99 protein-coding genes, 1 pseudogene and 1 riboswitch are annotated in these 103651 nt (G+C 69.3%); of the genes and pseudogenes, 41 read left to right on the top strand and 59 right to left on the bottom strand.

What is annotated here, in order from left to right; genetic code table 11:
• Positions 1-126: 126 nt before the first annotated feature.
• Together AC30CM_RS09495 and satS are read left to right on the top strand one after the other, a co-directional pair.
• Positions 127-474, top strand: a pseudogene (locus AC30CM_RS09495) (C40 family peptidase); the annotation flags it as partial.
• A 50-nt stretch (positions 475-524) separates the two neighbouring features.
• Positions 525-1799 (top strand): protein export chaperone SatS, encoded by a 1275-nt coding sequence (satS, locus tag AC30CM_RS09490; protein ID WP_490116597.1) that lies wholly within the window; start codon positions 525-527, stop codon positions 1797-1799.
• 10 nt (positions 1800-1809) lie between these two features.
• Here the strand turns inward: satS and AC30CM_RS09485 are convergent, their stop codons facing one another.
• The 5 genes from AC30CM_RS09485 to AC30CM_RS09465 are packed head-to-tail and all read right to left on the bottom strand — an operon-like array spanning position 1810 to position 6560.
• Entirely contained in the window at positions 1810-2679 is an 870-nt protein-coding gene (locus AC30CM_RS09485; RefSeq protein ID WP_490116596.1) for a polysaccharide deacetylase family protein, read from the bottom strand.
• Positions 2676-3626 carry an agmatinase gene (speB, locus tag AC30CM_RS09480; RefSeq protein ID WP_490116595.1) on the bottom strand — a complete coding sequence of 317 codons (951 nt, stop codon included), beginning with the start codon at positions 3624-3626 and terminating at the stop codon, positions 2676-2678. The genes AC30CM_RS09485 and speB overlap by 4 nt, the downstream gene beginning before the upstream one ends.
• Entirely contained in the window at positions 3623-4417 is a 795-nt protein-coding gene (locus AC30CM_RS09475; RefSeq protein ID WP_490116594.1) for an SDR family NAD(P)-dependent oxidoreductase, read from the bottom strand. Before AC30CM_RS09475 ends, speB begins: the two co-directional genes overlap by 4 nt.
• The gene (locus AC30CM_RS09470; protein WP_490116593.1) at positions 4417-5094 is read right to left on the bottom strand and encodes an SDR family NAD(P)-dependent oxidoreductase; all 678 of its coding nucleotides are present in this window, start codon (positions 5092-5094) and stop codon (positions 4417-4419) included. The genes AC30CM_RS09475 and AC30CM_RS09470 overlap by 1 nt, the downstream gene beginning before the upstream one ends.
• Entirely contained in the window at positions 5091-6560 is a 1470-nt protein-coding gene (locus AC30CM_RS09465; protein ID WP_490116592.1) for an APC family permease, read from the bottom strand. Before AC30CM_RS09465 ends, AC30CM_RS09470 begins: the two co-directional genes overlap by 4 nt.
• 193 nt (positions 6561-6753) lie before the next feature.
• Between AC30CM_RS09465 and AC30CM_RS09460 the strand changes: the two genes are divergently transcribed.
• Positions 6754-8250, top strand: a complete 1497-nt coding sequence (locus AC30CM_RS09460) for a PucR family transcriptional regulator (protein WP_490116591.1) — start codon at positions 6754-6756, stop codon at positions 8248-8250.
• A 23-nt stretch (positions 8251-8273) separates the two neighbouring features.
• On the opposite strand, the gene AC30CM_RS09455 is transcribed toward AC30CM_RS09460, so the two are convergent.
• The 3 genes from AC30CM_RS09455 to AC30CM_RS09445 are packed head-to-tail and all read right to left on the bottom strand — an operon-like array spanning position 8274 to position 11072.
• On the bottom strand, positions 8274-9362 hold the full coding sequence (locus AC30CM_RS09455) for an adenosine deaminase (protein WP_490116590.1): 1089 nt from the start codon (positions 9360-9362) through the stop codon (positions 8274-8276).
• A gap of 4 nt (positions 9363-9366) precedes the next feature.
• Complete coding sequence (locus tag AC30CM_RS09450) at positions 9367-10668, bottom strand: thymidine phosphorylase (RefSeq protein ID WP_490116589.1); 1302 nt, start codon at positions 10666-10668, stop codon at positions 9367-9369.
• Positions 10665-11072: a cytidine deaminase gene (locus tag AC30CM_RS09445; RefSeq protein WP_490116588.1), complete on the bottom strand. Its 408-nt coding sequence runs from the start codon at positions 11070-11072 to the stop codon at positions 10665-10667. The genes AC30CM_RS09450 and AC30CM_RS09445 overlap by 4 nt, the downstream gene beginning before the upstream one ends.
• 235 nt (positions 11073-11307) lie before the next feature.
• Between AC30CM_RS09445 and sdhC the strand changes: the two genes are divergently transcribed.
• The 5 genes from sdhC to AC30CM_RS09420 all read left to right on the top strand — a co-directional run bounded on the left by sdhC (position 11308) and on the right by AC30CM_RS09420 (position 15523).
• On the top strand, positions 11308-11733 hold the full coding sequence (sdhC, locus tag AC30CM_RS09440) for a succinate dehydrogenase, cytochrome b556 subunit (protein ID WP_490116587.1): 426 nt from the start codon (positions 11308-11310) through the stop codon (positions 11731-11733).
• A gap of 11 nt (positions 11734-11744) precedes the next feature.
• The gene (locus tag AC30CM_RS09435; RefSeq protein ID WP_490116608.1) at positions 11745-12221 is read left to right on the top strand and encodes a succinate dehydrogenase hydrophobic membrane anchor subunit; all 477 of its coding nucleotides are present in this window, start codon (positions 11745-11747) and stop codon (positions 12219-12221) included.
• 43 nt (positions 12222-12264) lie between these two features.
• The gene (gene sdhA / locus AC30CM_RS09430; RefSeq protein WP_490116586.1) at positions 12265-14058 is read left to right on the top strand and encodes a succinate dehydrogenase flavoprotein subunit; all 1794 of its coding nucleotides are present in this window, start codon (positions 12265-12267) and stop codon (positions 14056-14058) included.
• 103 nt (positions 14059-14161) lie between these two features.
• Positions 14162-14875, top strand: a complete 714-nt coding sequence (locus tag AC30CM_RS09425) for a succinate dehydrogenase iron-sulfur subunit (RefSeq protein ID WP_490116607.1) — start codon at positions 14162-14164, stop codon at positions 14873-14875.
• Positions 14876-14923: 48 nt separating this feature from the next.
• Entirely contained in the window at positions 14924-15523 is a 600-nt protein-coding gene (locus tag AC30CM_RS09420) for a carboxymuconolactone decarboxylase family protein (protein ID WP_490116585.1), read from the top strand.
• On the opposite strand, the gene AC30CM_RS09415 is transcribed toward AC30CM_RS09420, so the two are convergent.
• Positions 15441-16400 (bottom strand): sigma-70 family RNA polymerase sigma factor, encoded by a 960-nt coding sequence (locus AC30CM_RS09415; protein ID WP_490116584.1) that lies wholly within the window; start codon positions 16398-16400, stop codon positions 15441-15443. The two genes, AC30CM_RS09420 and AC30CM_RS09415, sit on opposite strands and share 83 nt — an antisense overlap.
• A 279-nt stretch (positions 16401-16679) precedes the next feature.
• On the opposite strand from AC30CM_RS09415, the gene AC30CM_RS09410 reads away from it, so the two are divergent.
• From AC30CM_RS09410 to AC30CM_RS09395, 4 genes are all read left to right on the top strand, one after another.
• Positions 16680-18299 (top strand): HNH endonuclease signature motif containing protein, encoded by a 1620-nt coding sequence (locus tag AC30CM_RS09410; protein WP_490116583.1) that lies wholly within the window; start codon positions 16680-16682, stop codon positions 18297-18299.
• A 486-nt stretch (positions 18300-18785) separates the two neighbouring features.
• On the top strand, positions 18786-19601 hold the full coding sequence (locus AC30CM_RS09405; RefSeq protein ID WP_490116606.1) for an alpha/beta hydrolase: 816 nt from the start codon (positions 18786-18788) through the stop codon (positions 19599-19601).
• 62 nt (positions 19602-19663) lie between these two features.
• A complete protein-coding gene (locus AC30CM_RS09400; protein ID WP_490116582.1) occupies positions 19664-21175 on the top strand; it encodes an APC family permease in 1512 nt (503 codons plus the stop codon).
• 13 nt (positions 21176-21188) lie between these two features.
• Positions 21189-22049: a universal stress protein gene (locus AC30CM_RS09395; protein ID WP_490116581.1), complete on the top strand. Its 861-nt coding sequence runs from the start codon at positions 21189-21191 to the stop codon at positions 22047-22049.
• Positions 22050-22052: 3 nt separating this feature from the next.
• Here the strand turns inward: AC30CM_RS09395 and AC30CM_RS09390 are convergent, their stop codons facing one another.
• Genes AC30CM_RS09390 through AC30CM_RS09360 form a run of 7 tightly spaced genes read right to left on the bottom strand, consistent with a single transcriptional unit; the run spans position 22053 to position 28470 of the window.
• Complete coding sequence (locus AC30CM_RS09390) at positions 22053-22418, bottom strand: cupin domain-containing protein (RefSeq protein ID WP_490116580.1); 366 nt, start codon at positions 22416-22418, stop codon at positions 22053-22055.
• Positions 22419-22453: 35 nt separating this feature from the next.
• On the bottom strand, positions 22454-23872 hold the full coding sequence (locus AC30CM_RS09385; RefSeq protein ID WP_490116579.1) for an NAD(P)/FAD-dependent oxidoreductase: 1419 nt from the start codon (positions 23870-23872) through the stop codon (positions 22454-22456).
• Between the two features lie 20 nt (positions 23873-23892).
• Positions 23893-25032, bottom strand: coding sequence for an ABC transporter ATP-binding protein (locus AC30CM_RS09380; protein ID WP_490116578.1), 1140 nt, complete (start codon positions 25030-25032; stop codon positions 23893-23895).
• Complete coding sequence (locus AC30CM_RS09375) at positions 25022-25819, bottom strand: ABC transporter permease (protein WP_490116605.1); 798 nt, start codon at positions 25817-25819, stop codon at positions 25022-25024. Before AC30CM_RS09375 ends, AC30CM_RS09380 begins: the two co-directional genes overlap by 11 nt.
• On the bottom strand, positions 25819-26715 hold the full coding sequence (locus AC30CM_RS09370) for an ABC transporter permease (RefSeq protein ID WP_490116577.1): 897 nt from the start codon (positions 26713-26715) through the stop codon (positions 25819-25821). Before AC30CM_RS09370 ends, AC30CM_RS09375 begins: the two co-directional genes overlap by 1 nt.
• 15 nt (positions 26716-26730) lie before the next feature.
• Complete coding sequence (locus AC30CM_RS09365) at positions 26731-27852, bottom strand: ABC transporter substrate-binding protein (RefSeq protein WP_490116576.1); 1122 nt, start codon at positions 27850-27852, stop codon at positions 26731-26733.
• A gap of 27 nt (positions 27853-27879) precedes the next feature.
• Positions 27880-28470: a cupin domain-containing protein gene (locus tag AC30CM_RS09360; RefSeq protein ID WP_490116575.1), complete on the bottom strand. Its 591-nt coding sequence runs from the start codon at positions 28468-28470 to the stop codon at positions 27880-27882.
• Between the two features lie 310 nt (positions 28471-28780).
• Here AC30CM_RS09360 and AC30CM_RS09355 point away from each other — a divergent pair, with 310 nt between their 5' ends.
• Entirely contained in the window at positions 28781-30121 is a 1341-nt protein-coding gene (locus AC30CM_RS09355) for an NAD-dependent succinate-semialdehyde dehydrogenase (protein WP_490116574.1), read from the top strand.
• An 88-nt stretch (positions 30122-30209) separates the two neighbouring features.
• Positions 30210-30725, top strand: coding sequence for an Lrp/AsnC family transcriptional regulator (locus AC30CM_RS09350; RefSeq protein ID WP_490116573.1), 516 nt, complete (start codon positions 30210-30212; stop codon positions 30723-30725).
• On the opposite strand, the gene AC30CM_RS09345 is transcribed toward AC30CM_RS09350, so the two are convergent.
• On the bottom strand, positions 30722-31882 hold the full coding sequence (locus AC30CM_RS09345) for an FAD-dependent oxidoreductase (RefSeq protein WP_490116572.1): 1161 nt from the start codon (positions 31880-31882) through the stop codon (positions 30722-30724). The genes AC30CM_RS09350 and AC30CM_RS09345 overlap by 4 nt on opposite strands.
• Positions 31879-33360, bottom strand: coding sequence for a gamma-aminobutyraldehyde dehydrogenase (locus AC30CM_RS09340; RefSeq protein WP_490116571.1), 1482 nt, complete (start codon positions 33358-33360; stop codon positions 31879-31881). The genes AC30CM_RS09345 and AC30CM_RS09340 overlap by 4 nt, the downstream gene beginning before the upstream one ends.
• Positions 33361-33493: 133 nt before the next feature.
• On the opposite strand from AC30CM_RS09340, the gene AC30CM_RS09335 reads away from it, so the two are divergent.
• The 3 genes from AC30CM_RS09335 to AC30CM_RS09325 all read left to right on the top strand — a co-directional run bounded on the left by AC30CM_RS09335 (position 33494) and on the right by AC30CM_RS09325 (position 36383).
• Positions 33494-34015, top strand: a complete 522-nt coding sequence (locus AC30CM_RS09335) for an Lrp/AsnC family transcriptional regulator (protein WP_490116570.1) — start codon at positions 33494-33496, stop codon at positions 34013-34015.
• Between the two features lie 41 nt (positions 34016-34056).
• On the top strand, positions 34057-35091 hold the full coding sequence (locus AC30CM_RS09330) for an SMP-30/gluconolactonase/LRE family protein (RefSeq protein ID WP_490116569.1): 1035 nt from the start codon (positions 34057-34059) through the stop codon (positions 35089-35091).
• A gap of 101 nt (positions 35092-35192) precedes the next feature.
• A complete protein-coding gene (locus AC30CM_RS09325; RefSeq protein WP_490116568.1) occupies positions 35193-36383 on the top strand; it encodes a D-alanyl-D-alanine carboxypeptidase family protein in 1191 nt (396 codons plus the stop codon).
• Here AC30CM_RS09325 and yhjD read toward each other — a convergent pair.
• Genes yhjD through AC30CM_RS09310 form a run of 3 tightly spaced genes read right to left on the bottom strand, consistent with a single transcriptional unit; the run spans position 36380 to position 39295 of the window.
• Entirely contained in the window at positions 36380-37402 is a 1023-nt protein-coding gene (gene yhjD, locus AC30CM_RS09320) for an inner membrane protein YhjD (RefSeq protein ID WP_490116567.1), read from the bottom strand. The genes AC30CM_RS09325 and yhjD overlap by 4 nt on opposite strands.
• 35 nt (positions 37403-37437) lie before the next feature.
• Complete coding sequence (gene trpS, locus AC30CM_RS09315; protein WP_490116566.1) at positions 37438-38466, bottom strand: tryptophan--tRNA ligase; 1029 nt, start codon at positions 38464-38466, stop codon at positions 37438-37440.
• A gap of 10 nt (positions 38467-38476) precedes the next feature.
• Complete coding sequence (locus tag AC30CM_RS09310) at positions 38477-39295, bottom strand: exodeoxyribonuclease III (RefSeq protein ID WP_490116565.1); 819 nt, start codon at positions 39293-39295, stop codon at positions 38477-38479.
• Between the two features lie 154 nt (positions 39296-39449).
• Between AC30CM_RS09310 and AC30CM_RS09305 the strand changes: the two genes are divergently transcribed.
• A complete protein-coding gene (locus AC30CM_RS09305) occupies positions 39450-40298 on the top strand; it encodes an alpha/beta fold hydrolase (protein ID WP_490116564.1) in 849 nt (282 codons plus the stop codon).
• 31 nt (positions 40299-40329) lie between these two features.
• Here AC30CM_RS09305 and AC30CM_RS09300 read toward each other — a convergent pair whose 3' ends face one another.
• Entirely contained in the window at positions 40330-42567 is a 2238-nt protein-coding gene (locus AC30CM_RS09300; RefSeq protein WP_490116563.1) for an NADP-dependent isocitrate dehydrogenase, read from the bottom strand.
• 150 nt (positions 42568-42717) lie between these two features.
• Positions 42718-42838, top strand: a riboswitch (SAM riboswitch).
• Positions 42839-42881: 43 nt separating this feature from the next.
• Between AC30CM_RS09300 and AC30CM_RS09295 the strand changes: the two genes are divergently transcribed.
• From AC30CM_RS09295 to AC30CM_RS09285, 3 genes are read left to right on the top strand one after another with little or no spacing between them, the layout of a single operon-like run.
• On the top strand, positions 42882-44249 hold the full coding sequence (locus AC30CM_RS09295; protein ID WP_490116562.1) for a bifunctional o-acetylhomoserine/o-acetylserine sulfhydrylase: 1368 nt from the start codon (positions 42882-42884) through the stop codon (positions 44247-44249).
• Between the two features lie 14 nt (positions 44250-44263).
• A complete protein-coding gene (gene metX / locus AC30CM_RS09290; RefSeq protein ID WP_490116604.1) occupies positions 44264-45418 on the top strand; it encodes a homoserine O-acetyltransferase MetX in 1155 nt (384 codons plus the stop codon).
• On the top strand, positions 45415-46155 hold the full coding sequence (locus AC30CM_RS09285) for a class I SAM-dependent methyltransferase (protein WP_490116561.1): 741 nt from the start codon (positions 45415-45417) through the stop codon (positions 46153-46155). Before metX ends, AC30CM_RS09285 begins: the two co-directional genes overlap by 4 nt.
• On the opposite strand, the gene AC30CM_RS09280 is transcribed toward AC30CM_RS09285, so the two are convergent.
• The 4 genes from AC30CM_RS09280 to AC30CM_RS09265 all read right to left on the bottom strand — a co-directional run bounded on the left by AC30CM_RS09280 (position 46119) and on the right by AC30CM_RS09265 (position 49501).
• On the bottom strand, positions 46119-47663 hold the full coding sequence (locus AC30CM_RS09280) for an FAD-dependent monooxygenase (RefSeq protein WP_490116560.1): 1545 nt from the start codon (positions 47661-47663) through the stop codon (positions 46119-46121). The genes AC30CM_RS09285 and AC30CM_RS09280 overlap by 37 nt on opposite strands.
• Positions 47664-47665: 2 nt before the next feature.
• Positions 47666-48283 (bottom strand): TetR family transcriptional regulator, encoded by a 618-nt coding sequence (locus tag AC30CM_RS09275; RefSeq protein ID WP_490116559.1) that lies wholly within the window; start codon positions 48281-48283, stop codon positions 47666-47668.
• A gap of 79 nt (positions 48284-48362) precedes the next feature.
• Complete coding sequence (locus AC30CM_RS09270) at positions 48363-48656, bottom strand: DUF3017 domain-containing protein (protein ID WP_490116558.1); 294 nt, start codon at positions 48654-48656, stop codon at positions 48363-48365.
• Complete coding sequence (locus AC30CM_RS09265) at positions 48653-49501, bottom strand: bifunctional methylenetetrahydrofolate dehydrogenase/methenyltetrahydrofolate cyclohydrolase (protein WP_490116557.1); 849 nt, start codon at positions 49499-49501, stop codon at positions 48653-48655. Before AC30CM_RS09265 ends, AC30CM_RS09270 begins: the two co-directional genes overlap by 4 nt.
• 26 nt (positions 49502-49527) lie before the next feature.
• Here AC30CM_RS09265 and AC30CM_RS09260 point away from each other — a divergent pair, with 26 nt between their 5' ends.
• Positions 49528-50730, top strand: a complete 1203-nt coding sequence (locus AC30CM_RS09260) for an NADH:flavin oxidoreductase (RefSeq protein WP_490116556.1) — start codon at positions 49528-49530, stop codon at positions 50728-50730.
• On the opposite strand, the gene AC30CM_RS09255 is transcribed toward AC30CM_RS09260, so the two are convergent.
• A complete protein-coding gene (locus AC30CM_RS09255; protein WP_490116555.1) occupies positions 50719-51177 on the bottom strand; it encodes a hypothetical protein in 459 nt (152 codons plus the stop codon). The genes AC30CM_RS09260 and AC30CM_RS09255 overlap by 12 nt on opposite strands.
• A gap of 124 nt (positions 51178-51301) precedes the next feature.
• Between AC30CM_RS09255 and AC30CM_RS09250 the strand changes: the two genes are divergently transcribed.
• Entirely contained in the window at positions 51302-54025 is a 2724-nt protein-coding gene (locus AC30CM_RS09250) for an ATP-binding cassette domain-containing protein (protein ID WP_490116554.1), read from the top strand.
• 34 nt (positions 54026-54059) lie between these two features.
• Here AC30CM_RS09250 and AC30CM_RS09245 read toward each other — a convergent pair whose 3' ends face one another.
• The 5 genes from AC30CM_RS09245 to AC30CM_RS09225 all read right to left on the bottom strand — a co-directional run bounded on the left by AC30CM_RS09245 (position 54060) and on the right by AC30CM_RS09225 (position 58665).
• On the bottom strand, positions 54060-54623 hold the full coding sequence (locus AC30CM_RS09245; RefSeq protein ID WP_490116553.1) for a pentapeptide repeat-containing protein: 564 nt from the start codon (positions 54621-54623) through the stop codon (positions 54060-54062).
• Positions 54624-54632: 9 nt separating this feature from the next.
• A complete protein-coding gene (locus tag AC30CM_RS09240; protein WP_490116603.1) occupies positions 54633-55169 on the bottom strand; it encodes a GTP-binding protein in 537 nt (178 codons plus the stop codon).
• A gap of 124 nt (positions 55170-55293) precedes the next feature.
• A complete protein-coding gene (locus AC30CM_RS09235; RefSeq protein ID WP_490116552.1) occupies positions 55294-55677 on the bottom strand; it encodes a DUF742 domain-containing protein in 384 nt (127 codons plus the stop codon).
• Between the two features lie 7 nt (positions 55678-55684).
• Positions 55685-56083: a roadblock/LC7 domain-containing protein gene (locus AC30CM_RS09230; protein WP_490116551.1), complete on the bottom strand. Its 399-nt coding sequence runs from the start codon at positions 56081-56083 to the stop codon at positions 55685-55687.
• Positions 56080-58665 (bottom strand): sensor histidine kinase, encoded by a 2586-nt coding sequence (locus AC30CM_RS09225; RefSeq protein WP_490116550.1) that lies wholly within the window; start codon positions 58663-58665, stop codon positions 56080-56082. The genes AC30CM_RS09230 and AC30CM_RS09225 overlap by 4 nt, the downstream gene beginning before the upstream one ends.
• A gap of 189 nt (positions 58666-58854) precedes the next feature.
• On the opposite strand from AC30CM_RS09225, the gene AC30CM_RS09220 reads away from it, so the two are divergent.
• Positions 58855-59319 carry a tRNA (cytidine(34)-2'-O)-methyltransferase gene (locus tag AC30CM_RS09220; RefSeq protein WP_490116549.1) on the top strand — a complete coding sequence of 155 codons (465 nt, stop codon included), beginning with the start codon at positions 58855-58857 and terminating at the stop codon, positions 59317-59319.
• A gap of 4 nt (positions 59320-59323) precedes the next feature.
• On the opposite strand, the gene AC30CM_RS09215 is transcribed toward AC30CM_RS09220, so the two are convergent.
• The 3 genes from AC30CM_RS09215 to AC30CM_RS09205 all read right to left on the bottom strand — a co-directional run bounded on the left by AC30CM_RS09215 (position 59324) and on the right by AC30CM_RS09205 (position 63885).
• The gene (locus tag AC30CM_RS09215; protein ID WP_490116548.1) at positions 59324-59971 is read right to left on the bottom strand and encodes a nitroreductase family protein; all 648 of its coding nucleotides are present in this window, start codon (positions 59969-59971) and stop codon (positions 59324-59326) included.
• Between the two features lie 204 nt (positions 59972-60175).
• Positions 60176-60430 (bottom strand): hypothetical protein, encoded by a 255-nt coding sequence (locus tag AC30CM_RS09210; RefSeq protein ID WP_490116547.1) that lies wholly within the window; start codon positions 60428-60430, stop codon positions 60176-60178.
• Between the two features lie 149 nt (positions 60431-60579).
• Positions 60580-63885, bottom strand: coding sequence for an error-prone DNA polymerase (locus AC30CM_RS09205; RefSeq protein ID WP_490116602.1), 3306 nt, complete (start codon positions 63883-63885; stop codon positions 60580-60582).
• A gap of 152 nt (positions 63886-64037) precedes the next feature.
• Here AC30CM_RS09205 and AC30CM_RS09200 point away from each other — a divergent pair, with 152 nt between their 5' ends.
• Positions 64038-64739, top strand: coding sequence for a DUF899 domain-containing protein (locus tag AC30CM_RS09200; protein WP_490116546.1), 702 nt, complete (start codon positions 64038-64040; stop codon positions 64737-64739).
• Positions 64736-65209, top strand: coding sequence for an SRPBCC family protein (locus AC30CM_RS09195; RefSeq protein ID WP_490116545.1), 474 nt, complete (start codon positions 64736-64738; stop codon positions 65207-65209). Before AC30CM_RS09200 ends, AC30CM_RS09195 begins: the two co-directional genes overlap by 4 nt.
• Before the next feature lie 3 nt (positions 65210-65212).
• Here AC30CM_RS09195 and AC30CM_RS09190 read toward each other — a convergent pair whose 3' ends face one another.
• From AC30CM_RS09190 to AC30CM_RS09180, 3 genes are all read right to left on the bottom strand, one after another.
• Positions 65213-66094, bottom strand: a complete 882-nt coding sequence (locus AC30CM_RS09190) for a universal stress protein (protein ID WP_490116601.1) — start codon at positions 66092-66094, stop codon at positions 65213-65215.
• A gap of 8 nt (positions 66095-66102) precedes the next feature.
• On the bottom strand, positions 66103-66972 hold the full coding sequence (locus tag AC30CM_RS09185; RefSeq protein WP_490116544.1) for a MaoC family dehydratase: 870 nt from the start codon (positions 66970-66972) through the stop codon (positions 66103-66105).
• 241 nt (positions 66973-67213) lie between these two features.
• On the bottom strand, positions 67214-67879 hold the full coding sequence (locus AC30CM_RS09180) for a peroxiredoxin-like family protein (RefSeq protein ID WP_490116543.1): 666 nt from the start codon (positions 67877-67879) through the stop codon (positions 67214-67216).
• Positions 67880-68004: 125 nt separating this feature from the next.
• On the opposite strand from AC30CM_RS09180, the gene AC30CM_RS09175 reads away from it, so the two are divergent.
• Both AC30CM_RS09175 and AC30CM_RS09170 read left to right on the top strand, forming a co-directional pair.
• Complete coding sequence (locus tag AC30CM_RS09175; protein ID WP_490116600.1) at positions 68005-68937, top strand: haloalkane dehalogenase; 933 nt, start codon at positions 68005-68007, stop codon at positions 68935-68937.
• A 179-nt stretch (positions 68938-69116) separates the two neighbouring features.
• Positions 69117-69752 carry a TetR/AcrR family transcriptional regulator gene (locus AC30CM_RS09170; protein WP_490116542.1) on the top strand — a complete coding sequence of 212 codons (636 nt, stop codon included), beginning with the start codon at positions 69117-69119 and terminating at the stop codon, positions 69750-69752.
• 871 nt (positions 69753-70623) lie between these two features.
• Here the strand turns inward: AC30CM_RS09170 and AC30CM_RS09165 are convergent.
• From AC30CM_RS09165 to AC30CM_RS09145, 5 genes are all read right to left on the bottom strand, one after another.
• Positions 70624-71091, bottom strand: coding sequence for a nuclear transport factor 2 family protein (locus tag AC30CM_RS09165; RefSeq protein ID WP_490116541.1), 468 nt, complete (start codon positions 71089-71091; stop codon positions 70624-70626).
• Positions 71092-71234: 143 nt separating this feature from the next.
• Positions 71235-71813, bottom strand: a complete 579-nt coding sequence (locus AC30CM_RS09160; protein ID WP_490116599.1) for a hypothetical protein — start codon at positions 71811-71813, stop codon at positions 71235-71237.
• 16 nt (positions 71814-71829) lie between these two features.
• Entirely contained in the window at positions 71830-73092 is a 1263-nt protein-coding gene (locus AC30CM_RS09155; protein ID WP_490116598.1) for a molybdopterin-dependent oxidoreductase, read from the bottom strand.
• Positions 73093-73486: 394 nt separating this feature from the next.
• Positions 73487-73939: a cupin domain-containing protein gene (locus AC30CM_RS09150; RefSeq protein WP_490116540.1), complete on the bottom strand. Its 453-nt coding sequence runs from the start codon at positions 73937-73939 to the stop codon at positions 73487-73489.
• 17 nt (positions 73940-73956) lie between these two features.
• Positions 73957-74148: a hypothetical protein gene (locus AC30CM_RS09145; RefSeq protein ID WP_490116539.1), complete on the bottom strand. Its 192-nt coding sequence runs from the start codon at positions 74146-74148 to the stop codon at positions 73957-73959.
• Positions 74149-74391: 243 nt separating this feature from the next.
• On the opposite strand from AC30CM_RS09145, the gene AC30CM_RS09140 reads away from it, so the two are divergent.
• The 5 genes from AC30CM_RS09140 (at position 74392) to AC30CM_RS09120 (ending at position 79276) form a co-directional block, all read left to right on the top strand.
• Positions 74392-75318, top strand: coding sequence for a LysR family transcriptional regulator (locus AC30CM_RS09140; RefSeq protein WP_490116538.1), 927 nt, complete (start codon positions 74392-74394; stop codon positions 75316-75318).
• A 218-nt stretch (positions 75319-75536) separates the two neighbouring features.
• Entirely contained in the window at positions 75537-76307 is a 771-nt protein-coding gene (locus AC30CM_RS09135; RefSeq protein ID WP_490116537.1) for an SDR family NAD(P)-dependent oxidoreductase, read from the top strand.
• Between the two features lie 428 nt (positions 76308-76735).
• Positions 76736-77494, top strand: a complete 759-nt coding sequence (locus AC30CM_RS09130) for an enoyl-CoA hydratase/isomerase family protein (RefSeq protein WP_490116536.1) — start codon at positions 76736-76738, stop codon at positions 77492-77494.
• Positions 77491-78213 carry an SDR family oxidoreductase gene (locus AC30CM_RS09125; protein ID WP_490116535.1) on the top strand — a complete coding sequence of 241 codons (723 nt, stop codon included), beginning with the start codon at positions 77491-77493 and terminating at the stop codon, positions 78211-78213. The genes AC30CM_RS09130 and AC30CM_RS09125 overlap by 4 nt, the downstream gene beginning before the upstream one ends.
• 55 nt (positions 78214-78268) lie before the next feature.
• Entirely contained in the window at positions 78269-79276 is a 1008-nt protein-coding gene (locus AC30CM_RS09120) for an LLM class flavin-dependent oxidoreductase (RefSeq protein ID WP_490116534.1), read from the top strand.
• A 272-nt stretch (positions 79277-79548) separates the two neighbouring features.
• On the opposite strand, the gene AC30CM_RS09115 is transcribed toward AC30CM_RS09120, so the two are convergent.
• Positions 79549-80757 carry a benzoate/H(+) symporter BenE family transporter gene (locus tag AC30CM_RS09115; RefSeq protein ID WP_490116533.1) on the bottom strand — a complete coding sequence of 403 codons (1209 nt, stop codon included), beginning with the start codon at positions 80755-80757 and terminating at the stop codon, positions 79549-79551.
• Positions 80758-80816: 59 nt separating this feature from the next.
• Here AC30CM_RS09115 and AC30CM_RS09110 point away from each other — a divergent pair, with 59 nt between their 5' ends.
• On the top strand, positions 80817-81344 hold the full coding sequence (locus AC30CM_RS09110; protein WP_490116532.1) for a helix-turn-helix domain-containing protein: 528 nt from the start codon (positions 80817-80819) through the stop codon (positions 81342-81344).
• Positions 81345-81401: 57 nt separating this feature from the next.
• Here AC30CM_RS09110 and AC30CM_RS09105 read toward each other — a convergent pair whose 3' ends face one another.
• Positions 81402-82904 (bottom strand): APC family permease, encoded by a 1503-nt coding sequence (locus AC30CM_RS09105; RefSeq protein ID WP_490116531.1) that lies wholly within the window; start codon positions 82902-82904, stop codon positions 81402-81404.
• Positions 82901-84166 (bottom strand): metal-dependent hydrolase family protein, encoded by a 1266-nt coding sequence (locus AC30CM_RS09100; protein WP_490116530.1) that lies wholly within the window; start codon positions 84164-84166, stop codon positions 82901-82903. The genes AC30CM_RS09105 and AC30CM_RS09100 overlap by 4 nt, the downstream gene beginning before the upstream one ends.
• A 223-nt stretch (positions 84167-84389) precedes the next feature.
• Here AC30CM_RS09100 and AC30CM_RS09095 point away from each other — a divergent pair, with 223 nt between their 5' ends.
• The 3 genes from AC30CM_RS09095 (at position 84390) to AC30CM_RS09085 (ending at position 87763) form a co-directional block, all read left to right on the top strand.
• Complete coding sequence (locus AC30CM_RS09095) at positions 84390-84887, top strand: Lrp/AsnC family transcriptional regulator (protein ID WP_490116529.1); 498 nt, start codon at positions 84390-84392, stop codon at positions 84885-84887.
• 221 nt (positions 84888-85108) lie between these two features.
• The gene (locus AC30CM_RS09090; protein WP_490116528.1) at positions 85109-86614 is read left to right on the top strand and encodes an arylsulfotransferase family protein; all 1506 of its coding nucleotides are present in this window, start codon (positions 85109-85111) and stop codon (positions 86612-86614) included.
• A 717-nt stretch (positions 86615-87331) separates the two neighbouring features.
• Complete coding sequence (locus AC30CM_RS09085; protein ID WP_490116527.1) at positions 87332-87763, top strand: hypothetical protein; 432 nt, start codon at positions 87332-87334, stop codon at positions 87761-87763.
• 6 nt (positions 87764-87769) lie between these two features.
• Here the strand turns inward: AC30CM_RS09085 and AC30CM_RS09080 are convergent, their stop codons facing one another.
• The 5 genes from AC30CM_RS09080 to AC30CM_RS09060 form a co-directional block, all read right to left on the bottom strand.
• Entirely contained in the window at positions 87770-88621 is an 852-nt protein-coding gene (locus AC30CM_RS09080; RefSeq protein WP_490116526.1) for an enoyl-CoA hydratase, read from the bottom strand.
• A 112-nt stretch (positions 88622-88733) separates the two neighbouring features.
• Positions 88734-89354 carry a twin-arginine translocation pathway signal gene (locus AC30CM_RS09075; protein ID WP_490116525.1) on the bottom strand — a complete coding sequence of 207 codons (621 nt, stop codon included), beginning with the start codon at positions 89352-89354 and terminating at the stop codon, positions 88734-88736.
• A 2-nt stretch (positions 89355-89356) separates the two neighbouring features.
• Positions 89357-90046: an Rv1363c family protein gene (locus AC30CM_RS09070; RefSeq protein ID WP_490116524.1), complete on the bottom strand. Its 690-nt coding sequence runs from the start codon at positions 90044-90046 to the stop codon at positions 89357-89359.
• A 230-nt stretch (positions 90047-90276) separates the two neighbouring features.
• A complete protein-coding gene (locus AC30CM_RS09065) occupies positions 90277-90732 on the bottom strand; it encodes a hypothetical protein (protein WP_490116523.1) in 456 nt (151 codons plus the stop codon).
• A complete protein-coding gene (locus AC30CM_RS09060) occupies positions 90725-91102 on the bottom strand; it encodes a hypothetical protein (protein ID WP_490116522.1) in 378 nt (125 codons plus the stop codon). Before AC30CM_RS09060 ends, AC30CM_RS09065 begins: the two co-directional genes overlap by 8 nt.
• Positions 91103-91227: 125 nt before the next feature.
• Here AC30CM_RS09060 and AC30CM_RS09055 point away from each other — a divergent pair, with 125 nt between their 5' ends.
• Positions 91228-91743, top strand: coding sequence for an Rv2253/PknI dimerization domain-containing protein (locus AC30CM_RS09055; protein ID WP_490116521.1), 516 nt, complete (start codon positions 91228-91230; stop codon positions 91741-91743).
• 23 nt (positions 91744-91766) lie between these two features.
• Here the strand turns inward: AC30CM_RS09055 and AC30CM_RS09050 are convergent, their stop codons facing one another.
• From AC30CM_RS09050 to AC30CM_RS09015, 8 genes are read right to left on the bottom strand one after another with little or no spacing between them, the layout of a single operon-like run.
• Entirely contained in the window at positions 91767-93404 is a 1638-nt protein-coding gene (locus tag AC30CM_RS09050) for an MCE family protein (RefSeq protein ID WP_490116520.1), read from the bottom strand.
• Positions 93404-94648, bottom strand: a complete 1245-nt coding sequence (locus AC30CM_RS09045; RefSeq protein ID WP_490116519.1) for an MCE family protein — start codon at positions 94646-94648, stop codon at positions 93404-93406. The genes AC30CM_RS09050 and AC30CM_RS09045 overlap by 1 nt, the downstream gene beginning before the upstream one ends.
• Positions 94645-96096 (bottom strand): MCE family protein, encoded by a 1452-nt coding sequence (locus tag AC30CM_RS09040; RefSeq protein ID WP_490116518.1) that lies wholly within the window; start codon positions 96094-96096, stop codon positions 94645-94647. Before AC30CM_RS09040 ends, AC30CM_RS09045 begins: the two co-directional genes overlap by 4 nt.
• Positions 96093-97175 (bottom strand): MCE family protein, encoded by a 1083-nt coding sequence (locus AC30CM_RS09035; protein WP_490116517.1) that lies wholly within the window; start codon positions 97173-97175, stop codon positions 96093-96095. Before AC30CM_RS09035 ends, AC30CM_RS09040 begins: the two co-directional genes overlap by 4 nt.
• Positions 97175-98206, bottom strand: a complete 1032-nt coding sequence (locus AC30CM_RS09030) for an MCE family protein (RefSeq protein WP_490116516.1) — start codon at positions 98204-98206, stop codon at positions 97175-97177. The genes AC30CM_RS09035 and AC30CM_RS09030 overlap by 1 nt, the downstream gene beginning before the upstream one ends.
• Positions 98203-99366 carry an MCE family protein gene (locus AC30CM_RS09025; protein WP_490116515.1) on the bottom strand — a complete coding sequence of 388 codons (1164 nt, stop codon included), beginning with the start codon at positions 99364-99366 and terminating at the stop codon, positions 98203-98205. Before AC30CM_RS09025 ends, AC30CM_RS09030 begins: the two co-directional genes overlap by 4 nt.
• Positions 99367-99399: 33 nt before the next feature.
• Positions 99400-100245: an ABC transporter permease gene (locus AC30CM_RS09020; protein ID WP_490116514.1), complete on the bottom strand. Its 846-nt coding sequence runs from the start codon at positions 100243-100245 to the stop codon at positions 99400-99402.
• A 14-nt stretch (positions 100246-100259) separates the two neighbouring features.
• Entirely contained in the window at positions 100260-101030 is a 771-nt protein-coding gene (locus tag AC30CM_RS09015) for an MlaE family ABC transporter permease (RefSeq protein WP_490116513.1), read from the bottom strand.
• Between the two features lie 240 nt (positions 101031-101270).
• Between AC30CM_RS09015 and AC30CM_RS09010 the strand changes: the two genes are divergently transcribed.
• From AC30CM_RS09010 to AC30CM_RS09000, 3 genes are all read left to right on the top strand, one after another.
• Positions 101271-102146, top strand: coding sequence for an alpha/beta fold hydrolase (locus tag AC30CM_RS09010; protein ID WP_490116512.1), 876 nt, complete (start codon positions 101271-101273; stop codon positions 102144-102146).
• A 94-nt stretch (positions 102147-102240) separates the two neighbouring features.
• The gene (locus AC30CM_RS09005; RefSeq protein WP_490116511.1) at positions 102241-103035 is read left to right on the top strand and encodes a 2-keto-4-pentenoate hydratase; all 795 of its coding nucleotides are present in this window, start codon (positions 102241-102243) and stop codon (positions 103033-103035) included.
• 33 nt (positions 103036-103068) lie between these two features.
• On the top strand, positions 103069-103651 hold a 583-nt coding region (locus AC30CM_RS09000), incomplete at its 3' end, for an acetaldehyde dehydrogenase (acetylating) (protein WP_490116510.1).

Raw genomic sequence — 103651 nt, 5'->3', positions numbered from 1 at the left:
TGCCGCAGTGGTGTCCGTTGTCGCACGCGCTGCAGTGACAGGTACAGCCTCGAGTGGCGGGCATGGCGACCAACTCCTTCACGTATCAGGACATGACTACGTCACGATATGCCCGCTCGCGTCGGCCACGCGGTGGCCGCGAGCGCGGTGCGGCACGCCCTGACGCAGCTCGGCGTGCCCTACGACTGGGGCGGGACCACACCGGGCGTCGGGCTGGACTGCAGCGGGCTGACGCAGTGGGCCTATCGCGAGGCGGGCCTCGAACTGCCGCGGTTGGCGCAGGAGCAGGACGTCGGTTCCCCGGTCGGGCGCGGCGACCTGCGTCCCGGCGACCTGGCGGTGTGGGACGGCCACGTCGCGATGATCGTGGACGCGCAGACGATGATCGAGGCGGGTGACCCGGTCCAGCTCTCGCCGATCCGGACCACGAACGCCGGGCAGGGCTTCCAGGGCTTCTGGCGTCCGACGGCGTGAGGCGCCACCAGCGGGTCCGGCTCGCAGGCGACGTCGTTAGGCTGTGCCGCATGGCTGCGGAAATCGTGCCGGTGCGGCTCGGGCTGACCAAGGGCGATCTGTATACGTTGTGGGCACCGTCGTGGCGGGACGCCGACGACGAGTGGCAGGGCTTCCTCGGCAAGGACGACGACCTGTATGCGTTCGAGACGGTGGCGGACCTGGCGGCGTTCGTCCGCACCAACACCGACAACGACCTCGTCGATCACCCCGCGTGGCAGTCGCTGACGGAGGCCAACGCACACCGGCTGACGCCGAAGGACGAACACGTCTACGACCTGGTCGACGTCGCGGAGACCGCAGCCGACAAGCCGACCGAGGCATCGGTGGACACGCTGCTGCGCACGCTGTCGATCGTGCAGTCGCTGGGGTCGGTGTGCGATCTGACGGCCGTCGCGAAGTTCTTCAACGGCAACCCGGTGCTCGGCTCGCTGGGTGGCGGTATCGACGCGTTCGCCGGACGGCCGGGTCGCAAGCGCTGGGCCGAGGTCGAGGGCGTCATCGCCCGCAACTGGGAGGCGGTGCTGGACTCGCTCGATGCGATCGTCACCACCCCCGAGGGTCTCGACGCGGCGGCCGTGCAGAAGGCCCAGGCCGAGCTCGACGAGCCCGCCCCCGAGCCCGACGAGGACGAGGACGAGCTGGGCGGCGACGAGCCCGTGATCGACGACGTCGTGGACACCCCGTCCGAGGAGGACGCGCTGGCCAAGCACGCCGAGGGCCAGGTGCTGGGTGGCGACGAGGACTTCTGGGTGCAGGTGGGCATCGACCCGATCCGCATCCTGAGCCGCAGCGGTACCTATTACACGCTGCGCTGCTACCTCGGCGACGAGCCGAAGTTCCTGGGCCGCAACGGTCGCATCAGCGTGTTCGGTTCGGAGCGGGCGCTGGCCCGTTACCTCGCCGACGAGCACGAGAGCGACCTGTCGGAGCTGTCGACCTACGACGACATCCGCACCGCCGCCACCGACGGTTCGCTGCAGATCGAGGTCACCGACGAGAACGTCTACGTGCTCAGCGGTTTGGCCGACGACATCGCCGACGGACCCGAGGCCGTCGACCGCGACCAGCTGGAGCTGGCGGTCGAGTTGCTGCGGGACGTCAGCGATTACGCCGAGGACACCTCCGTCGACGCCGCGCTGGGCGCCGACGAGCCGCTGGGCCGGTTCGTGGCCTACGCGCTGGACCCGGCCTCGGGGACCGCGCCGGCGGCGCCGTATGCCAGCGCCGTCGCGCAGTGGGAGCAGCTCGAGACCTTCGTGGAATCGCGGCTGCGCCAGGAGTGACGCCCCGGCGTCAGAAGTCGGCCGGGTCGGGACGTACCACCGAGCGCGGCTGCAGGCCGAGGGTTCGGACGTGCGCGGCGATGGCGCCCAGGTGGGTCACCCACACGTCATCGCGTGAGCACGCGTAGTCGATCAGCCCTTCGAGTGCCGCGGCCCGCGACGGCCGGCCCGACAGGAACGGGTGATTCGTCAGCACGAAGCAGCCGCCCACCGAGCGCATGGCGTCGAATTCCAGCCGCCACAGTTCAGCGACCTTCGCCGGGCTCTCGATGAGGCCGGTGCCGGAGAAGTCCGGCACGTAGCAGTACTGCTCCCAGTCGTCGAGCGCCCACTGGATCGGGATCTCGACCAGCGCCCGGTCCCCCACCGCGAGTTCGTACGGGTGGTCGGCGTCCATCAGCGAGCTGTCGTAGAGGAACCCGCGGTCGGCGAGCAATCCCGGTGAGTGCCAGTTGAGTTCCCACATCGGTGCGCGGTAGCCGGTGGGCCGGACGCCGGTGACGCGTTCGAGGACGTCGGAGGCGCGGTCGAGGATGGCGGCCTCGCGCTCGGCCGACATCCCTGCCATGGGCTCGTGTAGGTAGCCGTGGTGGGCGATCTCGTGGCCTTCGCCGGCGATCCGGCGGACGACGTCGGGGTAGCGCAGCGCGGTGTAGCCGGGCACGAAGAACGTGGCGGTGACCTCGTGCCTGGCCAGGATGTCGAGGATCCTCGGCACGCCGACCAGTGGCCCGTATGCCTGGTGGCTGATCGCCGACATCCGGTCGGCGTGCGCGGCGTCGACGCCCAGCATGGCGGACTCGGCGTCGACGTCGAAGCTGAACGACGCTGCGCAGCGGGCGTTTCCGGGCCACGGCACCGCGGCGGCGGGCACGGTCACGCCTCGGCCCGCCGGGCCAGCAGCGACACGAACTCGTAGGCCAGGTTGGCGGCGGCGACGCCGGTGAGTTCGGCGTGGTCGTAGGCCGGTGACACCTCGACGACGTCGGCGCCCACCAGGTTCAGTCCGTCGAGGCCGCGCACCATGGCCAGCAACTCGCGACTGGTCAGGCCACCGGCCTCGGGCGTGCCGGTGCCCGGCGCGTGGGCGGGGTCGAGGACGTCGATGTCCACCGACACGTACAGCGGTAGGTCCCCGACGCGTTCGCGCAGCCGGGCGATCACGTCGTCGGTGGTGCAGCGTTCGAGTTCGGCGCAGTGCACGATGGTGAAGCCGAGGTCGGCGTCGGCCGCCAGATCCCCGGAGCCGTAGAGGGACCCGCGGATGCCGACGTGGGCGCTGTGCCCGGAGACGAACAGCCCTTCCTCGCCGGCCCGCCGGAACGGGGTGCCGTGGGTCACCGGCTCGTCGAAGTAGGTGTCCCACGTGTCGAGGTGGGCGTCGAAGTGGATCAGGGCCACCGGCCCGTAGCGGCGATGGTGGGCGCGCAGCAGCGGGTAGGCGATGGTGTGGTCGCCGCCGAGGGTCACCAGCCGGGCGCCTGCCTCGATCAACTCGGTGGCCTGCTCGTCGATCTGGGTGACGGCGGTCGCGATGTCGAACGGGTTGACCACCATGTCCCCGGCGTCGACCACCTGCTGGTGGGCGAACGGTGCCACCCGCAGCTCGGGGTTGTAGGGGCGCAGCAGGCGCGAGGACTGTCGCACGTGCGAGGGCCCGAACCGCGCCCCCGGCCGGTAGGTGACCCCGGTGTCGAACGGGACACCGACGATCGCCACGTCCATGCGCGAGACATCCTCGCGCCGTGGGAGTCTGGCGAAGGTGGTGAGGCCGGCGTAGCGCGGGACCTGTTGCCCGTCGAGCTGGCCCCGGACGTCGTCGTTCATACTCGGCACCGTGTTGCTCCTCCGTTGACTTGTAAGGTCTGGCCCACCAGCGCGCCGACGTCGGCGCGTGCGAGAAAGGCCGCGGCGTGGGCGATGTCGTCCGGTCGCCCGATGCGGCCCATGGGAATGTCGCGCGCGTAGCGGTCCCGCATCTCGGGCAGGTCGACGCCGGCCGCGGCGGCGTCGACGCCGAGTTGCGGGGTGTCGACGACGCCGGGCGCGATCGCGTTGACCGTGATGTTCTCACGGGCCAGTTCGCGGCCGAGGGTCTTGGTCAGGGAGATCAGCCCGGCCTTGGAGGCCGAATACGCGGTAGCGCCCGGCCATCCCGTGACCCCCCATTCCGAGGCGATCACGACGACGTTGCCGCCGCCGGCGCGCCGCATGCCCGGCAGCACGGCCTGGATCATCCGGAAGGTCCCGGTGAGATTGGTGTCGACGACCCGCCACCAGTCGGCGTCGTCGTCGGCGGCGGCGTCGGCGGCGGCGTCGGCGTCGGCGGCGAACGGCGCCATGGTCATGTAGGCGGCGTTGCACACCAGCACGTCGATGGGTCCGCGCGTGCGCACGATCTCGTCGACGACGGCGACCATGGCAGGGTCGGTGACGTCGCCGACGGCCGCGAATCCGCCGGTCTCCACCACGAGTTCGCGCAACCGTGGTGAGTCGCGGAGGTCGTTGACTCCGACGTCGGCACCGTCGGCTGCGAGACGGCGGGCGATGGCCTCGCCGATCCCCTGGGCCGCGCCGGTGACCAGCGCCCGGCGGCCGTGCAGTGGTGGCTGGGTCATCAGATCACCGCTCCTCCGTTGGGCGAGACGATCTCGCCCGTGCAGTACTGCGCCTCGAGAAGGAACCCGACCACCCGAGCCACTTCGCCGGGTGTCGTCAACCTCCGGTTCGGCAGCGTGGCAAGGTATTCCGGTTCCCGCCACGGCGAGTCGGCCGCGAGCAGTGGGGTGTCGGTGGGTCCCGGGGCGACGGCGTTGACCCGGACTCCGCGGGCGGCGACCTCGGCGGCGAGGCTGCGCACCAGGCCGATCACGGCCCCCTTGGCGGCGGCGTAGTGCGCGTCGCCGTCACCGCCGCCGATGGCGAGTTCGGAGGTCACCGCGACGATGACGCCCGATCCGCGTGCCAGCATGCCGGGCAGGGCGCAGCGCGCCGTGTTGCGCAGGCCGCCGAGGTGCACGCGCAGCATGCGCTGCCAAGCGTCGGTCGAGATCTCCGACACGGGGGTGATGTCGTAGTGTCCGGCGGCCGTCACCAGCGCGTCGACCTCGCCGAGGTCGGCGGTGATCCGGTCGAACGCCGCGCGAACCGCCTCGGGGTCGGCGACGTCGGCGGTGTAATCGCCTGCCGTCAGGTCGATCCCGGCCACGGTCCAGCCATCGCCGCGCAACCGTTCGGCGATGGCGGCGCCGATGCCCGAGGCTGCGCCGGTGACGACCGCGGTGCGCACGTTCACGAGTCCGCCGGGGGGTTCTGCGCGAGGCGTTCCCCGATGGGCGCGGTGATGTTGCGCCGCACGGTCGCGTAGATCGCGATGCCGACGACGGCCAGGACGGCGGTGGTGAGCACGCTGGCCCAGTTGATGTACCACGGCATGCCGGGCTGGGTGCGCGGCCACGCGACGTTGACGGTCTCGAAGATGATCCACAGCGCGGCGACGTAGGTGACCGGGGCACCCCAGCGGCCGAGGTTGAACGGCCCAGGGCGCCACTTGCCGGTGAGGCGTGCGATGGCCGCGCCGATCACGGGGACGCCGAACGCGATGTAGAAGCCGATGATGTTGAAGTTCACCAGCACGTTGTAGAACTCCGACCCGGCCAGCAGGACGAACACGATGGCCACGACCGCGGTCAGCCCGATGGCGTTGACGGGCAACCGTTCCGGGCCGGCGAGCCCACCGAGCACCTTGGATCCGGGGAGGCTGCGGTCACGCGCCGCACCCCAGATGCACCGCGACACGGCGGCCTGCACGGCCAGGAAGCTCGAGATGAAGCCGATGACGAACATCGCCAGCAGGGGCTTGGTGACACCGGCGCCGAGGTGCGCGGTCAGCGTCTCGGCGACCACGTCACCGGTCTGGGCGGCCACCACCTGGTCCAGGTTGGGGATCGCGAGAATGAGTGCGGCGCTGGAGAACATCACCACCAGACCCACCAGCAGCAGGCCCAGAATGATGGCCTTGGGGACGTTGCGTTCGGGGTTCTCGACCTCCTCGGCGATCGATCCCGCTGCCTCGAAGCCCAGGAACGACCAGCCGACGAACGCGATGGCCAGCAGCATCGGACCCGACGTCCAGGTGGCCGCGTCGGGGATGCTGGCGCTGGACAGCAGCGCCGAGAACGGGTTCTCGCGGTAGAAGATCAGTAGGACGGCACCGAGTCCGAGGGAGCCGATGATCTCGCACGTGATGCTCGCGATCACCATGACCTTGAGCACCTGCCGTCCCACCATGTTGACCCCGGTGCCCACGACGATGATGAGGACGGCCACGCCGCCGGTCTGCCACCGCGACGGTTGCGCGACGCCGAAGATCTGCAGCAGGAAGCCGCTGGCCGCGTAGGACAGGGTGCCCAGGGCGATGGTGAGCCCCCACATGTACGCCCAGGCGGCCACCCAGCCCCACGTCGTGCCGCGCACGTGCCGCGACCACTGGTAGACGCTGCCCGCGTAGGGCCAGCGTGAGGCCAGCTCACCGAACACGGCGGCGACGAGCAGTTGGCCCGCCAGCACGATCGGGAAGGCCCAGAAGAACTTCGGTCCGGCCGCGAACAGCCCCAGGGTGAAGATCGCGTAGACGGCCGCGATGGGCGACACGTCGGCGAATGCCAGCGAGAGCGCCGAACGGAACGTGAAGCCGCGGCTCAGCTGCAGCGGCGCCTCCGTCCCGGCGCGGGAGGTGGAGTTCGAGGTGGCATCGATCATCGCGGCTCCTGTTCACAGATCGTCGAAGCGAACTCTGGGGCGTGCGCCGCCGTTTGTGAACTGATCGATCGCACGAATCCGATCGCCGGGTTCAGACGTTCGTCTAGATTCGTGGGAGGACGTGGCTCGCGATCGACCCACTGACCAGGGCCTCGACGCGATGTCGCGGCCGGACGGGTGTCGGAGGAGAACCGTGGTCTACCGAGTCGCCGACCTCGTCGACACCCCGCACCTGCGGCTGCGGGTGCTCGCCGGCGCGCAGGGGCTGGCCAGCCCGGTGGCGTGGGCACAGACCTCCGACCTGGAGGAGCCGTGGTCCTGGCTCGCGGGCGGCGAGCTGCTGATGAAGAACGGGCGCACGCTGCCCGAGTCGGGAGGGGGGCAGGCGGCGCTGATCCGCGGGCTGGCCGAACAGGGCATCTGCGGCCTGGTGATCGGGCTGGACTCGGCCACCCCCGACGTCGTGCCCGCCGCGGTGGCCGTCGCCGAGGAACTCGGGTTCCCCGTGCTGACGGTCCCGTACTCGGTGGGGTTCGCCGCCATCGGCCGCGCGGTGGCCGCCGGCGCGGGAACCGACGACGGCCGCCGCATCGCGGTCACCGAACGCGTGTACCAGGTCATCCGGCAGTCGGTGAACCACTCCGGGTCGGCCAACGCCCTGGTCACGCTGGGCCGTGACGTCGGCTGTCGGCTCGCCGTCCTCGACGCCGCGACCGGCGAGGTCGCCCTGGACTCGTCGACGCGGGTGCCGGAGGACCTGCGGCGCGCCATCGCCGACGAGATCGCCGGCCGCCGCGGCGCGGTGCCCGGCGTGCTGCACGTCGCCGCCAACGGCGTGCGGGCGCTGGCCGTAGAGGTCCCCGACGAGGAGCCGACGGTGTTGGCCGCGTACGACTTTCGGTCCGCTCCGCCCGACGTCGTGCAGCTGCAGCACCTGGCCTCGGCCGTCGCGGTGCTGCTGGCCCAGCAGAACGTGCGGCGCGAACACGAGCGGCGGATCGGCGCGGAACTGCTGGCCTCGGTGTGCGACGGCCGCCCCGGGCGCGACGCGGCCCGGGTGCTCGGCGAACGCGGTCTGCCGCCTGCCGGCGCCGTCCTGGTGGCGGTGTCGGGTGCGTCGTCGGCGGGCGAACGCCTGCTGCACGTGAGCCTGGGCCGGCGCCAGGTGCCGCACCTGCTGCTGCGCCGCGGGGCCGTGCTGTACGCACTGGTTCCCGCCGGCGCCGCGCCGTTGGCCGCCTTGCGTCACCGGATGGGCCAGACCGCCGCCATCGGGGTGAGCGATCCCGTCGACCACGTCCGTCGTGGGCCGACGGCCCTGCGTGAGGCCACGTGGGCCATGCGGGCCGCCGAGAGCATGCCCGACCACACCGCGCACTACGCGGGCGTCACCATGCTGTCGGTGCTGCGCGACACCGACGAGGCCCAGGTGGTGGTGGACCGGGTGCTGGGGCCCCTGCTGGCCTATGACGCGGACCGCTCGGCGGACATGGTGCGGACGCTCGACGCGTACCTCACCTGTGACCGGTCGTGGGTCAAGACGGCGGCCGCGCTGGGCGTGCACCGGCAGACCGTGGTGTACCGCATCGCACGCATCGAGGAGATCACCGGCCGCCGCGTCGCCGAGAGCAGCGCCATCGCGGAGTTCTGGCTGGCGTTGCGCGCTCGCGACCTGCTCTCGCCCCGCTGATCGGGCCGCCGGGGTGAGGCGGCTCAGCCCAGCAGCACCGCGTACCGCGGCTTGATGACGTCGTCGATGAGCGCGAGCCGTTCGTCGAACGGGAGGAACGCCGACTTCATGGCGTTGATCGTGAAGCGCTGCAGATCGCTCCAGCCGTAGCCGAAGGCCTCCACCAGCCGCAGCATCTCGTGGCTCATGGTGGTGTCGCTCATCAGCCGGTTGTCCGTGTTAACGGTGACGCGGAAGCGCTGGCGCGCCAGTTGGTCGAACGGGTGCTCGGCGATGCTCGTGGCCGCTCCGGTCTGCACGTTGCTGCTGGGGCACAGCTCCAGCGGAATGCGCTTGTCCCGCAGCAGCGACGCCAGCCTGCCCAGCTTGGCGGAGCCGTCGGGCGCGACCTCGATGTCGTCCACGATGCGCACGCCGTGGCCCAGCCGGTCGGCGCCGCAGAACGCGATGGCCTCGTGGATCGACGGCAACCCGAATGCCTCGCCCGCGTGAATGGTGAAGCGCGCGTTGTTGCCTCGCATGTACTCGAACGCGTCGAGATGGCGGGTGGGAGGGTACCCGGCTTCGGCGCCGGCGATGTCGAAGCCCACCACGCCCTTGTCGCGGAAGCGCACGGCCAACTCGGCGATCTCGCGGGAGCGGGCGGCGTGGCGCATCGCGGTCACCAGGCAGCGCACGGTGATCGGCTTGCCCTCGGCGGCGGCGCTCTTCTCGCCCTCGGCGAATCCGGCGAGTACCGCGTCCACGACGGCGTCCAGCGAGAGGCCCTTGTCGATGTGCAACTCGGGGGCGAACCGCACCTCGGCGTAGACGACGGCGTCGGCGGCCAGGTCCTCGGCGCACTCACGCGCGACGCGGTGCAGTGCCTCCGGCGTCTGCATGACGCCGACGGTGTGGGCGAACGGTTCCAGGTAGCGCACCAGCGAACCGCTGTGGGCCTGGGTGCGGAACCACGTCGCCAGCGCGTCGACGTCGGTCTCGGGCAGCTCGTCGTAGCCGGTCTCGGCGGCCAGTTCGACGACGGTGCCGGGCCGCAGCCCACCGTCGAGGTGGTCGTGCAGCAGTGCCTTGGGGGCCTGCTGAATGTTCTCCAGGGTCAGTGGCGTGGTCATGGCGTCACTCCTCGATCCGGTCGATGATCAGCGGTCCGACGTCGGGTGCCCGGTCGTCGACCGACCACCCGCCGTCCAGTTCGGCGATGGCCCCGGCGAAGCGTTCGGGGGTGTCGGTGGTGAGCGTGAACAGCGCCTCGCCCGCGGCGACGGGCTCCCCCGGCTTGCGGTGGATGGTGAGACCGGCGCCGAACTGCACGCGCTCACCGGGTGCGGACCGGCCCGCGCCGAGTCGCCACACCGCCAGACCCACCGCCATCGCGTCGATGTCCCCCATCGTGCCACCGCGCGGGGCGGTCACGGTCTCGGCATGGCCACCCGTGGGCAGGGGCCGGGTGAGGTCGCCGCCCTGCGCCGCGACCAGCGCCCGGAACCGGTCCATGGCGCGCCCGTCGGCCAGGGTGTCGGCGGGGTCGACGCCGTCGACGCCCACGGCGTCGAGCATCTCCCTGGCCAACGTCAGCGTCACCTCGACGACGTCGGCCGGTCCGCCGCCGGCGAGGACGTCGAGTGACTCGGCGACCTCGACCGCGTTGCCGACCGCACGGCCCAGCGGCCGGTTCATGTCGGTGAGCACGGCCCGGGTCGGCACACCGTAGGCGTTGCCCAGGTCGACCATGGTGCGGGCCAGCAGGCGGGCTTCGTCCTCGGTCTTGAGGAACGCGCCGCGGCCCACCTTGGTGTCGAGGACGAGGGCCCGGGCGCCCTCGGCGAGTTTCTTGCTCATGATCGAGCTGGCGATCAGTGGCAGCGACTCGGTGGTGGCGGTGACGTCGCGCAGCGCGTAGATCTTGCGGTCGGCCGGCGCCAGGTCGCCTGCGGCGAAGATCGCGGCACCGATGTCGCGAAGCTGTTGGCGAATCTGATCTTTGGAGATCTCGGCGGTGAATCCGGGGATCGCTTCGAGCTTGTCGAGCGTGCCTCCGGTGTGCCCGAGACCGCGCCCGGCGGCCTGGGGCACGGCGGCCCCGCACGCCATCACGACGGGGACCAGCGGGATGGTCACCTTGTCCCCGACACCGCCGGTGGAGTGCTTGTCGACGAGCGCCAGCGGCGCGCCGTCGCGCCGCAGATCGGTGAAGTCGAAGCGGACGCCGGAGGACACCATGGCCGCCGTCCAGCGTTCGATCTCCGGCAGGCTCATGCCGCGCAGGAAGATCGCCATCAGCAGCGCCGACATCTGCTCGTCGGCCACCCGACCGTGGGTGTAGCCGTCGATCACCCAGTCGATGGCGGCGTCGGAGAGCACCCCGCCGTCGCGCTTGGTGCGGATGATCGACGGGGCGTCGAGCGCGGGCGCGGTCACGCCCGCTCCACGCGGGCCAGGTCGTCGGGCCCGAACGCGTCGGGCAGCAGCAGACTCAGGGCGCGCGGCCCCGCCGGGTGGTCGACGAGCATGTCGGCGCCGCCGTGCTCGAGCAGCAGCTGCCGGCACCGGCCGCACGGCATCAGGACGCTGCCGAGGGCGTCGACGCACGCGAGGGCGATCAGGCGTCCGCCGCCCGTCGAATGCAGGCTGCAGACCACGGCGCATTCGGCGCAGAGACCCAAACCATATGAGACATTCTCCACATTGCAACCAGCGACGATGCGGCCATCGGCGGTGAGCGCGGCGGCCCCGACCGGAAACCTCGAGTACGGTACGTAGGCGTGCTTGGACACCTCGATCGCCTTGCGCCGCAAGTCATTCCAGTCGATACTGCTCGTCACGTCGGCTCCCGCGGTCGCGTTCTGAATGGATTCCGGAACCTCGGACCGCAGTCCGGCCGCGGTGGATAGGCAAACCTAACTTTCTCGGTTCCGGTGGATCCGGGCCTTTCACGCTAGTTCTTCGAGTGGGACATTTGGGATTAGAGTCCACCCGAGGTTTGGGCAGGTTCGGCGTCGAATGGGGCAACCAGACGGCCCGCCACCCAAACTCCACCGATGGCGTTGGAGGTCGGAGATGAGTACAACAACCGCCGCGGATTCCGCCGTACCGGCACCGCGGTCACCACAGCGTCGGCGCACCCTCTATCGCGGCGACCCGGGAATGTGGTCCTGGGTGCTGCACCGCATCTCGGGCGCGACGATCTTCTTCTTCTTGTTCGTGCACGTGCTCGACACCGCGCTGGTGCGGGTCAGCCCCGAGGCCTACAACCAGGTGATCGACACCTACAAGACCCCGATCATCGGTCTGATGGAGATCGGTCTGGTCGCGGCGGTGCTCTACCACGCCCTCAACGGCGTGCGCGTCATCCTCATCGACTTCTGGCAGCACGGCCCCAAGTACCAGCGCCAGATGCTGTGGGCGATCGCGGCGATCTTCATCGTCGTGTTCGTCGCCGCACTGGGCGCCATTGGCATGCACATGGCGGAGGAGTTCCTGTGAGCGGCGGACCCATCAGAACCGAGAATCCCTACGACCATCCCAGCGAGCGCGGCGGACCCGCACCCGTGCTGCAGCGGGCCTTCGACCGGCCCGCCAGCCTGGACAACCCTCGCGCCCCGCGCCGCCGCGGTGGCATGCCGAACTTCGAGAAGTACGCGTGGCTGTTCATGCGGTTCTCCGGCGTGGTGCTGATCTTCCTGGCCCTCGGCCACCTCTTCATCGGCCTGATCTGGGACGGCGGCGTCTACCGCATCGACTTCAACTACGTCGCACAGCGCTGGGCCAGCCCGTTCTGGCAGACGTGGGACCTGCTGCTGCTGTGGCTGGCCCAGCTGCACGGCGGCAACGGCATGCGCACGATCATCGCCGACTACGCGCGCAAGGACTCGACGAAGTTCTGGCTCAACTCGCTGCTGGCGCTGTCGATCATCTTCACGCTGGTTCTGGGTACTTACGTACTGCTGACGTTCGACGCGAACATCGCCTGAACCGCGACCCGCTTGATCTGCTCATTGGTGGAGGCCGATAACCATGATCGTTGAACACCGTTACGACGTCGTCATCGTCGGCGCCGGCGGCGCAGGGATGCGCGCCGCCGTGGAAGCCGGCCCGCGAGCCCGCACCGCGGTGCTCACCAAGCTCTACCCCACGCGTAGCCACACCGGCGCGGCGCAGGGCGGCATGTGCGCCGCCCTGGCCAACGTCGAGGAGGACAACTGGGAGTGGCACACCTTCGACACCGTCAAGGGCGGCGACTACCTCGCCGACCAGGACGCCGTCGAGATCATGTGCAAGGAGGCCATCGACGCGGTCTACGACCTCGAGAAGATGGGGATGCCGTTCAATCGCACCCCCGAGGGCCGCATCGACCAGCGCCGCTTCGGCGGCCACACCCGCGACCACGGCAAGGCCCCCGTCCGGCGTGCCTGCTACGCCGCCGACCGCACCGGGCACATGATCCTGCAGACGCTGTACCAAAACTGCGTCAAGCACGACGTCGAGTTCTTCAACGAGTTCTACGCGCTGGACCTGGTGCTCACCGACACCCCCGGTGGGCCCGTGGCCACCGGCATCGTGGCCTATGAACTGGCCAGCGGCGACATCCACGTGTTCCACGCCAAGGCCATCGTGTTCGCCACCGGCGGATCCGGCCGGATGTACAAGACCACCTCCAACGCCCACACGCTCACCGGCGACGGCCTGGGCATCGTGTTCCGCAAGGGACTCCCGTTGGAGGACATGGAGTTCCACCAGTTCCACCCGACGGGCCTGGCCGGTCTCGGCATCCTGATCTCCGAGGCCGTGCGCGGTGAGGGCGGGCGACTGCTCAACGCCGACGGCGAGCGCTTCATGGAGCGGTACGCGCCCACCATCGTGGACCTGGCGCCGCGCGACATCGTGGCCCGTTCGATGGTGCTCGAGGTGCTCGAGGGCCGCGGTGCGGGACCCAACAAGGACTACGTGTACATCGACGTGCGCCATCTCGGCGCCGACGTGCTCGAGGCCAAGCTGCCCGACATCACCGAGTTCGCCCGCACCTACCTGGGCGTCGACCCCGTCACCGAGCTGGTGCCGGTGTACCCGACGTGCCACTACGTCATGGGCGGCATCCCCACCACCGTGCACGGTCAGGTGCTGCGGGACAACAACTCGGTGGTGCCGGGCCTGTATGCCGCAGGTGAGTGCGCGTGCGTCTCGGTGCACGGCTCCAACCGTCTGGGCACCAACTCGCTGCTGGACATCAACGTGTTCGGCCGCCGCGCCGGCATCGCCGCGGCCGAGTACGCGCTGGGCCACGACTTCGTCGACATGCCGGAGAACCCGGCGAGCATGGTCACCGGCTGGGTGGGTGACATCCTCAGCGAGCACGGCAACGAGCGCGTCGCCGACATCCGCACCGCGCTGCAGCAGTCGATGGACAACAACGCCGCGGTGTTCCGCACCGAGGAGACGCTCAAGCAGGCGCTCACCGACATCCACGCGCTCAAGGAGCGTTATGGCCGGATCACGGTGCACGACAAGGGAAAGCGGTACAACAGCGATCTCCTGGAGGCCATCGAGCTGGGCTTCCTGCTCGAGCTGGCCGAGGTGACCGTGGTAGGGGCGCTCAACCGCAAGGAGTCGCGCGGCGGTCACGCCCGCGAGGACTACCCGAACCGCGACGACACCAACTACATGCGCCACACCATGGCGTACAAGGTCCTGAAGGGCGGGAGCGAAGCGACTGGGGGCGTCAACTCAGGGACCGACCTGCTGAGCGACATCCGCTTGGACTACAAGCCCGTCGTCCAGACCCGGTACGAGCCGATGGAACGGAAGTACTAGCGATGAGCCGCTTGCGCGAAGAGGAGATGGCCCAGTGACCAGCGTGCTGGAAAAGCCGGAGACCGGCGATCCCGAGCTGCCCCCCGTGCCCGACGGCGCGGTGATGATCACGTTGAAGATCGCCCGGTTCAACCCGGAGGATCCCGACGGTGCCGGCTTCCAGAGCTTCCGCGTGCCGTGCCTGCCGAGCGACCGGTTGCTCAACCTGCTGCACTACGTGAAGTGGTACCTGGACGGCACGTTGACGTTCCGCCGGTCCTGCGCGCACGGCGTCTGCGGTTCGGATGCCATGCGGATCAACGGTGTCAACCGACTGGCCTGCAAGGTGCTGATGCGCGACCTGCTGCCCAAGAAGGAGGGCAAGCAGCTCACCGTCACCATCGAGCCCATCCGCGGCCTGCCGGTGGAGAAGGACCTCGTGGTCGACATGGAGCCCTTCTTCGACGCGTTCCGCGCCGTGAAGCCGTTCTTGATGACGACGGGCAACCAGCCGACGCGTGAACGCATCCAGAGCCAGACCGACCGCGCCCGGTACGACGACACCACCAAGTGCATCCTGTGTGCGTGCTGCACCACCAGCTGTCCGGTGTTCTGGAACGACGGGTCGTACTTCGGCCCGGCCGCCATCGTCAACGCCCACCGGTTCATCTTCGACAGCCGTGACGAGGGGGCCGCCGAGCGGCTCGACATCCTCAACGAGGTCGACGGTGTGTGGCGCTGCCGCACCACGTTCAACTGCACCGACGCCTGCCCCCGCGGCATCCAGGTCACCAAGGCGATCCAGGAGGTCAAGCGCGCGTTGATGTTCGCGCGCTAGACCACCGCGGCTGCGTCACATCCGCCGGGGCTACGTCGTCCAGGTGGCATGACCACACGCATCCCGCCCCTGTCCCCCGCCAAGGCGTCGTTCGTCACCAGGCTGATGTGGCGCTACGCCAAGCGCCGCTTCGGCGAGGTGCCGGAACCGTTCGCCGTGTACCCGCGTCACTCCCGGCTGCTGTTCGCCGTCGCCGTGCAGGAGATGACGCTGGAACGGGCGTCGACGGCGTTGCCCGCCAACGTCCGCGACCTCGCCGTCTACTGGACGGCACGCCAGATCGGCTGCTCGTGGTGCGTCGACTTCGGCGCCATGCTCATGCGCCTGGCCGGCCTGGACATGGCGCGGCTCGCCGAGATCGACGCGTACGCCACGTCGCCCGCCTACGACGACGACGAGCGCGCCGCCATCGCGTATGCCGACGCCATGACCCGCGATCCGCACGCCGTCACCGATGCCCAGGTGGCGGATCTGCGCGCCCGGTTCGGCGATGCCGGCGTCCTGGAACTGACCCATCACGTCGGCGCCGAGAACATGCGGGCGCGGGTGAACGCCGCCCTCGGGATCACCGAGCAGGGTTTCGATTCGGGTGCGGCGTGCCGTGTTCCGTGGGCTGCGACCGGCCCGACCGCAGCGGGGAACCGCTGAACTTGTCCGGGTTGGCGACGTCCCAGATGGCGCCGACCCGGCCGTCGCGCACGGTGAGGGCCTGGATGCGTGGGGCGATCGCGGGCCAGTCCCCGGTGGCGTCCGCTCCGGCGCAGAGCAAGCCCAGGTCACCGTTCACGCGCGCGATCTGGCCGGCCTGCAGCAGTCGTGGGCCGTAGCGGGCGGCGAGACCCAGCAGGAACCGGGCCACCTTGTCCGCACCGCGGATGACGCGGGCAGCCGTGGGCGCCAGACCATTCGAGTCGCCGGTGAACGTCGCGTCGGGGTGCAGCAGCGCCACCACCGCCGCGAGGTCACCCGTGGCCATGGCCGCCAACAGTCGACCGACGATCTCGTCTTGCTGCGCGTCGCGCGGGGGTGCCGCCGCGCCGGACACGGTGCGGCGGGCCCGCGACGCGAGTTGACGGGCCGCCGCGGCGCTGGTGTCGAGGACCGTTGCGACGTCGGCGAAGGGCACGCCGAAACCGTGGTGCAGCACGAACGCGACGCGCTGGTCGGGTGTCAACAGATCGAGCACCACCATCGCGGCGAAGCGGGCGTCCTCGTCGGCGACGACGACCGCCAACGGATCGGCGTCACCGGATATCGTCACCACGGGCTCTGGCAGCCACTCACCCACGTACGTCTCGCGGCGGTGCGCCGCGGACTTCAACCGGTCCAGGCCGATGCGGCTCACCACGGTGGTGAGCCAGGCGCGCGGTTCGACGACGTCGGCACGGCGGGACCCGAGGGCCTGCCACCGCAACCACGCGTCCTGGACGGCATCCTCGGCGTCGGCGAAGGAACCCGTCAGCCGATACGCCACCGCAAGCAGGTGCGACCGTTGCCCTTCGAACTCGTCGACGCCGGCGGTCACGCCTTCAGGGTAGTCGCCACCCCGGTTGGGAATGCCGTTCACCCATCAAACCCCATGCGCCACTTGCGTTTCAGTGGGCTCGCGCGGCCCGGACGCCGAGACCCATCCGCGTTCGGCGTCCCGCAGGCCTCCAACTGATTGCCTGCCGCGGCACTTCAGATCGCCGCGTCGTCACCCTCCACCTTTCGCGATCTCATCGTCCGACACGCCATGCCTGTCACCATCATCCTCGGGCGACCCTGCCGCGAAGCCGGACGCCACGGATGTGTCGGTGGTCGAATGTATGTTCGAGTCGTGGGGTTGGGTGAGGTTCGGGTGGCGGTGGCGGGGTTGCGGGCCGCGTTCGCCGGCTGCGACCTGGACACCGTGACCCTCGACGAGGTGTTCGCCCTGGGCGACGAGTTGGAGTCCCTGGGCTGCGCGCTGCCGGCGCAGTGGCATCGGGTGCTGACCGAGTTGCAGTGCCGCACCACCCCCAAGGAGGTCGGGGCGAAGTGCTGGCGGGAGGTGGTGGCGGTGCGGTGGCGGCTCTCGGGGCGGGAGGCGAGTCGCCGGCTGGCCGAGGCCAGTGTGTTGGGGCCGCGGCGCAGTGTGACCGGGGAGGCGTTGGCGCCGGTGCTGCCGGCGTTGGCGGCCGCCCAAGCCGGCGGATTGCTCACCGGGGAGCACGTGACCGTGATCCGCGACGGGCTGCGCGAGGTGCCCGGCTGGGTGAGTCGCGCGGAGCGCGAACGCCTCGAACTGGACTGGGTGCGCCACGGGGTGGGGCACGGTCCCAAGGAGTTGCGGGATCAGATCGCGCTGGCGTTGGCCGAGATCGACCCCGACGGCCCCGAACCCACGGATCGAGAACCCGAGCGGATGCGGCGGCGGGAGGTGGTGATCGGTTCCCAGCGGCGTGACCGCACCGTGCCCATGTCGGCGACGCTGACCCCGGAGGCGGCGGCGCTGCTGGAGGTGTTGTTGGCCAAGTACGCCGCCCCGGGCATGTGCCACCCCGAGCAGGACACCCCGTGTGTGTCGGGGACGCCGTCGCAGGCCCAGATCGACGCCGATGCCCGCACGGTCGGGCAGCGGCGTCACGACGCGTTGGCGTTCGTGCTGCGCGCCGCCCTGGGGAAGAAGGAACTCGGCACGCTCACCGGGATGCCGACCACGGTGATCGTGCGGACCACACTGGCCGATCTGGCCGCCCGCGCCGGGATCGCGGTCACCGGCGGCGGCACGCTGATGCCGATCCCGGACCTGCTGGCCATGGCGGCCCGCACCGACACCACGGGCTGTCTGGTCGTCTTCGACGCCGCGACGCGCGAAGTCATGGACTGCTACCGCACCCGGCGTACGGCGAGCACCGCGCAGCGGTGGGCGTTGATCGCCCGCGACGGGGGCTGCACCAAACCCGGCTGCACCGTGGGGGCGTATGGCTCCCAGGCTCATCACGCCCGCCGAGACTGGGCCGCCGGCGGGCACACCAACGTCGATGACATGTGTCTGGCGTGCGGCTGTGACAACCGGTTGGTCGCCGAGGGGCAGTGGCGCACCCGCCTCACCGATGATCATCAAACCGAGTGGCTGCCGCCGCCGCACCTGGATCACGGGCAAGCCCGGGTCAACCACTACCACCACCCCGACCGGATCCGGGTGGCACCCGAGCACGCGTTCACCCCGGCCGAACCCGAAGACCACCCCGGACCACGCCCGGACTGGTCACCCGATGACCCGTGGGCACCCACCAGCGACCAGCGGGGGCGGAGGCAGGAGAACCCGCCCCCGGCCCCGCCCAGGGTCGAGGACCCCTGGGCACCCGACCCCCCGACACCGGCAGCCACCCCCGACCCCACCACCCCCGACCCCACGACCCCAGGCGGCCCCGAACCACCCCACGACACCGCGGTCTGACACCGCCCCGCCCACATCAGGATGGTGGAGATGCCGTGGTCATCGGCAAACACGCGACGAGGCAGGGCGATTGGGGATCTGCAGGGCGATTGGGGATCTGCATCGCGTCGGCGTCGGCGTCGGCGTCGGCGTCGGCGTCGGCGTCGGCGTCGGCGTCGGCGTCGGCGTCGGAAGACCGTACTTGCGTCCGGTGGCGCGTCCCGCCGAAGCAACCGGCTGCGCGGTCACCGCGTCTGCCCCGCACCGTCTCGAGCCGTCCCGCTCCGGCCCGAGCCGTCCCGAGCCGTCCCGCACCCGCCCGAGCCGGCCACGCTACCGTCGGACACCCGGTGAAGGCCGTGGCCGATCCGGGCGTTGCACCGTGGGGGGATGTCCACCAGACCGACGAGAGGAACTGCGAACGTGTCACTGCTGTCCTGGCAGCCGATCGCCGACGCGGTCGCGCGGCTGTTCGCGCGTACCGTGAACCCCGCACCGCGACCGCAGGTGCGGTTCCCCGAGATCGGGGGCCGGCCCAGCACCGCCGTGGTGCCGACACGCCACGGTCCCGCGACGGTGACGATCTACCGTCCGGCCGACGCTGCCCGCCCAGGCGTCTACGTCAACGTCCACGGCGGTGGCTTCGTGGTGGGCCATCCCGCGCAGGACGACCCCTGGTGCCGATACCTGGCCGCCCATGCCGGCGTGGTGGTCGTCAACGTCGACTACGTGCTGGCGCCTGCGCACCGCTTCCCCGCCCCGGTGGAGCAGGTGTTCGACGTCGTCGCGTGGGCGGCCCACCCCGACCGCGAATGGGACGGCACCCGGTTGTGCGTCGGCGGTCAGAGCGCGGGCGGCAACATCGCCGCGGCCGTCTCGCGGATGGCCTGGGAGGCCGGCGGTCCGCGCATCGCCCTGCAGGTGCTGCACTATGCGCCCCTCGATCTGGTGACACCTGCCCGTCGCAAACCGACGCCGCTGGGCCGCCGCGCCGTCCTCAAACCGTGGATGAGCGACGTGTTCGACACCGCCTACGTGCCCGCGGTCGCCGACCGCACGCACCGGCTGGTGTCACCGGCGTGGGGGCCGAACGCCGACGGCCTGACAGGGATCGCGCCCGCCCTGGTGATCACCGCCGAGTACGACCGGTTGCGCGCGGAGGCCGTGCGCTACGCCGCCGCGCTGCGGGAGGCGGGTGCGCTGGTCCGCCACCACGACGTGTCCGGCGTCGACCACGGCTACAACATCATGAGCACCGCGACGGACGTCACGCGCGCCATGTACGACCTGATGGTCGCCGAGGTGCGCGCCGCCGTCGGCTGACGGTGGCACCGGCCGCGCGGTATGGGCGCACGGGCGGTGACGGAACCGTATATTCACCGTCCATGGCCACTCCCGAACCGCAGGCCCATACGGCCGTCGCCGACAAGGGGCTGCAGGCCGGCGCGCTCGGCCTCGTCGGCAACGTCGTCATCGGGCTAGGCGCGGTGGCGCCCGCCTACAGCCTCGCGGCCACCCTGGGCTACGTCGTGCTCAACGTGCAGGACAAGGCGCCCGCCATGTTCGTCCTGGCGTTCATCCCCATGCTGCTCGTCGCGTTCGCCTACAAGGAACTGTCCCAGGACACCCCGGACTGCGGTACCACGTTCACCTGGGGCACAAAGGCTTTCGGACCGTGGATCGGCTGGATCGGCGGGTGGGGGCTGGCGGTGTCAGCCATCATCGTGCTGGCCAACGTCGCCGAGATCGCCGCGGTCTACCTGTTCAAGTTCGTCGGCCAGGACGACCTTGCCGACAGCGTGGTCGCCAAGGTCACGCTCGGCAGCTTCTTCATCATCGCGATGACGCTCGTCAGTGCGCGCGGCGTCGTGGTCTCCGAACGCATCCAAAACGTGCTCATGGCCATCCAATTCGGCGTGCTGATCACCGTCAGCGTCATCGCGCTGGTGCGGGTGTACGCAGGGACCGCAGGTGCGCAGGCCGTCATGCCGTCGCTGTCGTGGCTGTGGCCCGGCGGGTTGGACGCGTCGTCGATCGCCGCAGCCATCATCTTGTGCATCTTCATCTACTGGGGCTGGGACGCCTGCCTGGCGGTCGGCGAGGAGACCAAGGATCCCGGCCGCACGCCGGGTATCGCGGCCGTCATCACCACGCTGATCCTGGTGTGCACCTACGTGCTGGTCGCCTACGCCATCCAGTCGTTCGCCGGCTTCGGCGACGTCGGCATCGGCCTGAACAATGCCAACAACACCGACGACGTGCTGACGGTGCTCGGCGAACCGGTCGCCGGCCAGGTCGCCGCGTCACTGCTGCTGCTGACGGTGTCCATCTCGGCGCTGTCGTCGACGCAGACGACCATCCTGCCGACGGCCCGCGGCACGCTGTCGATGGCGGTGTACGAGGCCCTGCCCAAGCGGTTCGCGAGCGTGCACCCGCGCTACATGACCCCGGCCTTCGGCACCGTCGTGATGGGTATCTCGGCGCTGTTCTTCTACCTGGTGCTGACGTTCGTCTCCGAGAACGCGCTGGCGGACTCGGTGGCCTCGTTGGGCCTCGCCGTGGCGTTCTACTACGGCATCACGGCGTTCTCGTGCGTGTGGTACTTCCGCCGGTCGCTGTTCACCGGCGCGCGAAACCTGTTCTTCCGCGGCATCTTCCCGCTGCTCGGTGGGCTGGCCATGACGTGGGCGTTCGTGCAGAGCGCCGCGGACATGATCAAACCGGACTACGGCTACACGGCGTTCGGCCCCATCGGCGGCGTCTTCGTCCTCGGCGTGGGCATGCTGGTGCTGGGCGTGCCACTGATGCTGGCGTGCTTCGCGTTCGGCACCAAGCGCTTCTTCCGCGGCGAGACGCTCAACGCGTCGACCGGAGTCCAGGTTCCGGACACCTTCTGACGGGAGACCGACCATGCATCTGACCGTGGGCTATCTGGCCACACCCACCGGCGACGACGGTGTCGCCCTGGCGACCGCTCTGGCGCGCACCTTCGACGCCGCCGTGGACGTGGTGCTCGTCGTGCGCGAGGAGCTGCCCGACGGGCACCCGGGCCGCGTCGAGTACCAGCACCTGCTCGTCGAGCGCGGTGAACGCTGGGTCGCCGCGGCCATCGCCACCCTGGGCAGGGGCGGGGTCGAGGCGTCGTCGACGGTGATCGTGGGCGACTCGTTCGCGGAGTCGCTCATCGACTTCGCGACGGAGCGGGGTTCGGACCTCATCGTGGTCGGCGGCGCGCGCGACGGGTTCTTCGGCCATCACACCATCGGCCCGGTGACCGGTGCGCTGCTGCACCTGTCCCCCATCCCGGTGGCGCTGGCGCCCCGCGGATACGCCGAGGACCCCGACGACGACATCGCCACGCTGACCGCCGCGGTGCCGACGCGACCCGGCGACGACAACCCGTTGCCGTTCGCGCTGACGCTGGCCGCCGCGGGCGGGCTGCCGCTGCGCATGCTGTCGCTGGTGTCCGCCGAGAACGTCGCCGAGGCGGCCGGCGCCAAGGAGGTACGTCAGCTCCAGGTCGCCGCGGCCCGCGACAACCTGGCCGCGGCCGCCCGCGCGCTGCCGGACTCACCGGACGTCGAATCCCTGGTGGCCGACGGCATGACGCTCGAGTCGGCGCTCAAGAAGTTGCGCTGGGAGGACGGCGCGCTGCTGGTGGTGGGCTCCAGCCGGTTCGCCGCACCCCGGCGGATCTTCCTCGGCTCGACGGCGGCGCGCATCCTCGCCGCCGTCGACGTGCCCGTCGTCGTGGTGCCCCGCGAGGGCTGAGCCTCAGGCGCCCACGATGACGTAGGTCTTGCGGATGGTCTCGGTGACCACCCAGCGGCCGCGCCAGCCCTTGGGCAGCACCAGCAGCGAGCCGGGCCCGACGTCGGCCTGCGTGCCGTCGTCGCCGACGACGGTCGCCGCACCCGAGATCACGTGGCACACCTCGGTGCCGCCGGAGCGGTCCGCGGTGAACTCACCGGGTTCGCACTCCCAGATGCCGGCGTCGGTTCCGGCGTCGGACCACAGGCTGGCCGCCGTCTCGACCTGTCCGGTCAGGCTGGTGGGTTTCGGCTGGGCCGGCGGGAGTGCCGCGGTGGCGCTGGCGGCGTGGCGCAGCGCGACGGCGGTGTCGGTGGGGTGCGTCGTCATCGGTCCGTTCCATGTGGTCGTGGGATGCGCATCGGTCAGCGTCCCGTGATCGTGTTGGCCACCCGGGCCAGGCGGCTGGTCCCGACCAGGCCGCGGGTGGACTCCCGGCGGTCGGCAGTGCGGTAGAGCGCGTACATCGCCTGCACCCCGAGCCACCGCAGCGGTTCGGGTTCCCAGCGCCGCACCCGGCGCCCGACCCACGGCAGCCGCGTGCGCTCGGTGTCCTGCTGCAGCACCAGGTCGGCGAGCGTATGGCCGGCGAGGTTCGTCGTCGTGAGGCCGCTGCCCACGTAGCCGCCCGCCGTGCCCAGCCCCGACGCGCGGTCGAAGTCGACGGTGGCCGTCCAGTCTCGCGGCACGCCGAGCACCCCGCACCATGCGTGCGCGATGGGCACCTCGCGCGCGGCCGGGAACATGTCACGCAGCAGCGCGGTCAGCGCGTCGACGGTCCACTGCTGGGTGGCCCCGCGATTGTCCAGCGTCGAGCCGAAGCGATACGGGATACCCCTGCCGCCCAGGGCAATCCGATCGTCGGCGGTGCGCTGGGCGTACATGTAGCCGTGGGCGTAGTCGCCGAGCAGTTCGGCCCCCGCCCAGCCGATGTCCTTGCGCACGGACTCCGGCAGCGGCTCGGTCACGATCATGGAGGAGTTCATGGGTAGCCACTCCCGGCGCTTGCCGGGCAGCGTCGCGGTGAAGCCCTCCAGGCAGCGCAGGATCACCGGGGCGCGCACGGTGCCGCGAGCGGTGACGGCGCGCCCGGACTCGATGGCGGTGACGGTCGTCTGCTCGTAGACGTCGACGCCGAGGCCCTCGACGACCTTCGCCAGACCCGTGACGAGCTTGGCCGGCTGCACGCGGGCGCAGTGCGGGCTGTACAGGCCGCCGATGGCGCCCGCGACGCGGATCCGCTCGTTCGACTCGTCGCCGGTGAGCACCACGAAGTCGTCGGGTCCTGCGCCCCATTCGCGTTCGTGGTCCAGCGCGGCGCGCAACCGTCCCATCTGGGCCTGGTTGCGGGCGACGTGCAGCAGACCGTCCTTGACGATGTCGGCGTCGATGCCCTCGGCAGCCGCGACGGCGATCACCTCGTCGACGGCCGTGCGCATGGCCCGCATCAACGTCACCACGCCGTCGTGGCCGTGCGTCGAGGCGTACGCCTCGCGCGAGCCGGCCAGCTCGGCGGACAGCCAGCCGCCGTTGCGGCCCGACGCCCCGAAGCCGGCGAACTCCTTCTCCAGCACGGTGATTCGCAGGTCCGGCTGGGCCAGCTTGAGGTAGTAGGCGGCCCACAACCCGGTCAGCCCGGCGCCGACGATGCAGACGTCGGCCTCGATCGAACCCGGCAGCGGCGCCCGGGACTCGGGCCACCCCGCGGCCCGGTACCAGAACGACACACTGCCGTTGACGAAGTCGTTGGACAGTTCGGGCGCCGCGGACCCTAGGGGTGACATGTCGTGCTCCTGTTCTGTCGTCAGCGAGTGGCGGCGGCCGGCACGCCGGACGTGGCGTCGTCGGCCGCGAGGATGGCCGCGTTCTCGGGCTGGAACGTCAGCCAGATGCGTTGTCCGGGCGAGGTGGCGGTGATGCCGTCGGCACTCTCCCGGACCAGGACCATCGTGTCGTCGTCGAGGCGCACCTCGACCTTGCGCGCGTTGCCGAGGTAGATCTCCTGCACCACGGTGCCCGGAATCGCGTTGGGGGCGCTGGGCGCGTCGTCGGTCGCCGCGATGCGGATGCGCTCGGGCCGCACCACGACCGCGACCCGGGTGCCGACCGGCGCACCGCCTCGCGTCGCGACGATGCGGCGGCCACCGACGTTCACGCCGTTGGCCTCCTCGACGGTGCCGTAAAACAGCGAGGATTCACCGAGGAACCGCGCGACGAAGATGCTCTTGGGGAACTCGTAGAGTTCGGTGGGCGTGCCGATCTGCTCGATGCGGGCGTTGTTGAACACGGCGATGCGGTCCGAGAGCACCAGCGCCTCGTCCTGGTCATGGGTGACGTAGACGAACGTGGTGCCCAATTCACCGTGGATGCGCTTGATCTCCAATTGCAAGGTGTCGCGCAGCTTCTTGTCCAGCGCGCCGAGGGGTTCGTCCATCAGCAGCACCCGCGGCTGGTAGACCATGGCGCGGGCGAGCGCCACACGCTGCTGCTGCCCACCGGACAGCTCCTTGGGTTTGCGCCGCCCCAGGTGCTCCAACCCGACCATGGCCAGCGCGTCCTCGACCATGCGCGTCCGTCCGGCCTTGTCGATCTTGCGTTGCCGCAGAGGGTATTCCACGTTGGCCGCGACGGTCATGTGCGGGAACAGCGCGTAGTGCTGGAACACCATGCCGATGTTGCGCTTGTAGGGCGGCAGATCCTCGACCGACTGGCCGTCGATCTGCAGCTGCCCGTCGGTGACGTCGACGAACCCGGCGATCATGTTCAGCGTCGTGGTCTTGCCGGATCCACTGGGCCCCAACAACGTGAGGAACTCCCCGGGCTGCGCGTCGAGGTCGATGCCGTCCACCGCGACGACGGAGTCGTAACGCTTCGTCAGCCCGCGCATGGTGATGGCGGCACCGTGCGGCGCCTGACCGGCTGCCGGCGTGGGGTTACTTGGCACGACTCCTCCTGAGGGTGAAGATGCTGGCGACGATGGTCAGGACCGTGGTGATCGCCAGGATGACGGTGGCCGCTGCCGCGATCGTGGGATCGGTGTCCCTGGTCACCGACGCGTACATGCGCACCGGCAGCGTCTGTAGGTAGGGGCTCTGGATGAACAGCGACAGCACCACCTCGTCGAAGCTCGTCGCGAACGCGAACAGCGCACCGGACATCACGCCCGGTGCCACCTGGGGCAGCGTGACCGTGCGGAACACCGTCCACCGGTTCGCCCCGCAGCTGGCCGCCGCGTCCTCGAGCCGCCGATCGAAGCCCTGCAGGCTGGCGCTCACCGGGATGATCACGAAGGGCAGCGCGAGGACGCTGTGCGCCACCACGAAGCCCAGCGTCGTGCCGAGGAGGTTGAGTCGCAGGTAGATCGCATAGATGCCGATCGCCACCACGATCACCGGAACGATCATGGGCGACAACAGCAGTGCGCGCAGACCCTGGTCGCCGAAGAACCGGGTGCGACTGAACGCGACCGCTGCCGCGGTCCCGCACACCGTCGCCACGACGGCGACCAGCAGGCCGACGCGGATGCTGGCCTCCAGGGACCACAGCCACGACGGATCGGTGAAGAAGTTGACGTACCACTGCGTCGAGAACCCGGTCGGCGGGAACGTGAACGTCGGCCGGTCGGTGAAGGACAACGGGATCACGATCAGCGACGGCGCCACCAGCCACACCGCGACGGCTGCGCAGAACACCAGCAGCACGGCCCGCCAGAACGTGCCGCTGTGCCGCATCACGACTTCCTCTCCTGTCGCGACGCCCGCCGCAGCGCGAGCAGCAGCACCGCGAGCACCAGGAACGTCACCAGCAACAGCACCACGCCCATCGCCGCGCCCCGGCCCCACTGCAGCAGGCTGTTCACCTGGACGTAGATCTGCTGACTGATCAACGCGTTGTCCGGTGCGCCGAGCAGTGCGGGCGTGACGTAGAACCCGAGGCTGCTGATGAACACCATCAGCGCACCGGCTCCCACACCGGGCAGCGTCAGTGGCGCCCAGACGCGCAGGAACGACGTCAGCGGGCGCGCCCCCAGACTCGACGACGCCATGATCAACCGTCGATCGAGCCCGGCCATCACCGCGTAGAGGGGAAGCACCATGAAGGGCAGCAGGATCTGGCTCATACCGATTACCACGCCGAGGTTGGTGCGGATGAGCTGGACGTCACCGAGCCCGATCAGCCTGAGCACCGAGTGCGCGGGTCCGTTGTCCTGCAAGAGGATCACCCAGGCGAACGTGCGCACCATCAGGCTGGTCCAGAACGGCACCAGCACCAGCATGGTGAGCAGCGCCCGCAGCTTGGGCCCGGCGGCCACCATCGCGTAGGCGTACGGGTAACCGAGCAGCAGGCAGATGACGGTGACCTCGAGCCCCGTGGTGAACGTGCGCAGCAGCACCGCTCGCTGCACGGGATCTCCGACGTACCAGGCGAAGTTCTCCAGGCCGGGCGTCGGATCGGTGAACGCCCGCCACAGCATGACCCCGAGCGGGATCAGGAACACGCCGATCACCAACACGATCGACGGGGTGAGCAGGGCGTAGGCACCGCGGCGCCTCCGCCTGGCTCCCGCCATCTCGGTGCGCGAGCGCGGCGGCGCTGCCCCGGAGGAGAGGACGTCGACGACGGTCATGGGGCTCGACATCCCCTACTTGGCAAGCCAGTCCGAGTACGCGCCGTTCATGGCGTCGTTGTTCTTGGACCACCACTGCACGTCGAGCGGGAAGCGATCCTGCTGACGTTCGGGCGTCGTGGTGAGGAAGCTCTTGGCCAGGTCGTCGAGTTGCGGCTTGGCATCGACGTTGATGGGGCTGTAGGACGTCAGCTCCGAGAGCTTGGCCTGCTGCTGTGCGCCCAGGTAGTAGTTGATCAGCGCCATCGACGCCTTGGGGTTCTTCGCCCCCTTGGGCACGGTGATGGTGTCGGCCTCGGGCATCCACTGGTTCCACATCGGCGCGAACGGCGCACCGTTCTTCACCGCGGAGTACGCGCGCCCGCTCCACAGCAGCGCCATGTCGACCTGGCCGGCCTCCAGCAGCTGCTGGGCGTGGGCACCGCTGTTCCAGAACACGATGTCGGGGCGGATCGACTGCAGCTTGTTCAGGGCGCGCGGGGCGTCGAGGGGGTACATCTTGTCGGGGGCGACGCCGTCGGCCAGCAGGGCGCCTTCCAGCACTCCCATGTCGAGTTCGCCTGCGATGCCTTCGATTCCGCGCTTGCCGGGGAACTTCGCGGTGTCGAAGAAGTCGGCCCAGCTCTTCGGCGGGTTGGCTCCGTACTTCTGGGTGTTGTAGACGACGATGAGCCCGTAGCCCATCGCGGGCACGGAGCAGTCGTCGGTCTTGGCGCCCGGGGGGATCTTGCTGACGTCGACGATGCTGGTGTCGATGGGGAGGAACAGCTCACCGCAGTGCTGGGCGCTGACGACGTTGGTGGTGTCGACGACGTCCCACGTGACGTTGCCCGACTCGACCTGCGTCTTGATCTTCGCGGTCTCGGTCGGGCCGTCCTGCAGCACCCGGGCGCCGGACTCCTTGGCGAACGGATCGATGGCCGCCTCGGTCTGACCGTCCTGGAAGATGCCGCCGTAGGAGACGAAGGTCAGGGTCACGCCCTTGAGCGCGTCCTTCTTGACGGTGCCTGCCTGCGGCGGGCCGCTGCCCAGGTCGACGTCGGCGCCGGGGGCGGGCCCACTGGAGCAGGCTGCGGTGACCAGCATGCCGGCGACGAGCACGGCGGGCAGTCGACGCGCGAATGATGGTGTGGCCATGCGGATCTCCTTTGGGTGGGGACGTCTTCAGTGGGTTGGGGGACTGATGATCCAGAGCAGCTCGACGAACGCGTCGCTCCGGTTGTGGACGGAGTGCGGGATCGACGTGCGGTACTCGGCGCTGTCGCCGGCGTCCAGCACGTAGGTCTGGCCGCCGAGTTCCAGCGTCGCGCTGCCCGCGGTGACGATCAGGAGTTCCTGGGCGTCGCCATGGACGTACGGTTCGCCTGCGCTCGCGCCGGGCGCGAACTCGGCGACGTACACCTCGAGATTGCGCAGCGGCTTCTGCGACAGCAGGTACTTCGAGCTGAGCTCCGACACCTCGATCACCGGACGTGCCACCTTCCGCAGGATGCGGACGTCGGCGACCTCGTCGTCGGTGAACAGATCGGGCAAGGTGACACCCAGTTCGTCGGACACCCGACGCAGCGTGCTGATGCTGGCGTTGACGTGCCCGCGTTCCACCTCGCTGAGGAACCCCGCCGAGATGCCGGCCCGATCGGCCAGTTCACGCAGCGTGAGCTGGCGTGCCCGCCGGAACTGGCGGATGCGCTCCCCCACGGCCGCGTCGCCGCTGGCGGTCGTGGGCAGTTCGTCTGCCGGACCCGTCGCAGTCATATTGAGTTGTCCGTTCACTCGTGCGAAAACGGTCGATGCCATGCCATGTGCGTTGCGGCGAACAATTTGTTCGCTCCAGCCTGAACCATAGTTCGCCGCAGCGCATCCGGCAAGACGTACGTCACATCGTTGCCGTCACGTGATCCGTGTCACACGACCGCCGCACGCTGCGGATCGATCGGTAAAGACGCGCCGAAATGCGCGGGATTCGTCGTCACCGTTGCGGACTGTGACCGATTTCGCAAGGATCGAGGGGAGAAGTCACAACCCAACCCGGGCGGTCGTCGCCCGGCATAAGGAGCGGTCAAACATGAGCACGTCCATGTACGCGGTGGTCGATCCGTCGACGGGTGAATTGGTCAAGGAGTACCCGACCGCCACCGACGCCGACATCGAGGCGGCCATCGCCTCTGCCGCCAAGGCACACCGCGAATGGTCGAAGAACTCGACGGTCGCCGACCGGGCGGCGCTGATCTCGAAGGTCGCCCAGCTCCACGAGGAGCGCAAGGACGAGCTGGCGCGCATCATCCAGCGCGAGATGGGCAAGCCGCTGGACCAGTCGGTGGGCGAGGTGGAGTTCTCCGCCGCGATCTACCAGTACTACGCCGACAACGCCGAGAAGTTCCTCGCCGACGAGCCCATCACGCTGCTCGAGGGTGAGGGGTCCGCGCTCGTCCGCCGCAGTTCGGTGGGCGTACTGCTGGGCATCATGCCGTGGAACTACCCCTACTACCAGGTGGCCCGCTTCGCCGGCCCGAACCTGGTCACCGGCAACACGATCGTGCTCAAGCACGCGCCGCAGTGCCCGGAGTCGGCCGCGGCGCTGCAGCAGATCTTCCTCGACGCCGGTTTCCCCGAGGGCGCCTACGTCAACGTCTACGCCACCAACGAGCAGATCGCCGAGGCCATCGCCGATCCCCGCATCCAAGGCGTCTCGCTGACCGGCTCCGAGCGTGCCGGCGCCGCCGTCGCCGAGATCGCCGGACGCAACCTCAAGAAGGTCGTCCTCGAACTCGGCGGCTCGGACCCGTTCATCGTGCTGTCCACCGACGACCTGGACGCCACGGTCGACGCCGCGGTCGACGGCCGCTTCGAGAACACCGGCCAGGCCTGCAACGCCGCCAAGCGGATCATCGTCGCCGAGAGCGTCTACGACGAGTTCCTGGACAAGTTCACCAAGAAGGTGCTCGCCAAGGCCGACGGCCTGGCCCCGCTGTCGTCGGTGCCCGCGGCCGAGCGCCTCGAGGAGCAGGTGCAGCGCGCCGTCGACAGCGGCGCGACGCTGACCACCGACGGCGAGCGCAAGGGCGCCTACTTCCCGCCCGGCGTACTCACCGGCTTGAGCACGGACTTCCGCGAGGAGTTGTTCGGCCCGGTCGCCTCGGTCTACAAGGTCGCCGACGAGGACGCCGCGGTCGAACTGGCCAACGACACCCCGTTCGGTCTGGGCAGCTACGTCTACACCACCGACGCCGAGCAGGCCAAGCGCGTCGCGGACAAGATCGAGGCCGGCATGGTGTTCGTCAACGCCGTCGGCGCCGAGGGCGCGGAGCTACCCTTCGGCGGCGTGAAGCGTTCGGGCTTCGGCCGTGAACTCGGCCGCTTCGGCATCGACGAGTTCGTCAACAAGAAGCTGATTCGCATCGCCTGACGCGCACGATGCCCCAAAACGCCGGTGAGGCTTTGCCTCACCGGCGTTTTTCATTGCTCGAGACCTGCGCATGGGGCACGATGAGACGATGCGCAGCTTCGCCGGACGCCATCGCCACGGCGGACCCCCAGCCGACCCCGCCTCGGGGCGCATCGAGTTCGACGCGACGTCCGATGCCATCGTGCGCACCCTGCAGCAGGACGGCAGGCGGTCCTACGCCGGCATCGGCAAGGCCGTCGGCCTGTCCGAAGCCGCCGTCCGCCAACGCGTCCAGCGCATGGTCGACGCGGGGGTCATGCAGATCGTCGCCGTCACCGACCCCATGCAACTCGGCTTCGCCCGCCAAGCCATGATCGGCATCCGCTGCACCGGCGACACCACCAAGGTCGCCGAACAACTCGCCGCCATCGAAGCCGTCGACTACGTCGTGCTCACCGCGGGGACGTTCGACGCCATCGTCGAGGTCGTCTGCGAAGACGACGGCGACCTCCTCGACCTGCTCAACACCAAGATCCGCGCCGTCCCCGGCGTCACGCACACCGAGACCCTGATGTACCTCAAACTGGTGAAGCAGCAATACGATTGGGGCGCGCGGTCGGTCTAGTGCCGGCCCAACGCGTGGGGGCCGGTGCGCGCCGGCGTCCCGTCGGCGAACCTCGCCAGGGACAGCGCCGCCACGTCGGCGTCGGCCGGACGGTCCTCCACCAGATCGGCGAGCAACTCCCCCATCAACGCCGAGAACTTGAAGCCCTCCCCGGAGTCGCCGCACGCGATCACGATGCCGCCGGGCAGCCGGTCGATCACGAAGCGCCCGTCGGGAGAGTCGGTCCAGCAGCAGATCTGGGCGTCGAGCACCGTCGGGGGAACCGCCGTCAGATCCGTGGCCACCCGCTCGGCGAGCACCGCGGTGCGCTGCGGGTCCGGGGTGCGGTCGCGATCGTCGTCGGAATGGTCGCGCACCGGGACGTCGAGCCCCACCTTGTAGCCGACACCCGGTGAGGGCATGGCATAGATGCCGGGCCGCTCCGCCGTCGGTCCGTCGAACAGCCCGGGAAGCCCGTCGGTGACAGCCGAATTCGTGGGATCGCCGAAGTGCACCACCTGCTCCAGATACGGGTGCAGGGGCAGGTGAACGCCCAGGGTCGCCAGCAGCGGCCCCGCGCCGGGACCCGCCGCCACGACCGCCGTGTCGGACCGCAGCGTCGCCCCGTCGTCCAACGTCACGGCCACCCCGCTCGGCGTCGCCGCCACCGCGGTCACCGCGCGCCCCACCTCCAGGGCACCACCGGCGTCGGTGAACGAACGCAGTTGCGCGCGCAGTGAATCCGCCGCCAGCACCACGCCCGCCGTCGGCTGCCACACGGCGTCACGGCCGTCCGGCCGCAGCCCGGGGAAGAACCGCGCCACGTCGGCGGCCTTCACCTCCACGTGCTCGACCCCCGCTTCGCGCAGCGTCGACACCAGTTGCGGCAGCGACACGTCGTCGCGCCACAGCAGCCCGCGCGTGAGGTGCACGGTCGCGCCGGTCAGGGCGCTCAGCCGCTCCATCGACGCCAGGCCGCGGATGGCCAGGCGCACCCGCGCCGGGTCCGGATCCGCCAGGCGCCACAGCCGGGTCGGACCCAGCGACGACGACAGGGGATTCAGCACGCCGTGACGGTCGACCAGCGTGACGCGGTGGCCCCGGCGGGCGAGTTCGGCGGCGGCGGGCAATCCCCACGCGCCGGCGCCGATCACGGTGCAGGAGGAGGAGGGGGTCATCGCTTCGTGAAGATGATCCGGTGCCAATCCTTTTCGGGTGCCGCCGTGATGTCACTCATCACGTGCTTGATGGTCAGGTATTCCTCGAACGAGTAGTCGCTCATGTCCTTGCCGAAACCGGACGCGCCGACACCGCCGTGCGGCATCTCGCTGATGATCGGGATGTGGTCGTTGATCCACACGCAGCCGGCGTGAATCTCGCGTGACGCCCGCTGGGCGCGGTACACGTCACGCGTCCACGCCGAGGCGGCCAGCCCGTAGGCCGTGTCGTTGGCCTGGCGCAGCGCGTCGTCGTCGTCGCTGAACGCGCGCACCGTCAGCACCGGGCCGAAGATCTCGTCGCGGTACACCTCCGACCGCTCGTCGACGTCGGCGATGAGGGTCGGGGCGTAGAAGGATCCCGGGAGATCGGGGATGGTGCCGCCGGTGACGATGCGGCCACCCTCGGCGGGGGCCCGCGAGACCATGCCTGCGACCTTGTCGCGGTGCGCCGTCGAGATCAGCGGCCCCAGATCGGTGTCCGGGTCGTGCGGGTCACCCACCACCACCTTGGCCATGAGTTCGCCGACGCCCGCCACGAAGTCGTCGTAGAGCGCCTCGGCGACGATGGCGCGCGTGGCCGCCGTGCAGTCCTGCCCGGTGTTGATCAGCGACGCGGCCACCGCACCCTGGATCGCCGCGTCCAGGTCGGCGTCGTCGAACACCACGAACGGCGCCTTGCCGCCCAGTTCGAGTTGCGTGCGGTGACCGTGCGTGGCGGCGGCCGCCATCACCTTGCGACCCACCGGGGTCGACCCGGTGAACGTCACCAGATCCACGCCCGCGTGCCCGGCCAGCGCGGTGCCCACGTCGTGACCGGCCCCGGTGACGACGTTCAGGACACCGTCGGGCAGTCCGGCCTCGGTGGCCAACCGGGCAAGGGTGAGCGTGGTCAGGGGCGTGATCTCGGCGGGCTTGATCACCACCGAGCAGCCGGCGGCCAAGGCGGGCAACACCTTCCAGACCGCCATCTGCAGCGGATAGTTCCACGGGGTGATGGTCGCGACCACGCCGATGGCCTCGCGGCGGATGCTGGAGGTGTGGTCGGCCGAGTACTCGGCGGTCGCCTTGCCCTCCAGGTGACGGGCGGCGCCGGCGAAGAAGTCGATGTTGTCGATGCTGCCCGGGACGTCGAACTCCGTGGCCAGGCGGACCGGCTTGCCGGTCTGGGAGACCTCCTCGGCCACCAGGTCGTCGGCCGCGGCGGCCGCCAGCGACGCCAGCTTGGCCAGCACCGTCGACCGCTCCACCGGCGTGGCCGTCGACCACCCGGACAGCGCGGCGCGGGCCGAGGACACCGCGGCGTCCACGTCGGCGGTCGTGGCAAGCGAATATTCGGCCGTCGCGGTACCGTCGGCGGGGTTGACCACCGTGAACCGAGGTCCGCCGGTCGTGACCGCGCTACCGTCGATGAAACTGCTCGCCACCGTCTGTGCCATGGGCTCACGCTATCGCGTGACGGTGCACCTCGGCTACCGTGATGCAACGCATTCGGGCGCACAGCACATCGTGCACGCTTGATTTCGTCGGATTGGTTGCCCGCGATGACGGATTCCGTGCACAATCTCTCCCATGCCCTCCCCTGACGCCCAGCCCGGGGCGCAGGCCGTCTCGCTGCGCATCAACCACTCCCGCCCCGGCGCGGCCTACCAGCTCGACGAGCTGTCGAAGGCGATCGTCGAGAAACTGCAGCAGGACGGCAGGCGGTCCTACGCCGGCATCGGCAAGGCCGTCGGCCTGTCCGAGGCCGCCGTCCGCCAACGCGTCCAGCGCATGGTCGACGCGGGGGTCATGCAGATCGTCGCCGTCACCGACCCCATGCAACTCGGCTTCGCCCGCCAAGCCATGATCGGCATCCGCTGCACCGGCGACACCACCAAGGTCGCCGAACAACTCGCCGCGATCGAATCCGTCGACTACGTCGTGCTCACCGCGGGCTCGTTCGACGCCATCGTCGAGGTCGTCTGCGAAGACGACGGCGACCTCCTCGACCTGCTCAACACCAAGATCCGCGCCGTCCCCGGCGTGATCTCCACCGAGACCCTGGTCTACTTGAAACTCGTCAAGCAGCAATACAATTGGGGCACCCGATGATGGTCGGCCGGGCCCCCGATAACCCCGACGCGTCCTGACCCGTGGGCACCTCCCGACGCAAACCGCCCATCCACCCCGTGCGGTGGCAGCCCCCACCGATCGCCGAGCTGCCGGCCCACCCGCCTCGGCCGCTCACCGTGGTGCCGATCGGCGGCGACGGGCCCGAGGACGTGGTCACCGACGCCGACGGCCGGTTGTGGACGGGTCTCGTGGACGGGCGCATCGTGCGTTGCGCACCCGACGGTTCCGACCCCGTCGTCGTCGCCCACACGGGTGGCCGCCCGCTCGGCATGCACGTCGCGCGCGACGGCCGCGTGCTGATCTGCGACAGCCACCGCGGACTGCTCGCGCTCGACCCGGCAACCGGTCGGCTCGACGTCCTGGTCACCGCCATCGACGCGGGCACCGGGCGCTCCGCGGGCTCGCCGCCGCGCAGCCGTCCGCTGCGGTTCTGCTCCAACGTGACCGAGACGGCGGACGGCACGATCTACTTCACCGAGTCGACCAGCGACTTCCACTTCGAGCACTTCCTCGGCGCCATCCTCGAGGGCCGCGGGACGGGCGCGCTTCATCGACTGGCGCCAGACGGCACCGTGACGACCCTGGTCGACGGGCTGTACTTCGCCAACGGCGTGACGGTCACCGCGGACGGGTCCGCGCTGGTGTTCGCCGAGACGCTGGCCCGCAGGTTGTCCACGTACTGGCTCGGCGGCGACCGCGAGGGCACCGTGACCCCGCTCGTCGAGCACCTGCCCGGGATGCCGGACAACATCTCGACGGGATCCGACGGCCGCATCTGGACGGCGCTGGTCACCCCGGCCAACCGCAGCGCCGAGGCGCTGATGCCGAGGGCGCCGTGGATCCGCCGCCTCCTGTGGCGGTTGCCGTCGCGGGTGCAGCCCAAGATCGACCCCGAGGTGTGGGTGGAGGCCTTCGATCCCGGCAGCGGCGACGTCGTCGACGGCGTGCACACGACCCACCCCCACTTCGGGGGCGTCACCGGCGTGGTCGAGACCGACGGTCGACTGTGGATGTCGACGATCCAATTCCCGGCACTCGCGTACTGCGCCCTCTAGACCTGGCCCCGAGCGCCCGGCAACCTCACCAGACACATTGATCACACCGGTCACAGCGTGGCAACCACACGCGAGCGCAGCCGTCTCCTAACCTGCGGAGAATGGTCATCCCCCGCCGCCTCGCCGCGGTGGCCGTCGCCGCCGTGTTCGCGGTCGCACCGGCCATCGTCGGCGCACCCGTCGCACGCGCCGACGACCCGTGCCCGTACAAGGTGGCCACGCCGCCCGCCGTCGACGACTCCGAGGTCCCCACGGCAGGCCCGGCACCCGAGCCCCTGCCGGTGCCCGCCTCCCCGCTGGGCGGTGACGCGCTGTCGGGCTGCGGCGTCATCACCGCGCCCGGCGCGCCGCCCGTCCCCCAGGACGTCTCCGCCGAGGCCTGGCTGGTGGCCGACCTCGACAGCGGCGACATCATCGCCGCCCGCGATCCGCACGGCAGGCATCGGCCCGCCAGCATCATCAAGGTGCTCGTCGCCATGCAGTCGCTCCGAGATCTCCCACTCAACAAGCAGGTCGTCGGCACCCCGGACGACGCCGCCGCCGAAGGCACCAAGATCGGCGTCAAGGACGGCAGCGTCTACACCGTCAACGACCTGCTCCACGGCCTGCTCATGCACTCGGGCAACGACGCCGCGCATGCCCTCAGCGGTCAGTTGGGCGGCATGGACACCGCACTGCGCAAGATCAACGAGCTGGCGGGCAAGCTCGGCGGACGGGACACGCGCGCCGCGACGCCGTCCGGCCTGGACGGACCCGGCATGAGCACGTCGGCCTACGACATCGGCCTGTTCTACCGCTACGCGTGGCAGAACAAGGTGTTCAGCGACATCGTCGCCACCCAGACCTACCAGCTGCCCGAGTACGAACTCGAGAACGACAACAAGCTGCTGGCCAACTATCCCGGGGCCATGGGCGGCAAGACCGGCTACACCGACGACGCCGGGCAGACCTTCGTCGGCGCCGCCAACCGCGACGGCCGCAGGCTGGTGGCCGTGCTGCTGCGCGGCACCCGACAGCCCATCGCACCGTGGGAGCAGGCCGCGCGGTTGCTCGACTACGGGTTCGCGACGCCGCCGGGGACCAAGATCGGGTCGCTCATCGACCCCGACCCGTCGCTGCTGCCCAAGGATCCGACCGCCGTCTCGACGTTGGACGCCGCCCGCGACCTCACGTCGGTGCTACCGCCCGAGGACGCCACCCCGGTCCGCGTCGGGGTGGGCGTCATCGGCTCGCTGATCGTGTTCGGCCTCATCATGGGTGCGCGATCGATGAACCGCCGCTCGATGCGTTAACGCCGCCGGGTCAGCTGCGAGAGCCCAAGGGCGCCAAGCGCACCCACGGCCACCGCCGCGACGGCACTGCCGGGGCCGAGCCCCTCCCGCACCTGCAGCCGCGTGGTGATCTCGGCCGGGTCCGGCGGATCGACCGGGGCGGCGGCGAGATTCTCGGCGGAGGTGGCCGCGAACGCCGTCGCGAACAGGATCAACCGCGACGTCACGTAGGCGAACACCATGAGACCCAGCACCGGCCCGAACGTCGCCCCCGCCGGGCCGGTGACCACCGACTGCAGATAGATCGACGCGACCTGCTTGAAGATCTCGAACCCGATGGCGGCGAGCAACCCGGCCCGCACCGAGCTGCGGAAGCTCACCGACTCGCGCGGCAACCGGGCGATGATCCAGGTGAACAGCAGCCACGACACCACCAGCGACAGCACCAGCGAGGCCAGGAACAGCGCCACCCCGGCACCCGGAACGTTCTGCAGCCGCAGGAGTTCCAGTATCTTGCGCAGCACTCCGGAACTCCCGACCGCGGTCAGCGCGATCGTGACGAGCAGCGCGACGAACGTGGACACCAGCGCCAGCAGGTCCGAGAGCTTGGTGCGCACGAAGCTCACCGGCTGGCGGCGCTGCAGCCACATCTCCGACAGCGCCTCGCGCAGGTTTGCCATCCAGCCCAGCCCGGCCCACGCGGCCGTGGCCAGGCCGATGATGCCGACGGACGTCCGCGACTCGATCGCGGAATCCATCAGCTTGATCAGCTGGTCGCTGACGTCGCCGCTCACCGCTGCCCTGATGCGGTCCTCGACCTGCGCCAGCATCGCCGCATCGTTGGCCAGCACGAACCCGGCGGCGGCGAACGTCACCATGATCAGCGGGAACAGCGCGAACACCGTGAAGTAGGTGATGCCGGCCGCAAAGAAGTCGCCCTTGCACTCGGTGTAGCGCTGCTGCGCGCGCAGAGTGCGGTCCAGCCAGCCGTAGCGAGCCCGGAGCCGCTCGAGCAGGCCCGGTGCGTCCGGTTCGGTCATGCGGGCCCCCTCGTCGATCGTGGCGTCGCGCTCGGCTACCGCCGGCCGGGGCGCGGCAGGAATCCCATGCGGTCGTATACCCGGTTCAGCGTCGCGGCAGTCAGCTCGTTGGCGCGGTCGGCCCCCGCCGCCAGCACCGCCTCCAGCTCGGCCGGGTCGGCCAGCAGCTCGTCGACCCGAGCCTTGATGGGCGTCACGAACTCGACGACGGCGTCGGCGGTGTCGGACTTCAGGTCCCCGTAGCCACGGCCCTCGTACCCGGCGACGAGCGCCTCGACGTCGGCGCCCGTGACGGCGGCCTGGATGGTCAGCAGGTTGGACACGCCGGGCTTCGCCTCGCGGTCGAACCGGATCTCCCGCTCGCTGTCGGTCACGGCAGACCGGATCTTCTTGGCGGTCTTCTTGGGGTCGTCGAGCAGGCTGATCAGCCCGGCGTCGGTGTCGGCCGACTTGCTCATCTTCGCCGTCGGATCCTGCAGGTCGTAGATCTTGGCCGAGGCCTTGGGGATCATCGCCTCGGGCACCACGAACGTGCCGGGGAAGCGGGCGTTGATGCGCTGGGCCACGTCGCGGGCCAGCTCCAGGTGCTGGCGCTGGTCCTCCCCCACCGGCACCAGGTTGGTGTCGTAGAGCAGGACGTCGGCCGCCATCAGCACGGGATAGGTGAACAGCCCCACGGTGGTCGCGTCGGCACCCTGCTTCTGCGACTTGTCCTTGAACTGCGTCATCCGCGACGCCTGTCCGAAGCCGGTGAAACACCCCAGCACCCAAGCCAATTCGGCATGAGCGGGAACGTGACTCTGCACCAGCACGGTGGCCTTCGACGGGTCCACGCCCAGGGCGAGGTACTGCGCGGCGGTCACCAGGGTGCGGCGGCGCAGCGTTTCCGGATCCTGCGCCACCGTGATGGCGTGCAGGTCGACGACGCAGAAGAAGGCCTCGTAGTCGTGCTGCAGCGCCACCCACTGCTTGACGGCGCCCAGCGCGTTGCCCAGGTGCAGGGAATCCGAGGTGGGCTGCGCGCCGGAGAAGACGACGGGACGGGTCGTGGTGGGCTCGCTCATGATGCGTCGATCATGTCACGGCGGGCAAACCGTATTCGACGGTGACGGGCGCGTGATCGGACCAGCGCAGGGCGTAGGCCGCGGCACGCTCGACGCGCGCCGCGGTGGCGCTCGCGGCCAGGGACGTCGTGGCCAGCTGATAGTCGATGCGCCAGCCCGCGTCGTTGTCGAACGCCTTGCCGCGCCACGACCACCAGCTGTAGGGCCCCGGCACCTCGGGATGCAGCGCGCGCACCACGTCGACCCATCCGGTGGCCAGCACGTCGGTCACCCACTGCCGTTCGCTCGGCAGGAAGCCGGCCTTCTTGCGGTTGGCCTTCCACGCCTTGATGTCCAGTTCGGTGTGGCCGATGTTCCAGTCGCCGCACACCACGGCGTCGCGGCCCGTGCTGCCGAGATACCGCATGTGGGCGCCGACGGCCGCCAGGAAGCGTTCCTTCTCGCGCTGGCGTTCGGTCTCGGCCTCACCCGTCGGCACGTAGATGCTGGCCACGGTCAGATCGTCGACGTCGACCTCGAGATAGCGTCCGTGCGAGGCGAATTCGTCCTCGTTCAGCCCGACCTGCACGCGGGTGATGGGGGCGCGGCTCAGCACGGCGACGCCGTTGCGGCCCTTCAGATGTGGATCGGCCGACGCCAGGTGCCAGCCGTCGCCGAGCGCGGGGGCCAACGCCTGGGCCAGCTGGTCGTCGTCGGCGCGGGTCTCCTGCAGGCACACGACGTCGGCCGGCGTCGTCTTCAGCCAGGGAAGCAGGCCCAGGTTCTCGGCGGAGCGCTCCTTGACGGCGGCGCGGATCCCGTTGACGTTGATGGTGGTCACGATCGTCATCAGCGTCAGACCCTAATCGACCGCTGGTCGACCGCCTCGAGACGCCCGAACCACCGATGCAGTGCCTGCTGGGGAGCCCCCCCCGACCGGGACGGCAACGCGCGCCCCGTCCCGCACCCTTGCGGTACCGGCGGTATCACCTTAGGGTCGCCGCATGCCCGAACGCGCTCCCATCCACCTCGGGTCCGGCGAACCGGTCCTGCTGCTGCATCCGTTCCTGTGCTCGCAGAACGTGTGGCGGACGGTCGCCCAGCAGCTCGCCGGGCCCGGCCCCCACGAGGGCCGCTACGAGGTGTTCGCCCCCACGATGCTCGGCCACCACGGCGGCCCGCCCGCCGGCACCTGGTTCCTGGACACCGCGGCCCTGGTCGACGACGTCGAACGCCGGATGGACGCACTGGGCTGGGGCACGGCGCACGTCGTCGGCAACTCCCTCGGCGGCTGGGCGGCGTTCGAACTGGAACGCCGCGGCCGCGCCCGCACGCTGACCGGCATCGCCCCCGCGGGGGGCTGGCCGCAGCACGCCGCCACCAAGTACGAGACGGTGCTCAAGTTCCTGCTCGGCGGGCCCGCCCTGCTCGCGGCGCGGCTGATCGGCCCGCGCATCCTCGACCTTCCCGGTGTGCGGCGCCTCGCGACGTTGCCGGTGAGCGGCCCCGCCGACGGGCCGAGCCACCCCGACCTCGTCGAGCTGATCGAGGACGCGACGCACTGCCGGGCCTACTTCGCCCTCCTGGTCAAGACGCTGCGTCTGCCCGGGCTGCTGGAGCTGGCGAACGTCGCCGCCCCGACCCACCTGGTGCTGTGCGAGAAGGACCGCGTGTTCCCCAGCCCTCGCGGCAACCGGTACTTCCTGACGCACCTACCGTCCACCACGAAGGTCACCCGGCTACCGGGCTTGGGTCACATCCCCATGCTGGAGGCGCCCGGCCGGGTCGCGGAGCTGATCGCCGACTTCGTCGACCAGCACACCGAACCGGACCGGGCGGCCCCGAGCGCGTGAGCCGCACGAACGGCCCGGCCAGCCCGAACGGCTAGGCCTGGGCGGCGTCCAGCGCCTCGTTGAAGGTCTTGCTGGGGCGCATGACCGCGGCGGTCTTCTCCGGGTCCGGGTAGTAGTAGCCGCCGATGTCGGCGTTGCGGCCCTGCACCTCGTTCAGCTCGCTGACGATGGCCTCTTCGTTCTCGGCGAGCGTCTTGGCCAGCGCCGCGAAGTGGTCGGCCAGCTCCTTGTCCTCGCTCTGATCGGCCAGCGCCTGCGCCCAGTACATGGCCAGGTAGAACTGGCTGCCGCGGTTGTCCAGCTCACCGGCCTTGCGCGACGGGCTCTTGTTCTCGTCGAGCAGCCGGCCGGTCGCGGTGTCGAGCGTGGTGGCCAGCAGCTTGGCGCGCTGGTTGCCCGTCTTGTTGCCCAGGTCGTCGAGGCTGGCACCGAGCGCGAGGAACTCACCGAGCGAGTCCCAGCGCAGGTGGTTCTCCTCCAGCAACTGGCTGACGTGCTTGGGCGCCGAGCCGCCGGCACCCGTCTCGTACAGGCCGCCGCCGGCCATCAGCGGCACGATGGAGAGCATCTTGGCGCTGGTGCCCAGCTCCAGGATCGGGAACAGGTCGGTGAGGTAGTCGCGCAGGATGTTGCCGGTGGCGGCGATGGTGTCCTGGCCGCGCATGGCCCGCTCGATGGTGTGGCGCATGGCCCGCTCCTGCGACATCACCTGGATGTCGAGGCCCTCGGTGTCGTGGTCGGGCAGGTACTTGGCCACCTTCTTGCGCAGCTCGGCCTCGTGCGGGCGCTCCTGGTCCAGCCAGAAGACCACCGGCATCCCCGACAACCGCGTCCGGGTGACGGCGAGCTTCACCCAGTCCTGGATGGGCGCGTCCTTGACGATCGGCATGCGCCAGATGTCGCCCTCCTCGACGTTCTGCGAGAGCAACACCTCACCGGTGTCGACGTCCACGATGTTGGCGACGCCGTCCTCGGGGATCTCGAACGTCTTGTCGTGGCTGCCGTACTCCTCGGCCTTCTGCGCCATCAGACCGACGTTGGGCACCGTGCCCATGGTCCGCGGATCGAACTGGCCGTGCGTCTTGCAGAAGTTGACGATCTCCTGATAGATCCGCGAGAACGTCGACTCGGGGTTGACGGCCTTGGTGTCCTTGAGTCGCCCGTCGGCGCCGTACATCTTGCCGCCGGCGCGGATCATCGCGGGCATCGAGGCGTCGACGATGACGTCGCTGGGCGAGTGGAAATTGCTGATGCCGCGGGCGGAGTCCACCATCGCCAGCTCGGGCCGGTGCTCGTGACACGCGTGCAGGTCACGCACGATCTCCTCGCGCTGCGAGGCGGGCAACGACTCGATCTTGGAGTACAGGTCGGACAGCCCGTTGTTGACGTTGACGCCCAGCTCGTCGAAGAGCTTCTGGTGCTTGGCGAACGCGTCCTTGTAGAACACCTTGACCGCATGGCCGAACACGATGGGGTGGCTGACCTTCATCATCGTGGCCTTGACGTGCAGCGAGAACATCACGCCGGTCTTGTAGGCGTCCTCGATCTCGGCTTCGAAGAACTCGCAGAGCGCCTTCTTGCTCATGAACATGCTGTCGATGACGTCGCCGGCGTCGAGCTTCACCTCGGGCTTGAGCACCAGGGTGTCGCCGCTCTTGGTCTCCAGCACCATCTTGACGGTGCGCGCCTCGTCCAGCGTCATCGACTTCTCACCGTGATAGAAGTCACCGTGCTTCATGGTCGCGACGTGCGTGCGCGACGCCTGGGACCACTCCCCCATGCTGTGCGGGTGCTTGCGGGCGTACTCCTTGACCGCCTTGGGAGCGCGACGGTCCGAATTGCCCTCGCGCAGCACCGGGTTCACGGCGCTGCCGAGGACCTTGGAGTAGCGCTCCTTGATCGAGCGCTCGTCGTCGGTCTTCGGGTCGCCCGGGTAGTCGGGCAGGTCGTAGCCCTTCTGCCGGAGTTCCTTGATGGCGGCCAGCAGCTGCGGCACCGAGGCGCTGATGTTCGGCAGCTTGATGATGTTCGTCTCGGGCCGCTGCGTCAGCTCACCGAGGTGCCCGAGGTTGTCCGGCACCCGCTGGTCCTCGGGAAGGAGGTCGTTGAACTCCGCCAAGATGCGGGCGGCGACGGAGATGTCGCTGGTCTCGACCTCGATGCCGGCCGCCTCCGCGAACGTGCGGACCACTGGCAGGAAGGCGTACGTCGCAAGCAGCGGCGCCTCGTCGGTCAGCGTGTAGATGATGGTCGGCTTCTCTGCTCCCATGGTCACTCTCCCGGCGTCACGGTTTTTCGAACTGCACAGTCGAGTACGAACCTACGCGTAAGCGCGGTCCGGGGAGGCGGGTCCCCCCGGGCCCGTCCGGCGGGCGAACCCGCTGGCACGCCACGCCGCCGGTGAGCTAGGCTCCGAGGTGGTCATGAGTGCCAGCGTCAAGCCCCGGCTTGCTGGCCGGCAACCCTCCAACCGCGGTGGGGTGCCCCGGGAGACGACCAGGTTGAGTAGTCGGCAGGCGACTACGCGGCAAGCGCGGGTCCGGCACGGGCCCCGAGAGACCAGGGAACCCGGAGGCACCCATCATGTCCACACCCAGCACCTCTCCGTCCGACGCCGCTGACGGCACCCCCGAGGACCGGTCGGCGCGTTGGTCGTTCGAGACCAAGCAGGTACACGCCGGGCAAACCCCGGACGTCGCCACGAACGCCCGGGCACTGCCCATCTACCAGACCACCTCGTACACGTTCGACAGCACCGACCACGCGGCGGCACTGTTCGGCCTGGCCGAGCCGGGCAACATCTACACGCGGATCATGAACCCCACCACCGACGTGGTCGAGCAACGCATCGCCGCGCTCGAGGGCGGCGTCGCGGGACTGTTCCTGTCGTCGGGCCAGGCCGCCGAGACCTTCGCGATCCTCAACCTGGCGTCGGCCGGCGACCACATCGTCTCCAGCCCACGGCTTTACGGCGGCACGTACAACCTGTTCCACTACACGCTGCCCAAACTCGGCATCGAGACCAGCTTCGTCGAGGACCCCGACGACCTCGACTCGTGGCGGGCGGCCGTACGCCCCAACACCAAGGCGTTCTACGGCGAGTCCATCTCCAACCCCCAAATCGACGTGCTCGACATCCCGGGCGTCGCCGGCGTCGCGCACGACCACGGCGTGCCGCTGATCGTCGACAACACCATCGCCACCCCCTACCTGATCCAGCCCATCGCGCACGGCGCCGACATCGTCGTGCACTCCGCGACGAAGTACCTGGGGGGACACGGTTCGGCCATCGCGGGCGTCATCGTCGACGGCGGCACGTTCGACTGGACCCAGGGCCGCCACCCCGGCTTCACCGAGCCGGATCCCAGCTACCACGGCGTCGTGTTCGCCGAGCTCGGCGCACCCGCCTACGCGTTGAAGGCTCGGGTGCAACTGCTGCGCGACCTCGGCTCGGCGGCCGCACCGTTCAACGCCTTCCTCGTCGCCCAGGGCCTCGAGACGCTGAGCCTGCGCGTCGAGCGCCACGTGAGCAACGCCCAGCGCGTCGCCGAGTACCTCGAAGGCCATCCCGACGTGCTGTCGGTGAACTACGCCGGGCTGCCCAGCTCCCCCTGGCACGAGCGTGCGAAGACGTTGGCGCCCAAGGGTACCGGCGCCGTGCTGGCGTTCGAGCTGCGCGGCGGCATCACCGCGGGCAAGGCGTTCGTCGACGCGCTCGAGCTGCACAGCCACGTCGCGAACATCGGCGACGTGCGGTCGCTGGTGATCCATCCCGCCTCGACCACGCACCAGCAGCTGTCACCGGAGGAGCAGTTGGCCTCCGGCGTCACACCGGGTTTGGTGCGGTTGGCCGTCGGCATCGAGGGCATCGACGACATCCTGGCCGACCTCGAGTTGGGCTTCGCCGCCGCCAAGGCCGTCGGCGACGACCGAACGGTGGCATCGGCGTGACGGCGTTCGACACCTTGCCCAACGTCACGCCGCCCAACGTCACGCCGCCCACCCGTACGACCGAGCTACCCGCCGAGGGCGAGATCGGCATCGTCGACGTCGGCGCGCTGACGCTGGAGAGCGGCGCGGTGCTCGACGACGTCGCCATCGCGGTGCAGCGCTGGGGCGAGCTGTCGCCCGAGCGCGACAACGTCGTGATGGTGCTGCACGCCCTGACCGGCGACTCACACGTCACGGGACCCGCAGGCCCCGACCATCCCAGCCCCGGCTGGTGGGACGGCGTGGCGGGCCCGGGAGCGCCCATCGACACCGACCGGTGGTGCGCCATCGCGACCAACGTGCTGGGGGGTTGCCGCGGCTCCACCGGCCCGAGTTCGCCTGCGCCGGACGGCAAGCCGTACGGCTCCCGCTTTCCGGCCATCACGGTGCGAGACCAGGTGACCGCCGATCTGGCCGCGCTCGCGGCGCTGGGCGTCACGCGGGTCGCGGCCGTCGTCGGCGGGTCCATGGGCGGCGCCCGCGCGCTGGAGTGGATCGTCGGCCACCCCGAGACGGTCGGCGCCGCACTGGTCCTGGCCGTCGGCGCTCGCGCCACCGCCGATCAGATCGGCACCCAGAGCAGTCAGGTCGCCGCCATCAAGGCCGACCCGAATTGGCAGGGCGGCGACTACTACGGCACCGGGCGGACTCCGGAGACCGGGATGGAGATCGCGCGCCGCTTCGCCCACCTCACCTATCGCGGCGAGGTCGAACTCGACGAACGCTTCGGCAACGACGCCCAGGGCGAGGAGCGCCCCACCGAGGGCGGCCGCTACGCGGTGCAGAGCTACCTGGAACATCAGGGCGGCAAGCTGGCCAGGCGTTTCGACGCGGGCACCTACGTCGCGCTCACCGACGCCTTGAGCAGTCACGACGTGGGCCGCGGACGCGGCGGCATCGCCGCGGCGCTGCAGGCCTGCACCGTCCCGGTGGTCGTCGGCGGCATCACCTCCGACCGCCTCTACCCGCTGCGCCTGCAGCAGGAACTGGCCGACCTGCTGCCCACCTGCGTCGAACTCGACGTCGTGGACTCCGCGTACGGCCATGACGGCTTTCTGGTGGAGACCGATCACGTCGGTGAATTGATCAGGCGCACACTGGAAGTGGCATCGCAGGTGACGAACCGGTGACGGTCGACGATCCGTCCCGGCAGGAGCAGTCACTGTCGTTCGGGGCGGCCGCGGCCGCCTACGAACGCGGCCGCCCGTCGTATCCGCCGGAGGCCATCGACTGGCTGCTGCCGCCGGGCGCCCGGCACGTGCTCGACCTGGGCGCGGGCACCGGCAAGCTCACCGTGCGCCTCGTCGAACGCGGCCTGGACGTCACGGCCGTCGATCCCATCCCCGAGATGCTCGAGGTGCTCAGCTCCTCGCTGCCCGACACCCCGGCCCTGCTGGGAACCGCCGAGGACATCCCGCTGCCCGACGACAGCGTCGACTCGGTCCTGGTGGCGCAGGCATGGCATTGGTTCGACGCCGAGCGCGCGCTGCGCGAGGTTGCCCGCGTGCTGCGCCCCGGTGGCCGGCTGGGCCTGGTGTGGAACAACCGGGACGAACGCATGGGTTGGGTGAAGGACCTGGGTCGCATCATCGGCCACGAGATGGACCCGTTCAGCCAGACCGTGGACCTGCCCGCCCCGTTCACCGACATCGATCGCCACCAGGTGGAGTGGACGAGTTACCTGACCCCCCAGGCACTCATCGACCTGGTGGCATCGCGCAGCTACTGCATCACGTCCCCCGACGAGGTGCGCACCCGCACGCTCGACCGGGTGCGCGACCTGCTCGCCACGCATCCCGCCCTGGCGAACACCACCGGGTTGGCGCTGCCCTACGTGACGGTCTGCATCCGGGCCACGCTGGACTGAGCCCCGCACCACCGCCGCAGCGCTGCCTCCAGACCCGCGAGCGCCGAGCCGTCGAGGGTGTCGGCGGCCCATGCGACGTACCCGTCGGGACGGATCAGCAGCGCGGCGGCAGGCGCGTCACCCATGGTCGCCGCGACGACGTCGACCCGGTCCGGCACGGCGACCCGCAGGGTGCCGGTGAGGTCCAGCAGCACGGGACGGGCGGCGTGCAGCAGCGCGGTGAGCCGTCGGCCGTCGTCGAGCGCGACGTCGGGCACCATGTATCCGCTCAGCCGATGCAGGTCACCCGTCTCGTAGCGGACGTCGGCGCCGGCCAGCAGGCGCGCGACGAGCGCGGCGGCCTCCGGCAGCGCCAGCACCTCACCGAGCAGCGTGCGCAGCGCCGCCACCTCGGGACCCGGTGCGGTGAGCGCGATCTGGGCCTGCGAGTGCAGCATGACCCGCTCCCCCACCGGGTGGCGCTCGCTCTGGTAGGTGTCGAGCAGCTCGGCCGATGCCCACCCGTCGACGACGGCGGCCAGCTTCCAGCCGAGGTTCAGCGCGTCCTGCAGGCCGAGGTTCAACCCGGGCCCGCCCATGGCGGAGTGCACGTGGGCGGCGTCGCCGACCAGCAGCACGGGACCCTTCCGGTACGCGTCGGCCTGTCTGCTGTTCTGCCCCTCGATGCGGCGCATGGCGTGCGGGCCGGGTCCTCGGGCGGCGTCGAAGGGCACGTCGACCCCCAGGACGCGGCGCAGGCTGCGGCGCAGTTCGTCGTAGGTCAGCTCGCCGGTGGCGTCCGTGGACACCGGCCCCCACTCCAGCGTGCCGAGCATCTGCCGGTCGTCACCGGGCGGCTGGAAGTAGATCACCATGCCGGTGTCGTAGCGGTTGTGGCCCATGGGAATCCGACCGAAACCGGGTACGTCGAGGGCGCCGTCGGCGGTGCGCAGCCCGTCGGGCAGGTTGACGTGCGCCACCCGGGCCACCGTCGCCGAGGTGTGCCCCCGAAAGCCGATGCCCGCGAGCTTGCGCACCGTGCTGCGCCCACCGTCGGCGCCGACGAGCCAGCCGGCGTGCAGCCGGTAGTCGCCGTCGGGGCCGGTCACCTCCACGGTGACACCGTCGTGGCCGGCGGCGCCGACGGCGTAGTCGCGCAGCGCATGTCCCCAGCGCACCTCGATGCCGAGTTCGCGGGCGCGCTCGTCGAGCAACTCCGTCAACCGCGGCTGGGTGATCATCTGCGCGAACATCGGATTGTCGGGCAGCCCAACGAGATCGAGCGGCAGACCCGAGAACGTCCACCCCGGCGCGGGCCGGGGCGGGTGGGGTTCATCGAAGAATCGGCGGTGCAGGCCTCGCATGTCGAGCTGGCGTACCACCTGCCCCACCAGGCCGTTGGCCTTGGGCTCGGCACTGGGCCCGGGCAGGGCGTCGAGTACGACGGGCCGCACGCCCGCCAGTGCCAGTTCGGTCGCCAGCAGCAGGCCGGTGGGCCCGGATCCAGCGATCACGACGTCGGTATGCATCCTCACTCCTTCGTGCGCTTCGGTTCGGGCAGTCCCGCGGCGACCGCCGCGAAACCGGTACGCATCAGCTCGGTGATCGCCACCGGAGGGTCGGCGGTGGCGTAGCCCTCCATCGCGGTGTCACCGACCGCCCGCACCACGGCGGCCACCAGCCGCGGATACTGGTCCGAGGGCTCCGTGCCGGTGCGCTCGGCGATGGCCGCCACCCAGTCGTCGTGCAGTTCGCGCGGGATGGCGCCACGCACCTCGGGCCGCATCAACAGCTTTCGGATCTCGGCGAGTTCGCCGGCGTTCGGGATGACGGCGGCCCCGGTGATGTCGGCGAGGTCGTCGTCGAGCGTCCCGGTGACGGCTTCGACGATCGCCGTCCACAGCGGTTCGTCGGCGGGTCGGGCGCGGAACGCGGCGACGCTGCGGCGCATCCGTTCGGCCATGCGGTAGGCCAGCGCCTCGTACTTGCCCGCGAAGTAGTTGTTGAAGGTGCGCAGGGAGACGCCGGCCAGGCTGGCGATGTCCTCGCGCGTCACCGCGTCGAAACCGCGCGTGAACGCCAGCTCCAGCGCGGCGTCGCTCAGCGCGCGGCGGGTGTCGGCCTTCTTGCGCTCGCGGAGTCCGGACATGCCGCCACCCTACGCGCAATCTTGCACACCGTGCAAGATTTCCCGGTGGGCAACTTTCGAGGGCGCCGAGCCGCCCGGTTCAGCTGGTACCGAGCGGGTCGATGGTCCACGCGATGTACAGCATCGCGGCGCTCACCGAGGCCGTGGTCGCGAAGTCGACGACCCGCGACCGCACGACCAGCAGACCCGCACGGTCCTCGGAGAGCGCCAGCCGCATGACGGCTGCGACACCCACGCCGATCGCCATCACCAGGGCGCCGCGGCGCCAGTAACCCGCCACCACGAGGGCGAACGCGGCGACGAAGAACACTGCGACCACCAGGATGGGCCACTGTCCCGCGAACACCTTGCGCGCGAACTCCCGTGGCGTCACACGCGCGCCTCGTCGGCCTCGACCACGTTGGTCAGCAGGAACGCCCGCGTCAGCGGACCCACCCCGCCGGGATTGGGCGAGACCGCCCCGGCGACCTCCCAGACGTCGGGCGCCACGTCGCCGGCCAGCTTGCCGTCCACGCGGCTCACGCCGACGTCGACCACCGCCGCGCCGGGCTTGACCATGTCCGCCGTGAGCATGTGGGGTACGCCCGCGGCGGCGATCACGATGTCGGCCTGCCGGGTCAGCGCGGGCAGGTCACGGGTGCCGGTGTGGCACAGCGTGACCGTGGCGTTCTCCGAGCGCCGCGTCAGCAACAGCCCCATGGGCCTGCCCACCGTCACGCCGCGACCGATCACCACGACGTGGGCGCCGGCGATGGGGACGTCGAAGCGGCGCAGCAGGTGCACGATGCCGCGCGGGGTGCACGGCAGCGGGGCGGGCTCGCCGAGCACCAGTCGCCCCAGGTTGGTCGGATGCAGGCCGTCGGCGTCCTTAGCCGGGTCGATGCGTTCGAGGGCGGCGTTCTCGTCCAGGTGCTTCGGCAGCGGCAACTGCACGATGTAACCGGTGCACTCGGGGTTGGCGTTCAGCTCGTCGATGGTCTCCTCGAGCGCGGCCTGGCTGATGTCACCGGGCAGGTCGCGCCGGATCGAGGTGATGCCCACCTTCGCGCAGTCGGCGTGCTTGCCGCGGACGTAGGCATGCGATCCGGGGTCGTCGCCCACCAGCACCGTGCCCAGCCCCGGCGTCCGGCCCGCCGCCGTCAACGCCGCGACGCGCTTCGTCAGGTCCTCGAAGATCTCGTCGCGCGTGGCCTTACCGTCCAAAGTCATCGCTCCCACGGGTTCGATTGTGGCAGGCTCGGTCCATGAACACTTCGCCCAATGTGTTCACCGACGTCTTCAGCCCGGCCCGGCTGGGTCCGGTGACCCTGCGCAACCGCGTGATCAAGTCCGCCACGTTCGAGGCGTCCACCCCGAATGCCCTGGTCACCGACGATCTGATCACCTACCACCGGCTGCCCGCCGCCGGCGGGGTCGGCATGACGACGGTGGCCTATCTCGCCGTGACGCCGGGAGGCCGCACCGACGGTGCGCAGATCTACTGGCGGCCCGAGGCGTTGCCGGGCCTACGCCGCCTCACCGACGCCATCCACGCCGAGGGCGCCGCGATCAGCGCACAGATCGGCCATGCCGGGCCGGTTGCCAACGCCAAGTCCAACAAGGCCCCGGCGCTGGCCCCGGTGCGGTTCTTCAACCCGATGTCCATGCGGTTCGCGCGGCGCGCCACGCCCGACGACATCCGCGCGGTGATCGACGCCCACGCCCAGGCCGTCCGCTACGCCATCGACGTCGGGTTCGACGCCGTGGAGATCCACCTGGGTCACAACTACTTCGCGAGTTCGTTCCTGTCCCCGTTGATCAACCGCCGCGACGACGACTTCGGGGGCTCGTTGGAGAACCGCGCCCGGGTGGCCCGCGGTACGGTGCGCGCCGTCCGCGACGCCGTGGACCGCCACGGCGCGGGCCGCATCGCCGTCACCGCGAAGCTGTCGATGTCCGATGGCGTGCGCGGCGGCATCTCCGTCGACGAGGCCCTGCAGACGGCGAAGTGGCTCGAGGAGGACGGCGGGCTCGACGCGCTCGAACTCACCGCGGGCAGTTCGCTGGTGAACCCGATGTACCTGTTCCGCGGCGACGCCCCCGTCAAGGAGTTCGCCGGGGCCTTCGCGCCGCCGCTGCGCTGGGGCATCCGGGCGACCGGCAAGAAGTTCTTCCGGGAGTACCCCTACCGCGAGGCGTTCCTGCTGCGCGACGCCAAGAAGTTCCGCGCAGAACTCTCGATGCCGCTCATCCTGCTGGGCGGCATCACCAACCGCGAGTCCATGGACCTGGCGATGGCGGAGGGCTTCGAGTTCGTCGCCATGGGTCGGGCGCTGCTCGCCGAGCCGGACCTGATCAACCGCATCAAGGCCGACGGCACGGTGCGGTCGGCGTGCACCCACTGCAACAAGTGCATGGCGACGATCTACAGCCACACCCACTGCGTGGTGACCGGCTCACCCGGGTAGTTCGCCGGACGCCTTCACGATCGGGGCGGCGTCGGGCGGGCGCAGATCGACGAATTGCCGCATCGGCTCGTCGCGGACGATCCGCAGCCCCGAGGTCAGCAGCAGCTTGCGCGGCGACACCGTGTAGTCGACGCCGTCCCCGCGAACGCCGAAGCAGCCGTTGGTCATCGACGTCGCGGGCAGCCTCAGTTCGGCTCGGTCGCGCAACCGCACGCCGCGATACTCGAGCCGCCCGCGCGCGTCCGCGCAGACGGCCACCAGGGACTGCTCGGTGCGCCCCACGACCATCGGCTTCGCCGGCGCCTCGCAGCGGGCCGCGAAGCCGACGAAACCGCGCCCGTCGACGGGCAGGTCGCCCGGCGCCGCATGGGCCGTCGGCAAAGGCAACGCAACGGTCATGCCCACGACGGCGAGCATCCTTGCCGCCCACCGCAAACACTTCGTCATCGGTCGACGACACCACGGCGATGCGCCGTGCGACAGTCACGGCGCCGGATCAGAATCGAATCGTCATCCGTCCGCAATCAACGCGGACGAGGGGTCGAAGGCGATGCGGATAGAGTCATACGCGATGACGCGATCCACTCCGCCCGCGCTGACCGTCAAGTACGACGGGTCGTCACGCACCTTCGCGGCAGGCAACGACGTCGTGGTCGGCCGCGATCTGCGCGCCGACGTCCGCGTCGCCCATCCCCTGACCTCGCGGGCCCACCTACTGCTCCGTTACGACCAGGGCCGCTGGCTCGCCGTCGACAACGGCTCTCTCAACGGGGTCTACGTCAACGGCCAGCGCGTGCCCGTCGTCGACATCTCCGACGGCCTCGACGTCAACATCGGCAACCCGGACGGGCCGCGGCTGTCGTTCGAGGTGGGCAGGCATCAGGGTTCGGTGGGATCGCCGCCACAGACCCAGGCCGTGCCCATCGCCGCGCGTCAGGGCTGGCCCGCGACCGGGGGCACCACCGCGCCGCCCACGGCTCCGCCGCCACCGCGCCAGCCCGGTTACCCGCCGTCGGGCCAGCAGCCGCGCTACCCGTCGGGACCCGCACCCGCCTCCGGCCGGCAGCCGTTCCCGAGCGGGCCGCACGGTGGTCCGCACACGGGTTACCCGAGCGGACCGCACACGGGTTACCCGAGCGGGCCGCGCACCGGCTACCCGAGCGGACCCCACACCGGCTACCCCGGCGGACCGCAGGGTCATCAGCCGCCGCCCCCGGCGGCGCCGCCCGTCGACGCGGCACCGCCCACCATGATCGGACCGGCCCCGCAGCCGCGCTCGTCGTCGGGCGAGGGCAACCTCGCGACGAGCATGCTCAAGATCCTGCGGCCGGGTCGCAGTCCCGAGGTTCCGGCCGGCGGCATCAAGATCGGTCGCGCCACCGACAACGACATCGTGATCTCCGACGTCCTGGCGTCGCGCCACCACGCGACGCTGGTTCCCACGGCCCTGGGCACCGAGATCCGCGACAACCGCAGCATCAACGGCACGTTCGTCAACGGAGCCCGCGTCGACGTGGCTCCGCTGACCGAGGGCGACGTGGTCACGATCGGCAACGTCGACCTGGTCTTCGCCGGCGGCACGCTGTCGCGGCGCAGCGAGACCCAGGCCGCGACCCGCACCGGCGGCCTCGAGGTGCGTGGGCTGACGTGGACCATCGAGGGCAACAAGACGCTGCTGAACAACATCTCGATCGACGCGCGTCCCGGCACGCTGACCGCGGTGATCGGCCCGTCGGGCGCGGGCAAGTCGACGTTCGCCAAGCAGGTGGCCGGACTCACCCATCCGACCAGCGGCCGCGTCACGTTCGAGGGCCACGACATCCACGCCGAGTACGCCTCGCTGCGTTCTCGCATCGGCATGGTGCCCCAGGACGACGTGGTGCACGGCGAACTCACCGTCAAGCAGGCCCTGATGTACGCGGCCGAGCTGCGCCTGCCGCCGGACACCACGAAGGAGGACCGCGAGCGCGTGGTGCTGGAGGTCCTCGAGGAACTCGAGATGACCAAACACCTCGAGACCCGCGTCGACAAGCTCTCGGGCGGCCAGCGCAAGCGCGCGTCCGTGGCGCTCGAACTGCTCACCGGCCCGTCGTTGCTGATCCTCGACGAGCCCACCTCGGGCCTCGATCCCGCACTCGACCGTCAGGTCATGACGATGTTGCGGCAGCTCGCCGACGCGGGCCGCGTGGTGCTGGTGGTCACGCACTCGCTGACCTACCTCGACGTGTGCGATCAGGTGCTGCTGCTGGCGCCGGGCGGCAAGACGGCGTTCTACGGTCCGCCGAACCAGATCGGTCCGCAGCTGGGCACCACGAACTGGGCCGACATCTTCTCCTCGGTGGCAGGCGATCCGGACGCGTCCCACCAGCGGTACCTGGAGCGCTCTGGTCCCCCGCCGCCCGCACCGCCCGCCGAGGCGCCCGCCGACCTCGGTAGCCCGGCGGCCACCAGCGTGCTTCGGCAGTTCTCGACGATCGCGCGCCGGCAGATCCGCCTCACGGTGTCCGACCGCGGCTACTTCCTCTTCCTGGCGCTGCTGCCGTTCATCATGGGAACGCTGGCGCTGACGGTGCCCGGCGACGTCGGCTTCGGTCTGCCCAAGACGGCGATGGAGGGCGGTGAGGCGCCCAACGAGCCGGGCCAGATCCTGGTGCTGCTCAACGTGGGTGCCATCTTCATGGGTACCGCGCTGACCATCCGCTCGCTCATCGGCGAACGTGCCATCTTCCGCCGCGAGCAGGCCGTCGGCCTGTCCACGTGGGCCTACGTGCTGGCCAAGGTCGGCATCTTCACGCTGTTCGCCTTGGCGCAGTCGGCCATCGCGGTGACGATCGCGATCCTCGGAAAGGGTTGGGGGCCAGGCGCCGTCGAGCGTGGCGTCGTCATCCCCTGGCGCAGCCTGGAACTGTACGTCGACGTCGCCGCGTGCTGCATCGCCGCCGCCATGGTGGGTCTGGCGCTGTCGGCCCTGGCGAAGTCCAACGAGCAGATCATGCCGCTGCTGGTGGTCGCGATCATGAGTCAGCTGGTGTTCTCCGGCGGCATGATCCCGGTGACGGGCCGCGCGGTGCTTGACCAGATGTCGTGGGTCACCCCGGCGCGGTGGGGTTATGCCGCCACCGCGTCCACCATCGACGTGCTGCGACTGGTGCCGGGGCCGCTGACGCCACAGGACTCGCACTGGAAGCACGACGCGGCGACGTGGTGGTTCGACATCGGCATGCTGGCCGCTCTGTCGGTCTTCTACACCGTGTTCGTGCGGTGGAAGATTCGCCTCAAGGGCGGCGGCAGGTAACCCGACGGCCCCGCCCGGGCCGGCCAGGTTCGGGTCAGCCGCCGACGGCCAGCCCGTGCGCGACGGCGTACGCGACGGCCTGGTCCACGTCGACCTTCGCCCCGCGCAGGCGCGCGGTGGTCCAGAACGTGGCGTCGACGCGCGCACCGCGCAGATCCGCCTGGTCCAACCGGGCGTCCTGGGTGCGGGCGCCGGTGAGGTCGGCGCGGCGCAGCACGGCCTTGCGCAGATCGGTGCCGACCAGGCTGGCCTCGCGCAGCCGGCAGTCCGAGAGGTCCACCTTCTGCAGGTCGCAGCCCCCGAGCACGGTCAGCGACAGATCCACCTCGTCGAAGGTCACCGGCCGCAGCCGGCTGTCGGTGAACACCGAGCCGAGCAGCGTGCACTGGCGAAAGACGCCGTGCAGCAGCGATGCCCGCCGGAAGTCGCAGTTGCGGAACGCCGAACCGACGTGCTCGGACTCGGTGAGGTCGACGCCGCTGAACGTGCACTCGGTGAACGTCACCCGCTCGGTGCGCAGCCGGCTGAGGTCGTCCTCGCGGAAGTCGTGGCCGACGAACTCCCGGTCGACCCACACCGGGTCGTCCGGACTCTTCATGGACACGGCCTAACGTGCCGCCGTGCCGAGATGGCTCAACGCGTACTCACTGAGTGCGATGAGCGCGTCGCGCGCCGAGCGGCGATCGCGGGCGTCGACGTGCATCACCGGCACGTCGTCGCGCACCGCGAGCGCGGCCCGCACCGCCTGCGCCCCGTGGCGCGGTGCACCGGGAAAGTCGTTGACGGCGATGAGGAACGGCAGGTTGCGCGCCTCGAAGAAGTCGACGGCGGCGAAGCCGTCCTGCAGGCGTCGCAGGTCCACCAGGATGACGGCGCCGATGGCGCCGCGCACCAGGTCGTCCCACATGAACCAGAACCGTCGTTGCCCTGGCGTGCCGAACAGGTAGAGCACCAGATCGTCGGCCAGCGTGATGCGGCCGAAGTCCATGGCCACGGTGGTGGTCGACTTCTCGGGGGTGGCGTCCAGCCCGTCGAGACCCGAGGACGCGTTGGTGACGATGGCCTCGGTGCGCAGCGGCATGATCTCCGAGACCGCGCCGACGAAGGTGGTCTTGCCTGCGCCGAAACCGCCGGAGACGACGATCTTGGCCGAGGCGACCGACGAGCGCTCGCGCGAGGAGCCGACGGGTACCGACGAGCGCTCGCGCGAGGAGCCGACGGGTACCGACGAGCGCTCGCGCGAGGAGCCGACGGGTACCGACGAGCGCTCAGAGTGCCCGTAGACCACGGAGGGTCCTCCCTATCAACTCGCGTCGTTCGGCCAGGCTCGCCGATTCCCCGAGCGTGGCGTGCACCCGAAGATACCCCTGTGTGACCAGATCGCCGATGAGCACGCGCGCGACTCCGAGGGGCAATTCGAGCTGCGCGGCGATCTCGGCGACCGACGGCGTGGCGGGGGCCGAGGCGACGATGCGCGCGCGGGCGTCGGCACTGGGCCAGCTGGGCGGTGCCGCGTCGGCGACCGCCCCGATGCGCGCCTCCAGCGGCAGGTCGACGCCGGGGTCGGTGCGGCCTGCGGTGAGGACGTAGGGCCGGACGAGGCCGGCCGCTGGGGGCTCGCTGGACTCCCAGCCGTCGCCCAGCTCCGACACGGCGGCCTCAGAACCGCCGGGCCGTGCGGCGCGCGGACTGGACGACGGTGCCCACCCGTTCCACCAGGATCGCCATCTCGTAGCCCACCTGCCCGATGTCGCAGGACCGGGTGGCCAGCGTCGCGAGGTGTGAGCCGTCGCCGACGCGCATGAGCAGCAGGTAGCCGTTCTCCATCTCGACCACCGACTGCAGCACGTGGCCGCCGTCGAACAGCTGGGCCGCGCCGGTGGACAGGCTCGCCAGCCCCGAGGACACGGCCGCCAACTGGTCGGCGCGTTCGGGCGGCATGTGGGCACTGGCCGCCATCAGCAGGCCGTCGGCGGACACCAGGATGGCGTGCGACACCCCCGACACCTCGGCGGCGAACTTCGCGACGAGCCAGTCGAGGTTCTCGCGCTGGGTCATTCGGGGTCGTTCTCCTCGGCGTGGCGGGCGTGGTCGCGGCCGGCGCGGACGCCACCGAAGTGGCTGCTGATGCTGGCTCGGACGGCCTCCGGGTCCCGCGTGGGTGCCGGGTGGTCGTCGCGCCCGCCGTGTCTGCCATTGTGCTCGGCGTCGTCGGTTTCGGCCGCGCCGGGCACCAGCCGGGCGCCGGGTTCGCGCACCGGCAGTCCCTCCTCGGTGTGGGTGTCCACGGGGGTGCGCTCGGCGGCTTCGGCGGCCGACCATCCCTTGTCCCACACCGTCTGCCAGTCGAGGTCGCTGCTGTTGGCCAGCTCGTGCGGGTCGTCGATGAGCCACTCGGACAGCATCTTGTCGAAGATGCTGCCCCCGTCACCGCGCTCGCGGGCGGTCGGTCGCGTCGGCTCGTCGGGGGCGGGTGCCACGGTGGCCGACGCCGGGGTGATGCCGCTGGCGCCGGGGTTGCGCTGCGGCAGCCCGATTGCCGTGACGATGGCTCCGGTGTCGGCGTCCTCATCGGCGGGGTGCTCGTCGGCCGGGTGCTCGTCGGCGGGGTGCTCGTCGGCGGGGTGGGCGGCGGCGGGGTGTTCGTCGGCGGGGTGGTCTGCGGCGTGGCGGTCTGGGTACCGGTCGTCCTCGACGTACTCGCTGAACTCGTCGTGACGCGCGGGGGCGGGCTCCGGCCAGGACCGGACCGGTTCGTCGCGTCGCTCGGGCCCCGTCGGCCCCGTCACCCCGACCAGCGCCGAGACCGGGACGTGGACGCCGACCGTCGTGCCCGAATGCCGATCACCGGCGACGGTGTGGCGCAACCGCACCGTCAGCCCGTGGGCGGCGGCCAGCCGGCCCACGACGAAGAGCCCCATGTGCCGCGCGGTGTAGGGGTCCACCTCACCGCCCGACTGCAGCCGCGCGTTGGCGACGCGCAGGTCCGAGTCGGTCATGCCCAGTCCGGTGTCACCGATCTCGACGAGCAGCCCCCCGTCGTCGGTGCGGACCGCGTCGACGTACACCCGGGTGGACGGCGGCGAGTAGCGCAGCGCGTTGTCGAGCAGTTCGGCCACCACGTGCACCAGGTCGCCGGCCACCGTGCCGGCCACCTCGACGTCGGGCAGTGCCCGGGTGACGACGCGGCGGTAGTCCTCCACCTCGGAGGCCGCCGCGTCGACGAGGGCCGCGACGGGTACGGCGTCGGCCTGCTCGCGCGACACCCGGCCCCCCGACAGGACCAGCAGGTTGGCGCCGTTGCGGCGCATCCGCGCCGCCAGGTGGTCGAGGCGGAACAACACCTCGAGACGCCTCGGGTCCTGTTCGTCGCGTTCGAGTCCGTCGATGAGCGTCAGCTGCTGGTCGACCAGCGATCGGCTGCGGCGCGACAGCGTCTCGAACATGTCGCCCAGCTGCGTCTGCAACCGCGTCTGCTCCGCGGCCAGCTCGACGGCTTGTTCGTGCAGTTCGTCGACGGCGTGGGCGACCTGACCGATCTCCTCGGTGGTGTACACCGGGAGCGGCCGAACCGCCACGGGTTCGCCACCGCGCACGGCGTCGAGTTCGCGGGCCAGATCCTCGTGGGCCACCCGCAGCGCACCGTCGCGGAGTCGGCGCAGCGGCCGGACCACCGCGGCGGCGACGAGGGCGACCACCAGCAGCGCCACCAGCAACGCCACCCCGACGATCACCGAGTCCCGGATGGCGTCACCGCGGGCACGGGTGGCCTGGGCGTCGACGCCGGCGGTCACCGCCGCCGACGCTTCGTCGACGAGCCTGGTCGCGATGTCATTGGTCGCTCGAATCGACTGCGTCAGTTCGGGGTTGTTCGCCAGGGCGACCGCAGGGTCGGACATCAGCGCCATGCGCTTGACCATCTCGTCCTGCAGCCGTCGGGCGTCGGCGGATCCGACGCCCAGGGCCTGGGTCATGCCGAACAGCGTCGAGGGTTCGGTACCGGCGAGCGTGATCATGGACGTCCGCAGTTCCGGCTCGCCGAGCTGGCCGCCAGAGTCGACGAGCAGAGCCAGCATGGCCATCTGGCCGCGCGCGCCCATGGCCCGCGACAGTCCGAGCGCTTCGGTCGAGACGTCGTGATCGTCGACGCGCACCGACCCGTTGACGGCGTCCTCCGCGGTCAACAGCAGTGGGGCGTAGGTGGTGACGCGATCCCGCACGCCGATGTCGTTGGCGGCCAACCGATCCAGCAACGCCTGGCCGCCGTCGAGCAGCGTCTTTACCCCGGTGGCCACGTCCGGGGCGGTGTCGGCGCTCGCGAGCCGGCGCGCGAGATCCTGCTTGGCGGCGTCGAAGCGCGACAGGCTCTGCTGCAGGTCACCACCGGCGGGGTTCGCGAGCAGGACGCCTTCGATGGCAGCGGTGTACTGGTCGAGCGCGGGCACCAGTTCGGCGCGCTCGGCCGCACGACGCAGATCCGCGGCCCGGTTCCAGCCGTCGTGGATGCGCAGGCCCCCGAAGATCCCGGACAGGACCAGCGGGATGACGACGATCGCGACGACCTTCCATCGCACCGGCCAGTTGCCGACCGCCCAGCGCGGCGGCCGCTTCGTCGGTGACCCGGGTTGCGCGTCGTTCATCTGACTTCCTGCTCGACCTCTGCTGAGTGCGCCGCGGGCAGGCGTCAGCGCCCGGCAATTGGTCGAGTATGACAGTCGAGGTGGGCCGATTCCATGGTTCTAGCGCCTCGTTCGGCGTTCGTGACCCGCACGTTGCGCGTTCGTGTGCCGCCCGAGCAAATACCGTTGCGGGCCTGACATCATCGTCGGGTGTTCAACGTGCTGTTCTTCTCGCCGCGCATCGCGCCCAACACCGGCAACGCGATCCGGATGGTGGCCGCGACGGGGTGCGGCCTGCACCTGGTTCGGCCGCTCGGTTTCGACTTGTCCGAGCCGAAGCTGCGCCGTGCCGGGTTGGACTACCACGATCTCGCGTCGGTGACGGTGCACGACGATCTTCCCGCCGCGTGGGAGGCACTTCGGCCCCGCCGCGTCTTCGCGTTCACCGCCCACGGTGACACGTCGTTCGCCGACGTGCGTTACGAGCCGGGCGACGTGCTGATGTTCGGCCCGGAACCCACTGGCCTGGATCCCGAGACACTGGCCGACCCGCACGTGACCGCCCGCGTGCGCATCCCGATGCTCGCCGGCCGTCGGTCACTCAACCTGTCGAACGCGGCCGCCGTCGCCGCGTACGAGGCGTGGCGTCAGCACGGGTTCGCGGGGGCGGTCTGACGGCTCACCACTGGTTCCAGTGCGTGAGTTCCTCGGCGGGCAGCCGCTTGGCCTTCTTGAAGTCGGTTCCCTTGGTGTAGGCGATGGGGAACAGCCCACCCTGGGAGTACTCCTCGAAGGGAATGCCGAGGATCTCCGCGGCCTGCTTCTCCCCGTCGCCCATGAGGTGCAGCGTGGTCCACGCGGATCCGAGGCCGCGGGAACGCAGCGCGAGCATGAAGCTCCAGGCGGCAGGCAGCAGGGATCCCCAGAAGCCGGCGCTCATGCCGGCGGGTGCGCCGTCGGGGCGCCCCTGCAGGCACGGGATGAGCAGCACGGGAACCTCGTGCAGGTGGTCGTTGAGGTACTTCGCCGAATCGATGACCAGCGGGGTGCGTTCGTCGCGACTGTCGCCGTAGGTGGGCTTCTCGGCGTCGAGGTAGGGCGTGGCGGCGGTGCGATAGATGTCGGCGAGCGCCTTCTTCTTCTCCGGATCGTCGACGAACACGAACTGCCACCCTTGGGAGTTGGAGCCCGTCGGCGCCTGCAGCGCGAGGTCGAGGCATTCCATCAGGATTTCCCGCGGCACCGGCTTCTCGAGGTCGAGGCGCTTGCGGACCGAGCGGGTGGTGGTGAGCAGTTCGTCGATCGTGAGGTTCAGCGGCGAGGTCATGGATCCGAGGCTACATTCGCACCCGCTCGCCTCAGATCGACGCTACGTGTGAAGGTCTGCAGGACGAGCGGATCCCGCCTGGATTCAGCGGCCGTCGCCGAACGTCGCCTGCGGAGCAGCGCGAGCCGTGGCAGGAATGGCGATCGGATACGACGAAGCCCCCAACCCCACGGGGCTGGGGCGGGGGCTTCGAGCCTGAGGGACCTACTTCTGGTCCGCGCCCGTCAGGTGGGCGATGTAGGCCGGACCGTGGTTGCCGTGCCAGCCCGGCCCCACCTGCGGTGCCGGGTGGGCGAAGGTCTGCGGGCTGTACGAGTGGCCCGGGCCGCTGGGGGCCTCTCCCCCGACGGTGGCGGCGTTGGCCGCACCGGCCAGGCCGAGGGCGGCGCCGCCCAGGATGCCTGCGGCGGCGGCGGGCAGGGCGATGGCGGCGAGGATCTTGGCGAGGATCTTGGTCATGACTTCTCCTGTGGGTGAGAGCTTTTCACGTGTTCCGGCCGGTGTTCCGGCGATGACTCAATACTGGCTCCCGACGCCCGTCGGCGACATCGGCCGACCGGAGGAGCGCGCGGCGGAAACCCGGTTCCCCCGATCGGCGGACCCCGGCGTTACTGGAAGTCCCGCGACCTGCTCTTCACCCGCAGGTCCAGCGGACGCAGTTGGTCGGCGGCGATGGTCACCGCACCGGTCGCGTTCTGGACGATGCCACGGATCACCAGCGCCGACGCCGTCTGCGCCAGCTTGCGCTGCTTGGCCCACAGCCCGCGTGAGCACATCACGTTGACCATCCCGGTCTCGTCCTCGAGGTTCATGAACGTGACACCCTGCGCGGTCGCGGGACGCTGCCGGTGGGTGACGGCCCCCGCGACCAGGACCCGGGTACCGTCGGGCACCGCCAGCAGTCGATCGGCGGGGACGACGCCCATGTCGTCCAACCGCTCCCGCAGGAACTGCACGGGGTGGGAGTCCGGCGAGACCCCCGTGGCCCACACGTCGGCGGCCGTCAGCTCCAGGTGCGTCATGCCGGGCAGTGCGGGTACGTGCGACGACGAGCCCACCCCCGGCAGCCGATCCGGCCGCTGGGTGGCCGCCGCCCCCGCCGCCCACAGCGCCTCGCGGCGGGTGATGCCGAAACAGCTCAGGGCACCGGCGGTGGCCAAGGCCTCGGTCTGCGGCACCGTCAGCCGAATCCGACCGGTGAGGTCCAGAAGAGATGCGAACGTTCCGTTGGCCTTTCGGTCCGCCACGATCCGGTCGGCCAGCTCGTCGCCGACGTGGCGGACTGCCCCGAGACCGAGTCGCACCTGTTGGCCCGCGTTCTCGCACGTGGCGTGCGTGAGGCTGGCGTTGACACACGCGCCGTGCACGGTCACGCCGTGTCGTCGGGCGTCGGCGACCAAGGACTGCGGGGAGTAGAACCCCATGGGTTGGGCACGCAGCAGCGCTGCGCAGAAGATCGCCGGATGGTGCAGCTTGAACCACGACGAGTAGAACACCAGCGACGCGAAACTCAGCGAATGACTCTCGGGGAAACCGAAGTTCGCGAACGCCTCCAGCTTCTCGTAGATCCGGTCGGCCACCTCTCCGACGATGCCGTGGCGCATCCGCATCCCGTCGTAGAACCGCTCCCGCAACCTGCGCATGCGTTCGGTGGACCGCTTCGAGCCCATGGCGCGGCGCAGCTGGTCGGCCTCGGCGGCCGAGAATCCCGCGCAGTCGACGGCCAACTGCATGAGCTGCTCCTGGAACAGCGGTACCCCCAACGTCTTGCGCAGGGCCGGCTCCATCGAGGGATGGTCGAAGGTGACTTCCTCTTCCCCGTTGCGGCGCTTGATGTACGGGTGCACCGACCCGCCCTGGATGGGGCCCGGCCGGATGAGCGCCACCTCGACCACCAGGTCGTAGAAGATGCGCGGCTTCAACCGGGGCAGCGTGGCCATCTGGGCGCGCGACTCCACCTGGAACACCCCGACGGAGTCGGCGCGCTGCAACATCTCGTAGACGGCGGCCTCCGAGAGGTCCAGCTTGGCCAGGTCGACGTCGATGCCCTTGTGTTCGGCGGCCAGGTCGATGCAGTAGTGCAGCGCCGAGAGCATGCCGAGACCCAGCAGGTCGAACTTCACCAATCCGATGGCCGCGCAATCGTCCTTGTCCCACTGCAGGACGCTGCGATTGGCCATGCGCGCCCACTCCACCGGGCACACGTCGGCGATGGGCCGATCGCAGATCACCATGCCGCCGGAGTGGATTCCCATGTGCCGCGGCAGGTTCTTGATCTGCATGGCCAGGTCCACGACGGCGTCGGGGATGTCCTCCACGTCGGGCGAGTCGGGCCGACCGTTCCACCGGTTGACGTGCTTGCTCCAGGCATCCTGCTGCCCCTGGGAGAAGCCGAGCGCCCGTGCCATGTCACGGATGGCACTGCGGCCGCGGTAGGTGATGACGTTGGCGACCTGCGCCGCGTAGTCCCTCCCGTAGCGCTCGTAGACGTACTGGATGGCCTCTTCCCGCAGATCGGATTCGATGTCGATGTCGATGTCGGGTGGGCCGTCACGCGCGGGCGACAGGAACCGTTCGAACAGCAGGTCGTTCTCGACGGGGTCGACGTTGGTGACGCCCAGCGCGTAGCAGACCGCCGAATTCGCCGCCGATCCCCGCCCCTGTGCCAGGATGCCGTTCTCGCGGCAGAACCGGGTGATGTCGTGCACCACCAGGAAGTAACCCGGAAAGTCCAGTTGGGCAATGATCCTCAGCTCGTGCTCGATCTGCTGATATGCCCGGGAGGCGCGTTCCGGCGGACCGTAGCGTTGGCGTGCCCCCAGCATGGTCAGGTGGCGCAGCCAACTGTCCTCGGTGTGGCCGGCGGGCACCTCGAACGGGGGCAGCCGGGGTGCGATGAGCGCCAGCTCGAACGCGCACTGCTCGCCAAGCTCCGTGGCCGCGGAGATCACCTGGGGGCAGTGCGAGAACAACTGCGCCATCTCCGCTCCGGAGCGCAGGTGCGAGCCACCCAGCGGGGCCAACCAGCCCGCCGCCTGATCCATGGAGTTGCGGGCGCGGATGGCGCCCATGGCCATGGCCAGCCGACCGCGCGTGGGTTCGGCGAAGTGGGCGGCCGTGGTGGCGACGACGCCGACGCCGAACCGTGGCGCCAGCGCCATCAGCGCGGCGTTGATCTCGTGGTCGCGCGGATGCCCGTGGTGGGTGACCTCGATGCTGACGCGATCCGCGCCGAACCGATCCACCAGGTCCGCCAGCGCCGCCTCGGCCGCGGCGGGGCCGCCGTCGGAGAACGCTTGCCGCACATGCCCCTTGCGACATCCGGTGAGCACGTGCCAGTGCCCCCCGGCAGCCTCGGTCAAGCGGTCGAAGTCGTACTGCGGCTTGCCCTTCTCGCCGCCGGCCAGGTGCGCCGAGGCGATCTCGCGGGAGAGCCTGCGGTAGCCCTCCGGGCCGCGGGCCAGGACCAGCAGGTGCGGCCCCGGAGGATCGGGCACCTCGGTCCGTGCGACGTTGCCCAGCGAGAGTTCGGCACCGAAGACCGTGGCCACGTCGAGTTCCTTGGCGGCCTCGGCGAACCGCACCACGCCGTACAGCCCGTCGTGGTCGGTCAGCGCGATGGCGCGCAGGTCCAGCCGTGCGGCCTCCTCGACGAGTTCCTCCGGTGTGCTGGCGCCGTCGAGGAAGCTGTAGGCCGAGTGGGCGTGCAACTCGGCGAACGGCACCGTGGCAGACGGTGCAGACGGTGCCCTGCGTCCACCCGCCGACTCGTAGGCGCCGCGTTTGCGCGACCAGGCGGGGCTGTCGCCGCCATCGCCGACCTGCTCGTCGATGGGCCAGCCGGCGTGCCGGGGCTTGCCGTCGAGGACGCGCTGCATCTCCGTCCAACTCGGCGGTCCGGTGTGCCAACCCACGGCGACCATCGTATCGAACATGAGTTCGACGTGCACGCCCATGCCGTCGCACCCTGAAGCCGTCGAGGTCCGCACCACCACGACTTCTCGTCGCGATGACTTCCGGGCCTCGCGCTGGTCTACTCGAGGACACCGTCCACCTAGGAGGCCGCATGACCCACTCGCTCCCGTCCGCCACCCCGCCGGTCGTCGATCACGACACCTGGCGCGCCGCGCTCGCCGACCTGCGCGTGCGGGAGAAGGCCGCGACGCGCGAACTCGACGCCATCGCCGCCCAGCGTCGCCGGCTGCCGATGGTCGAGATGCCCGACTACGTGCTCACCGGCGCGGACGGACCCATCCGGCTGGTCGACGTCTTCGACGGGCGCAGCCAGCTCATCGTCTACAACCACATGTGGACCGACGGCGCGGAATGGCAGTGCAGCGGCTGCACCGGGTACACCTCGCAGTTCACGCGGCTGGAGTTCCTCGACGCCTACGACGCCCGGTTCGTCGTCGTCACCAACGGGCCCATCGGCGAAGCACTCGCGTACAAGTCGAAGGTCGGCAACCGGATGGATTGGTACTCGTCGGCGGGCAGCTCGTTCGGCGCCGACGTCGACGCGGGGCCGGGCGAGGGGTTCGCGGTCAACGTGTTCCTGCGCGACGGCGACACGGTCTACCGCACGTGGCACACCAACGGCCGCGGCACCGAGCAGCTCAGTCACTCGTTCGCGTTGATCGACGCGTTGCCGTACGGCCGCCAGGAGGAATGGCAGGATTCACCCGACGGGTGGCCCCAACATCCGACCTACTCCCGCTGGCTCGGCTCCGAGGCCATCGCCGGCTTCTATGGATCAGGAGATGCCCAGTGACCGACACCGCCGAACGTTACGTCGCCACCAGGACCATCGCCGCCACCCCCGAGGAGATCTTCGCGGTGCTGGCGGATCCGGACCGCCACCAGGACACCGAACCCGGCGACTGGGTGCGCGACGCGATCGACCCGGAACCCATCACCGCCGAGGGACAGCTGTTCGCGGTGAACATGTACCTCGACCGCGCCGGCGGCGACTACGTCATGCACAACCTGGTCACCGCCTACCAGGAGGACCGGATCATCGCCTGGTTGCCCGGCCAACTCGACGCCGACGGCACCCACTCCCCCGGCGGCTGGTGGTGGCGCTACGACCTGGCGCCCACCGACGGCGGCACCGAGGTGACGTTGACCTACGACTGGAGCGACACCAACCAGGAGTTCCGCGACACGGTGGGGGTGCCGGTGTTCGGGCCCGAGTTCATCGATCGGTCGCTGGAGTCCCTGGAGCGCGCCGTCGCCAGCTGAGGCTCAGGCGTCGGCGGGCTGGTCACGCGGCACCACCACCATCGGCACCTCCAGCACCCGCAGCATCTTGGCCGCGGTCGAACCCAGGAACAGCCTGCGGGGAGCGGACAGCCGACTGGACCCCACCATGATGACGTCGCCGTCGTGCCATTCCAGCTTGTCGGCGGCCTCCTCGACGGTGTCGCCGTCGGCGATGGTGGCGGTCACCGGGAACCCTTCCGGCAGCGCCTCCCTGGCCTGGTGCAGCGTGGCCTGCACGTGCTCGAAGATGCGGTCGCGCAGCGGGTAGTCCGGCGAACGCATGGCGCGCAGCGCCGGGTCCAACGCCACCAGCGACACCAGCCGCAGCGGCGCCCCGCTGGCAGTGCACACGCGAACCGCGCTCTGCAGCAACAGGTCTGCGCCGGGCCGGTCGCCGATGGCGCACGTCACCTCGCGGATGCGCTGAACCTTCGACGTACGGATTCCCCGGGGCGCCACCACGACGGGCACCGGCGACGAGTGCAGCAGCTCGTCGACGACGGTCCCCAGCGCGTGCCTTCCCATCAGGCCGCCGCCGGAACCGCCCACCACGAGCGCGTTGGCGCCCACGCGTTCGGCCTCGGCGATCAGTCCCTCGGCGAAGTGTTCGGCGAACGCCACGTGGGTGTGCACGGTGACGTCGTCGGGTACCGTCGCGCGGGCTTCGGTCAGCCACTCGTCGGCCTGCTCGGCGAGCATGGCGCGGAAGTTGGTGGTCGCGGCCCCGGCGACGGCGGGTGACACGCCCGCCGACAGCACGATGCTCACGTGCAGTTCGGCGTCCAGCGAGCGGGCCAGGCGCACGCCGAGCGCCAGTGCGTCCGCGCCGCCCGGCGTCGCGAGGTAGCCGACGACCAACGTCATGGCGGTGCTCACGAGACGTACTCGGCGGTGCCGTCTTCGAGCACCGGGCGGGTGTCGGCGCCGCCGGGCCCGGAGGCCTCGGTGCGGTAGACGGCGTGCCCCGGTTCAGTGCGCCACACCGACGTGGTCAGTGTCTCGCCGGGGAACACCGGCGAGGTGAAGCGCGCGCCGACGGCCCGCAGCTTGGTCGCGTCGCCGCCGCCGAGTTCGGCGACCAATACGCGGCCCGCGACCCCGTAGGTGCACAGCCCGTGCAGGATGGGGCGCGGGAAGCCGGCGAGGTTCTTGGCGAACCAGGGGTCGCTGTGCAGCGGGTTGCGGTCGCCGGACAGCCGATAGATCAGCGGCTGGTCGTCGGTGGTCGCCAGGGCGACGGTGGCGTCGGGCTCGCGGTCGGGGATCACCGGTGCGACGGGGCGCTCGCCGGGCTTGCCGCCGAAGCCGCCCTCACCGCGGATGACCGCGGTGGACACCGTCTCGGCCACCACCTGGCCGGTGGCGGGGTCGGTCCCGACGCCCTTGAACACCAGGATCGCGTTCTTGCCCTCCCCCTTGTCCTGGATGTCGAGGACCTCGGAGTGCACGTCGAGCGCGCCGGCCGGGGGCAGCGGTGCGTGCAGACGGATCTGCTGGCTGCCGTGCAGCAGCATGCCGAAGTTGAACGAGCCGACCTCGCCGACCGCACCCCAGGCGGGACACGCGATGACGGCGTAGGTGGGCAGCACCTGCTGGGGGATGTCGTGGCTGTTCTCGGTGGTGAAGGCCAGGTCGTTGACACCGCAGCCCACACCGAGGGCATAGAGGAGCGTGTCCCGGTCGGTCCACTCGTGGCGCTGCGGCGGGGTCTTGGCACCTATGGCATCGGGATTGATCGGCACGGCTGCTCTCCCTCGAGGCGTCGGACGGGTCGCTTCGGACGATAGTCCGTCGGCCCTCGCGCGGAGGCGATCGGCCAACCTCGGGTCGAGGTGCGTCGCCCGGCGAGCGTCGTCGACGGGTAGGCGGCGGCGCCACGCGGGCATAGGGGACGGGATGCGCCGTGCGCATGGCCAATGGCGGGTGACGCCTCGTCTGCGACCAGCGTTCGGGCCAGGGATGCCTGCACGTCATCTGGCCGCTTCAGAGGATCGTGTCGACGGCGGCCAAGATGTCGGGCACCTCGCTGCGAGTCGCGTAATTGGGGTGCACGTCGATCCATCGGATCACCCCGCGGTCGTCGACGACCACCGTCGTAGGCATGGGGAGGTCGACCCGACCATCGGCGTTTCGTTCGGAGAGGTCAAGACCCAAACTCCGTTGGGCGTCAACGGCATCGGCGGATGGCTCGGTCTGGACGCCCAAGGCGGCGGCGAGTTCGTTCCCTGGATCCGAGACCACCGAGAAGGTCAACCCGTTCGTCTCGGCCGAGTTCAGCGAACCATCGGGCTTCTGCGGGCTCACGGCGACCAACCCGACACCACGGTCGTCGAGAGCCGGCACCAGCTCGGACTGATAGGTCCGCAAGGCGACGTTGCAGTAGGGGCACCACGCACCACGGTAGAACACCACCACCGCGGCTCGGCCGTCACGCACTCGCGTCAACGTGGTGGGCTCACCGTTCACGTCGAGCAACTCGGAATCAGGCATGATGGTCCCCGGTGCGGCGACCCCGGCGGGGACGCCTCGAGCATCCAGTTCGGCCTGCTCGGCAGCGAAAGCCCTTGCCGCCGCGGCAGGCATGGCCGCAGCGCCGTCGGCCGCGAGCGCCTTCGACCGTTCGGCGATCGTGGATGGACGTGACGTCATGTGGCTGCCCTTTCACGATGTCCGGCGGCGCCCCCACGAGTCGTTCGACCTCACCACCGGTGCTTACCACTCAGATCGTACTGATCAGTACAGTGAACGGCGACCAGCACTCGAGGAGAACCGCGATGCACATTCTCAGGACGCCAGATGACCGATTCGCCGGTTTGCCGGACTATCCGTTCGAACCGCACTACGTGGAAATCGAAGCTGGTGGCGGGGATCGCCTGCGGATCCACTACCTCGACGAAGGCCCGGTGGACGGCGAGGCCGTGCTGTTGTTGCACGGTGAGCCGTCCTGGTCTTTCTTGTATCGCCGGATGATTCCCGTGCTCGTCGAGGCCGGCTTGCGGGCGGTCGCCATCGACCTCGTGGGCTTCGGGCGTAGCGACAAGCCCGCCAGTCGCGCGGACTACAGCTATCAAAGGCATGTGGATTGGACGTGGGCTGCAATCGAGGCAATCGGATTGCCCCAGGTGACCTTGGTCTGCCAAGACTGGGGTGGCCTCATCGGGCTACGTCTCGTCGGTGAGCATCCCGACCGCTTCGCTCGGGTGATCGCGGCCAACACGTTCTTGCCCACCGGGGATCGGCACCCCGGTGAGGCGTTTCTCGCTTGGCAGCGATTCAGCCAGGAAACCCTCACCTTCACGACGGGCCACATCGTGAATGGCGGTTGCGTCACGGCGCTCACCGACGCCGTGGTCGCCGCCTACGACGCGCCATTTCCCGACGACTCGTTCACGCAGGGTGCGCGGCAGTTTCCCCTGCTGGTCCCCACGTCGCCCGAGGACCCGGCCGCACCGGCCAACCGGGCGGCGTGGGAGTCACTTCGACGATTCGACCGACCGTTCCTGTGCGCCTTCTCGGACTCCGATCCCATCACCGCCGGCGCCGACAGGGTGCTGCGAGCCGAGATACCGGGGGCCGCACCGTTCGAACCGGTGACCATCACTGGAGCCGGCCACTTCCTTCAGGAGGACAAGGGCGAGGAGTTGGCGAGGGAGGTCGTCGCGTTCATCGCCGCCACGGCACCCCCTCGCGGCGCCTCTGACGATTGACCTCCGTCCGCCTCGATGACGTCAGACCGTGGACACGAGCCGAGGCGACGGGGCGCATCCGACCCGCGTGGGCGGTGCCGTTCGTTGGCGAGTTCAGTGCGCCGAGAGCGCCGTCTGGGCTTGGTTCGCACTGGTGAGCAGGCCGCTCGGGCTTCACCTGCGCGACGATAGGATGACGCGTGTCCACTTCCGATCCAGCTGGGGCTGCGCGACCGCTTCCGGCCACTGCGCGGGGACGTCGCGTGAGAGCGCTCATCATCGACGCCGCTGCTACGTTGATGTATCAGCGGGGAGTGGGCGCCACCAGCCTTGACGACGTACTGGCCGCGGCGGGCTCCGGCAAGTCGCAGCTCTACCACTATTTCGTCGACAAGGCCGATCTCGTTCGCGCAGTCGTCGAACGGCAGTCGCACATCGTGCTGGCCCAGCAACCCCTCATTCACAGCGCGGACTCGTGGGCCGGCATCGATGCGTGGGCCGACGCGATTCTCGAAGCACACTCCGCACCTGGCGGACCGTTCGCGTGCCCTTTGGGAACGATGGCCGCGGAACTGAAGAACGACGAAGCCTTTCGACCGAGCCTGGAGACCGCATTCCGCCGGTGGGAGGCTCCCTTGGCGGAAGGCCTGCGTTCGATGCAAGAGCGGGGCGAATTGGCGGATACCGCCGACCCCGCCCGTCTGGCCGGCGGCGTCATCGCCGCGCTGCAGGGCGGAATGTTATTGGCCCGCGTGTACGGTGACATCGCACCGCTGCGAGACAGCCTCCGCGCGGCCGTGGCACATCTGCGGGAATGGCGGCCCGACCACTCGTAACCAAGCGTCGATCGTGCGGTAGAGGGAGTCCGCGAGATCGAGTTCATCCTCGTGCAACCGTGCCGGTACACGTCGGGTGAGTCGCGCAGACGCGCAGTTCGTGGCATGCCGCCGCTGTTCGAGAGCGTCGACCCGCCCCCAGTCACCATCGTGGGCCTCGGGGCGAACCGACGGGGTCGTGGTCGCCAACAGCACCATCCATCGTGACGAAGGCGGCAGGCGCCAACCATCCCGGATGTCCGCGATGCACCTCGCCAACGGCGCCGAGAACCCACACCATGTGTGCCGCATAGGCACTGCATTTCACGCAGTCCCGTAGGTGCGCGCGTACTCGTTGGCCAAGTCCGCGCTCCAACGAGCCCAAGACGTACTCGTCTGCGAGTTCGCAGACCGCATCACATTGCATGACGACGCGGTGTTTGGGGCCTCCGTACGTCACGATGAGGTCCGACCTCGGGGCCGCTCGCCTGGCACCGCCCGTGATCGACTGCGCCGAACCGCGGTCATGATCCCCCTGGTCGAGGCCGAACATCTCCTTGCGGTGACGTGCAACCGCTACCCCCGACGACGTGAACTCTCGGCACTATCGGACTCGCTGTCTCGCAGTCGATCTGGCCGACGGTTTGGTAGGCCTGGTCCATGTTGGTTGTCGGCACCCGAGGCCGCGCCGGCGGGTGGTGATGTCCGGTCCTTCCTGGTCGAGCGAAATCGTAGAGGCATGGCAGTGCCACGTCGCCGAGTGCAGCATGTCCTTCGCAGTGCCCTGATGCGGAGATCGGGACTCGCGGACGATGACCGCATCCCGCTCGCTGGAACGGGTCGCGACCCGTCCGGTGGCACAGGAACCGAGTCCCCAGGCATCACGGTCAAATCAGGCGTCCGACATGGTGCGTGTCTCGCTCCAGTCCAGAATCAAGGAGCGCGCGCCAAAATGCCAGCGCCCCTGCACCTTGACGAATTCGTCGTGATAGCGCAGCGCGGCGATCATCATCTTGCGCTGCCCCCCATCGCGATAGACGTGGTGGGCCAAGGTGTAGCTTTCGCCGGTTGCGGTGTCACCGTCGAGCACCACCGTGCTCTGCCCGTTGAAGTGTGTGGTCGCGTCGTAGCGCCGGAGGTCTTCGAATATCGGCGCCAGGGCGTCCCGCCCCTCGACGACATAGGTTGGCGCGGTCCCTTCCCCGTCCATGAACACCGAGAAGCGGGTGTTTGCCGTGAACAGGGCCATCTGGCCCTGCGCATCCCGGCGATCCGCGCAGTGCGCGTATGCGTCGAACAGTTCGCGAAGCGCGATCCGGTCGGCGATCTCCGACGACGGATCGAGGCTGACGTCACTCATGCGTTCCTTTCACTGGTTCATTTCTCGGTGCCCACACCTTCGAAGCCTCGTGGGCCGGTGACGCCGGCCGGGGGAATGCAGTAGAGGCCGGCGCCATCGTGTATCGGTGATTACGAACGTCTTTGACCAATCGGTGCGGCTCTCTAGTCACCCATCGCGGAACGTGATCCCCGTGAATCGGGTCGACGTGTCGGCGACTCAGGCGACTCGTCGGCGACGACCGACGTCGGCGGTGCGACGGTTGCCGTCGAACGGCGCAGCCGGACCGCGACGTTGACGACGTATGACGCCGCGGCGACAGCGTAGAAGGCAGCGGTCAAGAGCGCCCAGCGATGCATGAAGGGAGCCTGCGTCAGACCGGTCGCGTTGCGGTAGAACACCGCGCCCTGCTCGATGACGCCTGGCAGGAACAGCAGAAACGTCAGGGCAGCGGCCATCGTCGGGATTCGTAGGTAGTTGGTTGGGGGCACGAGGCGGTCGTCGTGTTGCCGAGGACCCCGACGGCCGGTCAAGAGTCGATCGACGACGGCGTAGAGGGGGAACAAGACGAGATCGTGTCCGATTACGGCAACCGCGAACCAGACGCCGATGGACTGCCACCACGTCGTTGAGTTGTAGAGATTGGACACCCCGAGTATCGAAATCGCGTAAGCGGCAACCGCCAGGGTGGCGGCAAGCACCAGGAAGTGCAGCGCGCGGTCGCCGTAGAGTCGTCGAAACAGGGCAGACGGGGCCACGTCAACTCTCCCGGAACTCGATCGTCGCCACCCACTTCGTGCAGTGAACCCCGGGGAGGGCCGGCACGATGATCCGGGCGGGGTACCCGTGATCCGGCGAGAGGTCCACCCCGTTGACCCGCATCGCCAGCAGCGCGTCTGGATCGAGCACCTGATTTCTCTGCAACCGTGCGTGATTGAAGGCGCCGAACCGTTCCAATGAGGTCACCATTGCCGACCCGGGTTGAGGTCGTCCTGCGGCCACCGCGAGATCACGCAACCGCACACCCGACCACGTTTGCACGGTGGACCAACCTTCCACGCAGGCCAGCGGTAGGTCGACGGTGTGCTGCGGCAAGGCGGCGAGCACCGCGCGATCGAGGCTCATCGGGCGAGTCCCGCCCAGCAGTTGCAAACGCCAACGATCACCCGTCAGCGCCGGATCGATGCGCGCTGACACCACGGTGCGGTTGATCTGGAAGTCGTTCGGACCGTCGCCAAGGCTACGCCCTCGCGGTAACAGCACCGCCAATGGCCGGGTCCATCCCCCGAGCGTCTGACCCGCAGAGAGAACCAGAACGAGGAGCGATCCACCGCCGACTACCGCCAAAGCCCCGCGACGACTCAGCGTGGGCTCATCGGGATCTCGGGCCACCAAACCCGCGTCGTCCAACGGTTCGGCCACGGTGTCCGCACGCGAGGTCCTCAGTACCTGCACGAACGAGCGAGACCGCAAGCTGCGAACCATGGTGGGTAACTTGAGGATCACGTGACAGGCGAACCCAGCGATGAAGATCCACGCGCCGAAGTAGTGCGCGGTGTAGAAGCTGAACCCAAAGATGTAGTCGTACTGGATGTTCAGCACGCCGGTGACGATCTCGAACAGGACCCCGCCAACGAGCAAGAGCAGTGAGATCCGCTCCAGCACCACGGACACGGAGCGAGCCGGGGGCCACGCGAACAGCCTCGGGATGACCGACCAGAGTTTGGCGAGCACCACGGGGACGAGCACCAGGCCAAGTCCGACATGGAGACCCTGGGTCATCCGGTACAGCCATGCCGGGCGGGTGGGCCAGTCGAAGGTGGGAAGCTTCAGCCAGCCGACGTCAACCGGGATGGCAGCTCCGAACCGTGGTCCGTAAGCGATGTAGGAAAGCAGACCGGTGACGATCACGATGGGCAGTGCCACCAGCAGCACCGCCCCGAAAACCGATGTCAGCCAGGGACCTCGCAAAGGGCTGCGCCATCGGATCCGAGCCAGCCCAGGCGGCGGATGTTGCTCCAGCGTTCGCCATGCGGATGACGGAAAGCCGTATCGCCGAGAGGCATTCGACGACGAGCCGATCGAACCGTCCTGGCCGGGTTGACCCTCCCCCGGTGACCTACCGACAGGGGTGTGCTTCATGGGATCCGGCTCGTCGACGGCTCGGGGGTGAGGTGTCACGGCGCAACCTCTTTCGAGTTCGGGTGTGGGAAGCGGAGAATGGCCCGCCAAGCTGCCGTCGCAGCACTGCGAGAGCGTCGTCGAACGTTGCCACTCGCGGTGGATCCGCCGTCATGCCGTCAGTCGATCCTCGCACGTCTAGACCGGCGTCGCCATCCGTTGTACCGAATAGTACATTCGGGTACGTCGCCATGGCGCAGGTCGGTGCGTGGCTACTCGTCTTCATTCGACCTGATCACGAAAAGCCACATCCGGGGTTGGGTGCGCTGTCGGCGGTCGGTGCGCCGGCCGGGTCGATGTACGTCACTTGCAACACGACCGGCACGCTGCCGAGGTTGCGTGCGATGTGCACGTGGTCGGGTCCCGTCGGGTCGCGGATGGGATCGCCGACGTCGTAGACGCCGTCGATCTGGCAATCGGACTCGTAATGCGTCAGGGTGCCCGCAGTGATCACACCGTAGATCTGCCCCTGGTGGGTGTGCCATCCCGTACTACCGCCAGGCGCGAGCGTTATCTCGCTGACGATGTAGTCCTTGCCACCTACCGTCTGCTTGGACAGGGTCACCGACCTCGCCCCGACGGTGGGCGTCGCGGCGGCGGTCGGCCCGTTCAGCCCCCACGCCCCCACCAGCGGCACCACCGACATCGCTACGACGGCCCAGCGGGTCAGCTCCGACCACTTGCTCACGAGTCCTCCTTCGCGTATCACCCATCGAGTAGAGCCCAGCACTCCAGCGGCGAGGCAGCCGTGTGGTCGAACGTGTCCGGCGAGGGCCCGTAGTCGTCCTGAGACTCGGCGCCAAGCGGGAAGACGTGCACGTGGGTCAGCGTCGCACCGGGATCCGCGACGTCGATGTCACCCCGGACGGTGTTCACCGTCGGACGCGCCGTCGCCATCCTTGACACGAAATCTCCCATCGGATCGCCGAGGTGCGCTCGTCACCAATGGCGGCACCTCAGTGTGTACCGAAGAGTACATACTGATTCTGCCGCCGTGCTGGCAGTGCGGTGATGCGTGGACCCGTCCGAGGCCTCGCGGATCTCCCACGGTGGTCGTCCCTTGGTCGTCGGCATGTGGTCGTCGGCATCGTCGGCCGTGAAGCCGTCCTCACGCCGCCGCACCGCTGCCATACTGGTGGGATGTCAGCCCTGCACGACCGGTCAATGAAGGATCTCGACCTGCGAAAGGTGCGCTATTTCGTCGCCCTCGCCGAAGAGCTGAACTACCGAGCGGCTGCCGGCCGCCTGCATCTCGCCCAGCCTGTGCTCAGCCGCCAGATCCGGGCTCTGGAACACGAGCTGGGAGTACAGCTCTTCGTTCGGGGCGCCACCGGAACCAGGCTCACGGCCGCCGGCGAGCAGCTTCTCGAGGACGCCGTGCCGCTGCTGACGAACGTGGAGTGCATCCGACGCCGAGTTGCCGTCGCCGCCAAGGTGTCTCCCACCTTCACCGTTGGTTTCATGCCTGGCCTGAGCATCACGTTCGCCATTCGCGCACTGGCCAACGTCTACCCCGACGTCTCGGTGGAGGTGCTGCGCACCGACTGGCTCGACCAGGTTCGCGTGCTCCACGACGGCCGGGCGGACATCGGGTTCGTCAGGATGCCGATCGACCTGTCCGGCCTGTCAACGGTAAGCCTCTTCTCCGAACCCCATGTCGCGGTCGTGCCCGCGGCACACCCACTGGCGGGGCGCGACACCGTCAGCATCACGGACCTGGCCGCTGACACGCTGCTGCAAAACCCCGACACCGTCCCGGAGTGGAAGTCCGTGCGCATGGACGCGACCTGCCGGGGACCGTCGCCGGCGGCTCGCAACGTCGAGGAAAAATTGGAATGGGTCGCCGGAGGCCGTGGATTCAGCGTGCTTCCGCAATCGGTGGCAAACTTCTACCGGCGACCCGACGTCGTGTCGTTGTCCTTGATCGACGTGTCGTCCAACGAAGTGCGGCTGGCCTGGCTCAGCGACCACGGCTCTGTAGTGCTCGAGGACTTCGTTCGCTTGGTCGACGCCCGCTTCGCGGCTGAACAGCAGATTTCTCAGGCACTGGCCAACGTTCCGCACTGACCGTCCGCTTGCCGCACGAGCTCCAACGCCCAACCGTCGCGTCACGCTCGACGCCGCGACGCATCGCGTGTCGACATGCGCCGCTCGCCGATCAGTCGAGTGCCGGCAACTTCTGATACCCCTTGGGTAACACGTGGGCGGCAAAAGGTCTTGGACGAATTTCGCCGTTCGTAGGCATCGTGGACCGCGACGCCTACGAACGGAGAGGACACGCGATCATGGCTCGGATCTTCATCACTGGATCGACCGACGGCCTGGGATTGATGGCTGCCACGCTGTTGGCCGAGGACGGCCACGAGGTCACCCTGCACGCGCGCACGGCCGAGCGCGCCGAAGACGCAATGGCCGCGCTGCCGGCCGCCGAGGGCGTGGCGATCGGCGACGTGTCGACCATCGAGGGGATGCGATCCGTTGCCGGGCAGGCCTCCGCGACAGGCTCCTTCGATGCGGTCATCCACAACGTCGGACTCGGGTACAACGCACCGCATCGGTTGAGCACAGACGATGGTCTCGCGCTGACCTTCGCCGTCAACGTGCTGGCGCCCTATGTCATCAGCGCACTGATTCCGAGGCCTCGACGTTCGATCTATCTGAGTTCGATCCTGCACCGCGACGGCCGATTCGGTCTGGAGGACCCACAGTGGGCGAGTCGTCCATGGGACGGCAACCAGGCCTACTCCGACAGCAAGCTGTTCGACCTGATGCTCGCGTTCGGCATCGCCCGCACATGGCCGGACGTCCTCGTCAATTCCGTTGAACCTGGCTGGGTGCCAACGAAACTGGGCGGCGCAGACGCCACCGACGATCTGGAGGCTGGACCCGTGACGCAGGCGTGGCTGGCAGTGAGCGACGACCCGGCGGCCAAGGTGACCGGACAGCACTTCTTCCACCAGAAGCCCGCCCAGACTCACCCTGATGCGCGCTCGGCCGAGAAGCAAGATGCCCTGCTCGACTACTGCGCGAGCTTGACCGACCTGAAGCTCGCCTAGCGACGTGGGGAGGACGTCGGGACAAGACCTGGGCCCCGCCCTTCGTGGCGTCAGTTGCCCCAGGGCCGACTGACGTGGGGCGCCGTACGGCCCCGGTGAGAGTGCCCTCCACCGCCACCGAGACGAGCGACCGCACTTCCCGGTCCCGCGCAACCCGTCCTGCCACCTGCAGCCATAAGCGTGCCCTATACCGGCCGTCACGACTCGTATGCGCCGGCGCGAGCATGTCGCCGACCGGTCGCGTTGACTCGGGATGTCGAAGGGAGATGTCACGAGCGACAGTGTGATGGCGGCGGAGACGACCGCCTGACTCACTGCGGTCGACGCCAGTTCACACCGCCTCCGCGAACTCGTCGAAGAAGTGGGCTGACCGTCAACGCCACATGCAGCTCTCGTCAACGACATTGATCCATCACGAAGGAGTCCCCATGTCCGATCCCGCCTACTTCACCCGCTACGAGAACCTCGCCTTCGAGCGCACCGACGACGGTGTGTTGACGATGCGATTCCACACCGACGGTGGCAGCGTCATCTTCACCGGGCAGACCCACGAGGACCTACCCAAGGCCCTCGAGGACATCGCCCTCGACTCCGAGAACAAGGCACTGATCCTGACCGGGACCGGAGACGCCTTCATGAGCGACATCGACGGTGACAGCCTCGGCGACATCTTCAAACCCCTCGTCTGGGAGAAGATTCGCCGTGAGGGCCTCGCCGTGTTGCAGCGGCTCCTGAGCCTGCCGATGCCGGTGGTCGGAGTCGCCAACGGCCCGGCCACGGTGCACTCCGAATACCTATTGCTGACCGACATCCACATTGCCTCCGACCGGGCCACCTACGGCGACTTCCCACATCCCACGTTCGGGATCACCGCAGGCGACGGTCTTCAGGTGGTGTGGGAGGAAATCGCGGGAACAGCTCGCGCCAAATGGTTGCTGTGGACCGGCGACACGATCGACGCCGCGACGGCCGAACGCTGGGGTGTGGTCAACGAAGTCGTACCGCACCACCGCGCCTACGACCGTGGCGTGGAACTCGCCCGCAGCCTGGCGGCCAAGCCTGCCTTGTACCGGTCCCTTCAGAAGCAGACCCTCAACCAGAAGCTGCTGCGCCGGATCGTCGAGGGAGTGCCCTTCGGGATGGCTTTGGAAGGCCTGACCGCAGCCGACCTGGCTTACCAACGGTGAGCGGCTCGGCGCCCAGAAGGGTCGTCGTCACCGGCGCCTCCAAGGGAATTGGGCTGGAACTCGCGAGATTGCTCGCCGAGGCCGGGCACCGCCCGGTCGGCATCGCCCGGACCGCACCGGATCAGTTCCCCGGCACCTTCGTCAGCGCCGACCTCGCAGACCGCGCCGAAACGGGCGCCGCGCTCATCCGGATTCTGGGCGAGGGTCCGGTTGACGCCCTGGTGAACAACGTAGGCCTCGTCCGTCCCGGACGCCTGGGCGCGGTGGATCTCGATGATCTCGCGGCCGTGTTCGACGTGAACGTCCGGGTGGCCGTTCAAGCCACCCAGGCCGTCCTCCCCGGAATGCTCGCCCAGCGCTGGGGACGCATCGTCAACGTCACCAGCCTGGTCACCGTGGGCATGGCAGAGCGCACCTCCTACGGTTCGGCCAAGGCCGCACTCGAGTTCTGCACCCGCGCGTGGGCCGCCGAACTCGCCGAGACCGGCGTCACGGTGAACGCGGTGGCCCCTGGGCCCACGGAGACCGAGTTGTTCCGGGCCAACAATGCGCCCGGTTCCGACGGCGAAGCGCGCTATCTCGACGCAGTGCCCATGCGCCGCTTCGGGACCCCGCGCGAGATCTCGGCGGCAGTGGCGTTCCTCCTGTCCGACGATGCGGCCTTCATCACCGGTCACGTTCTCCGCGCCGACGGCGGCGGCTCGATCGGTGGGGCGTGAAACGCCACGATGCCGCAACCGACGCAATCAACCCGCCGATGACAGGACGACCATCATGACCGACGTCGAACTCAGTGTGGGCCTCCCTCCGACATCGGAAGTGCCGCAACACTTTGCATACGCCGAAGCCCTCGGCTACACCCAGGGTTACGTGTTCGACACGGCGTTCCAGGGTGACGACATCTGGTACCAACTGCACCGTGCCGCGCAGGCCACGACGACGTTGCGGCTGGGACCCGGTGTGCTGATTCCCTCGCAGCGCCACCCGCTGGTCAACGCCGCACAAACGATCTCCTTGCACGAGTTGGCCCCGGGCCGGGTGACCACGTCGTTCGGCACCGGGTTCTCCAGCCGCGCCGCCATCGGTCAGCCACCGATCACGTGGTCCTACATGGAGGAGTACGTCCGCACCTACCAGAAACTTCTCGCCGGCGACACTGCCACGTGGGAAGGGCGTCCGTTGACCATGCTGCTACGTGGCACCTCCTGGGAAGACGTTCTGCCGCTACGCATCCCGCTGATCATGAGCGGCATGGGGCCCAAGGGGGGCGCCGTCTCACGTCGCCTCGGCGCCGTGGGGATGATGTCACTGTTCCAGGTCACCCCGCAGCAGCAGGACTACGACAAGCGCGTCGTCGTCGTCATGGGCACGGTCCTCGACGACGGCGAGTCGGTCGACTCAGAACGCGTCCGGGACACCGCAGGCGTCGTCGCAGCGGTGCAACTGCACTTCGCGTGGACGCTGCAGGGACCCGAGGCCGTGCTCGAGATGCCCGGCGGCAGGGAGTGGCTCGAGGTGGTCAACCGGTCTCCCGAGCACCTTCGCCACCTGGCGGTTCACCAGGGGCACCTGACGAGGATGAGCGACGCCGACTCCGCGGCGTGGGCGGCCGGCAGTCACGAACTGCTGCAGGGCAACACGCTGACTGGATCCACGGCCGAGGTGGCGGCTGCCATCCGTCGCCTCGTCGACGACGGCGCGACGGAGATACAGTTCCAGCCGACGGGTCCCGACATCCCCCGGGAACTCGAACGTTTCATGGCGGCAGCCCGCGTGGCGTGACGCGTTCCCGAGGGGCGCGTTCGACCAACCCGGCCCTCGGGCGACCACGACGTGACTGGGGACGGGCACGCCAGCCCGGGTACGACCGTGGCGATCACCAATGAAGAACGCACGTCGCCTCGAACTGCACTCCGCAGACACGTTGGCGGTCGGGGTCCACCCCGGTTTCATCGACACCGACATGACCGCCACCGTCAGCGACGCCACGAGTGCGGACGCAGCTGGCGGCGCGGCCGGCCCACCACCACCACCCGTGCCGGCGCGTCGAGAAGTCATGACTGGTCGCCCCCGCCCTCGGACGGGCTGGGATGCAGACCTTTCCGCAGCACGAACCGGTGGACGATCACGCCCATCAGGAGCGCCCAGAACGCCGCGCCGACCCCCGCTACCGTCGCTCCCGAGGCTGCGATCACCAGCGTCACCGCCGCCGGCAGGCGCGTCGAGGTGTCGGCCACGGCGTCGGCACACGCGCCGGCGAACGCACCGAGCAGCGCCACCCCGGCGACCGCCTGCACGAGCCCGGCCGGGGCGGCGAGCACGACGGCCGTCAAACCCGTCGAGACCAGACCGAGTGCGACGTACACCGTTCCGGCGGTGACTCCGGCCATCCAGCGACGCCGGGGATTGGGATCGGCATCCGGTCCGGCGGCCAACGCGGCGCTGATGGCGGCGAGGTTGACGGCATGACCACCGAACGGGGTCGCCACCAGGGAGGCGACTGCCGTCGCCGTCAGCGCCGGGCGCCAGGGAACGCGGTAGCCGAAGCCGGCCGTGACGGCGACGCCCGGGATGTTCTGCGCGGCCATGGTGACGATGTACAACGGCACGGCGATGCCGGCGATGGCCGCGCCCGTGAGGCTCGGCGCGGTGACCTGCAGGTGCGGAACCCATGACGAGGCCGCGGGCACCGTCTGGTCCCGCACCAACGTCACCGCCAGTACCAGCAGTGCGACGCCGAACGCCGCCGGTACCGCCCAGCGGGGCCGGGTTGCCGACACGACCAACCACACCACCAGCACTGGCGCAATCACCGCCGGATCGGCAGCCAGCGCGGTGACCGGAGCGATGCACAGCGGCAGCAGCACCCCCGCCAGCATCGCCTGGGCGACGGAGTGGGGAATGCGGGCCACGGCACGAGCCAGCGTCGGCCACAGCCCGGTGGCGAGCAGCAGCACCGCGGTGACGGCGAACGCGCCGACGGCCGCGGGCCACCCGCCGGCCACGGCGCCGGTGCTGATCAACAGTGCGGCTCCAGGCGTCGACCACGCACACGTGATCGGCATCCGAGACCGCCACGACAGCAGCACCGACGCGGCGCCCATCGCCACGCTCACCGCCATCAGGCCCGACGCCGCCTGCTCGGGATCAGCCCCTGCTGCCCGCAAACCGGCTAGGACCACGGCAAACGACGAGGTGAACCCGACCAGCGCGCACACCACACCGGCGCCTAGCGGCACCGCCTTCGATACGTCCTGATCCACCGATGACCAATCGTTCTGTAAACGGAACGCGTTCTGTTCACAGAACGTAGCATGGTCGGATGGATTCCGGAGACCTCGGTCGCCGACTGCGCGAGCTGCGCTCCGAGCGCGGGCTCACGTTGTCCGAACTCGCGCGTCGCGCCGGGGTGGGCAAGGGCTCGTTGTCCGAAATCGAGGCAGGCAAACGCAATCCCACGGTCGAGACCCTCTACGCGCTGTGCGCACCCCTGGACGTACCTCTGACCGCGCTCGTCGGTGAGACACCCGGCGCCCGCTCGGCCGCAGACGGCGGGATGCGGACGGTACTGCTGTCCGTTCGACACTTGCCCCGGGTCACCGTCGAGGTGTTCCGACTCGAGTTTCCCGTTGGCGCAGAGCATGTCTCGCCATCGCACGGCGCGGGTACCCGCGAACACCTCACGGTCGTGGACGGACGAGTGCTGGCCGGACCCGTCGGCGAAGAAACCCTGATCGAGGAGGGGGCGACACTGAGTTGGACGAGCGATCGGCGCCACCGGTTCGCCGCCGTCGACGGCGCGGCCGAGGCGATAGTGGTCATCACCACCGCGCGACCGCGCCCGACGTAGTTCGCCGTCCGACCCGGTCCGCCCCAATCGCACCGCGGGCGGGCCCCTCGCGCCGCGCTACCGCTCGACCTCGAGCGTGGTCAACGCGGCGTAGTCGGTGGGCCGGTTCCGCTTGAAGTGCGTGGCGAGCGCGGCGCCCGCCAGGACGGCGATCGGGATCGGGGCCAAGAGCAACGCGTTCACGATTCCGGAGGCTGCGGTGAGCAATTCGATCTGCGAGACGCTCAACGCGACGAGCCCGAAGAGGCCGACGGCGGCCACTGCCGGCGCGACCATCGTGCGCCACGGGCCGTGGCCGTGGCGGTCGCGGCGAAAGAACATGACGATGGCGACGGCGGCGATCCCCTCCAGGAGGAGGATCCCCAGCACTCCAGGCGCGGACGACCAGAGGAACACGACGAGGTAGGGGTCTGCGCCTGCCACGGCGGCGACTCCGAACACCACGAGGTTGATCACCACCTGCAAGGCGACCCCACCCGCCGGTGATCCGTGAGCCGGGCTGACCGCAGCCACCGGCTTCGGCAGCAGTTTCTCGCGGGCCAGCGTGAAGTGGTAACGCGCAGCAGCGTTGTGGAAGGCCAGGGCCGCGGCGAACGCACTCGTACAGAGCAATGCTTGCGCCGTATCCGACAGCCACGGCCCCACCCACGTCGCCATCGATTGGAAGGTCAGGTTCGACACGTCGTCGCCGCCTGCCACCCGAAGGGCGCCGTCGGGTCCATAGGCCATGAACACGCACCACACCGAGAAGGTGTAGAACAGGCCGAGGAACGCGATGGCGATGTAGGTGGCCCGCGGCACGGTCCGAGCCGGATCGCGGGCCTCCTCGGCGTAGAGGGCGGTGGCCTCGAAGCCGATGAAGCCGCCGGCGGTCAAGACCAGCATGGCGCCGAACCCGCTGTGAGTCAGTGCGGTTGGCGCGAAGACCTCGGTGGTGAACGCGACTCCGCCGTGGCCCCCCTGGCCGATCACGGCGATCTCGTAGACGAGCAACACGAGGACTTCGAGCCCCAGTGCGATACCCAGGACGCGGGCGCCGAGGGTCACCTTGAGGTACCCGAGCACGCCGACGCCCACGATCGCCAGCACCGCGATGGGTATCCAGTTGACGCTCACCCCGAGCAGGGAACTCAGTAGGCTCTGCGCGTAGAACGTGAATCCGGCGATGAGGCAGATCGTCATCGCGTTGTACGACACGACGGCGATGAAGGCACTTCCGACGGCCAACCGCCGTCCCAGGCCGTGCGCGATGTAGGAGTAGAACGCCCCGGCGTTGCGGATCAGGGGGCTCATGGCCGTGAATCCGACCGCGAACAGGAGCAGCACCAGGGCCGGGATCAGGTAGCCGTAGGCGGCCGAGGTCCCCCCGGTGCGGATCGCCAGGGGCACGACGCCCGCCACGACCGTCAACGGCGCTGCGGCCGCGACGACGAAGAACACCAGATCGGCCGTGCCCAGGCCTGCCGGCTTCAGGCTGCGTTCCAGCTGCCCATCGACCGTGGCGGGGTGGGTGATTCGAGCCGTCCCCGTCGCGTCTCGGGTTCGGCGACGGATGCTCACCGCGTCCCCGTGCCGCGACGGTCGTCGCGCAACACGTGCTCGCCGCGTCGCACGTAGCGCAGGTTGTCATACGTCAGATCGGTGATGGTGGACAGCGGGTCTCCGGCGACGATCAGGAAGTCGGCGCTCTTGCCGACCTCCAGAGAGCCGGTCTGGTCCGCCACGCGGAGCGCCTTGGCGCCGTTCAGGGTGGCCGCGACCAACGCCTCGGCGTTGGACATGCCGGTTTCGGCGAGCGAGTGCACCTCGGCGAGGCTGGTCTTCCCGTAGGGCACCAAGGTCGTGGAGAAGCTGTCGCTGCCCACGGCGATCGTCACACCGGCTTTGACCGACGCGGCGAAGTTGTCGGCGATGCGGTTCTTCTCCTTCTGCACCATCGTGTCACCGCGGTAGTGCTCCAAGCCCGGCCGCGGAGGTGGGGGGAATTCGTCCCACCACGGACCGAGCAGCAACTGCAGGGTGGGCACGTGGACGACGCTCTGCTCCACCATCATCGTGCGGCATTCGTCGTCGAGTTCCTCGCCGTGCTCCAACGTCGCGACTCCGGCCCGCAGGCAGTCCTTGGCTGCGGGCAGCGATTCGGCATGGGCCAACACGGCCATGTTGAGCATGCTGGCCTCGCGCACCACCATGGTGAGTTCGTCGAGGTCGTAGTGCTGGTCGGTCTCGAGTTCCTTGTCCCACATGCCGCCGCCGGTCGCCCAGATCTTGATGGCGTCGGCACCCATCCGGTTGAGCATGCGCACGGCCTTGCGGAGTTCCTCGGGCCCATCGGCGAGCATGCCCCACGGATGGCTGCGCTGGATCATGTCGCACGGCAGGTTGTGGGCGTCGCCGTGTCCCCCCGTGCGCGACAGACCCGGCCCGCACGCCACGATGCGTGGGCCCGGGAAGTGGCCGTTGTTGACCAACCACTTCAGCTTGAGACCGTTGCGGGAGATGTCGCGCACGGTGGTGACACCGTGGGTCATCAGCGTCCGCATCTGCTGGGTGGACAACATGGCCTGCTGTCGGTCGTCCTCCAGCACCCACGTCTGATAGTCGGCGCTGGAGGTGCCACCCAGGTGCGTGTGACAGTCGACGATTCCCGGCATGACGGTCTGGTCACCGGCGTCGATCACCTCCGCGCCGTTCGGGCGGGCGATCGTGTCCCTGGGCCCGACGGCATGGATGCGACCCGCCCGCACCACCATCGCCGCGTCGTCGATCACCTCGCCCGTGCCGACGATCAGCCGGCCAGCGTGCACGAGCAACTCGGTCATCGTGTCCCCACCTTCATAATGATGTTCTCAGTGTGCGTTGGCCTTCATATTGAAGCACCAACCGGCAGTAGTGCAAGAGTAATGATGGAACGAAGGGGGACGCACCGGCATGTCTGGTGGCCGGGGGACGGCGGTGACACACCCGCGCCGTCGCCATGCTGCCGGTGTGCCACGTCGATCGGCGTCTAACCTCTACACACGACCCGCAGCGGAAGGAAAGCCGATGACACCTGCTGATCGACATCAGCTGGTGCCCGCCAAGCTCGACGAGATCGACCGCAAGCTCGTCAGCCTGTTGCAGCAAGATGGCAGGTTGGCGTTCACCGCGATGGCGAAGTCGGTGGGCCTCTCCCACGCGACGGTCCGGCAGCGGATTCAGCGCCTCCTCAACGAGAACGTCCTCAACGTCGGCGCCGTCACCCATCCCGCCACGCACGGTTACGCCCGTTCGGCGATGGTGTGCATCTCGGTCGACCACCGCGTCGACGAGGTCAGTACCGCTCTTGCCGAGTTCGACCAGATCTACTACATCGTCACCACGAACGGCCGTTACGACCTGCTCGCCGAGGTCATGGCCGAGGACGACCGTGACCTCCAGGCCCTGGTGATGCGCATCAGGTCGGTACGGGGCGTCGTCTCCACCGAGACCATCCCCTTCATCGACACCGTGAAGTGGGTCTTTCGACCCGGGTTCACCGAGGACCGCCGCGAATCACCCTAGCCCGCACGGTCTCCCGACCCGCTGCCCGATTCTCCTGCCGGACCCGCATCGCCGTGACATCGGGGCGACCCGTCGGCCGCCGCGCCAGACGACGCCGCGCTCTCGGCGGTCCCGTGTCATAGGGACCGCACATGTGCGGCACAGCCGCGAGAGGGGATGCCTCGCTACCGTCGAAAGGGTTCCCCCGCCGAGTGTTCGGCGCCGGCGCCGAGGAGGCATCGATGGATTCGTGGCGTCGTTCGGCGGTTCTCACCGCACTGTGCACCGTCGTAGCGGTGACGCTGGCGGCCTGCGGCTCGAGCGCCAGGCCGGCGCCGAGCGAGGCGGGCACCCCGGGCGCCGCGTTCACCGGCACTCCGGTCGCCGACCTGCTGCCCGGAGGTACCTACCGCGTCAACGTGAACGAGCCGGACGGTCTGACCGGAGACGTCTTCTACACCACCGGCTTCAGTGCTGCGGTCGACCTGAACAAGGCGCCGTCACCGAACTCGATCAGTCCGAATCCCGCCGCCTCGGGAACGGGCCGCTCCGGTGTGCGGATCATGTCCAAGGACGGACACCTCCTATGGGGCTGGAATGCTCCGGCAGGTAAGGGCACCAACAACTTTCGCACCCAGACTCTCCATGGCGCACCCGTGCTGACCTGGTGGGTCGGTGAACGCGTGAACGGCCACGGCACGGGCGAGGACTACATCGTCGATTCGCACTATCACCTCATCAGGACCCTCACCCCCGGTGACGGGCTGAGTTCCGATGCTCACGAATTCCGCCTCACTCCCGACGGCCATGCCCTCATCACGTCCTACCGGGAAGTCAGCACCGACCTCTCCTCCGTCGGTGGCCCCAAGGACGGCAAGATGTACGACTGCATCGCCTCCGTGGTCGACGTGGCGACCGGGAAGCCCCTGCTGCACTGGGACGCAATGCAACACGTCCCCCTCACCGACAGCTACCAGGAGTACGTCCCCGACCGGGTGTGGGACCCGTACCACATGAACTCCATCGCGCTCGACCCGTCGGGAAATCTCGTGATCTCGCTGCGGCACGCGTCGACGGTGGTCGACGTCGACCCCAGCTCGGGGAGCATCGACTGGCAGCTGGGAGGCAAACGGTCCACCTACCGGTTGACCGACGGTGTCGAGTTCGCATTCCAACACGATGCCGAAATGCCCGACGCACACACCGTGACGCTGTTCAACAACGATTCCAGCTCAGGGAAGGTCGGCGGCGGACCGTCGAGCCTGGAATGGATCCACCTCGATCCCACCACCCATGTCGCGACCCTCGTCCGCAACCAACGACATCCGGACAACCTGGTCGCCGGCGCCATGGGCAACCTGCAGCAGATCGGGAACGGGGATGCGTTCTCGGGCTGGGGTACTGCCGGGCACATCTCGGAATTCGCGGCTGACGGCACCATGCTCTACGACGTGTCACTGCCCGGTGCCGGTACCTACCGGGCCTACTTCGACGGCTGGCAAGGCACTCCCGACGGCAGGCCCAGCGTACGGATCGACGGCACCACCGGTCACGCGCAGTGGAACGGGGCCACCGCGGTCGCACGATGGAAGGTGCTCTCCGGCAGCGACGCGCAACACCTCACCAGCTCCATGACCATTCCCAGCACCGGTGCCGACAGCACCTTCCCCGTCCCGGAGGCCGGACGGTACTACCAGGTGCAGGCCCTCGACACCAGCGGAACCGTCATCGGCACGTCTTCCCCGTGACCGGCGATTCGCGGGTTCCGTCGACTTGACCATGATGGAGCTGCGATGTTTCGGACACCATGTCCTCGAACACCATGTCCTCCAACCCCATGTCCTCCAAAACCTGTCCGAGCCAGTAACGACCGTAGGCGCACGTACCTTCAACCCTCGGCCTCTCGGAGCTGCCAAACATGATGGAAGTCGACGTCGTTGGTTCCGGTCATGTCGTCAACGCGACGCTTCCTCACCGACTCGCGCCCGCCCCGGCGCATGGTCAACGCATCAAGCAACACGGGTTCCCTGGCCCTCACACCTGGACCAATCATGGTGCCTACGCGCCGTCACGCGGATGCTCTCAACGCTCCCAGCGTTCCGCTGCAGTTCCGACGGGGCGTTCAGGCTACCCATTGCCTGACCAACGTGGTCATCGTCGTCGTGGTCGCTGTCCCCGAGCGCCGCCAGCGCCGATGGCGGCCGAGCGGTGTGCGACACTTCGCGAATACCACGTTGCAACACTTCAAGCGGCTCGCACCTCCTAGTGGACGAGCCCGTCTGCTGGCCGTCGACGTGGCTGAGCGGACGACCACGTCGATAGCGCAGGTGACGGCAGGGCGCGTATTCCGTTCGACGTCGTCCCGCTCAACGGACGCACCGTGCGTCGATGCCGCGAGCGCGTGTCAGCGTGTGGTGCGGTCCACGGGTGGGTCTCCGACCACCGGGTAGGCAGGAGGGGACGACATGAAGTCGATGCTGCTGGCCCTGGTGGTGGCGGGCACGCTGGCCACCGGAGCGCCTCCCGCCGGCGCCGACACGCCGCACGGCAACTTCGAACTACGTCTCGACGGCAGGTACGACTTCCACACGTGGATCTGGGCGCTGGCCCGGTGCGACGGCGATTGCGTCCACGTCCAGGCGATCCCCCAACCGGTCGCGCACGCGTTTCCGTACTCGGGTGACGCGCACCTCGAGGACGGCCGGTACGTCTTGGCCGTCGACGTCCCCGACGGATTGCGTTGCGGCAACGTGTACTACGGCGCGACGATACCCACCCACGACGTCTACTCCTGGGACGCCATCACCCGCGTCGGCGTACTGACGTCCTCCTTCGATGCCGGCTGCGACGGCGCTCCCGGGACTCTGACCTACCCGTTCACGCTGTCGCTGATGTAGGCCGCGTCAGCGGGGTGCGCGGCCGGCCATGGTCTTCGCGTCCATTCCGCCCAACGAGCCGGCCCCCGTCTCGGCGTTGTGGGCGTGCGCAAAGTGGTGCAGCCCGAAGACGGAGTCCATGCCGTTTCGCAGTCCCATCTGGTCCTCGCACTGGTTGACCGCGCGCTTGGCCAAGGCCAACCCGAAGGGGGGCATCTGCGCGATCCGATCGGCAAGTCCGAATGTCGTCGACTCCAATGCGTCCCGCGGGACCACGCTGTTGACCATCCCCACCTCGTAGGCCCGTTGCGCAGTGAAGCGGTCGGCGGTGAAGAGCATCTCCTTGGCGAAACGGGCGCCGACGACCCACGGGTGGGCGAAGTACTCGACGCCGGGTATCCCCATCCGGACGACGGGGTCGGCGAAGAACGCGTCGTCGGCCGCGACGATGACGTCGCACACCCAGGCCAGCATCAGGCCGCCGGCGATGCACGCACCGTGCACCATCGCGATCATGGGCTTCGGAATGTCCCGCCAGCGGCGACACATTCCGAGGTAGACCTCCATCTCACGGGCATAACGCTGATCGCCCCCACCCTTGCCGACGTGGTCCCACCACAGCACGGCACGATTGTCGTAGGACACGTCGTGGTCGCGTCCCGGCGTACCGATGTCATGGCCCGCGCTGAAATGCTCGCCGTTGCCGGCGAGTACGATCGCACCGATACCGTCGTCGTCCACGGCGCGCTGGAACGCCGCATCCAACGCATAGGTCATCACGGAGTTCTGGGCGTTGCGATAACGGGGGCGATTCATCGTCACCACCGCTATCCGACCGGTGGACCGGTAGGTCACCACGTCGTCCTCAGATGTCGCCATACCGACCCTTCGTCCACTCGCCGTCTCGGGTTCCCAGAGTGCCGGGAACGAAGGCCATGCGGCACAACGGCTTCCGCTCATCGGGAGTGGAGCGGCTCACACAGGCGGGCGTTCAGGCCGGATCGAACGACGAGATCCGCCAGGTGCCGTCGATCTTCGTGAGCCCCACCTTGACGCTGCTCGCGGCCTGGGCGGGAGTCGGATTGTCGCGACTGGTGGTCGACTGGTTGATGAACAGCAGCACCTGCGCCGTGTCGGGGCGGGCGTCGATGACGGCGGCGCGCGCCACGGCCGCGGAGGCGTGGACGTCCTTCTGCTTGGCCGCGGGTGTCAGGATCTGCTCGGCGAATTGGCCGTAGTAGGTGAGGAAGTCGCCGGTGAGATGGGACCGCGCGGCGGCGAGGTCGCCGTCGAGGCTGGCAGGCGCATACGACAGCAGTGCCACGGCCCCCTCCTGCGCGGCGGCCAGCGCCTGGTCGCGTGCCACGGCCGTCTCACGGTCCTCGCGATGGGGTCCGAAGAAGACCGCAGCTGCCACCGCGGCGGATACCAGCAGGAAGGCGAGCACCGCGAGCAGGCGCCAGCGCGCAAGCGCGCGACGCGTCCAGCTCGTGGACGGGGTGTCGTCGGTGTCGGACGGTTCGGCATCGGATGCAGCGGCGTCGGATGCCGAACCGTCGGATGCTGGGGCGGCCGTGGGCGTTTCGGTGGACGTGTCTTCGTCGATACTCATGGTCACGGCACGAACTCCACTTTCGTCAGTTTCATCTGCTCACCGTCTTGCACCATGTCCACGCTGAGACGCCAGTTGCGCGGCTGTTGATCTGCGCCCGCGGAGTTGCTGACCGTCGTGGCAGCGGTGACGAGCACGGTCGCGGAGGCGTCGGTCATCGATTCCACGGCCGCCGCCTGCGTGCTGGCCTTGGTCACGGCCTTGGACTCCTGCGCGGTCTTCACGAAGTCGTCGGCTTCGGCCTGGAAGTCGTCGTGGAACTGCCCGGTCGAGTTGTCGAGGATCTGGCGCACGTTGTCTTCTGCCTTGGCACTGTCGATCGACATCAAGGTGACGACCGCCTGCGACGCGGCGGCGGCGAAGGCAGCGCGGCGGTGCTCCTCCCGCTGTTCCACGTGGTGGCCCCACAGCAGGTAGCCGCTTGCCGCCAGGAGCCCGGCGCCGGCGAGGATGGCGGCGGCGGCCATCGCCGGGACCAGCTTGGGCCGACGCCCGCGGGGGGCAGGCGGGCTCTGTTCGGCACCAGGCTCAGGCGGCGATTCGGTGGACTCGCCAGGTGTGGTCGCATCGTCGACCGATGGTGGCGTCGCCTTCTGACGCAGCTCCTCGGCGCGAGCGCGCGCTCGTGCGGCCAGTGCTTCCGCCTCGATCGCCGCGGCCTCCGCTTCATCCAACTCGTCGCTGAGCTGCACTGACCCCTCGTCGATCTGGTGTGCTGTCGCACGCGTCCTGTCGACGCGGCTCGGTAGCCGCATGGCCCTACCTCCACGATGCGTTGCTCGCGGGCCGACGGCGACGGCGAATGCCGACCCATCAGCCGCGACTGTGACTGTCGCCACACGCTATGGGTGCGGGCGATCCGAGGCACCGGAAGTTCCCACCCAGCGGTCACCATCGGTTCGGCCAATCGCACGCACCGGTCTCACCAGTGCCGCAGCGAGCACAAGGCCCCGCGCGGGCCCTCGGCGCCGTCGACGTCCACACCGTCGACGGCCAGCCGGCAGCGCAGGCCCATGGCATCGGAGGTCGAGAGCCCCACGGCCGTCACCGCGACCATCGCCCACTGATCGGGGTCGGCCAGTGTCGCTTCGTGCACCCAGGGGATGCCGGGCTCGAGGTGGACGTCGTCCCGCGGGCTGAACCGGTATGGGTCGTGGCTGTAGTCGGCCCACGTCGGGGGATCCACGTCGCGGTAGTAAATGCCGACGGCGGTAGGCCGATCGGCGGTCACGGTGTAGGTCACCCGGTGCACCGGTGGCCCGTCGTCGGCGGCTGCCGTCGGCGTCATGGCCCCGCACAGCGCGGCGGTCAGCCCGCACGCATACACGGCGAGGCGACGGGACCGCACGCGCCACTGCGATCGCCGGACGTCACTCATCGCCACGAACCCAGCGGGGGGAGCCGTCGACCGCCACGCACGAGAGGAACAGCCCGTCGGGCGCTTGGGCGACGGTGTTCAGCGTCCCCTCGCACGACGAGTTCTCCTCGCGCACGCCCACGAGGGGAGGTGATCTGAAGTAGCGCGGCGCGTACCGCCGCGGTGAGCCGCAGAACACCAGCCTCCCCCACGACGTGGTGCCGAACACGAAGTGCGCGGTGTCGCCGCAGGCGGCCCCGAGGACGACACCGCCGGTGATGCCGGGCACGCAGGAAGGGTCGTTGCACTCCGGGGGTGCGGCCGTGGCCGTACTCGGGACGGCCACACCCGCGAGGAGGAGCGCTGCCATCGCGACCGCCCGTGCCTGCACGCTCCGTACCTTCCCACCGGCCGGGGGAAACGCCACCACGGTGCCCACTGGGTGGGAGGTGAATGGTCATACGGCGCCAATCGATTGGACATTGTGCAGCAGAGTGTGAGGTGAGGAGGCCGATCGTGCGGTTGTCGAGGAAGTCGGTGGCACTGGCGGTGCTTTCAGGCGTGGCGGCGTGGGGCGGTCTGTCTGGCCCCGTCGCCGGGGCGTCGCCGCAGTGGGGTCTCAACGGCACCTACGTCGCCACCTCGAACGGCGAGTGGTCGAAGACCAACGACGTCTTCCACGACGAAGCCAGCATCCGCAGCACCTGGTCGATCTCCACGACGTGCAGTTACCCCGGCGAGTGCACCGGCACCGTGAGCAGCGACTTCGGTTGGGACGCACCGATCTACCAGAAGAGCGGCGTCTGGTACGTCAAGAAGATGGTGGACCGATGGCAACCGTGCCCGGACGGTAGCGCCGGTCCTGGACTGCAGGTGTTCCGGTTCTACCCGGCGACCGCCGACGGCAGCGGGACCGATCCGGCCTCGACGACGCTGATGGGTGAGGACTCGACGACCGGGGTGAGCGGGTCGTGCGGCAGCAGCAAGGTCCTGTTCATCACCATGCCCTTCAAGCTGGTCAAGAACATCTGAACCACCGCGCCCTGCAGCGCACCTCAGCTGGGGAAGAGGTCCTGCCAGGTTCGCTGGCCGGTGTGCGGCACCAGATCGGTCTGCCGATATACCCCACCGTCGGGCGTGGCGTACTGACCGGTGCGCGGATCGTAGGTGGCGATCGCCACCGAGGGTGCACGACCGTCGTTGCGGCCGTATGAGCTTGGCGCGAACGGTGCGTCGCCCGGCGGTGGCGTGTCCTGCGGCACCGGCGGGGGTGACGCGGGCACGGCAGCGGCTGGCGGCGACGCGGTGCCGTCGTCGGTGGGTCCGGGCTCCGACGGCGCGCCTGGTGCCGGCAGAGTGCCGGGTGACTGCGGAGTGCCGGGTGCCTGCGGCGTGCCTTCGAGTGGTCCGTAGATCGTGGCGTCGCGGTCGACGCGTGAGTCCGCAGGGATGCCCTGGGCGATCAGGTTCGGATCGATGGGGTACGGGCCGAGAACGTGCTGTCGCATGGCCAGGGGTTCGTAGGGTTTGTCGCTGTTGCAGATCTCGACGGTGGGGGCGCGTTTTCCGGGATTGCCCATGCACGGATAGTTGCGGGCGCCCCGCACCCCGATGGGCGAATCCTGTGGAAGTTTGCAGTACAGACCGTCCGGGGTGTCGATGTCGCTGGTGTCCTCGGGTGATCGCCATGCCGAGGGCGGCAGGAATCCCACGGTGCACGCGGGTGGGTCGTTGATGGTGAGGGTGAAGTCACCCAGCGACATGCCGGTCGGGTTGTTCTTGGGCGCGCCGTAGGCCTGGGTGGAGGCGACCACCGGGGGCAGCAGTACCAGGAGCTGCTCCAGGGCTGGGTGATAGGTGACACCGACTTGACCGAGGCTCGTCAGGTTGGCCAACAGCAGGGGCAAGGTGGGTTTGACCTGATCGAACAACCGCGAGGCCTCGTCGGCGGCACCGGGCCCCGTGGACAGCAGGGTGCGGACCTGTGGATCGTTGGTCACCAGCTGTCCGGTGATGCCGGCCATGCCGTGGGCCCAGGTGCGGATGGCGTCGACCGACTCGGCCTGGCCGTCGAGCAGCGGTGCGCCGTCGTCGACGAGTGCCCGCGTCCGGTCGGCGTTGGCGTTGGCATCGCCGATCAGACGCGACGAGGAGTCCAGCAGTGATCCGACGTCGGGACCCGTCCCGTTGAGGGCCGTGAACGTCTCGTCCAACAGGGGGCTGATCTTGTCCTTGGGGATGCTGCCGATGAGGGCGCTGACCTGATCGAGCATGGGCCCGACGGCCTGCGGGATCGAGGTGTCGTCCGCCACGATCACCGAACCGTCCCGGAGATAGGGACCTGCGTCGGTGCGGGGCTGCAGGTCGACGTACTGCTCGCCGACCGCGGAGACGCTGAGCACCGCGGCGTGCAGGTCGGCGGGGATCTTCGGCGAGGTGTTCAGCGACAACGTGGCTTCCGCGCCCTCGCGCGTGGGTCGCACGTCGGTGACCTTGCCGATCTGCACGCCACGGTAGGTGACGTTCGAGAAGCGGTAGAGCCCACCGGTTCCCGTGAGGTGCAGGGTCACCGTCATGCGACCGATGCCGAGCAGCGTGGGCGCTTGCAGGTAGGTCACGAGCATCACCGTCATGCCGACGACCGAGGCGATCGCGAACAGGACCAGCTGGGTGCGGACCAGGCGGGTGAGCACTAGTTGCCCCCTGCGCTCGAGGCCGCAGGCTCGGCGCCGGCCTGCTGGGGCGGTGCGGTCGTCGCCGGTGACACGTCGGCCTGTTCGGCCGGCGGGTCGATCAATGGCGGCATCGTCGACACGGCGGTCGGCGCGGGCGTGATCGGCATGTTGAGCGGATCCTTGGTGTAGTTGGCGTACCAGGGGTCGCCGGGAGCGGGCACCAGTGGTGCGCCTTCCTGACCCCAGCGGGTGCCCAGGAAGAGGCCTCGTTTGAGCCGGGGAATGGTGAAGTCGAACGTGATGAACTCGTTGAGGTAGTCGCCGCGAATGGCGCGGTCGATGAAGTTCTGCGGGTACGGGTAGGTCGGCACGAACGCCAGATCTGCGGCCAGGTTCGGACCGACGTCGGCCAGCGCCCGCACCGTGGGTTCGAGGTTGCGCAGGTTCGTCACCAGGTCGTCCTGGGTGGCGTTGATCAGTCTGGTGGCGGTGTCGCTGAAGTGGCCGAACTTCTCCAGAGCCGTCGTGATGCGGGGGCGTTCCCGGACCAACACGTCGAGCGCCGGTGGGATGCGTTGCAGCGCTTGCGTGATGACATCGCTCTGGCCGGCCAGCGTGCCCGAGAGCCGGTTGAGCGCGCCGATGGACGCGTTGATGTCGTCGCGTTGATCCGCGAACGTCCCGACCACGTCGTCGAGGCGGGTGAGTAGGTCGCGGATCCGGTCCTGGCGGCCGTCGAGCGCAGCGTTGAATTCGTTGACCAGTTCACCGACCTTGCCCAGTCCGCCGCCGTTGACGAGTACCGACAGCGACGACATGGTCTGTTCGGTGGACGGGTAGGTCGACGTGCGGTCGAGCGCGATCGTCGCACCAGGGGCGAGCCGCCCGGTGGGCTGCTGGCCGAGCGGCGGATCGAGGGCGATGTGCATGGAGCCCAAGAGGCTGGTCTGACCCACGGTCGCGACGGCGTTGGCGGGGATCACCACGCCGGGCTCCACGGAGACCTCGACGTCCGCATGCCAGTCTCGTGGAGTCATCCGAGACACGCTGCCCACGATCACATCGCTGACCATGACGGGTGAATTTGCCTCCAACGTACCGACATTGGCCAGCTCGAGGTGGTAGGTCGTGGCGTCAGGCCCGCGTCCGACGGTGCCGGGCAGCGGCAGGGAGTTCAGCCCGTTGAAGGTACAGCCGGTCAGCGTCAGGGCCGCGGTGCACCCGAGTGCGGCCACGCGTGCGAAGGATCGTCGGATGCTCATGGCGTGCCTCCAGGTGCCGGCGCGGCCTCGGCGGGCAGCAGCATGTCCTGCAGGGAGCGCGGTGGCGACCCGGCAGGTGCGGGGACGCCGGGCGGGATCGGTGCACCGGGATACAGAGCGGGAGAGGGATCGGCCGGCACCGCGCCGTGCGGCGCATATGTCCCTGGGGGCGCCGGGGGCGCACCCCACCCGGCGGGGGGCGGTACGTCCCCGGCGCCGGTGTACGCCGACACCGCCGGCGGCTCGGAGACGGGCTGTGGGCGGCCACCCGCACCGCCCGGGGCGATGTTGGGATCGGTGTAGACGAGGTTGTCGGGGCTGGGCGCCTTCCGCAGATAGGCGTTGAACGGCAGCGGCAGATAGTTGAAGTTGATCAGGGACAACGCCGGTCCGAGGTATTGAGCGCACAGTTTGGACGTCTCGGCGGCGGTGGCATTCTTCACGGCGGCGATCGCCGAACAGACCACCGCCACCGGGTCGGCGAAGTTCGACAGGGCGAATGCGCCCACTGCCGTCCCACTGTCGGGGTTGTAGATGTTGTAGCCGTTGGCGATGGCGTTGGGCGCCACGTGCAGCACGTTCTCGAGTTTGAGCTTGTTGTCGACGAGGTTCTGGGTGATGTTGGTCAGGCGCTGCAACTGCTCGACGGTCTGGCCCCGGCTTCCCGCCACGAAACGGCGAACGTCGCCGACGGCGGTCGACAGGTTGGTCAGCGCAGCATCCAGGTCGTTGCGGCTGCCGTCGATGACACTGGTGACGCTGGCGAGGCGGTGCTGGAATTCGACGATCTGAGTATTGCTGTCGCGCAATGCAGAGACGAACACCTGCAGGTTCTTGACGATGTCGACGATGTTCCCGCTCCCCTCTGCCAGGATGCGGCCGACGCCGGCGAGTTGGCCGAGGGCTTGGTGCAGTTTCTCGCCGTTGCCGTCCATCGCTGCCGCGGCACTGTCGATGAACCGGCTCAGTGAGGTGGCCGACGCGCCGTTGAGGGGTCCGAGGTCGGTGGCCAGCCGCATCAGCTGGTCCTTCACCTGGTCCCACTCGACCGGAACGGCGGTGCGGTCCAGCCCGATCCGGGCGCCGTCGGCCATCACCGGTCCGCTGTCCTCGTAGGCCGGGGTCAGCTGTACGTATCGAGCGGCAACCAGGTTCTGCGCCATGATGATCGCCTTGGCGTCGGCGGGGACGGCCACGCCGTGATCGATGGCGAGGGTGAGTGTGGCTTGGTCGCCGGCAGGTTCGATGTCGGTGATGGTGCCCACCTTCACCCCGGCGACGCGGACCTCGTCGCCGGGATAGATCGCAATGGCCGAGGTGAACTCGGCGGTGATCGTGGTCGGACCGAAGACGGTCTGTCGTATCAGCACCGCCGTTCCGGCGAGTCCGAGGATCGTCAGCACGATGAGCGTGGTGCGGGTGAGGGACGCACGGTGGCGATCGATCATCTGCTCCCTCCGGGAATGCCGTTGCGGGGCCAGGGGAACTCGGCGCGTGGGCCGGCGTTGTCGGGCGGTTGCCCGGCGTTGGCGCCGCGCCGGAATCCGAAGGCGTAGTCCAGGAACGGCTGCAGCGTCTGGGAGGGCAGCAGGTTGCCGATGAACGCGTTGTAGTAGAAGCCGTTGTTGACCGACTCCCCCTGCGTCACCTGGTATTTGGCGAGGCCCGCCAGTGCGCTGGCGATGTTGTCGCGGTTGTTCTCCAGCATCGCACTCACCGAGTTCAGCTGTTGCAGCGTGGGCGCGAGTTCGTCCTCGTTGTCGTGCACCAGACCGGACAGCTGCTGCGATAGCGCAGAAGTGTTGGCGAGCAGGTTGACGATGGCGTAGCGGCGCTGGTCGAGGACGTCGGTGAGCGTGTTGGCGTCGAGCAACAGGGTGTTCACCTGCTGACTGCGCTCGGACAGGATCCCGGTCACGTCCGCCGCGCTCTTGAGCAGATTCGTCAGCGATTCGTTGCGCCCGTTGAGAGTCCGTGACAACTGCGTCAATCCATCGAAGGTCGGACCCAGCTGGGGTGCCATCCTGTCGATCGTGTCCGAGAGCGTGTCCAGCGACTGGGTCAGGGCTCCGGTGTCGGTGCCTGCGGTGTTGACGGTGAAGTCGCTCACGGCGTCGGTCAGCGAGTACGGCGACGACGTGCGGGACAGCGGGATGACGTCCGAGGCGTGCAGGGCCCCGCTGCCCGCGGGTTCGAGCGTGAGCATGCGGGCGCCCAGCACCGTCCCGGTGCGGATGTGGGCGGTGGTCTCGGCGCCGAGGTGGACACCGCTGTCCAGGGTGAACGTCACCAACGCCTTGCCGTGGCTGAGCGTGACGTCGGTGACCGAGCCCTTGGTGACGCCCGATACCTTGACGTCGTTACCCGTCGTGAGACCGCCGGCTTCGGCGAACAGTGCCCGGTACTTGATGGACGTGGCCATCGACCACAGCGTCTGGGGTTGCAGGCCCACGGCGATGACGAGCACGATCAGAATCAAGCCGATGAGCCCGCTGCGCGCGAGCCGAGATCCGCGGTACTTCAGCATCAGGGCTCCCCGCAACGGCCGGTGGTCTGCATGATCCAGGGGAAGTAGGCGGTGCGCCCCTGCAGGTCGGTGACGCGGACGTTCATCCCGCAGAGGTACTGGTTGATGAAGCTGCCGTAGGACCCCAGTCGGACCAGCTTGCGATAGTTCGCCGGCGCCTTCTGCAGTGACAGGTCCAGCCGGGCCTTGGCGTCGTCGTTGGCCAGCAGCGGGGCCAGGCGCGTGAGCTGATCCACCGTGCCCGACAGCGGCGGACGTGCCTGGGTCATCAGGTCGGCCAAGGATGCGGTGCCGTTGTCGAGCGCGGTGATGGCCTCACCGATGGGGTCGCGTTGTTCGGCCAGCCCCGTGACGAGCTGCTGCAGCCGCTGGACCGCGCCGGAGAACTGCTCTCCGTCTCGGGCCACGGTCGCCATCACGGTGTTGAGGTTGTCGATGAGCCGTTGCACGGTTTGGCCGTTGTCGGCGAGCGCTTGGGTGAACGACGACGTGTGCGAGAGCAGGGATTCCATCGTGCCACCCTGACCTTGCAGGATCTGGATCAAGGAGTTGGTCAGGGCGTTGACGTTTTGGGCGTTGAGACCCTGGATGACGGGTTTGAGCCCTCCCAGGAGCAGATCGAGGTCCAGCGCGGGCTCGGTGCGCTCCTGCGGGATCGTCGAGCCCGGCGGCTGCAGGCGGGTCGATCCCGGGCTGTCGAGCAGCTCCAGGTATCGGTTGCCGACCAGGTCGAGATAGCGCACGGCGACCTTCGTCGAGGTCGTCAGCACGACGTCGTGGTCGGCGTCGAACCGCACCAACACCGTGTTGTCGCGTTGCAGGGCGACGTCGTCGACGGTGCCGACCCGCAACCCCGCGACCCGTACGGAGTCGCCGGCCTTCAGGCTGGAGGCGTCGGCGAACACCGCGGTGTAGCCGTTGGTGGATCCGGTGCGGAACTGGCCCATGATGACGAACAGTGCGGCGGTCAGCAGCGTCATGATCACCCCGAACGCGCCGAACTTGAGCGCGGTCCCATGGCGGCCGATCATCCGGGCTGGCCGATCTGCGCGGTGTTTCGAGGCGGGCCGTCCAACGGCCCGAACAACGCCTGTTTGAGGGCATTGGAGTTCAACAGGATCCCCTGGTTTCCGTACTGCGCGGGGTTGGCGTCGATGTCGGTCACCACGAACGGCGGGCGTTGCCCGAAGCCGACATTGGGCAGGTTCATGCACTGTGGGCCACCGGTGGCGGCGACCTTCGGCAGATTCTTGGGATACCGATAGCGTTCCGTGCCGAGCAGGAACGAATCCAGCAGCATGACTCCGGGCAGCGGTTGGGGTGCGCCCATCGCCAACGGCTCGACTCCCTGGAGCCCGCAGGTCAGCGCGGGGTGGTACTGGTTGGTCAAGGCGGTGGTGGGCACGAGCAGGCGCATGGCGGTGATGATGGGGTCGCTGTTGGTGGCCAGGACGTCGTTGCCGATGTCGGCCAGACCGATGGTGCTGATGAGCAGGGCGTCCAGGTCGTGCTGGCGCTCGACGAGCGTGTCACCGAGCCGGGTCGCATTGGCGGCGGTGTTCGTCAGGTCGGGCGCGGCGTCGGCGTAGGCGTTGAGGACGCCGGGTGCTACGGCCAGTTCGTGGCGCAGCGTGGGCAGGCTGGGATCGAGTGTGGCGAGCAGGGCGTCGAAGTCGGACATCGTCTGCCCCAGCCGGTCGCCGCGCCCGTCGAACGCTTGGGCCAGTGCGCCCAGGGTTTGGTTGAGCTTCTCGGGCTGAATCTGCCTGAGCACCGTCACCAGTTGCTCGAACACCGTGTTGATCTCGACGGTCACGTGCGTGGCGTCGAGCACCTGACCCGCATGCATCGTGTCGGTCGACGGCGTCGGCGGCGGAACGAGGTCGATGAACTTCGCGCCGAACACCGTGCTCGACGCGATCTGGACGCCGGTGTTGGCCGGAATCAACGCCAGGTCGTCGGGGTTCATCGCCAGCCGGATCGCGGCCTGCCCATCGGGCAGCGGTTCGATGGCGACGACCTTGCCCACTTGGGCGCCGTGCAACTTCACCTTGGCTTCGGGGTTCATCACCAGACCGGCGCGCGGGGAGATCACCGTCACCGAGGCGGTGCTGGCAACGCCTCCGCGGAACAGCACGACCGCGCCGGCGATGACGGCGGCGACGACCACCAGCGCGACGATGCCGGTCATGAGGCGTAACGCATTGTGCGACAAGTGATCCTGCTATCCAGAAAGGTTGAAGTTGCCGTTGGCGCCGTAGACGGCCAACGAGATGAGCAGGGTGATCGACACCACCACGATCAGCGAGGTGCGTACTGCGTTGCCGACGGCGACCCCGACCCCCGCGGGGCCGCCGGTGGCGAAGAACCCGAAGTAGGTGTGGACCAACAGGATGGCGAGCGCCATGAGGAGGGCTTGCAGGAAGGACCACAGCAGGTCGATGGGATTCAGGAACGTGGTGAAGTAGTGGTCGTAGAGGCCGCCGGACTGGCCCAAGAGCACCACGGTGGTGAACTGGCTGGCCAAGAACGACAGGATGACCGCGACCGAGTACAGCGGCGTGATGGCGAGCATGCCGGCCACGATGCGGGTGCTCACCAGGTACTCGACGGCCCGGATGCCCATCGATTCCAAGGCGTCGATCTCCTCGTTGATGCGCATCGCCCCCAATTGCGCGGTGACTCCGGCGCCGAAGGTGGCGGCCAACCCGATCCCGGCCACGATGGGCGCCGAGATGCGCACGTTGATGAAGGCGGCCAAGAAGCCGGTGAGCGCCTCGATGCCGATGTTGCCCAACGAGCTGTAGCCCTGGATCGCCAAGACCCCACCGGTCGCCAGGGTCAGGAACCCGACGATCACCACGGTTCCGCCGATCATGGCCAGTGTGCCTGCGCCCATGCTGATCTCGGCGACCAGGCGGATGACCTCGCTGCGGTAGTGAGCGGCCGCGTACGGCACGGCGCGCAGGGCCCTGGCGTAGAACAGGACGTGGTCTCCGATGCCGCCGACGATGACGGCGGGACGCTGCGCCGCGCGCGCCAAGCGCGGGTAGGTCGATCGAAGGGCCACCCTCGTGCCGCCGGTCACTTGCTCGTCAACTGGATGCCGATGGCCGTGACCACCACGTTGACCACGAACAGCGCCATGAAGGCGTACACCACGGTCTCGTTGACGGCGTTGCCGACGGCCTTCGCGCCGCCACCGGAGATGGTCAGGCCGCGGTAGCAGGCCACCATTCCCGCGATGAGCCCGAACAGTGCCGCCTTGACGCAGGAGATGACCACCTCCGGGATGCCGGTCAGCAAGGTGATGCCCGCGGCGAAGGCACCGGGATTGACGTCTTGGACGAACACGGAGAACAGGTAGCCACCCAGGATGCCGATGATCACGACCAGGCTGTTGAGCAGCAACGCGACCAACCCCGAGGCGAGCATTCGGGGGGTCACCAGCCGTTGCACCGGGTTGATGCCGAGCACCTCCATGGCGTCGATCTCTTCGCGAATGGTGCGAGACCCCAGGTCCGCACACATCGCCGTCGCACCCGCGCCCGCGACGATCAACACCGTCACCATCGGACCGACCTGGGTGACCGCGCCGAACGCCGCCCCTGCCCCCGACAGGTCTGCGGCTCCCAGCTCACGCAACAGGATGTTGAGCGTGAACGACACCAGCACCGTGAACGGGATCGCCACCAACAGGGTGGGCGCCATCGATACCCGCGCCACGAACCACGACTGTTCGAGGAACTCCCGCCACTGAAACGGCCCGCGCACGATGAACTTGGCGGCATCGACCGACATGGCGAACAATCCACCGATCCCTTGCAACGGGACGGCGAGCTGTCGCTGCGGCATCACTTCCTCCATTCGACGTGTCACTCTCGAGGCGGGTGTGTGACGGGGGACACGTCTCGACCCGGGAACCCTCGCAGCTTCACGACGGGCCCGCCATGGAACGTCCCGCCCATCGGGACAAGCTCATCCCGGGTCTTTTCGGGGAGTCGAGTCACCGGTCAACGGAACGCGGCGTTGCCCCTGTCGCGTGGCGCGTGCGACGCTCGGCAGGCCGATCCCGCGGCGACGAGAAGAGGACCCGTGCCCAATACTCCTGCTGCCTCGACCGACATCACCGCCGCGCTGCGCGAAACAACCACCAGCGCTGGGCCTTTGCGGTACTACGACGTCGGCTCGGGGCCCGCGGTGTTGTTCCTGCACGGGTCCGGACCCGGCGTCACGGGATGGCGCAACTTTCGTGGCGTGCTGCCGACGTTCGCAGCACGGTTCCGGTGCCTGATCCTGGAGTTTCCGGGCTTCGGGGTGTCCGGCGACTGGGGTGGCCATCCCATGGTCACCGCGCAGGGCGCCGTGACGCCGTTCTTGGACGCGTTGGGCATCGAGCAGGTGGACATTGTCGGCAACTCGATGGGCGGTGGGGTGGGCATCAACACCGCGATCACCGCGCCCGAGCGAGTCCGCAGACTGGTAACCATCGGTGGGATCGGCACCAATGTCTTCTCCCCCGGTCCGAGCGAGGGCATTCGGCTGCTGCAGGAGTTCACCGAGGACCCCACGCGCCAGCGCCTCGTCGACTGGCTCAACTCGATGGTCTACGACCAGGCGCTCGTCACCGAGGAGTTGATCGACGAACGCTGGGCGCTGGCCACCGATCCCGAGACGTTGGCCGCCGCGCGACGCATGTACGGCAAGGCCGCGTTCGCCGGGATGATGGCCGCGATGGCGGCCTCCGAGGCTCCCCTGCCGTGGGCACGCATGCACAAGGTGACTGCGCCGACGCTGTTGTCCTGGGGCCGAGACGACCGGGTGAGCCCGTTGGACATGGCGTTGATTCCGATGCGCACGATTCCCAACGCCGAGCTGCACGTGTTCCCCCGGTGTGGACACTGGGCCATGATCGAGGCCAAGGACGCCTTCGAGTCGGTGGTCACCGCCTTCCTCGGCCGGGTGGCCTAGCAGAGTGGCTTAGGCCACGTCCACTGGGCGGAACACGACCGCCGCTCACCGCGGCCGCGTTCCTAGGGTGGGCGCACCGTCCGAAGGGATCTCCATGCTCGACACCGCAACCCGCGACAGTGCTGCGCTCCTGCTGCGCCGCGCCGAACGAGAGCGGCGCCCGATCGACCCGCTCGTCGACGTCTACCCCGATCTCGACATTGCCGACGCCTACGCGATCCAACGCGCCAACGTGGCCGAGCGCCTCGCAGAGGGCGCTCGGATCTGCGGCCACAAGATCGGTCTGTCCTCACCGGTGATGCAGCAGATGATGGGTGTCGACGAACCCGACTTCGGGCATCTGCTGACCGACATGGTGATCGAGGACGGCACCGTCGTCGACGTGTCGGCACTGTGCCACCCGCGCATCGAGGTGGAGGTGGCGTTCGTCCTGGGTGCGTCGCTGCCCGGAGACTGCACACCGGAGGACGTGCTGCATGCGACCGACTACGTCAGTGCGGCGATCGAACTCATCGACAGCCGAATCTTGAACTGGCGCATCGGTATCGTCGACACCGTCGCCGACAACGCATCGTCGGGCAAGTTCATCCTGGGGCGTCGGCGGGTGGCACCCGACGCGGTAGACCTTGCCGACGTGGATGCGGCGCTGCATTCGGGCTTCGGCGGCCGCGACGTCCTGGTGACGCGCGGTTCAACGAGCGCGGTCCTCGGTCACCCGGCCAACGCAGTGGCGTGGTTGGCCCGCACCCTGTCCGCGTACGACGTCGCACTGGAAGCGGGCCACGTCGTCCTGTCCGGTTCGTGCACGCGCGCCGTCGACGTGGCCAGGGGTGACCACTTCCGAGCTGATCTCACCGGCCTCGGCGAAGTATTCGTCGAGTTCGCCTGAGCCAGTGCACCTTCGAACACAGGAATGAAGCCAGTGACGGACAAGCTCTCGGTGGCGATCGTGGGGTCGGGGAACATCAGTACCGATCTGTTGTACAAGTTGTTGCGGTCGCAGTGGTTGGAGCCGCGGTGGATGATCGGGATCGATCCGGACAGTGAGGGGTTGGCGCGGGCGCGCGGGTTGGGGTTGGAGACCAGTCACGAGGGGGTGGATTGGTTGCTGGGTCGTGACGAGTTGCCCGATGTGGTGTTCGAGGCGACGAGTGCCTATGTGCATCGGGCGGCGGCGCCGCGGTATGCCGAGGCGGGGATCCGGGCGATCGACTTGACCCCGGCGGCGGTGGGTCCGGGGGTGATCCCGCCGGCGAATCTGCGGGCGCATCTGGATGCGCCGAACGTGAACATGGTGACCTGTGGTGGGCAGGCGACGATTCCGATGGTGCATGCGGTGAGCCGGGTGGTCGAGGTGGGGTATGCCGAGATCGTGGCGTCGGTGTCCTCGGCGTCGGCGGGGCCGGGGACGCGGGCCAACATCGACGAGTTCACCAAGACCACCAGTGCGGGCGTGGAGGTCATCGGTGGGGCGGCGCGGGGCAAGGCGATCATCATCTTGAATC

It is taken from the genome of Mycobacterium sp. DHQP2018-32-09, assembly GCF_058148405.1.
Note: the sequence above shows the minus strand (reverse complement) of the source record. Positions and strands in the feature narration are given on the sequence as shown.

Bases quoted from the DNA above. Each gene is read 5' to 3' on its own strand.
- AC30CM_RS09255 (WP_490116555.1), bottom strand. From the start codon at position 51,177: ATGACGAAGTGTTTGCGGTGGGCGGCAAGGATGCTCGCCGTCGTGGGC.
- AC30CM_RS09455 (WP_490116590.1), bottom strand. From the start codon at position 9,362: ATGACCACGCCACTGACCCTGGAGAACATTCAGCAGGCCCCCAAGGCA.
- AC30CM_RS09250 (WP_490116554.1), top strand. From the start codon at position 51,302: ATGACGCGATCCACTCCGCCCGCGCTGACCGTCAAGTACGACGGGTCG.
- AC30CM_RS09165 (WP_490116541.1), bottom strand. From the start codon at position 71,091: ATGAGTGACGTCAGCCTCGATCCGTCGTCGGAGATCGCCGACCGGATC.
- AC30CM_RS09025 (WP_490116515.1), bottom strand. From the start codon at position 99,366: ATGACCGGCATCGTCGCGCTGGTGGTCGTCGCCGCCGTCATCGCCGGC.
- sdhC (WP_490116587.1), top strand. From the start codon at position 11,308: ATGAGTACAACAACCGCCGCGGATTCCGCCGTACCGGCACCGCGGTCA.
- AC30CM_RS09130 (WP_490116536.1), top strand. From the start codon at position 76,736: ATGTCCGATCCCGCCTACTTCACCCGCTACGAGAACCTCGCCTTCGAG.
- AC30CM_RS09200 (WP_490116546.1), top strand. From the start codon at position 64,038: ATGACCCACTCGCTCCCGTCCGCCACCCCGCCGGTCGTCGATCACGAC.
- AC30CM_RS09375 (WP_490116605.1), bottom strand. From the start codon at position 25,819: ATGCGGCACAGCGGCACGTTCTGGCGGGCCGTGCTGCTGGTGTTCTGC.
- AC30CM_RS09325 (WP_490116568.1), top strand. From the start codon at position 35,193: ATGGTCATCCCCCGCCGCCTCGCCGCGGTGGCCGTCGCCGCCGTGTTC.
- AC30CM_RS09030 (WP_490116516.1), bottom strand. From the start codon at position 98,206: ATGATCGGCCGCCATGGGACCGCGCTCAAGTTCGGCGCGTTCGGGGTG.
- AC30CM_RS09275 (WP_490116559.1), bottom strand. From the start codon at position 48,283: ATGTCCGGACTCCGCGAGCGCAAGAAGGCCGACACCCGCCGCGCGCTG.
- AC30CM_RS09310 (WP_490116565.1), bottom strand. From the start codon at position 39,295: ATGACGATCGTGACCACCATCAACGTCAACGGGATCCGCGCCGCCGTC.
- AC30CM_RS09210 (WP_490116547.1), bottom strand. From the start codon at position 60,430: ATGACCAAGATCCTCGCCAAGATCCTCGCCGCCATCGCCCTGCCCGCC.
- AC30CM_RS09410 (WP_490116583.1), top strand. From the start codon at position 16,680: ATGTATGTTCGAGTCGTGGGGTTGGGTGAGGTTCGGGTGGCGGTGGCG.
- AC30CM_RS09245 (WP_490116553.1), bottom strand. From the start codon at position 54,623: ATGAAGAGTCCGGACGACCCGGTGTGGGTCGACCGGGAGTTCGTCGGC.
- AC30CM_RS09175 (WP_490116600.1), top strand. From the start codon at position 68,005: ATGCACATTCTCAGGACGCCAGATGACCGATTCGCCGGTTTGCCGGAC.
- AC30CM_RS09090 (WP_490116528.1), top strand. From the start codon at position 85,109: ATGGATTCGTGGCGTCGTTCGGCGGTTCTCACCGCACTGTGCACCGTC.
- AC30CM_RS09475 (WP_490116594.1), bottom strand. From the start codon at position 4,417: ATGACCCAGCCACCACTGCACGGCCGCCGGGCGCTGGTCACCGGCGCG.
- AC30CM_RS09355 (WP_490116574.1), top strand. From the start codon at position 28,781: ATGAGCACGTCCATGTACGCGGTGGTCGATCCGTCGACGGGTGAATTG.
- AC30CM_RS09340 (WP_490116571.1), bottom strand. From the start codon at position 33,360: ATGGCACAGACGGTGGCGAGCAGTTTCATCGACGGTAGCGCGGTCACG.
- AC30CM_RS09400 (WP_490116582.1), top strand. From the start codon at position 19,664: ATGGCCACTCCCGAACCGCAGGCCCATACGGCCGTCGCCGACAAGGGG.
- AC30CM_RS09395 (WP_490116581.1), top strand. From the start codon at position 21,189: ATGCATCTGACCGTGGGCTATCTGGCCACACCCACCGGCGACGACGGT.
- AC30CM_RS09465 (WP_490116592.1), bottom strand. From the start codon at position 6,560: ATGATCGATGCCACCTCGAACTCCACCTCCCGCGCCGGGACGGAGGCG.
- trpS (WP_490116566.1), bottom strand. From the start codon at position 38,466: ATGAGCGAGCCCACCACGACCCGTCCCGTCGTCTTCTCCGGCGCGCAG.
- AC30CM_RS09190 (WP_490116601.1), bottom strand. From the start codon at position 66,094: ATGACGTTGGTCGTCGGCTACCTCGCGACGCCGGGCGGCGCGGACGCA.
- AC30CM_RS09095 (WP_490116529.1), top strand. From the start codon at position 84,390: ATGACACCTGCTGATCGACATCAGCTGGTGCCCGCCAAGCTCGACGAG.
- AC30CM_RS09085 (WP_490116527.1), top strand. From the start codon at position 87,332: ATGAAGTCGATGCTGCTGGCCCTGGTGGTGGCGGGCACGCTGGCCACC.
- AC30CM_RS09370 (WP_490116577.1), bottom strand. From the start codon at position 26,715: ATGACCGTCGTCGACGTCCTCTCCTCCGGGGCAGCGCCGCCGCGCTCG.
- AC30CM_RS09350 (WP_490116573.1), top strand. From the start codon at position 30,210: ATGCGCAGCTTCGCCGGACGCCATCGCCACGGCGGACCCCCAGCCGAC.
- AC30CM_RS09230 (WP_490116551.1), bottom strand. From the start codon at position 56,083: ATGACCCAGCGCGAGAACCTCGACTGGCTCGTCGCGAAGTTCGCCGCC.
- AC30CM_RS09360 (WP_490116575.1), bottom strand. From the start codon at position 28,470: ATGACTGCGACGGGTCCGGCAGACGAACTGCCCACGACCGCCAGCGGC.
- satS (WP_490116597.1), top strand. From the start codon at position 525: ATGGCTGCGGAAATCGTGCCGGTGCGGCTCGGGCTGACCAAGGGCGAT.
- AC30CM_RS09075 (WP_490116525.1), bottom strand. From the start codon at position 89,354: ATGAGTATCGACGAAGACACGTCCACCGAAACGCCCACGGCCGCCCCA.
- AC30CM_RS09420 (WP_490116585.1), top strand. From the start codon at position 14,924: ATGACCACACGCATCCCGCCCCTGTCCCCCGCCAAGGCGTCGTTCGTC.
- AC30CM_RS09065 (WP_490116523.1), bottom strand. From the start codon at position 90,732: ATGAGTGACGTCCGGCGATCGCAGTGGCGCGTGCGGTCCCGTCGCCTC.
- AC30CM_RS09260 (WP_490116556.1), top strand. From the start codon at position 49,528: ATGAACACTTCGCCCAATGTGTTCACCGACGTCTTCAGCCCGGCCCGG.
- AC30CM_RS09385 (WP_490116579.1), bottom strand. From the start codon at position 23,872: ATGTCACCCCTAGGGTCCGCGGCGCCCGAACTGTCCAACGACTTCGTC.
- AC30CM_RS09045 (WP_490116519.1), bottom strand. From the start codon at position 94,648: ATGAGCATCCGACGATCCTTCGCACGCGTGGCCGCACTCGGGTGCACC.
- AC30CM_RS09300 (WP_490116563.1), bottom strand. From the start codon at position 42,567: ATGGGAGCAGAGAAGCCGACCATCATCTACACGCTGACCGACGAGGCG.
- AC30CM_RS09215 (WP_490116548.1), bottom strand. From the start codon at position 59,971: ATGACCTCGCCGCTGAACCTCACGATCGACGAACTGCTCACCACCACC.
- sdhA (WP_490116586.1), top strand. From the start codon at position 12,265: ATGATCGTTGAACACCGTTACGACGTCGTCATCGTCGGCGCCGGCGGC.
- AC30CM_RS09145 (WP_490116539.1), bottom strand. From the start codon at position 74,148: ATGGCGACGGCGCGTCCGACGGTGAACACCGTCCGGGGTGACATCGAC.
- AC30CM_RS09135 (WP_490116537.1), top strand. From the start codon at position 75,537: ATGGCTCGGATCTTCATCACTGGATCGACCGACGGCCTGGGATTGATG.
- AC30CM_RS09040 (WP_490116518.1), bottom strand. From the start codon at position 96,096: ATGATCGATCGCCACCGTGCGTCCCTCACCCGCACCACGCTCATCGTG.
- AC30CM_RS09120 (WP_490116534.1), top strand. From the start codon at position 78,269: ATGACCGACGTCGAACTCAGTGTGGGCCTCCCTCCGACATCGGAAGTG.
- AC30CM_RS09295 (WP_490116562.1), top strand. From the start codon at position 42,882: ATGTCCACACCCAGCACCTCTCCGTCCGACGCCGCTGACGGCACCCCC.
- AC30CM_RS09345 (WP_490116572.1), bottom strand. From the start codon at position 31,882: ATGACCCCCTCCTCCTCCTGCACCGTGATCGGCGCCGGCGCGTGGGGA.
- AC30CM_RS09390 (WP_490116580.1), bottom strand. From the start codon at position 22,418: ATGACGACGCACCCCACCGACACCGCCGTCGCGCTGCGCCACGCCGCC.
- AC30CM_RS09140 (WP_490116538.1), top strand. From the start codon at position 74,392: ATGTCAGCCCTGCACGACCGGTCAATGAAGGATCTCGACCTGCGAAAG.
- yhjD (WP_490116567.1), bottom strand. From the start codon at position 37,402: ATGACCGAACCGGACGCACCGGGCCTGCTCGAGCGGCTCCGGGCTCGC.
- AC30CM_RS09080 (WP_490116526.1), bottom strand. From the start codon at position 88,621: ATGGCGACATCTGAGGACGACGTGGTGACCTACCGGTCCACCGGTCGG.
- AC30CM_RS09280 (WP_490116560.1), bottom strand. From the start codon at position 47,663: ATGCATACCGACGTCGTGATCGCTGGATCCGGGCCCACCGGCCTGCTG.
- speB (WP_490116595.1), bottom strand. From the start codon at position 3,626: ATGAACGACGACGTCCGGGGCCAGCTCGACGGGCAACAGGTCCCGCGC.
- AC30CM_RS09305 (WP_490116564.1), top strand. From the start codon at position 39,450: ATGCCCGAACGCGCTCCCATCCACCTCGGGTCCGGCGAACCGGTCCTG.
- AC30CM_RS09100 (WP_490116530.1), bottom strand. From the start codon at position 84,166: ATGACCGAGTTGCTCGTGCACGCTGGCCGGCTGATCGTCGGCACGGGC.
- AC30CM_RS09335 (WP_490116570.1), top strand. From the start codon at position 33,494: ATGCCCTCCCCTGACGCCCAGCCCGGGGCGCAGGCCGTCTCGCTGCGC.
- AC30CM_RS09015 (WP_490116513.1), bottom strand. From the start codon at position 101,030: ATGCCGCAGCGACAGCTCGCCGTCCCGTTGCAAGGGATCGGTGGATTG.
- AC30CM_RS09225 (WP_490116550.1), bottom strand. From the start codon at position 58,665: ATGAACGACGCGCAACCCGGGTCACCGACGAAGCGGCCGCCGCGCTGG.
- AC30CM_RS09110 (WP_490116532.1), top strand. From the start codon at position 80,817: ATGGATTCCGGAGACCTCGGTCGCCGACTGCGCGAGCTGCGCTCCGAG.
- AC30CM_RS09425 (WP_490116607.1), top strand. From the start codon at position 14,162: ATGATCACGTTGAAGATCGCCCGGTTCAACCCGGAGGATCCCGACGGT.
- AC30CM_RS09180 (WP_490116543.1), bottom strand. From the start codon at position 67,879: ATGACGTCACGTCCATCCACGATCGCCGAACGGTCGAAGGCGCTCGCG.
- AC30CM_RS09035 (WP_490116517.1), bottom strand. From the start codon at position 97,175: ATGCTGAAGTACCGCGGATCTCGGCTCGCGCGCAGCGGGCTCATCGGC.
- AC30CM_RS09365 (WP_490116576.1), bottom strand. From the start codon at position 27,852: ATGGCCACACCATCATTCGCGCGTCGACTGCCCGCCGTGCTCGTCGCC.
- AC30CM_RS09005 (WP_490116511.1), top strand. From the start codon at position 102,241: ATGCTCGACACCGCAACCCGCGACAGTGCTGCGCTCCTGCTGCGCCGC.